The following is a 115,343-nucleotide window of genomic DNA, read 5'->3' as shown; positions in this document are numbered from 1 at the left end:
ATAAAGCAATGTCTTGCAGGCTTGTCGTAAAAGTAAAAGCTGTCAAAATTTCCGTCCTCCCGGTACACAACGGACAGGGCTGTGGTGGCCGCACAGGTGGCTGCAATCGTCGGGAAGGTGAAGACAGGAAGGCCCGCCCTCTCTGCAGCGCCCTTGGCCGTGTCCAGCGCCTTTCCTCCGCCCATGCCAAAGATCATATCAGCCCCCAGCTCCTTCGCCCGCTGTGCCCAGCGGTCAATGGTCCGGTAGGTACAGTCCGCCCCGAACTCCACAGACTCCAGAACGACAAGTCCGCTCCCCTCCAGGGCCTTGCCGAGAAGCCCTTCCGCGGCGTCCATGGCCCTCCTGCCGCCGATCAGGAAAATCCTCTTTCCAAAAGGGAGACACACCTGGGGCACCTGTCCGTAGGCATCCTCACCGATCGTATAATTTGCAAAAAATACTGAATAAGCTTTCATCATAACAACTCCTGTAATTTACTGAGACGGTTAATGGCTTCGTCTATGGTTTCTTTTTCCCTGGCAAAATGCAGCCGGATCAGATGGTTCACTTCCTCCTTGAAGAAGCTGGAGCCAGGCACAGCCGCCACACCGATATGTTTTATCATCCACTCGCAGAACTCCAGATCCGTATAGCCCGCAAATTTGGGCAGGTCCAGGAATTTCTGTATGTCGATCAGGACAAAATAGGTTCCCTGGGGGACATTGTGGGACAGGCCGATCCTGTCCAGCCCGGCCAGGAAATAATCCCTCTTCTGGGTGTAGAGCTCTTTCAGCTCCTCATAGTAGGAATCCGGGAAGTTCAGCCCCACCACAGCTGCCTCCTGGAGGGGAGCCGCCGCTCCCACGGTAAGGAAGTCGTGAACCTTCTTGGCCGCCTCCACCACCTCCGCAGGCCCGATGAGATAGCCCAGGCGCCATCCGGTGATGGAGTAGGTCTTGGACAGGGAGTTGCAGGTGATGGTGTGATCGTACATGCCCGGCAGGGAGGCCATGCAGGTGTGGCGGTATGGCTCATATACCATGTGCTCGTACACCTCGTCCGTCACCACAAAGGCGTCGTACTTTACGGCCAGCTCGCCGATGGCTGTCAGCTCTTCCCTGGAGAACACTTTCCCGCAGGGATTGGAGGGATTGCAGACAATGATGGCCTTTGCCCCCTCCTGAAAGCCCTTCTCCACAAGGGCAATGTCGAAGGTGTACTCCGGCGGCACCAGAGGGATGTAGATGGGATCTGCCCCTGATAAAATAGCGTCCGCCCCATAATTTTCATAGAAAGGCGAGAACACCATGACCTTGTCCCCCGGATTGCAGATGGTCATCATGGCGCACATCATAGCCTCCGTCCCCCCGCAGGTCACCACAATCTCCGTCTCCGGGTCAATGGTCCGGCCGATGGCCTTTCCCTGCTTTCTGGCCAGGGCCTGACGGAAATTCTCCGCCCCGAAGGTGATGGAATACTGATGGGGGCCTGCATAGGCCGCCCTGGCCAGGGCGGCCATGATCTCCTTTGGCGGATCGAAATCCGGAAATCCCTGGGATAAATTGATAGCTCCGTACTCATCGCTGATCCGGGTCATCCTGCGGATCACCGAATCGGTAAATGTGCCCACTCTCTCACTTAATTTTGGCATAATGCATCTTCTCCTCATCTATTTTAAATTGACTGACTTGTCTATCCCGCTTATAATAAAGTATAACGTTACGGTATAGTCAAGGAGAATGTGTATAATTATGCAAAAATTAGATATTCCATGCATAAAAACCGGTGAATTCGCCGCCCTGTGCGGCACCAACAAGAGGACCCTCTTCCACTACGATGAGATTGGCCTGTTCTCCCCCGCCCTGACGGACGAGAAGGGCTACCGATATTACAGCGAGAACCAGTGCGACGTCTTCTTCACCATCACCTGCCTGAAGGAGCTGGGCATGCCTCTCAAAGAGATCAAGGCCTACATCGACCACCGCTGCCCCGGCGACCTGGAAGGGCTTCTTCTCCTGCAAAGGGAAAAGGTGGAGCGGGAACTGGAGCAGCTGCGCCGCATCCGGACCGTCATCGAGACCAAGCTCTCCCTCGTCCGCCAGGCCAGGGACTTCCGGGATGTGACAGACCTGTCCCCGGTCCTTCTGGAAAGGCAGAAGGAAAGAGAGCTGCTGGTACTCAGCAGCCCTCTTTACACGGATGACCACGATAAAATTTTTTCTGTCCTCTGCAGCCACATCGGCCTTTGCAGCAGGGAGCACATCAACTCCGGCCACCCCTACGGCGCCATGCTCCCGGTGTCCTCTCTGGAAAAGGGGGATTATGAAACCTATGCATATTTTTTCACCAAGACCTCCTTCTCCGTGGACGGCCTGCCCTCCGACACTCAAATTCATGTAAAGTCCGCCGGCACATACGCCGCCGTCTATCTGCGGGGCAACTACTACCGCTCTGAGGAGGCCTGCCAGGCGCTCCTTTCCTTTGCGCGGGAAAAGGGCCTGACGCCGGGCAGCTTCGTATATAAGGAAGCGGTCCTGGATGAGCTGTCCGCTGACGAGGAGGACTATCTGACTCGGATCAGTGTATTGTGCCGGTGAGTGTGCTTCGCGGCGGATATAGCTCATCGCAGGCGCACGACAAAACCGCTGCGGGGCAGTCTGTTTTTCTGCCCCGCAGCGGTTTCACTCTTTACACATAGATCATTCTGACATCAGACTCTTCTGCTTTTCTCTTTTCCTCAGCGGTTAGCTCCCTCGTAGTGAGCACCGCCGTGTAATCCGACAGGTGATTGACCTTAGTCACAGCCTGCCTCCCAAATTTGGACTCATCCACCACAAGATATGCCTTCCGGCATCTCTGGCGAGCCTTTCTCTTCAGGAAAGCCTTATCCACTGTAGGGGTAAAGACCTCCAGCTCCTCGTTGATGGACGCGGCGCCGAAAAAGCCTATGTCAAACCGGAAATCCTCCAGCATCTGAGTCGCATAATATCCAAGCATGCTTCCGGTACTTTTCTGTACCATTCCGCCGCACAGCAGCAGCTCAGCCTGGCTGTTTTTCAGAAGCCCGGCAATCTCCAGGTCATTTGTCATGACCATGATGTCCGGCACGTTCTGGATCGCCTTGGCAATCTCGTAGGTAGTAGTCCCGGCGTCCAGATAGATGTTATCCCCCGCCGAGACAAGGGGCACGCACCTGGCTGCCAGCTTTACCTTCTCATGCTTGTGGCTGGTACTTTTGTCTGCATAGGTCACCTCCTGCTTTGCCACCGCACCTCCATGGCATCGCTCAAGTATATTGTCCTCCTGCAGTTTTTCCAGATCTCTTCTTATTGTCATAGTGCTGACCTGCAGATCATGCGCCAGATCATCCACCTGGACGCTTCCCTGCTCCCTGATCAGCTCCACGATCCTTGCCTGCCTCTCTGCTGCCAGCATACAAAATCACCTCTTACGGATTATTGTACACGATTACATGAAAATACTCAATATGAGAACTTCAACAATACCAATGGCCCACGCGATGGTGGATGTCACTGACCACACCTGCAGCTGGTCCTTTGCCTCCTTCACACCCAGCGTTCTGTTTACAACCCAGAAATAGCTGTCGTTGAAGTAGCTGAAGAACAGAGAGCCCACGCAGCATGCGATGGCGCCCAGAGTGGGGTTCACGCCTGATGCGATGATGATGGGCGCGGAGATGCTCGCAGCTGTTGTCATGGCCACTGTTCCGGAGCCCTGGATGAAACGCATCAGGGTGGCGATGATCAGAGGAAGCACGATGATCGGGATGGCTGTCTGGGCAAGTCCCTCTGCCATGTATGTGCCAAGTCCGGAGTCCTTGATGATCTGGCCGAGAGCTCCGCCTCCACCTGTTACAAGCATGATGATACCGGCCGACTCCATACCCTTTTCCATCTCTGTCAGAGCTGTATGTCTGTCAAGCCCTCTTCCAAGGGTGAAGATGGACAGGAGAAGTCCCAGGCCTACCGCGATGATGGGCTGGCCAAGGAAGATCAGCACTTCCATGATACCTGTTGTCTGTCCCACAGCTGTAGCTACTGTGTTGATGAGAATGAGGATAATGGGCAGGAACAGAGGAGCAAAGGACTCAAATGTTCCCGGCATCTTCTCGTCTCCCATGTGGAAAGCGTTCTCATAATCCGGCTCCTGGTAGGGCATTTCGACTACTTCACCGTCCTCGTTGGGGATGCGGTAGAATTTCTTTGCCAGAACCTTCTTTGCATAAACCACACAGCCGATTGCCATTGGGATGGCAAGAACCAGTGTCAGCAGAATAAATGTACCTACGTCGATCCCGAAGATACCGCACACACCCAGAGGTCCGGGTGTAGGCGGAACAAGGGAGTGGGTGATGACAAGTCCGGCGGCCAGAGCAGCTCCCAGACCGATCACAGATTTCTTTGTTGCTCTGGAAATAGCCTTGGCGATCGGTGAAAGAACCACAAATCCAGAGTCGCAGAAAATAGGGATGGATACAAGGAAACCAGTCAGGCACAGGGCCTCCTCCTCTCTCTTCTTTCCAAAGAGCTTCAAGAAGGTGTAGGCCATCCGCTTGGCCGCACCGGTCACCTCAAAGATCTGTCCCATCATAACGCCGAAACCGATGATGATACCGATACTTCCAAGAGTGCTTCCAAAGCCTCCCGTGATAGAATTGACAATCCCCAGCGTGGTCCCGTCCTCCAGTGTGATATTGGACAGGGGCATCCCCCCTACAACGCCCACGATAACGGTACATACGATCAGCGCCAGAAACGCCTGAACCTTTGTCTTCAGTACAAGAAAAATAAGAACAATAATACCTACAGCAAGACCAAGCAACATTCTGTTGCCGTCCAGTCCTCCTATCATACAAATCCCTCCTTTAGATTATACATCTTGTTATTTTGTAAAATGAGGTGCGTATTTCGCGGCCAGCCGAATGGCTTCGATCATGCTCACAGCACTCACCTTTCCGGTGCCCGCTATATCAAATGCAGTGCCGTGGTCCACAGATGTCCTGAGGATAGGCATCCCATTTGTAATCGCAATGGTTTTCTCAAAATCCAGCGTCTTTGTGGCAATATGTCCCTGGTCGTGATACAGAGAGAGGACACTGTTGTACTTTCCAATGGCCGCCTGGTGGAATACGGAGTCAGCGCCGATGGGTCCTGCCACATCGTATCCCATCTTCTTCAGCTCCTCGATGGCGGGGATAATCTCCTCCACCTCCTCCCAGCCGAAGAGACCGTGCTCCCCGCTGTGAGGATTCAGGCCCGCAATGGCCATGGTTCCCTCCTTCACCCCGAGACGTTTCAGGGCCTCCGTGCATCTGACTACATAGTCCACGATTCGATCCTTCTTGATCATGTCCAGCATCTGGCGAAGAGACACATGCCTTGTCAGGAAGAATACCCGCATGCCGTTTGTCTCGAACATAGTCAGAGGATCCTCTGTACCTGTAAGGGCTCCAAAGATCTCCGTGTGTCCGATAAAATGGATATCACCCGCCTTCAGGGCCTCCTTGTTGATAGGTGTGGTGGATACCGCGTCCACTTCCCCGGCGTTCGCCAGCTCAATGCTCTTTGCAATGTAGTCATAGGCAGCCTTCCCACACATGCCGCTGACCTTGCCGAACTCGAAGACATCCATATTCACATTGTCCAGGTCGATCAGGTTCATGATCCCCTTCTCATACTGCCCCTCCGAGGGCTTCTGAATGACGCGGATCTCCAGGTCCGCGCCCACGATGCGGATGGCGTTCTCCATGCATTTTTTGTCTCCCACGATGACGCAGTCCGCCACCTCTGTGACCGCCTCGGATGCCAGCGATTTCGCCACGATCTCCGGCCCAACACCGGCCGGATCGCCCATGGTCACTGCAATAAGTGGTTTACTCATAATCTCATCCTCCCTTTTTCTTTCTACTGTGTATCTGAATAATAGTGTGTTTTGTATTATGTATTTTAGATGTACAGCTTCTCTTTCAGGTACGTGATGCATCTGTTGATAGCATCGTTCTGTCCCTGGCTGCCGCCCTTTGTGATAATATGAACTCCCTCGAACTCGCCCTTTAAGAACTGTCCGTAGGCGGCAAGAGGAAGCACCTCGTCCATCAGGCTTAAGCCCGCCGTGTCAAACCGCGCGCACACAGCCACTGTGATGTCCCCTCCGCTTGTGTACAGTCCCCTGAACTCAGGCTCTGCCTTAAAGATCCGGTAAGTGATCTCCGCGAAGCCGGAATTGATGCGGCCGGTCACCTCGTCCATGGAGCAGTTGTACTTCTCCATGTAGGGTTTAAAATCAATGCGGTTTTCCGGATAGATGCCGTCGCCGGTCACTGTAGAAACCACATTCAGCTTACATTCCTTAAGGATTTCCTCCGTCACCCGGCTGATCTCCTTCTCCCGCCTCTCATCGTCCTCGAGAAGCTCCTTTGTGTTCACAAACACATTGTGGGTCCTCTGGGAGAGCCACAGCTCCTCCATCTGGTTTCTCGTGTTTGGATGCACGCTTCCAACCACCGCAAGGATACGGCTCTTTTCCTTCTTCTCAGAGGGGGTGATCAGCTTTCTGGCAAGAGTAGCTGTGAAGACGCCCGGGTCAACGGCCACTACCTTCATTTTGCTTGTGATCACCGCGTCCGCGATGAGATCCAGGTCTTCCTGGGTCACGCAGTCAACGGTAAGGATCCTGCATCCTTCCGCCACATGCTTTTTCATCAGGTCTGCCAGATAATGCTTACCGTGCATCAGGTCCTTCATCAGGATGGAAGCCACCTTGTACTTGCTCTGCTGTTCAAAGAGCACCGCGTCCTCCGATATAGTGACCGGCGTCTTCGGGTCGATGGCGATGTCCGTTTTATGCAGCGGCAGTCCGTTCACAAGCATATAGCCTCCGATCACAATACGCCCCGATGAGGGAAAGCAGGGAGCCACAACCGCCACGTAATCCTCACCCAGGCAGTCCAGCATGGCATCTGTCTCGCTTCCCAGATTTCCCCGCAGGGTGCTGTCAATCCTCTTGGAGTAGACCTTGACATCATCGTTTTTCAGCAGAGTGCAGACATTGTGCACACGGTTGTAGGCGATTTCCGGGTCAACCCCACGGCTGTCCGTGGGATAGAGAACACAGTCACAATCCTTCAGGGTGCTGAGCTCAATCCGCTCTGTATTCATGACCGTGTAGGCCGTGTAATTCATCTTTTTCAGAAGTACACCCGTTGCGTTCGCCCCTGTCAGGTCATCTGCGATTACTACACATTGAGGCATATCTCATTCCTCCTTCACGCTCCATTGTGTTCGTTTATGTTTGTATTGTACTTCTTATGTTTGTTTTTGTCAATTTAATCTAATTTTTATCAATCTTTTTGTATATTATGTATAAAATTCATGTTTATTTTTGTTTATTTTTACGTTTGTTTTCGTTGTATTTCTCGCGCAATGAAAAGGCCGGTCCTTTCCACTGTTTTCTGTGTTATTTATTTGTCAGATCATCTTCCCCTTATCAGGATCTCCGCCGCCTCTCTGAGGGTATCCGCCTCCCCCACATTGCCAGGAAAAATCACATAGGGAATACCGGGAAATCTGCTCTCCTCCCCTGTCTGCCACACAGGGATACCGGGACAGATCTGTCCCAGCACATTAGCCCGCTTTACCGCCAGCGCCTTTGTCCCCACATCACTGGAGGTGATGCCGCCCTTGGCAATGACAAAGGCCGGAGTCACGGACAGCCTTCCCACCAGAGACTGGACCGCATCAGAGATCCGCACAGAGAGCCGCAGCTCATCCTCCCTGTCCCCTGTGTCCGCTGTGATGAGGGCTCTTGTAGTGTAGCAGCACACGGTCCTGCCGCTTTTTATGCACACCTCTTCTTTCTCAAGGCAGCGCTGCACCTCCGCTTCAAAGGCCGCGGCATCCTTCACCAAGGTGGCGTCAAGCTCAATGAATTCAATCTCCTTCAGCTCTTTTAGCGCCTCCAGCTGACGGGTCGTCTTTTCCGTATGGGAGCCCACCACAATGATACCGCCGTTTTCCGTCTCCTTCACCACCATCTGCTTTCTCGTGAGAAGAGGCTGGCTTGTGACGCCTCCCATGACCTTGACAATGGCTGCCGCTGTGCGCAGCATGAAGACCTTCCCTTTTCTCATAGCCCGGTAGAGAGCCACGCAGAATACCTTTACATCCGCATAGTCCACCGCATTGACAACGATCTTGTTAAAATCCTTTACAGCGAGTAGCTGCCCTTCTATCTTATCTATATCCATATTATGGATATCTTCCAGAGAAATACAGGTTACATCCTCTTTCCTGTAGGCGCCCTTTGTCTTTTCCTCTACATACTCCGGCATGGCAGCCGCCGTGTACCCAAAGGTTTTATCCTTCGCAAACTCCGTCTCGTTGGCCGGCACCAGCTCATCGCCGTATTTCACATAGTGCACATTGCCAATGGTAAACCTTCCCCCCTCCTTAAAGAAAGGACAGAGCACCTCCCCGTCGATCACCTTGCCGGTATTCTTTTCATAATCCGCCTTTAAAAGCTCCGTCTCCAGAGGATAGTGTCCCCGCAGGGTGCTGTCGCTGCGGCTAATAAATATGTATTCCTTCCCCGTCTCCTTGGCCACCTCGTCTACCACTGCCGCAATCTCATGGTGAGCCTTCGTCGTCTGCTCTTCCGTAAAGCCCCGGGAGTTGGTAAGCACGTAAAAGAGATTGTTCCTCTCCTCAAATCCCGCCCGGATACTGTCTCTGTCCCATCCTGTATAGACAGAAATGTCGTGGACAGTCTGTACTCCGGTGGGATCATCGTCCAGAACCACGAGCTTTTTATTGCTGGCCGCAATCTCCTCCCCCAGAAGTCTGTCTATATACTCTTCATCTATTTTTTTGTAAGAAGTCAAAATATCAGCGCTGATGGACATACTGTTCCCCTCCTAATCTACTTTTTTCACTTCCACGTCAGCCAGCTTCTCAAAATACTGTACAATACCGCAGTGGTCGTCCTCCATGTGGCCATGAATCTTCAGGGTCTGCAGGATCTCGTAGAGCTGGGCCGTATAGGGGATGGGAACGTCGATGGCGTGGGCTGTGTTGACCACATTCTTGATGTCCTTGTGGTTGATACGAATAGGTCCTCCTGGTTTAAAATTGCGCTCCACGATCATGGGAATCTTGGCGTCAAGCACCGCACTGCCTGCCAGGCCGCCCCGGATGGCCTCGTAGACCTTCACCGGATCCGCCCCGGCCTTGACGGCCATGACAAAGGCCTCGGACACGACAGCGATAGTATTATTTACAATGATCTGATTGGCCAGCTTTGTGACGCTGCCGCTTCCCGCCTCGCCAATATGAAGAGCAGATGAGCCCATAATATCAAAATAAGGCTTCAGGGCCTCAAAGTCCTTCTCCTCACCTCCTGCCATGATAGCCAGTGTCCCGGCCACAGCCCCCGGCTCTCCTCCGGACACAGGGGCGTCTACAAAGCCTACCCCCTTGCTCTTCAGTCTCTCATAGCACTCCTTTGACTCTACAGGTGTGACAGAGCTCATGTCACACACGATGCTCCCCTCTTTGATGGTGGAGGCCACGCCGCCCTCATCGAAGAGGATAGACTTTGTGATGTCCCCATTTGGCACGATGATGAATACGGTACCGCACTCTTCTCCGATCTGGGCATAGCTGGCCGCCTTTGCCCCGGCCGCGACCACATCTGCCACAGCCTCCTGGTTGAGGTCTGTCACCAACAGCTCCACGCCCGCCTTCAGAAGATTCTTTGCCATAGGTCTTCCCATAATTCCAAGTCCGATAAATCCTGCTTTCATACTTCATTCTCTCCTTTGCGTTTGTTTTTGACTGTTTTGCACAAATAATCCTGTTTTATATGTGCTTACTTGTTGTTTTTTGTTCTTTCTAACTACACTTTACTACATACCGGTATACCGGTAAATCCCTAAAATTTCTTTCTCCGTTTATGCCAATTTTCCCCTTTCAAATTTGGGCAGAATTCCCATAAACACTGGATTTTTACGTTATTTTATTAACGCTCTGCTCCGCCCGCTTCACTCATACAAAAAGTGGATTTTTCACAGGTTTCTATTGGATTTTATACAGGAAACAGTGTACAATAGAACTAGATTTTTTTAGAATTTTTATCTATCTTTGACAAAACACAGACAAATATAAAAGGAGCCCCGCGCCATGATGACATTAAACGAACAGGCCTATGAGCATTTAAAGAAAATGATCACAGAGGATCAGCTCTCCTACCAGGAGATCTACTCCGAGACCAAGCTCTCCCGGGAGCTGGGCATCTCCCGCACCCCCTTTCGGGACGCCATCCACAGGCTGGTGCAGGAGGGCTACATTGACATCATCCCCAGCAAGGGATTCCGCCTCCACCAGCTCACAAAGAAGGACGTGGTGGAGACCTTCCAGGTGCGCTCCGCCCTGGAGACCTACTGTGCCATGGAGATCACCCGGGCCTACACATCCAGAAGGGCAAAGCGGCTCTTCCGGGAGCTTCATTTCAATATGGAGGAAATGAAAGAAATCTTGGAGACCACGCAGTCTATCCAGGATTTCTGTACCTATGATTTTCAGTTTCATGTAGAGATCGTCCGCTATCTGGAAAACAGACAGTTTTCCGACATCTTTGACACCTTCATGTACCGGATGCAGCGGCTGGCCCTGATGTCCCTCTCCCACCCGGGCCGGATGGAGGACACCTACCGGGAGCATCTCGCCATCCTTGAGACTATGGAGGCCGGGGACACGGCCCACATCTACGACATCACGCTGCGCCACATGGATGTGCCAAGAGGAATCAATCTGGAGGACCTCTAGTATGCCTCCCTCTCCATCAGAGTCTCCCTCCTGTGAGATCTTCTTTCAATTTCTCTGTCCTCATCTTCTTCACCGAGTCCTGGTTCACCCGCTCCCGCAGCGCCGCCATCCAGGGGATGTCCCTTGTCTCCTTCTCCCCGTAGGTGAGCTGCAGCTCATACTCCAGGGGCAGCCAGGTGGAGAGGTCCGCCTCGTTGTGCTGGATCAGGGCCTCCAGCTTGTCCATGGCGTTCACAAGCCGGGCCTCTGGCGTCTTCTTCTCGCGAACCTCCCGGAATATGTCCCTCATCTCCTCCTGCCGGGGCCGGGGCAGAAGGCGGGCGATCTCCTCCTGCGCCTCTTCTTCTGTCTTTTCATCCTCTCCTGTCTTTTCAAAGGCGGGAATATCTCCTGTGACCGCCTCTCCCATATCGTGGAAGAGAGCCAGCTCCATGACCCGGTTCATATCAAGCTCCGGGAACTCATCCCTCACAAGCCAGGCAAATACCAGCAGGCGGTACACATGCTCCGCCACGCTCTCATGGCGCCCGCTGCTTGTCCAGGAATGTCGGGTATTGCATTTCAGCTTCTCCGCCACCCCCAGAAAGGTAAGTAATGTATCGTGATCCATCATTTCATCCTGTCCTTTTACTCTAGCCCTCCAGTATCTTTACGTAGAAGGTCCTGTTTCTTGGTCCGTCAAAGTCGCAGAAATAGAGATCCTGCCAGATTCCCAGGATCAGCTCTCCGCCGCTTAGGATCATGGTCTGGGAAGGGCCAAAGAGGGTCGTCTTCATGTGGGCGTGGGAGTTGCCCTCCGCGTGGCGGTAGTAATCCGCCTTCGTGGGAAAGGCCTTCTCAAAGCCCTGGAGCATGTCCCGGACTACATCCGGATCCGCGTTTTCGTTGATGGTAAACCCGGCTGTCGTATGGGGCGAGAAGACCACCACAATGCCGTCCTTTGCGCCGCTCCTTTCAATGTCCTCCCTCACCATGTCCGTCACCTTGGTCATCTGCTGGGCGCCCCTTGTGGAAATGTGATGTTCAAACAAATGCATACCTTTTGTCCTCCTTCTATTTTTCCAGAAATCTCATGAGCTCGTCGTACTCTTTTCTCATCAGTCTGTAGCCGTGCTCATAGAAATGCATCAGTGTGTCATAGTCCTTCTCCAGCCTGGATACCGTTGGGATGAGCGGCCGCAGGACAAAGATCTTCCCCTCTGACTCAAGCTGTTCTATGCGCTTCATAGTCCTGTTGTACACAATGCTCCTGTTCACAATGCTGCGGATCAGGTTCGGGTACTTTTTGTAGGCTCTCCTGTAGAGCTGTACTGTAGCCCTTGAGGGCATCTTTTTGCGGTAGCCTGGATTTCTCGTCAGCACAACGATGGATTTGCCGTTTCCAATCTCCATGGCCCTCTCTATGGGAATGGAATCCGCAAGTCCGCCGTCCAGATAGGGAATCCCATCCACATTGACCATGGGACAGATCAGAGGCATGCTGCAGGACGCCCGGCAGATCTTCATGAGCCGCTGCCTGTCCGAGTCCTCAGTCATGTACTCCGCCCTGCCTGTCACACAGTTGGTCGTGACGATCTCGCACTCTATATCTGAAGAAAAATACGTGTCGTAGTCAAAGGGGAAAATTTCATTGGGATACCGGTCAAAGACCATGTCCATATCCATCAGGCTTTTCTCTTTGATAAATTTTCGGAAGCCGTAGTAATAATTATATTCCTTCTCCTTATGAATCATGCAGTCTCTCGTCCTTCCGGGCTGCTTTGACACATAATCCACCGCGTTGCAGCACCCCGCAGAGACGCCGATGACATAGGATGTATAGAAATCCTTTTCCATCAGATAGTCCAGAGCCCCCGAGGTAAACACGCCTCTGGTCGCTCCGCCTTCCAGTACCAGTGTTGCTTTAACCATATCGTCTGCCTCCTTTTCAACCTATATTATAAACGCATTTTCCACAGATGAAAACCCTCCTTTTCTCCTTGCCATTTCCTCCTTTTTTTGCTAAGATAGGCTTTGTATGCAATGAAACCTTGAAAAGAGATTGATAGGAGAAAGATTACTATGATCAGTACAAGTAATGTGACACTGCGTGTCGGCAAAAAGGCTTTGTTTGAAGATGTAAATATCAAATTCACAGAGGGGAACTGCTACGGCCTAATCGGGGCCAACGGGGCGGGAAAATCCACCTTCCTTAAGATCCTCTCCGGACAGCTTGAGCCCACCAGCGGCGAGGTCATCATCACCCCCGGGGAGCGGCTCTCCTTCCTGCAGCAGGATCATTTCAAATATGACGAGTTTCCTGTCCTTGATACCGTCATCATGGGAAACGCAAGACTCTATGAGATCATGAAGGAAAAGGAGGTTCTCTACGCAAAGGAGGATTTCACGGACGAGGATGGCATCAAGGCCAGTGAGCTGGAGGCTGAGTTCGCCACGATGAACGGCTGGGAGGCTGAGTCCGACGCCGCCTCTCTCTTAAACGGCCTCGGCATTGACACAGACATGCACTACAGGATGATGAAGGATTTAAACGGTCCCGAGAAGGTGAAGGTCCTTCTGGCTCAGGCCCTCTTCGGGAACCCGGACATCCTGCTCCTGGACGAGCCCACCAACCACCTGGATCTGGACGCCATTGCCTGGCTGGAGGAGTTCCTCATCGGCTTTGACAACACAGTCATCGTGGTGTCCCACGACCGCTACTTCCTCAACAAGGTCTGCACCCAGATTGCGGACATTGACTACGGAAAGATCAAGCTCTACGCCGGAAACTATGACTTCTGGTATGAGTCCAGCCAGCTTCTCATCCGCCAGATGAAGGAGGCCAACAAGAAGAAGGAGGAGAAGATCAAGGAGCTGCAGGAGTTCATCTCCCGCTTCAGCGCCAACGCCTCCAAGTCCAAGCAGGCCACCTCAAGAAAGAGAGCCCTGGAGAAGATCCAGCTGGACGACATCCAGCCCTCCAGCAGGAAGTATCCCTACATTGATTTCCGCCCCAACCGGGAAATCGGAAATGAGGTGCTCACTGTGGATGGCCTCTCCAAGACCATCGACGGAGAAAAAGTGCTGGACAACATCTCCTTCACACTGAACAGGGAGGACAAGGTGGCATTTGTAGGCGGCAACGAGCTGGCAAAGACCACCCTCTTCCAGATTCTCATGGGCGAGATGGAGCCGGACGAGGGCACTTACAAATGGGGAGTCACCACTACACAGGCCTATTTCCCCCTGGACTACGGCAGTGAATTTGACAATGACTACACCATCGTGGAGTGGCTCACCCAGTACTCAGAGGAGAAGGATGCCACCTACGTGCGGGGCTTCCTGGGCCGCATGCTCTTCTCCGGGGACGACGGTGTCAAGCGGGTGAAGGTGCTCTCCGGAGGTGAGAAGGTGCGCTGCCTTCTCTCCAAGATGATGATCTCCGGCGCAAACGTTCTTCTCATGAACGAGCCCACCAACCACCTGGACATGGAATCCATCACAGCCCTCAACAACGGAATGATCAAGTTCCCGGGCGTGATCCTTTTCTCATCCAGGGACCATCAGATCGTGCAGACAACGGCAAACCGCATCATGGAGATCGTTCCCGGCGGAAAGCTGATCGACAAGATCACCACCTACGACGAGTATCTGGAGAGCGACGAGATGGCCAGAAAGCGCCAGACCTACACGGTCGCGGAGGGCGAGGACAACTAGAGCATACAGACTGGATAAAGTATATACACTATACAGACCATACGTATCCGCAAAATGTACGGACGAAAAAGAGAAGGCACATCCGCCTTCTCTTTTTTTCTGTCTTTTCCTATTTACTAAAATTTCCTATTTATTAAAATCCGTGTAGGTCTCCCCGGCCTTCATGTTGATGCCTCTGGCCTGGGCCATCTCGGAGACCGTCACAAGCTGGTACCCCTCATCCACCAGTCTGGGGATCAGCTGCAGGGCCGCATCCACTGTGGTGCTGTGTATGTCGTGCATAAGCACAATGTCCCCGTCGTCCGCGTTCTGGAGCACAGAGTTGATGACGGTCTGTGTATCCCCCTTCCAGTCCAGGGTATCCACATTCCAGAGAATCATGGGCATGCCCACGTTCTTCTTCACCGAGTCGTTGACAGCTCCGTAGGGCGGCCTCACCAGGGTCGCGCCCTCTCCGCAGGCTCCCTTGATCAGATCGTTTGTATCGCCGATCTGCTTTCGGATGTCCGCTTCGCTGATCTTGGTCAGCTCCGGATGGTTGTAGGAGTGGTTGCCCAGCTCACAGTCCGCCTCCAGTATCCTCTTGACCGTGTCCTCACGTCCCGGAATATTGACTCCCTGCAGGAAAAAGGTAGCGTGGGCATCGTATTTCTCCAGAAACTCCAAAAGCTCTCCGGTCCGCTCCCCCGGCCCGTCGTCAAAGGTGAGGGCCATCATGGGCTTGTCAGGATCGATACTGCTCTTCCGGGACTTCAGCTTCCCATCATCCCCGAAAACGCAGTCCAGTGTGCCGATCCTCTTTTTCCCTGTGACCATCTCCCCCTCCTGGGTGAAATAGTAGGTGGCTCCGTCCAGGTCAAACCAGCCGGCCGCCGCCTTCCCGTCCGACTGCAGATAGGCGCGGCTCTCCCCCTTGTCCAGCCACCTGTCGGTCTGCATGACTCCATCCTTGTCAAAATGGTAGTAGGTGACACCGATCTCCTGCCATCCGGTCACCTTCACGCCGTCCTCTCCGAAATAGTAGGTCTTTCCCTTCACATTCACGAAATCATTCTGGACATAGGTGTCGTCCCACCTTTTGAATTTGTCTCCGTCCCACTGTCCCACCTGGTTGAGGACAGTAAAGCTGCCGTCCTCCGTAAGGATAGAGATCTTCTTTTTCCACTCTCCCTTATCCCCCAGCTTCTTTGCCAGCTCCTTGTCCAGCTCTATATGGACAGGGTATTTTCCCTCTGTCGCGCCGTCGCTGTCGCAGAGCAGCTGGTAATGCTGTCCCGACCTCAGCTCCTCCACCAGATTCCAGGCCGTGTAGCCGGTCTCTTTGTCCAGCACTTTTTTCTTCAGCTTTTCCTCTTTCTTATCACAGGCCACCTTCGCCTGGAGATCCGGCATCTGCTCCCCCTGCTTGATGGACGCGGATTGCACCTCTATTGTAATGTCCGTCCTCGACACCCTGGCCGCCGCCGCGGCAGTCACTGCTCCTGCGGCCAGGATAAGGAGGATAGTCAGGGCTCCGATCATTCTCCTTCTCCTGAGCCTGTGGACGAGCCATCTCTTCCTGGCGTTCATGGAACGGATATTTCTGCTTCTCTTTGACATATGTACCTCTTCTCCGGCATGTTTCTCTTTTGTTGTTATTTGCCGAAAAATATATAAAATTACTATATATTGTAGAGGATAACACCATATAGGGTACACTGCAATAAAAGTGACAAAGATGTAATATTAATTATCTTTCATGTAACAGTTTGTTAATAAAAAGGGGGTTCTGAATTAATTCAGAACCCTTACTCTTAAAACGCCCTCTATATTCCGCAGATCGTTTTCCACATTTGCGGGAATATCTGAGTCAATATCAATCATCGTATAGGCGTAGGCACCCTTGCTCTTATTGGAAAGATCGGCGATATTCATGTTGTCGGCCGCCAGAATCTTCGTAAACTGTCCCAGCATGTTGGGCTTATTGTAGTGCAGGAGCACAATGCGCCTGTTGTCCCCCGGCATGCCCATGTCGCAGTCCGGATAATTGACAGAGTTTTTGATATTCCCGTACTCCAGATAATCCATCAGCTGGCGCACAGCCATCTTCGCACAGTTGTCCTCCGACTCCTCTGTGGAAGCCCCCAGATGAGGAATCACGATGGCTCCCTTCACCCCGGCGATCACCGGTGTCGGGAAGTCAGACACATAGTGTTTCACCTGGCCGCTCTCCAGAGCGTCGATCATGTCCTCCTCGTTGACCAGCACATCCCGGGCGAAATTCAGAACAACCACGCCCTTTTTCATAAGTCCGATGGCGTTCTTGTCGATCATTCCTTTGTTGTTCGCTGTGGCGGGCACATGGACTGTAATGTAGTCGCAGTTCTTGTAGAGCTCATCCACTGTCTTGGCGTGATGGATGTTTCTGGACAGCCTCCAGGCCGCGTCCACGGAGACATAGGGATCAAAGCCAAAGACCTCCATGCCCAGATGGATGCCCGCGTTGGCCACCAGACCGCCGATGGCTCCCAGGCCGATGACGCCCAGCTTCTTGCCCTCCAGCTCACAGCCGGCGAAGGCCTTCTTTGCCTTCTCTGTGTCCTTGGCAATATTGCCGTCCTCCTCGTTTTCCTGGACCCAGTTGATGCCCCCTATGATATCTCTGGATGCCAGGAGCATGCCGGCGATGACCAGCTCCTTCACGCCGTTGGCATTGGCTCCCGGTGTGTTGAACACAACAATGCCCTCCTCCGCGCACCGCTCCAGAGGGATATTGTTGACACCCGCACCAGCCCGGGCGATAGCCTTCAGCTCCTGAGAAAACTCCATTTCGTGCATGCCGGCGCTGCGGACAAGCAGTGCGTCTGCTTTTTTAGGATCACTAACAGGTACGTATTTTTCAGTCATAGCGTCTATTCCCACCTGGGAAATAGGATTGAGGCAGTAATAATGATACATGATTATAAGTTCTCCTTTTCAAATTGTGCCATAAAGTCTACCAGTGCCTGCACGCCTTCATAGGGCATTGCGTTGTAAATGCTTGCTCTCATGCCGCCCACAGTGCGGTGTCCCTTCAGGTTCTCAAGCCCCGCCTTCTTCGCCTCAGCGACGAATTTCGCGTCAAGCTCTTCATCCCCTGTCACAAAGGGCACATTCATGAGGGAGCGGTCCTCTTTGCGGACAGTTCCCTTGAACAGACGGCTCTGATCCAGAAAATCATAGAGAAGAGCAGCCTTCTTTTCGTTCCTCTCCTTCATCGCCGCAAGGCCGCCCTGGGCCTTCAGCCACTTGAACACCTTGCCGCAAATGTAGATGCCGTAGGCGGGCGGCGTATTGTAGAGAGACCCTGCATCCGCATGGGTCTTGTACTTCAGCATGGTGGGTGTGCCGGGGAGCACATCGTCTGTGATGAGATCCTCCCGGATGATGACGATGACCACGCCGGCAGGCCCGATGTTCTTCTGCACGCCGCCGTAGATAACGCCGTACTTTGTCACATCCACAGGCTCGGAGAGGAAGCAGGAGGATACATCAGCCACCAGCGTCTTCCCCTTTGTGTTTGGGAGCGTCTTGAACTTCGTGCCGTAAATGGTGTTGTTCTCACATATGTACACATAGTCCGCATCCGGGGAGACGGGCAGATCCGAGCAGTCCGGGATATAGGAAAATGTCTTGTCTTCCGATGAGGCGATCTTGTTCACCTTCCCGTATTTCTGCGCCTCCTGGTACGCCTTTTTTGCCCACTGGCCGGTGACAATGTAGTCCGCCACCCTGTTTTTCATCAAATTCATGGGGATCATGGCAAACTGCTGGGACGCTCCCCCCTGCAGGAAGAGAACTTTGTAATTGTCCGGTATCTGCATCAGCTCCCGGATGTCGGCTTCCGCTTCCTCAATAATCCCGGCAAATGCCTTTGAGCGGTGACTCATTTCCATCACGGACATGCCCGTTCCCCTGTAATCTAACATCTCGTCTGCTGCTTCTCTGAGGACTTCTTCCGGCAGCACGGCCGGTCCTGCTGAAAAATTGTACACTCTGCTCATTGTTGATCCCTCCGATTTCTTTTTTATTTTCTAATTCCAGTTTCCTGATTCTAGTCAGCTTTTTTCATATCGGCCTCGTCAAAGGCGTCCCGGAGCGCCGCGCCGGGAGCCACCATAGGCCATACCTTCTCATCCTTGTCGATCTGGCAGTCAATGAGCACCGGTCTTCCAAGAGTCAGAGCCTTGGCAAACGCCTTCTGGAACTCTTCTCTCGTCTGCGCCCTGTAGCCCACAGCTCCCATGGCCTCCGCCAGCTTGACAAAATCCACCGCGTCGTTTAAGACAGTCTGGGAATATCTCTGCCCATAGAACAGATCCTGCCACTGGCGCACCATGCCGAGCACGTGGTTGTTGATGACCACCTCGATGACAGGCACGCTGTTTCTGGCTGCCGTGGCAATCTCATTCATATTCATACGCAGGCAGCCGTCCCCGGCAATATTGACCACCATCTTGTCCGGGCGCCCCATCTTTGCTCCGATGGACGCTCCCAGGCCGTAGCCCATAGTCCCCAGGCCTCCGGATGTCAGGAAGGTGCGGGGCTCTGTGAACTGATAGAACTGAGCTGCCCACATCTGGTGCTGTCCCACCTCTGTCACTATGATAGCGTCGCCCTTTGTCTGGCGGTAGATCTCCTCCACCACCCAGGGGCCGGACAGACCCTCCGCCGGATAGACGAGAGGATATTTCTCTTTGTAGCTCTGGATCTTCTCCTTCCACTGGCTGTGGTCCTGCTGCTCAAGCTGACTGTTGATCTTCTCAAGGATCACCTTCAGGTCGCCGATCACACCCTCTGTGATAAGCACATTTTTGTTCATCTCCGCCGCGTCAATGTCAAACTGAAGGATTTCCGCATTTTTCGCAAATTCGTTTACATTGCCGGTAACCCGGTCGCTGAAGCGGGCGCCGGCCACGATCAGCAGGTCACACTCGTCCACGCCGTAGTCTGACGCCTTTGTGCCGTGCATGCCCACCATACCCGTGTAGAGCTCATCCGTCTCCGGAAATGCGCCGTGTCCCATCAGGGTGTCCGCCACCGGGGCGTCCACCTTCCTGGCAAACTTATATAATTCCTCTGACGCGTCCGACAGGATAGCGCCGCCGCCCACACAGATAAAGGGACGTTTTGATCTGCGGATCATGGCAAGTGCCGTCTCCAGATCCTTCTCGTCTATATCCTGGGAGGGCACTACCTCTGTGGCCGGCTTGGGCGTGTACTCTGTCACTGCCCCTGTGATATCCTTGGGGATATCGATGAGCACCGGACCGGGACGGCCCTTCTTTGCGATGACAAAGGACTTGCGGATGGTGTCCGCCAGCTGGGTAATATCCTTTACAATATAGTTGTGTTTCGTGATGGGCATGGTGATGCCCGCTATATCGATCTCCTGGAAGCTGTCCTTTCCCAGGAGGGACACGCCCACATTGCAGGTGATGGCCACGATCGGGATAGAATCCATGTAGGCTGTGGCGATCCCTGTCACCAGGTTAGTTGCCCCCGGGCCGCTTGTGGCAAAGCAGACGCCCACCTTGCCTGTGGCCCTGGCATATCCGTCTGCCGCGTGAGCGGCTCCCTGCTCGTGGGAGGTAAGGATATGCCTGATTTCATTACTATGCTTATACAGCTCATCATATACGTTGAGGATGGCGCCGCCCGGGTATCCGAACACAGTGTCCACGCCCTGCTCCTTCAAACATTCCACTACAATCTCTGCACCTGTTAACTGCATAAATCTATCTTCCTCTTTCTTCTGATTTCCTCTGATTGTTCCATCCTTTTGGCTGTCCGCTTACTGCTGGCTGTTCTTCGGAACCTCCAGGACAGCTCCCCTGTTGCCGGATGTGACCATGGCAGCGTATCTCGCAAGATAGCCTGTGGTGATCCTGGGCTCTCTGGGCTGCCAGTTGGCCTTTCTCTGGGCCAGCACATCGTCCGGCACGTCCAGCTCAATGGTCAGCGCCGGGATGTTGATCTTGATGATGTCTCCCTCTTCCACGAGAGCGATGGGACCGCCCACTGCCGCCTCCGGTGACACATGACCGATGGATGCGCCCCTGGAAGCTCCGCTGAAGCGTCCGTCTGTTATGAGGGCCACGCTGGAGCCAAGTCCCATGCCCGCAATGGCGGAGGTGGGGTTAAGCATCTCCGGCATGCCGGGGCCGCCTTTTGGTCCCACGTAGCGGATGACAACAACGTCTCCCTCCTTGATGTCGCCGCCCTTGATGGCCGCGATAGCGTCCTCCTCACAGTCGAACACTCTGGCAGGTCCCTCGTGCACCAGCATCTCGTCCACTACCGCGGAGCGCTTTACTACGCTGCCGTCGGGCGCCAGGTTGCCCTTGAGCACAGCCAGGCCGCCTGTCTGGCTGTAGGGATTGTCGATGGGGCGGATAACCTCCGGATTTTTGTTCACTGCGCCTGCGATATTCTCTCCCAGCGTCTTTCCTGTGACGGTCAGACAGTCGGTGTGGAGAAGGTTCTTCTTGTTCAGCTCAGCCATGACAGCGTACACGCCGCCCGCCTCGTTGAGATCCTCTATGTAGGTGGGGCCTGCCGGCGCCAGGTGGCACAGGTTAGGAGTGCGCTCGCTGATGCCGTTGGCGAAATCAATCTCAAAGTCCATGCCGATCTCGTGGGCAATGGCCGGAAGATGCAGCATGCTGTTGGTGGAGCATCCCAGAGCCATGTCAACAGTCAGGGCATTTAAGATGGCATCCTTAGTGATGATGTCCCTCGGACAGATGTTCTTGCGCACAAGCTCCATGACCTGCATGCCGGCATGCTTTGCCAGACGGATACGCTCAGAGTACACCGCCGGAATGGTGCCGTTTCCGCGAAGTCCCATGCCAAGCACCTCGGTCAGACAGTTCATGCTGTTGGCCGTGTACATACCGGAGCAGGAACCGCAGGTGGGGCAGGTCTTGTTTTCATACTCCAGAAGGCCCTCGTCGTCCAGAAGGCCCGCCGCGTTGGCTCCAACAGCCTCAAACATGCTGGAGAGACTGGTCTTTTTGCCCTGTACCCGGCCTGCCATCATAGGGCCTCCGCTGACAAAGATGGTGGGGATGTTGATTCTTGCGGCAGCCATCAGAAGTCCCGGCACGTTCTTGTCACAGTTTGGCACCATGACCAGTCCGTCGAACTGATGGGCCATGGCCATGGCCTCGGTGGAGTCCGCGATCAGATCCCTTGTCACCAGGGAGTATTTCATGCCGATATGGCCCATGGCAATGCCGTCACAGACCGCAATGGCCGGAAATACGATGGGCGTTCCGCCTGCCATGGCAACTCCCATTTTTACAGCCTCCACAATCTTGTCCAGGTTCATATGCCCCGGCACGATTTCATTGTGGGAGCTGACGATACCGATCAGCGGACGATCCAGCTCCTCCTTTGTCAGTCCCAGCGCGTTAAATAAGGAACGGTGGGGCGCCTGCTGTGCCCCTTTCTTTACATTGTCACTTCTCATATTGTTCTACCTCCATCTGCAATTCTGTATATATTACGCGATATGCCCTGCGATCAGGTCGCCCATCTTCTCTGTGCCCACCTGATTCTTGCCCTCGGACATGATGTCAATGGTCCGCCAGCCTTCTCTCAGTACCTCGGCCACTGCCTTTTCTATGGCGTCCGCCTCCGCGTCCAGGTCAAAGCTGAACCGGAGCATCATGGCCGCCGACAGGATTGTGGCGATGGGATTGGCAATTCCCTTGCCCGCAATGTCAGGCGCGGATCCGCCGCTTGGCTCATACAGGCCGAATTTTGTCTCATTGAGACTGGCGCTGGCCAGCATACCGATGGAACCTGTCACCATGCTTGCCTCGTCAGAAAGGATATCTCCGAACATGTTCTCTGTCAGGATGACATCAAACTGCTTTGGATCCTTCACAAGCTGCATGGCACAGTTGTCAACGAGCATATGCTCCAGTGTCACCTCCGGGTAATCCCCGGCGACCTTCTCCACAACCTTTCTCCACAGTCTGGAGGAGTCCAGCACATTCGCCTTGTCCACGCTTGTCACCTTTCTGCGGCGCTTCATGGCTATGTCAAAGGCCCTCTTCGCGATCCGGCGGATCTCGTTCTCATTATACGTGAGGGAGTCGTAGGCTGTCATTACTCCATTTTCTTCCACCGTCTTCCTCTCTCCAAAATAGAGGCCGCCTGTCAGCTCACGCATGATCATCATGTCAAAGCCGCCCTCTGTGATCTCCTCCTTCAGCGGGCAGGCGCCCTTCAGCTCCTCGTAGAGAACAGCGGGTCTTAAATTTGCAAAAAGGTTTAACGCCTTCCGGATCTTCAGAAGGCCTGCCTCCGGCCTCTTGTCCGGCTCCAGCTGATACCAGGGAGAGGTCTTGGCATCCCCTCCGATGGATCCCATAAGCACTGCGTCGCAGTCCTTCGCTCTCCGGATCGTGTCGTCTGTCAGCGGTACACCGTGTACATCAATGGACGCGCCTCCCATCAGCAGCTGGTCGTAATCCATTGTATGTCCATACACTTCTCCTACTTTATCCAACACCTTCATGGCCTCTGTGACGATCTCCGGCCCAATGCCGTCCCCTTTGATAACTCCGATCTTGAGGTTCATATACTCCATCCTTTCTATGTACAACAAATTTCGCTATTTCATAATAATATCGCATTTTTATCGGTGTTTCAACCCTTTACCCTGTAAAAGCGTAAAAAAATAGAGTGTCCTCTGTTTTTTACAGGGCAATCAAAAAGGATATCACCGCCTGAGCAGGTGATATCCTGATCTTGTAAAATCTCTACTTTCTTGTCTTTTTCAAAGCCACTGCGCCGACAATAACTGCCACTGCGGCAACCGCAAGCACGATCCAGAGTATGGGAGCAGAAGTATCTCCTGTTCTCGGAGCTGCTTCTGTCTGGCTGCTGTTAGCGCCTCCCGAAGCGCTGCCACTATTCTGGCCATTCTGATCATTTATCTTCGCTGGAGCTGTATTGGTTAAAGTTGTACCGGTTGAACCTGATGTGCTTCCCGCGTCTCCTGTCGTACCGGATCCGCCAGATGTAGCTGAGGGGTCTGATGGATCCGGATCACCGGTCACCGCCGGGTCCGTCACATTCGGCTCTTCCGTAGTCCCCGGCTCATCCGTAACACCTGGTTCTTCAGAATTTTCTGGCTCGTCTGTGACTTCAGGCTCATCGCCCTCCGGTGTCTGTTCACCGGAAGCATCGTTCCCTGCGCTTTCCTCATCCAGCGCTATGACAAACGGTGAGAGGCTGTCCACCTCCACTGTCACCGTTCCGTCTTGAGCGGTCGCTACATAACGTTCAATGTATGTAACGTCATCCGCCTTAGGATAATGAAGAATCAGAATACTTTGTCCGTTATACTGCTCATCCACAGCAAAGGTAACCTGTATCTTACTTCCATCCTTTACCGCTCCGTCCAAAGAGAGCTCATATACTCCAAGGATCGTCTTTCCGGCCGCTTCCTTTACAAGGGCCTGGTATTCCTCCGAATCACTGCCAATGGGTGTGACTGTAAGACTGGTGTTCTCAGCAAACTCGCCATTTACACCGATGCCTGACGTTTCATCCTTCAGATCCGCAGATACATATTCCTCACTGCCTCCGGCTCCATCCGGCGCCGACGGCTCCTCGCTCTCTTTTGGCACAACAGTGACTGCGGCCTGGCCGATCTGAGAGCCATCCGCAGCTGACTGGGCCTTTACGGTAAGCTGCCCGGCCGTCTCGTCCTCTCCCACAGTCAGCCTGCCGTTCTCGTCGATGACCGTCTGGCTGCTGGAGGCTCCCTCTACGGACCATGTCACAGACTGGGACGGATCTCCTGTTCCCTGCACAGACACGCCAAAGGTCTTTGCGTCTCCAGGATACAGACTGATCTCAGAGGGATTGATCAGCACGCCTGTCACGGTCACTTTTGCGTTTACCTGTATGGACTGGGAAACAGTCCTGGTCACATCGCCGCTTGTGTAGGAGATCTCCACGGCTGTCACATCGGTTGTGAGGGGATCTGTCCGATAGCTGACTTCACCGGTCACATCGGTAACAGAGCCGTCACTCCAGTTTGCCTGCACTGTCATCCCTGTGGGGTCAAAGGTCTCTCCCTCCGTGTAGACTGTCTTCTGCGGTGCCGCCGCGATAGATATGGAGTCCAGCGTCGCGGGCACTGGTTCGGGTTCAGGTTCTGGCTGTGGCTCGGGTTCCGGCTCTGATACCGCCGTTCCCTGATTTACGATCTGCACATAGTCCGAGGAAATGTAGGCGTACATCGCGTCAAAGCTGTAGGCCCCGCTTCCCCTCACGACAGAGGTTCTGCCGCTGTCCAGCACCCCATCGCTCTGGATTCTGTAAAATCCGTTTTCCAGCGTACTGTCTTTGATGAGGACAGAGTAATTCGAGGCCGAGCCCGTACTGTAGAGGACTGTAGATGATGTGCTGCTTGCATTTCTCACATTCACAGTCTGGTGGCTGGAGGCCAGCGTATCCTTCACACCTATAGTGTACTGGCCGTAATCCTGACTGCCCTGGGCCGCGTCAAGGGCGTAGGCCACATTGGCCGCCTTCTCACCCCAGTAGGGATCTGAGGCGTATTTCACATTGATGCCGCTGGCCTTGTTTCCAAGGAAGCCGCCGTTATACCTGCCGTCCTTTGGATAGAGATATCCTCTGGACATCCATCCGTTCGCGAAGTCGTTGATGCATGCCTCCGCGCTCGCAAAGGTATTCGCGCTTGTCCCCGGAGAGCTGTCAATAGCATTCAGGCCAAAAAGATTGTTCTTGCTCAGGGCAATACTGCTTTTCCCCCATGCGCTCTCGTTGGCCGCAACCCCAGTCATGAGGAGGGCATTTACACCGTATGTATTCTGACTGTCAATAAAGGCGCTTCCCTTATTCGCCATCAGTGATCCTGCCCCTGCTTTGCTGTTGATCATGGCGCTCAGGGTATCCGCGCTGTAGGATGTGGCGCTCCTGAGAGGCAGATACTGATAATAGTTGTAATACGGATCACTGGGATTAACAGAATTTGCACGGGTATTATTCTGGTAATCAGTGATCATCACTGCATAGTCTGTGTAAAAATAATGTCCGTCGTAGCTGTAGTATTTGGTCCCCGCACTCAGATAGGACGGGGCAGGACCATTATCCAGCTTTGTCCTGTAGCCGGGTGTGGCCATAGTGTACACAATGCCGTGGAGAAGCCTTCCATTTTCCACCTCATAGCCGCTCACCACAGCGGCCTGGGACAAGTCAATGACCTCCACCTCCGATGCGTTGACCCAGCCGATCACGCCGGACATCATAAACTTCACTTTTCCTCCGCTGGTCCCAAGATACGCGGCGTCAGCGCCGTAGTCTCCGTTTGTGTAGCCGAGGGCTCCTGTGCCGTCCTCCGTATACTCTGTGACCGCATTGTCCTTTGTGTTAAAGTTCACCACCTTGACTGATGACACTGCCATCCGTGCTGACCTTGCATATGTAGAAATGCTGGCTGAAGATGTCTCATCTCCATCTGTCATGCTGCCGTCAGAGTCACCCACCTCAGTGATATTTCCATTTTCATCCATAGCCGTGACCGTTTCTGTACGATATGGATTTTCATCCTGCAATTCCGGATACGTTTCCCCTCCCTGTGTATCCTCTTCTGCCTTGCTCTCCATGGCTGGAAGCCCCGTGAGCACCATGCACATGAAAAGCAATAGTATCAGCAATTTGCTTTTTTTCATTAGTTTGATTTCCTCCTTCCCCTTGATTAATTATTTATATAAACTGATACAGACTAACCGTAACACAAATTTCCCTTTTCTGCAAGTTTTAACCTTTTTTTACATTTTTCCGCGAATAAAAAAGAGCCGGTCACAGAAACCAGCTCTCCTGAAATCATATGATTCTCTTACTCCGCATCCGCCTTCTCTACCTGCGCAATAGCTGCCTTCTGCATGGGAATACGGCAGTTCTTGTTGCTTCCAAACTCCACGATCACGTCATCGTCTGTGATGTCGATGATCACTCCGTAGAAACCGCTTGTCGTGAGCACTGTATCGCCCACCTCCATGTCGGCGATCATGGCTGCCACTCTCTTCTGCTCCTTCTTCTGAGGACGCATCAAAATGAACCAGAAAGCGCCGATAATCACAGCATATAAAAGGATCAGTCCGATAGGACTGTTCAAAAAGCTGCCTGCTGCCAAAGTATACATAAACATTTCCTCCTAAATTACTCACTTTTTGACACTATTGTTATCATACACAATATCCGGGGTTTCATCAAGAGTTTTTTTCCGGTATATTGCTTTTTTATCACGATTTTCCGCCCTGCAGGCCCTCTAATGTCTTCTTTTTGTACTCCTTAAAGCGGCCCTCCTCGATGGCCTGGCGGATCTCCTCCATCAGATGATTGTAAAAGTACAGGTTGTGGAGCACACAGAGCCTCATCCCGAGCATCTCCTTTGCCTTCAGGAGGTGGCGGATATAGGCCCGGGAATACCTACGGCACGCCGGACACTGGCACCCCTCCTCGATGGGGCGCTCATCCAGCTCATATTTCGCATTGAAGAGATTTCTCTTTCCCTGCTTTGTGTATACGTGTCCGTGGCGCCCGTTCCTGCTGGGGTAAACACAGTCGAAAAAGTCCACGCCCCGGTCTACCGCCTCCAGAATGTTGGCAGGCGTTCCCACACCCATAAGATAGATGGGCTTTTCCTGGGGAAGATGGGGCACAACCGCGTCCAGTATGCGGTACATCTCCTCGTGGGATTCGCCCACGGCGAGGCCGCCCACAGCGTAGCCGTCCAGATCCATGTCAGCAATCTCCTTTGCGTGGCTGATGCGGATATCCTCGTAAACGCCCCCCTGATTGATGCCAAAGAGCATTTGGTGACGGTTGATGGTGTCGGTCAGACTGTTCAGCCTGTCCATTTCCCTCTTACAGCGCTCCAGCCATCTGGTGGTACGGGCCACGGATCTCTCCATGTACTCCCTGTCCGCCACGCTGGAGGGACACTCATCAAAGGCCATGGCAATGGTGGAAGCAAGATTGGACTGGATCTGCATGCTCTCCTCAGGCCCCATGAAAATCTTTTTCCCATCTATGTGAGAGTTGAAATACACTCCCTCCTCCTTTATCCTGCGCAGGCCCGCCAGGGAAAACACCTGGAAGCCGCCCGAGTCTGTGAGAATGGGCTTCTCCCAGGACATGAATTTGTGCAGTCCGCCCAGCTTCCTGATGATCTGGTCTCCCGGTCTCACATGCAGGTGATAGGTGTTGGACAGCTCCACCTGTGTGCCAATCCGCTCCAGATCCTCTGTGGACACGGCTCCCTTGATCGCTGCCGCCGTTCCTACATTCATAAATACAGGGGTCTCTATGACCCCATGTACTGTGTGGAGCCGGCCTCTCCGGGCCGCCCCGTCTCTTTTTAAAAGCTCATACATTCCGAAAATTCCTTATCTATCCTTAATAGTGGCATACAACCGGGGTTCCGGCCTGGATGTTGTCATATACCGTTCCGGCCACTGACGGGGGAAGGTTCACACATCCGTGGGATCCACCGCCCTGGTAAATGCTCCCTCCAAAGGAGGAACGCCAGTTAGCGTCATGGAGTCCGATTCCGCCGTTAAATGGCATCCAGTATGTGACAGGTGACTCCCACTCATATGTCCCGTCCGCCTTCTTCGGCCCTCTCAGAGTTGTGTTCATCTGCTTGTAGGCGATAGAGTAGACTCCCTGGGGTGTGCCGTTGCCCTCAGCCGGGTTGCCTGTAACGCAGTCCGTCTCCACCACGCACTGTCCATTCACATAAACCCACACGTGCTGGTTGGTCAGATCGATCTCCACGTAGCTGCTTCCGTAATCATTTCCCTCGTGGGAGGCGGCCCGCCTTGCGTACTGGGGCTCTCGCGTCACAGTCTCCGCGTTCTGGATATTGGCCGTAAGGGCATTGTACTCTGCCTCCTGGTCAATCTGCCAGCCGTATGTCCCGCCGGACACCTCCACTGTATTTCCCAGACTTGTGACTATTGTCCTTGTCTTCCCGTAGGTGTCGTATTTGTTCGCCAACTCCTGGATGTAGCTGCGCACCGCGTCCTGGTTAAAGGTCACATTCATACTGTCGTCCACAGTCACCCACTGGGAGATGACGGATGAATCCACCACCTCTGTGTATGGATTGAAATCATAGGTGATATTCGCTCCCAGATAGCTGTTCATGGCGTCCCTGGCAGCCGCCACCTCCGGAGAGTCAGCGGTGAAGGCGGGCATCACATAGCAGTCCTCCGCCTCCATATCCAGAGTGGACTGAAATCCGCTTATAGCTGTATTGACCGCCTCTGTAAACTTCTCTGTGTCGATCTGTGAGCCGATCACCTCGTCCTGGATCACAAACTCTGTATCCTGGAATACAGGACGGGCCGACTGGGGAGCTGTCTGCTCCTCGGGCTGCATGCACTTCAGACCCGCGATCACTTCATTTAGCTTGTCTTTATCGTATTCCACTCCCACAGAAGCCGTAATCTCCGGATGGTTCCAGAGAGCCGTGATCCACAGAAGGGGATTTTGCTTTTTCAAAAGGGTAGTGACCTCGTCCCCCTCTACATAGGTAAGGTCTATGTCGTCCCCATCGATGCTTTCTGATCCACCGTCGATCTCCTTCAGTGTGAGCTCATAGTCCTTGACCTGCTCCTCCATATAGCTCTCCACTGCCCCGGCAGCCTGAGCGGAAAACTCTGTGCCGTTGATCCTTGTGTAGAAAAAGAAGTGCCTGGTAAAGAACAGAGCCACGCCCAGATAGGCAAGCACCAGCACACCCAGGATGACCAGAAGGACGATCAACACCTTCTTTTTTCCTCTTTTCTTTCCGTCTGTCTTTTCCTCGGGCTCCAGTTCATCCTCATCGCTCATAAACGCGTCGTCTTCGTCATCTTCTCTGTCATAAAACTCCTCATTGTCATCCAGGCGGATCACGCCGTCATCACCGTCAAAGGGATCCTCCTCCCCCTCGCTGAGCTCCTCCTCCAGCTCCTGGAGAGAGTCTGTATCCGGCTCCTCCGACTCCTCTCCCGCCTGGACGTCCTCCGCAGCGGAGTCCTGCAGGCCATCGTAGATCTCTTTCATCGTCTCTTCGAGAATTTCTTCTGAGGAGCGCTCAATATCCTCCCGGCTGTTTTCTTTCTTGCTCATAAAAATCTGCTCCCTGTCTCTATATTTATACTTATAGCTACACTTTTACACAATACGTAGTAATTATAGTGTCCCGGCTTTCTCTTGTCAACAATCCGCCTCTTGTTTATAATAAATCTTAATATATCTTAACAGGATTTAACAAACAATTTACAAAATAAAGGAGCGATGCATCATGGCAGGTTCTACACTTGGAACACTTTTCACCGTCACCACCTGGGGCGAGTCCCACGGTCCGGCCCTGGGCGCCGTCGTGGACGGATGCCCGGCAGGGCTTCCACTCTGCGAGGAGGACATACAGCGCTACCTGGACCGCAGGAAGCCGGGACAGGGAAAATTTACCACAGCAAGGAGAGAGGGGGACCGGGCACAGATCCTCTCCGGCGTATTTGATGGAAAGACCACCGGCACCCCCATTTCCATCCTGATTAAAAATGAAGATCAGAGATCCCGGGATTACAGCTCTATCAAAGATTGCTGCAGGCCCGGCCACGCAGATTACACCTTTGACCGCAAATACGGCATCCGGGACTACCGGGGAGGCGGCCGCTCCTCCGGCCGGGAGACAGCCGGGCGGGTAGCCGCTGGCGCCGTGGCGGCAAAGCTGCTGGCCGAGCTTGGCATCCATTTTACGGCCTACACAAAAGCCATCGGAGATATCAGCATCCCCGATGGCGCATATGATTTCAGTCAGATCACAGAAAATCCTCTTTATATGCCCTCCCGATCCCACGCTGAGGAGGCCGCCGCTTTTCTGGAGGACTGTATCAGAAGGCAGGACTCCGCCGGCGGCGTTGTAGAGTGCAGGATCGACGGCCTGCCCGCGGGCATCGGCGAGCCTGTCTTCCACAAGCTGGACGCCGCCCTGGCTGGAGCCGTCATGTCCATCGGCGCTGTCAAGGGCGTGGAAATAGGCGACGGCTTTGGAGCGGCCCGCTCCTTTGGGAGCAGGAACAACGATCCCTTCTACGCGGACGAAAGCGGCGTACACAAGCGTACAAACCACGCAGGGGGCACTCTGGGCGGCATCAGCGACGGCAGCGCCGTCATCCTGCGGGCCGCCGTCAAGCCCACACCCTCCATCTCCCGGGAGCAGGACACCGTGGACAGGGAAGGAAACAATCTGAAGATCTCTATCCAGGGCCGACACGACCCGGTCATCGTCCCCCGGGCTGTTGTGGTGGTGGAGGCCATGGCCGCCCTCACTGTGGCTGACCTCCTCATGATCCGCATGAGCTCCCGTCTCTCTGACATAAAAGCTTTCTACAGCGGCCGCTAGAAGCGGCCCTGACTACACCCGGAAGCATCCTCCGCCGATAAACTCCCGCAGCAGGGAGTTGGCCGGCACGAGGGTGCTTTCAATTCCCACAAAATAGTCCAGGAATTTCAGCAGTCTCTTCGCCTCCAGATATTCCCGGCAGTCCCTCTCAATTCCGAAGAGCAGGGGCTCCACATACTGCTTCAGCACAGCCAGCTCATAGATCAGAGCCGAGTTGAACATGACGTCCGCCTCCTCCTGGTAGGGGAAAATGTTCTTCTCCTCCCCTCTTCTCACAGAGGGCCACATAGCTATGGTTCTCCTGGCCGAGGAGCCTCTGGTCCTGGCATCCCTGACAAGCCGGCGGATCAGGCGGCCGTCCGTGGTGGGGATCCGGTTGTGCTCATCTATGTTGAGCTGGGTCAGAGCGCTGATGTAGATCCGGAATTTATTCTCGTCGGGCAGGGAGAGGGTCAGCTTGGGATTCAGGCAGTGAATCCCCTCGATCACAAGCACATCCTCAGCTCCCAGCTTTTTCGGCTTTCCCCCGAATTCCTTGTGCCCGGTCTTGAAATTGAAGGTGGGCAGGACAACCTCCTCCCCATCCAGGAGGCGCCTCATCTGGTCGTTGAAGAGGTCTGTGTCCACCGCCTCCAGGCACTCAAAGTCAAAATCCCCGTTTTCATCCCTTGGGTTCTCCTCCCTCTCCACAAAATAGTTGTCCACAGAGATGGGATGGGGTACCATGCCGGCGGCCCGCAGCTGAATGGACAGGCGGTGGGAAAAGGTAGTCTTCCCCGATGAGGAGGGGCCGGCGATGAGGACAAATTTGGCCTCCCTCCGGCCGGCGATCTTCTCCGCGATCTGAGCGATCTTCTTCTCCTGGAGAGCCTCCTGCACCAGCACCATATCCCGCATATCGCCGCCCTTTGTGATCCGGTCGTTGAGAGAGCCCACGGTCTCGATCCCCTGCATATCCCCCCATTTTGTGGACTCCTTCATGACCTGAAAGAGCTTGCTCTTGGGGGCAAAGGGAGCCAGGCTGCGAGGCTCCCTTCTGGAGGGCATCTGGATGACAAAGCCCTCATCGTAGAGATAGAGGGCAAAATATCGCAGATAGCCGGCCGACGGCACCATATAGCCGTAATAATAGTCCTCAAACTCATTCATGCTGTAGATGTTGACCTTGGAGACGCGGCGGTACTCAAAAAGGCGCTCCTTGTCGTGCATGCCATGTCTGCGGAACAGGGCCACAGCCTCATCCGTATGTATGGTCCTTTTGCGCACCGGCATGTCCTCCTCCACCATGGAGCGCATCCTCCCCTCTACCTGGTCCAGGAAGGACCGGGTCAGGGGGAAATCCGCATCCATGGTACAGTAATATCCATCCCCCATAGAGTAGTGGATCCTCACCTTCCGTATCCCCTCGTGGTGGGCGGCGTCGTAGATGGCCTTGACCAGCATGAGACACATGCTCCTCTTGTAGGTGCTGTGTCCGATCTCGTCCCCTGTAGTCTCAAAGACAAGACTGCAGTCCCCCTGCAGTGTCTTGTGGAGCTCCTGCAGCTTCCCGTCCACAAAGACCAGCACGATATCATTCTCATGGTTCTTCTGGAAATCCCCGGCGATCACCCTGTAGGGCGTGCCCTCCGGATACTCCCTTGTCTCTCCATCCGCCTCGATCCGATACATCTTCCGCTCCATGACAAACCTCCTGTATGCTCCGTTTTACGTCAGCGCCCTGCCGTCACACGATCTGGAAGGGATGGCGCACCGGCGCGGCCTTCACCTCCACGCCCTTCAGCCTCTCTTCCAGATACGCTTTTACATCCTCTATAAAAATGTGCTCGATCCCGTAATGCCCGGCATCAATGATGGCCAGGCCCTGGGCCACCGCGTCAATACCTGTGTGGTGGTCGATATCCCCTGTGATGAGCACATCCGCCCGCTTGTCAAGCGCCGCCTTCACCATGCTTTTCCCGGATCCCGGGGAGATAGCGATCCTGGATACCATCTGTTCCATATCCCCGAACACCTTCACAGCCCCCAGGTGGAATCGGTCCTTCACAGACCAGCACACCTCACTGAGCGGCACCGGGCTGGCCAGATCCGCCACTCTGCCGATCCCCTCCGGCTGCTCCCCCTCTCTTGTCACCTCCAGCACCTCCGGATTCTTCAGCTCCATCTTCTTTCCCGACAGCTCAGCCATCCCCAGCACATCGTAGTTGGTGTGCATGGCGTAGTAGGAAATGTCGTTCCGCACCAGCTTCAGGATGCGGGCCCCGATAAAGTCCAGATTGTTGATTCTCTTCAGGCCGGAGAAGATCATGGGGTGATGGGTCACAAGCATGTCGGCCCCCCACTGCACCGCATCCTCGATGGCCGCGTCATCCGCATCCAGAGCCACATAAATGCGCTTCACTTCCTTGTCATCTCTCCCCACAAGGAGTCCCACATTGTCCCAGTCCATGGCATAGTCGGCCGGGTAGGCCTCCTCGATCACATCCATCACATCTTTGCAAAGCATTGTCTCACTGCTCCTTTCCTTCATACACGTCCAGCGCCTCCCGGATCTCCTCCAGCTCTCTGTCTACTTCTTTTTCCCGCAGAAGGGCTCCCGGCGTCCCCGCCTTCTCCAGGCGTAGGAGGATCTCCTCCCGGATACGGCGCTCCCGCAGAAGATAATCCCGCAGTACCGGGTGCCGGCGGGCAAGGAGATCTCTGCCGTAGAGAAGCTCCACCCTGGACCAGGGCCGTGTCTCCGGCCATCCTTCCTCTGCGTGAACCGCCTTCATCATGGGATAGTACTTCCCGTCCTCCTCCACCATCTCCTCCCGGATGACTGTATAGTCATGGCTCTCCAGATAGGCCCGAACCCGCTCGATCCCGGACTGGGGCTGGAGGATAAATTCCTTCACAGAAGCGGTAACGGAAGGGCTTGCCTCCAGAATATGTATCACCAGTCCTCCGCCCATGCCCGCTGCGATGATTGTATGCACCTCTCCGGGCTTTAATGCGGAAAATCCGTCCGACAGCCGCAGCTCGATCCTGTCTGACAGCCCCTCCGCCAGGATATGCTTCCTGGCCCTCTCAAGGGGCCCCTCATTGACATCCATGGCGATCAGCCTTACAGAGGGATCTCTTTTGGCCAGCCAGATAGGAATATATCCGTGATCCGTGCCAATATCCGCGACAGAGGCGCCCTCTGTCACAAGACCTGCCACGGCAGATAGTCTCTTTGATAGTTCCATAGGCGCCTCTTTCTTAATCCAGATAATCTCTCAGTTTTCTGCTGCGGCTGGGATGCCGGAGCTTCCGGAGCGCCTTCGCCTCGATCTGGCGGATACGCTCTCTTGTTACGTCGAACTCCTTGCCCACTTCTTCCAGAGTGCGGGCACGGCCGTCGTTCATGCCAAAGCGCAGGCGGAGCACCTTCTGCTCCCTGTCTGTCAGGGTGTCCAGCACTTCGTCCAGCTGCTCCTTGAGGAGGGTAGCCGCAGCCGCCTCCGCGGGAACCGGCACATTGTCGTCCTGGATGAAGTCGCCCAGGTGGCTGTCCTCCTCCTCACCGATGGGAGTCTCCAGGGACACCGGCTCCTGGGAGATCTTCAGGATCTCACGGACTCTGTCCACAGGCATGTCCAGCTCCTCCGCAATCTCCTCCGGGGTGGGCTCACGTCCCAGCTCCTGGAGAAGCTGTCTGGAGACGCGGATCAGCTTGTTGATGGTCTCCACCATATGCACGGGGATACGGATAGTCCTGGCCTGGTCTGCGATAGCCCGGGTGATGGCCTGCCGGATCCACCATGTGGCGTAGGTACTAAACTTAAATCCCTTCTCGTAATCAAATTTCTCCACCGCCTTGATAAGGCCTAGGTTTCCCTCCTGGATCAGATCCAGGAAGAGCATGCCTCTGCCCACATAGCGCTTGGCAATGCTCACAACAAGACGCAGGTTGGCCTCTGCCAGACGTTTCTTGGCGTCCTCGTCGCCCTCCGCCATCCTCTTGGCCAGCTCCACTTCCTCCTCAGCGGACAGAAGGGGCACCTTTCCAATCTCCTTCAGGTACATGCGCACCGGATCCTCGATGCTGACGCCGTCGGGGACAGACAGGTCGATCTTCTCCATGTCCACCTCGTCCTCGTCTGTCAGCATGAGATCCGCGTCGTCCGGGCCCTCGTCGTCATCATCCATCCGGAGCACATCGATGTTGTTCGCCTCCAGATATTCAAAGACCTTGTCCATCTGGTCGGAGTTCAGCTCCATGTCAGCAAAGAAATCGTTGATCTCTGTGATCTCCAGCACATTTTTCTTCTTTCTGGCAAGGGCCTTCAGGTCATTCAGCTTCTCCGTAAATTTTACCATGTTCTCGTCCATGCAGTGTCCATCCTCTCATTGCTTGTTTATATTTTATCCCTAATTAATAGAAATATGCAGTTTGTCCGGGGCCTGCAGCGCCCGCTTTTCCTCCATCAGCCTCTGGAGTCCGGCAATGTCTGTGGGGGCCAGCCGCCGGGCCGCCTCCTCTATGCTGTTCTCCTTCACACGGAGGATCGTCTCCCGGAGCGCCTTCTCCTGCTCCTTGACAGTGGGAAGCTCGCGGATCCTCGTGTTGAAGAGCTCCGCCACCCGCCGGTGTTCCTCCTCGTCTGTAAAGAAGTTGATGATCCGGGCCGGATTGACATCCCCCACCTCATACTGTTCGTACAGCTTCTCCGCCACAGTGCGCAGCAGATCCTCTGTAAAGTCGGCAGGGGAGATATATTTTTTGATCTGGCGGAAGATGTCCTCCCCTTCCAGCATCCAGGTGAGGAGGATCTTCTGGGATTTCAGGTGTCGGTCCTCCTTCTCCTTTTCCCGGTCGCCGCTTGTCCTGGGGCGGGCGGCTGGCTTTGCCAGTCCTCCCTCCACCGCCATGCGGGTCACCAGTTTGCGCAGATCCTGGCTGCTGACCGAGTAGGCCTTCGCCACAGCGTCTATGTAGTTTCCCCTCTCGATCTCCTCGTCAAAGGTGTTCAGCCGCCGGGCCGCCTCCTTCAGGAACTCAGTCTTTCCCTCCGGGCTTGCCATGTCGTAGTCCTTCTCCAGCATTTCCAGGTCAAACATAAAGCTGTTCCTGGCGCCCCGGATCCTCTCCTCAAAGGCCTCCGCACCCAGGTTCTTGATAAATTCATCCGGGTCCTTGTAGGGATCCATCCGGATCACCCTGGCGGTGATGCCCGCGGCCCGCAGGATCGGCGCGGCCCGCAGGGCTGCCTTCGTCCCCGCCTCATCGCTGTCGTAGGTGAGGTAGACCTCCTTCACATACCGCTTGATAAGGGAGGCGTGCCCCGACGTCAGGGCCGTCCCCAGGGAGGCCACCGCGTTGGTAAATCCCGCCTGATGCAGGGAGATCACATCCATATACCCCTCGCACAGGAGAAAATAGGGCTTCCTTGAAGTCCGGGCCCTGTGCAGGCCGTACAGATTGCGGCTCTTGTCAAAGACAACTGTCTCCGGAGAATTCAGATACTTGGGCTTGGCGTCGCCCATCACCCGGCCCCCAAAGCCGATAACACGGCTGTTGGCATCCATGATGGGAAACATGACCCTGTTCCAGAATTTATCATAGGGGCCATGCTTCTCGTCGATGGAGATGAGCCCCGCCTGGGACAGGATTTCGTCACTGTATCCCTTTGTCTTCAGGTACCGGTACAGGTCATCGCTGTACTTGTTGGCATAGCCCAGGCCGAAAGCCAGGATCGTCTCATCGCTGAGCTCTCTGTTTTTCAGATAGTCGTAGGCCGTCTTTCCCTGAGGGGCCTTGAGCTGGGCGTAAAAATATTTGGCCGCCAGCTTATTGATCTCCAGGATCCTGGCCCGCAGGTCCGCCTTCTGCTTTGCCGCCTTGGAGTACTCCTCCTCCGGAAGCTGGACCCCTGCCCGCTCCGCGAGGAACTTCAGTGCCTCCACAAAAGAATAGTTCTCGTACTCCATCAGGAAGGTAAACACGTTGCCTCCCGCCCCGCAGCCGAAGCAATAGTACATCTGCTTATCGCGGCTCACTGAAAAAGAAGGAGATTTTTCGTTATGGAAAGGGCAGAGGCCAAAATAGGAGCTGCCCTTCTTCTGTAATTTTATGTAGCTTGATATCACATCCACAATGTCATTTCTCGATCTGACTTCCTCGATCACTTCGTCCGGATAATACATCAGCTGTCGTCATCCTCTTCTCTGCTTTTTTTATGGCTTTAAAATTGCCTACATTTATAATATTCGACAAAACTTCTTCATTTCCTTTAATTTTTCCATGATTCCGGGATAAAAAATTCCTGAAACTTTTTCACCGCGTAGGAGTCTGTCATGCCTGCTATGTAATCGCACACCACCCTCTCCTTCGTGTCCCTGCCCTCATCGATCATATCCAGATACTGACGGGGGATAAACTCCATATGATCCAGACACCAGCCATACAAGCTCTGGATCATGCCGATGGCCTTTGTCTCCTCCCCCTTTGCCACCGGGTTCTGGTACACATTCTCAAAGAGGAACCTGCGCAGTCCCATGGTGGCTGTCCGGATGTGTTCCGACATGATGATCTCCGGCCGGTCCATACTGTGGGTCACCACATCGTGGATCATGGTGTTCAGCCGCATCCGGGTAGTGTGCCCCAGCACGTCCGTGAATTCCGGGGGCAGATCCTCTTCCGTCAGGATACCGCCCCGGATGGCATCGTCGATATCATGGTTGATGTAGGCGATCTTGTCTGAGAGACGGACAATCTGCCCCTCCAGCGTGTGGGGCCTGCCGCTGGACTTGTGGTTCCGGATACCATCCACCACCTCCCAGGTGAGATTGAGCCCTCTGCCCTGCTTCTCCAGGATCTCCACCACCCGGACGCTCTGCTCATTGTGCCGGAACCCTTCCGGGCACACCTGGTCAAGAGCCCTCTCACCGGCGTGGCCGAAGGGGGTGTGCCCCAGGTCGTGGCCCAGGGCAATGGCCTCCACCAGATCCTCGTTGAGACGGAGGGCCTTGGCAATGGTCCTGGCGTTCTGGGACACCTCCAGGGTGTGGGTCAGCCTGGTACGGTAGTGATCACCCTTGGGCAGAAGAAACACCTGGGTCTTCTGTTTCAGTCTTCGAAAGGACTTGCAGTGGAGGATCCGATCCCTGTCTCTCTGGAATACAGGCCGGATGTCGCACTGGGGCTCCGGTCTCTTTCTCCCTCTGGATCTGCTGCTCAGGGTGGCGTAGGGACTTAAATTGGCTTCCTCCCTGGCCTCCATCTCCTCCCGGATGTTCATGCTCTCTTCCCTCCCGTCTTGATCCTCTCCTCAATGGCCTCCACCACCGTGCGCAGGACCTTCAGTCTGGCGTAGTATTTGTCGTTGCCCTCCACCACGATCCATGGTGCGTTGGCCGTGGAGGTGCGGATCAGCATCTCGTTGACAGCCACCTCATACTGATCCCACTTCTCCCGGTTCCGCCAGTCCTCCTCCGTGATCTTCCACTGCTTCTCCGGGTTTTCCTGCCTCTCCCTGAAGCGCCGTTCCTGCTCGTCCTTGTCGATCTGCATCCAGAATTTCAGCACAATCACGCCCTCCCTTGTCAGGGTCCTCTCCATGTCATTGATCTCCCGGTAGGCTCTGCGCCACTCACTCTTCGTGCAGAAGCCCTCGATCCTCTCCACCATGACGCGGCCGTACCAGGTCCTGTCAAAGATAGTGATGTGACCGGCCTTCGGCATATCCTTCCAGAACCGCCAGAGGTAGTGGTACTGCCTCTCCACCGCGTTGGGAGACGCGGTGGGGTGCACCACGTAACCCCGCGGATCCATCTTGGCTGTGAGTCGCTTGATAGCGCCTCCCTTTCCGCCCGCGTCCCAGCCCTCGAAGCCCAGGACAACCGGAATTCTCCGTCTGTACAGCTCCCCGTGGAGTTCCCGGATACGGTTCTGCAGTACCTTCAGCTCCCTCTCATACTCCTCCCGTCCGCAGGACAGACTGAGATCCACCTTGCCCAGGATCGACTCCATCAGCTCCTTCGTCTCCGCTGCGTCCGTGCCGGGCCCTTCGTCCCTGCCGGCCCTGTCGTCCGCCAGCGAGCCCTCCACCTTTTCGATCTGCCTGGCGAGCATCTCCTCCACGATGGAATAGATTTTCACAGTGGCAAATCGCCGGTCCACTGCCTCCACAATATGCCAGGGCGCCTTCTCCGTGTCCGTGCGGGCCAGCATCTCCTCGTTCATCTCCTGGTATTTGTCAAATTTCTCGTTTCTCCTCAAATCCCCTTTTGTCACCCGCCAGGCGGTGTCCCTGGAGGCAAGAAGCCTGTCAAATCTCTTCTTCTGCTCCTTTTTATCAATGGCCAGGAAAAGCTTTATGATCACCATGCCGTCCTCTGTCAGCTGATCCTCAAAGGACAGGATAGACTCATAGGCGTCCGCCAGTTCCGGCTTTTTCACCTTTTTGTCAAACCGATCCTTGAGAACCCTCGTGTACCAGCTCGTGTCATAGATGGCGATGCGTCCCTTTTCCGGCAGCTTTGTCCAGAATCGCCAGAGGAAGGGATGGAGCTTCTCCTCCTCTGTCTCACTCTTCACCGCATACACACGGAAGCCCCGCGGGTCCAGGGCCTGTATCAGCTTTCCGATCTGCAGCCCCTTACCGGCAGCTCCAAATCCCTCAAAGGCGATCATAACAGGGATATTCAGCTCCTTGCACCTGCGCTGCAGCTTGCCAAGGCTCTTCTCCAAATGCTCCATCTTCTCTTTGTACTCTTCTTTTCCCATCTTCTTCGTGAGATCCAGCTTTTCTAACATAACGCGCCTCCCTCCTATTTTTTTCAGAATATTTTCTTTTATTATACATCATTCTCCTGTATTTAACAGACAAAATGCAAAAAGATTGCAAAACAAACACAAAAAGCCCGTACAGACTCTCATCTGTATGGGCAAAATATAGCTTCAGGTGTATGTCCGGGTTTTTATTTTGATTTTGTCTCTTCCCTGTCCCCTTTCTCCGCGCTCCCCGCAAGGGCGGCATAGATCTGGTCTACGTCATAGTCCGGGGCAAACCGGCGGGCCGTCTCACAGATGAGGCTGACCCTCTCCTCCTTGTCAGTATAATACAGTTTCTTCCCTCCGTGCAACTTTTACATAAATTTTTCATCATTTCCGGGTAATCCGGCAGATATGCCCGATACGTCAGATATGAATGGGAACCGCTTTTTGAATGATGCGGTTCAAGAAATGTCCCTTCAAGCTAGAAGGTATCCTAAGTTTACATCGTATTATGGCTTTTGTCAACCTTTTCCCCTGGCTGCCTGTAAAGGCCGGAAAACCATACTATCTCACTTGAAAATGCGCCCCGCGGATATCCGCAGGGCGCATTGTTATAAATTATCTGTTGTATTTTTTCTTTCGTCCATTTTACTATAAGCGGGTTGTTTTTCAATATTTTTTCAGGCCCGCTCGTACACCTTCTCGCCGTCAATATAGGTGGCCAGTATCTTGCTCTCCCGCAGCTCCTCCGGATCCGCGAGGGAAAAGAGATCCCGGTCCGGAATGATGAAGTCCGCCAGCATCCCTTCCCGGATCCTTCCCTTGAGGTCTTCCTCTCCAGAGGCGTAAGCGCCCTCCACGGTGTAGGACCGCACCGCCTCATAGACGGACATTCGCTCCTCGGGCCGGTAGGCGGGCCGCTCCTCCCCTGTCAGACCCCGGCGGGTCACAGCCGTGTAAATGTTGGGCAGAGGCTCACAGGACTCCACCGGGCAGTCCGTGCCAAAGGATACGTGGACTCCCTTGTCCGCCAGCGTCTTCCAGGCGTAGGAGGTGTCTGCCATGTCCCCGGTCCTCTGCCTCACGATGTGCATGTCGTAATCAATGAAGATGGGCTGCACAAGAGCCATGACGTCCTGCTTCCTGAAACGATCCAGAAGCTCCCCGTCCGTGATCTGCACATGGACGACCCCATCCCGGAATGACTCTTCCGGCTTTCTGTTTTTCTTATCCCTCTCCAGAGCGTCCAGCACCATCTCGATGGTTCGATCCCCAATGGCATGAACCAGCACGGGATAGCCCAGGTCGTGGGCTGTCTTCACCAGCTCATCCAGCTGTTCCTCCGTGAAGATAGTAAGGCCGCAGGTGGAGGGATCGTCTGCGTAGGGACGGCGCAGCCCCGCTGTCCTTGCTCCCAGGGAGCCGTCGCCCAGCAGCTTGATTCCTGTCACCCGCAGATGATGGTCCCCCCCGCCGTACCGGAAGCCATCCTCGTAGTACTTTCGTATCAGCTCCGGTCTCTGGCGCAGGCTCTGCTGGCAGATGCGGATCTTCAGCTCTCCCCTCTCCAGCAGATCCCGGTAGACCGAGAAGAGCAGGTGATAATCCTCATCAGGCATAAAACCGATGTCGTCCGTGTGTATGGTGGCAAGCCCGTAGGACAGGGCCTCCTCCTGCCCCTTCAGGATAATATCCTCCAGGATCTCCCGGTTCAGGATGTGAACCTGGCTTCTGATACGGTCCAGCACCTTTTCCCGGAAGATACCCAGAGGCTCTCCCGCCTCGTCTGTGAGGGCGAATTCCCCCAGCTCCTGCACCTTCTCCTTTGTCAGCCCCAGGAGCCGCATGCCGGCAGAGCTTAAGACGCCCACATGCTCACACACCCGCAGAGCGATGACCGGCCGGTCTCCCACTGCCGCATCCAGATCCTTCGCCGTAGGGAACCGCTTCTCCCCTTTGGTGAAATAGTCCTGGTTCCAGCCTGTGGCCTCCAGCCAGGCGTTTTCATCCGTCCTGGCATCCGGTCCGCAGGATCCCCGCTGGCCGATGCTGTCGCGGAGGCACTGCTGTATCATCTCTATGCTGTCACAGCCGTTTAAGTCCACATTGATGAAATGCTTGGAAAATCCCACAAAGTGCATGTGGGAGTCCTGGAAGGCAGGGAGCACGCTCCTCCCGGAAAGATCTGTGAACGTCACACTCTCCCCCTCCGACTCCAGCCGCCGGGCGTATTCCTGCGCTTCCTCCCGGCTACCCACAAAGGTGAACACCCCGTCCCGGACAGCAAATGCCTCGGCCTTCGGCCTGTCCTCATCCATGGTTGTCACAGCCGCGTTCGTAAATATCTCTGTCATTCTTTACCGCTTCCCTTCCAAAGAGACACATTGTTCGATCAGCTTCCTAAAAATACCAAGCTGCTCCTTGTTTCCGCAGGATGCCATCATCTCCGGGTGCCACTGCACGCCCATGACAAACTGGCCCTCCTCCATGTACTCCGCAGCCTCCACGATGCCGTCAGATGCCGTGGCCGTCACTGTCAGCCTGGGGGACACATCCTTGACAGCCTGGTGGTGCCAGGAGTTGACAAACGTCCCGTCCGGAAGGAGCCCGGCAAGGACACTGTCCTCCTTGATCCGGATCCTGTGGGTACCCTGGTAGCGCTCCGTATTCTGGGTATGCTTGATGCAGTGCTCCCTCTGAGAGGGGATGTCCTGGTAAAGCGTCCCGCCAAAGCAGATATTGATGATCTGCAGGCCCTTACAGATGCCAAGTACAGGCTTTTTCTCCTCCAGAGCGGCTTTAAAGAGCTCCATATCGTAGACATCGATCTCCCGCATGGAGTATCCCTGGCCCTGGATGCCCTCCTCTCCGTAGAGAATGGGATCCACATCCGCCCCTCCTGACAGGACGATCCCGTCGCAGAGCCGGGCATGAGAACGAATCACCTCCGGATCATCGCTGACCGGCAGGAGCAGGGGGATCCCCCCTGCCCGCTCCACGCTGGAGGTGTAGTCCGTGTGTATGTACTGCCGCAGGTTCCCTGTAAAGACTCCGTCATTTTCGATGGGAGTTAAATTTCCCGATATTCCGATCACCGGCCTACGCATGTTCCTTCTCCTCCTCGCCATATTTCTTTCTAAAGTAAAGATAGAAAAAGATGCCAACTACCGGGACGATCAGTCCGGTCAGGGCAGTCACCGGATCCTCCATCAGGTTGTTCACCATCAGCCCCACAAAGAGGATGACTGTGATGACAACAGATACCGGATAGAGCCATACCTTGTAGGGCCGCTCCAGATCCGGATATTTTCTCCTGTAGACAAACACCGCTGTCACCGCCAGACAGTTGAACAGCATGCCGCAGAATACCACAAGTGAGGTGAGCTGATCCAGATTCCGCAGGCATACAAGGATGATGGAAATGATCATCTGAGAGATCAGGCTGGCTGCCGGAACGCCGTTTTTGTTCAGTGTGCCCAGCTTTTTGAAGAAGATCTTCTCAGCGGACATGGCATAGTAAATACGTGAGAAAGCCAGGACCATGCCGTTTAAGCAGTTGAACATGGCCAGCAGCATACCGATAAGAACGATGATCTTTCCGGCAACACCAAAGAGTCTCTCCGCCACTGTGGTTCCCAGATACAGGCTGCCGCTCTCGATCATGCTCTTCGCCTCGTCCAGGGGGATCACCCGCAGCAGCGAGTAGTTGAACAGGGCATAGAAAATGGCAACGCCGCCGATTCCCAGGATAATGGCAAGAGGCAGGTTTCTCTTGACGTTCTTGATCTCCTCCGCCACTGCGTTCAGGTTGGTCCAGCCCTCATAAGCCCAGAGAGAGGCCACTGTGGCAAAGGCGATCATGCCGAAGACAGAGCCCGCTGTCAGCGGTGATCCGTCCGGGGCCGAGGCCGGCACCGGATTTAAGTCCGGCGTCTGGTTGCCCAGCACAAGAGCTCCAATCATGATGATAAAAATGGGGAGCAGCTTGGCCACCATGAAAAATGTCTGCAGGTTGGACGCCCCCTTTACCCCTCTCAGGTTGAAGAGCGTCAAAAGCACGATCAACGCGATGGCGATCAGCTTAATGTGAAGCTGGGTAAGCCCGGGGATAAAGTCCACGAGAGCTGTCGGGATGGCCACCGCGATGGCTGCGATGGAGCCGGAGCTGGCCAGGATCCACTGGGTAAACCCGTACATAAATCCAAGTACCGGGTGGTAGGCCTTGCTCAGATATACAAGCTGCCCTCCCGCCTTCGGGTCAGAGGCTCCCAGCTCCGCAAAGCACAGGCCGCCCAGCAGGGACACAAGGCCGCCCAGCAGCCAGCAGATCAGGGCCAGTCCCAGACTGTAGTTAGAGCGCTGGAGCACATAGGATCCCAGGTAGAAAATACCGGAGCCGATCATAATGCCGCAGATGACGCTCATACCGCCGAACAGGCCGATCTCCTTCTTAAATTCTCCGTTTCCGGATTTTTTCTGTTTCATAATCTTTCATTCCTCCAATAACCAGAATTTGTATCGTACATGCAGACTGATCACGCAAACAGGGGGATCAGTTCCTTTTTCAGCACGTCCACCATTCCCAGATCGGACATTTTTACCTTGGGAATGACAGGAAGGGCCAGTGTTACAATTCGCAGGAGCGGATTCTCAAGCCCTGTAAGCCCCAGCTCCCTGTTAGCCTCCTTCATGGCCTGGCTGTCCTTTGCCAGCTCCGCGGCGTCTTTCAGGGAAATAAGCCCTGCCAGGGGCAGCTCAAGCACATGGAGCAGACGTCCGTCCTTGACCGCACTCATACCGCCTCCGCACTGGATCAGCGCCTTTGCCGCTGCCAATGCATTTGCCGCGCTGTCGTAGACAACGGTCAGGTTGTGGCTGTCATGGGACACTGTGGATGCCAGGGCGCCGCAGGTCGTCCCAAAGCCCTTCACAATACCTAAGCCGATGGTGTCATGGCCTTTATGCCTGTTTACCACAGCCACGAATTTGAGATCCTCTCCCTCCAGGCATACATACCCGTCCTTCACCGGCAGCTGGGCTGTGGTCAGCTCTGTGGAGGAGAGATGGATATCCGGGTACTCCATCACATTGACTGTCACCGTTCCGTTTTCCACCGGAGCCTTGATCCGGAAATCCTCCTCCGTCAGCTCTCTCACATACATGGTGTTAACCTTTTCCAGAGGATACTCTCTATCCTCGATGGGCACAGACATCTGTCCCATCTCGGCCACCAGCTTTCCGCCGAAAAATACATAGTCCGGCTTCAGCTCCCTTAAATCGCTCACAATGAGCATGTCCGCCACATATCCCGGGGCAATGGCTCCCAGGTTCTCAAGGTGGATCTCTCTTGCCGTGTTAAAGGTGGCGCTCTTGATGGCTGTCACCGGGTCCATGCCGCTTCGGATGGCCGTTCTGACCACATCGTTCATGTGGCCCACGTGCAGGATGTCATCCGCCTCCCTGTCGTCTGTACAGAGACAGAAATGGTCAAAGAACCGGACGCCTTTCACGCCCTCCCAGATCTCCTCCACATTTTTCGTGATAGAGGACTCTCTGGCGTCCACAAACATACCGCTGCGAAGCTTCTCCAGCGCCTCATAGCGCTCCCTGGACTCATGGCAGGTATTGGGGCCGCCGCAGAGGTAAGCTGACAGCATCCTTCCGGAGACAGAAGGGGCGTGTCCCTGCAGGTACAGTCCTTTTTTGTCCATCACGTCAATAATGTCCATCATCCGGTCTTCCCCGTGTATCACGGCCAGGAAATCCATCACCTCAGCCAGGCCGATAACCCGGTCCATGGAGGACAGCTCCTCGATCTGTCCGGCAAAAAATTCCGCTCCAGCATTCTCCAGTCCCGGCACCGCCGGCACGCAGCTGGGAATATCGATGAGCTGCCGCATAGGCAGGTCATCTCCCGCCTCGTGCATGTAGCGCACTCCCTCCATGCCGCACACATTAGCGATCTCGTGGGGGTCTGTGACAACTGTAGTCGTCCCGTGAGGGATCACCCCTTTGGCAAAATTCCTGGGAGTCATCATCGAGCTCTCAATGTGCTCGTGGGCGTCGATAAAGCCGGGAATCAGATACCTTCCTCCCCCGTCCACCACTTCTTTTGCCTTGTCCAGCTCCGTCCCGGGATTTTTGTATTCCACATGGGCGATCATCCCGTCATAGACAAATACATCCGCAGGATAAATTTCCCCTGTGATCACATTGACAAGCTGCACATTGGTGATGGCCAGATCGCTGTCGATCTCGCCAAGGGCTGCACGGAGCAGCTCCTTTTTATTTTTCGGTTGAATTTTCATCATATACCGCCTTTCTGCAGACTACCGGTCTGCCGCTCTTCCTTATGAGAGGAAATACAGGATCAGTGGGATGCACAGGACATAGAGAAATGGATGTACCTCCTTCCATCTGCCCGTCAGCAGCTTGATCACTCCGTGAGCGATAATGCCGGCAGAAATACCGCCTGCAATGGATCCTGTGAAGATCGTGAACATGATCATGACAAAGGGGCCAAATGCCTCTGTAAAATCAGAGAAGTCGATATTCTGGATGCCCTGGATCATGAGGAAGCCGACAAAGATGAGGGCCGGTCCTGTGGCCGCGTTGGGGATCATCAGCACAAGGGGTGACAGGAACACCATCAGAGCAAAAATGATAGCTGTGATCACACTGGCAAAGCCTGTGCGTCCGCCCGCCTCCACTCCGGCGCTGGACTCCACAAAGGTGGTCACTACCGTGTTACCTGTACATGCTCCCACGCAGGTTCCAATGGCATCCACGAGGAAGGGCTTCTGGATATTCGGCAGGTTTCCATTCTCATCCAGCATACCTGCCTTAGCTCCCACACCGAGAACCGTTCCCAGGGTGGAGAAGAAGTCTCCGCAGAAGGACACAAAGATCAGCGGGATAGCGGAGAAGGAGAGCACCTCCTTAAAGTCAAAGGCAAACATCAGATTGCCAAGCCCGTCAAAATCCGGCACCTTTGCCAGCGTCTCCGGAACCGTCGTCACTCCGAGAGGAATGCCCAGCACCGTGACCGCCACAATTCCGATGAGGATGGCCCCTGTTACCTTGCGTGCTGTCAGCACCGCGATCAGTATCAGACCGAAAATGGCCAGGTACACAGAGGGCTGTTTGAAATCACCCTGGCTGATGCCATCCACAAATGTGCCGATCCCACTGTTCTTAAATCCAAGATAGGCGATATAAAATCCAATGGCCGTGCTGATGGCAATCTTCAGGTTTTTGGGGATTGTCTTTACAATGAGATCCCGCACACCGAACACGGTGAGCAGCACAAAGATCGCTCCTGAAATCAGGATCAGTGACATGATGCCGCCGAAGGAAATAGCCCCCGCGATCAGCATAGCGCCGAACATGGCATTATTTCCCATCCCGGTGGAAAGGGCAAATGGCATATTGGCATAGAGCGCCATAAAAAGCGTGATGACAGCGCTGACAAGAGCGCAGGTGACAAGGATGGCCTCCTTGGTGATCATCACCCCGTTGGTGTCAATGACATAGTCGGCATCCCCCACCATAAGGCTCGGCTGTACGACCAGAATGTACGCCATCGTCATAAATGTAGTGATACCAGCTATTGTCTCCACTTTGAAGCTTGTTCCCCGCTCCTGAAAGCGAAAGAAGCTGCTGATTTTTTCTTTCATTAGTTACCTCCTCTTACTCTTCTTTTCTGTGATACTATATTTTATCCTCCCTGAGGGCCGCTCATACCGGCTCTGTCCGAAGGCTAAAACCATTTCTTTATCCCTTACAGGTATTCTTTACAGGCTGCTGTCTCCCTTATCATCTCCATGAGCACCTGGGCTCCTGCCCCGCAGTCCTCCGGCAGAGTGTACTCCTCCTTCCGGTGGGAGTATCCTCCCTGGGATGGCACAAAGATCATGCTGACAGGACAAAGTCCTCCAAAATTCATGCTGTCGTGGCCCGCGCCGCTCATGATCCGGCACCGGGAATAGCTGTTTCTGTCACAGATCTCCTCCATCCTCTTTTTCAGCTCTTCATCGCAGACTGTTCCGGGCAGCGACTGATCCAGCGCTCTTGTGATCCTGACATGCTCCTGTTCTTCCAGAGTCGCCTCAAAGCGCTCCATCTCTCCCATGACATCCCGTATATCCTCGTCCCGGACACTGCGGATGTCCAGGGAAAAACGAGCTTCCCCACAGATAATGTTGCAGGTCCCGGGACGCACCTCTATGCGCCCCACTGTAGCCACGCAGTCCTTCCTCGCCCTGGCCAGCTCTGTCACCCGCAGGATCCATCTGCTCATGGCCGGGACCGGATCTGACCGCCCGCTCATGGGCGTGGCTCCCGCGTGGGCGCTGCTCCCGGCAATGGTCACTGTGTACCGCTCCAGTCCCGCAATTCCCTCCACAACGCCGATCTGGCAGCCTCCCTTTTCCAGAACCTGCCCCTGCTCAATGTGAAGCTCCAGCATGGCTTTTATCCGATCCACCCTGCAGGTATCCAGTTCTTCCGGGGAAAGCCCGTAGGATCTCATAGCGTCGCGCAGGGAGACGCCGTCCCCATCTTCAGACGCCAGCCCCTCTGGCAGTACCTTCCCGCAGATAGCCTTGCTCCCGATCATGCCGTAGCCAAACCGGTTGCCCTCCTCGTCCTTAAAGCCCACCACCCACACAGGGCAGCCTGGCACATATCCGCCTTCTCTCAGCGTCTGCACTGCCTCGATAGCTCCCAGCAGTCCCAGGCACCCGTCAAATTTTCCTCCCTGCAGAACTGTATCGTAGTGAGAGCCGGTGATCACCGGCTCTCTGCTTTCAGCCGGGGCATCCGGCATCCATCTGCCGATCAGATTGCCCGCCGCGTCTGTCTCCACGGAAAGCCCCGCCTCCTCCATATAACGACGTATCAGCTCCTCCGCGGCCCGGTCCTGAGCGGTAAAGGGAAATCTGGTGACGCTCCCGTCCCCGTTTCTCCCAATCCTGCCAAGCTCCATTATGTGGTTCCACAATCTCTGTGTATTGATCTTCATAAGCCCTCTGATAGTATGATTTAATATTATTTGAATTTTACAAACTTTTTCAAAATTAGCCACATTATACCACGATTACCCTGCCTGGTAAACCTTAAAATCCTCAAATCGGTCTCTCGGATCAATCTCTCTGCTTAAAATCTTCCGCCGCATTTCGGGCAGAATGTAAAGTCTTCCTCTGTCGTATAGCCGCAGTTCGGACAGCGCTTTACCCGTCCTGACTGCCATCCTCTGGAGACCGGCTCCAGATCCTCCTGCCTGATCTCCAGCTCTTCCCCTCTTGCGATCCGCCTGCCCACCTCCGGATCCAGCCTGTACACAGTGCCGCAGCAGCTTGTCTGCACAAAGTACTGCTTGTTCCACTTAAAGCAGGGAATAAAGAACAAAGACAGGGCCGTGTATGTCATGTACACCATATATCTCCCGTATCTGCCGCACCTGCTGCAGATGACCATCTGGTTGAACTTCAGATCCTTTCGCCCACTGGTGATACCTATGATAAAAAACATGCTCTCACGTTCCTTCCTTATTATAATCAGATATAAACAAACCAGCTTTCATTATAGCGGAAAAACGCGCTTTGTACAGCTCTTTTTCCCCGTTGATGTCAAAAATGAAAAAAGGAGCTCCCGCTCTCCCCGGGAACTCCTCTCTGGAAATGAAAAAAGCCTTGAAAACTCAAGGCTTCTTACTTAATGCGGAAGATGGGACTTGAACCCACACGACACGAATGTCACAAGATCCTTAGTCTTGCTCGTCTGCCAGTTCCGACACTTCCGCATGACTGCTTTATTTCGCTGTCCGAAAAGTATAATACTACAGGCCAGCCTGAATGTCAACAGTTATTTTAAAATTTTTTCTATTTTTTATACAGTATATATATTATATACATTATATGTATTATGCGCATTTGGAAATCCTTCGAAAATTCCCGCCCCTTGTGGGCGGAAATCTCCGGATTTCACTTAAAAATCACTTCAAACACTCTGCTTTAGCGAGCGCCTTATTACGCAATGCTCTTCTTTGCAGTCTCAGCCAGGGAAGCGAAGCCTTCCTTGTCGTTTACTGCCATCTCAGCGAGCATCTTTCTGTTAATGTCAATGTTGGCAGCCTTCAGGCCGTGCATGAACTTGCTGTAGGAAAGTCCGTTCATTCTTGCAGCAGCGTTGATACGTGCGATCCAGAGCTGACGCATCTGGCGCTTGCGCTGCTTTCTTCCTGCGTATGCAGATGTGAGAGCTCTCATGACAGACTGCTTTGCAACTCTGTACTGTTTGGAGCGCGCTCCTCTGTATCCTTTCGCCAGCTTTAATGTTCTGTTATGTTTCTTCTTAGCGTTTAATCCGCCTTTAATTCTTGCCATGTCCTAATTCCTCCTTCAATCTTTTCCCAATCCTACAGATATGGTAATACTTTCTTCATATTCTTTACGTTGGTTGCGTCTGTGATTGTAGCCTGTCTGAGATTTCTTTTTCTCTTTGTAGACTTCTTGGTTAAGATATGGCTCTTATAAGCTTTGTTTCTTTTCAGCTTTCCTGTACCTGTCTTTTTGAAGCGCTTTGCAGCAGCTCTATTTGTTTTAATTTTTGGCATGATGTTTTCCTCCTTAAAGATAAATAGTATTTTTAACGTTTTTCAGTTAAAACCATGCTCATATTTCTTCCTTCGAGTTTGGCCGGCTTTTCCACAACCGCCACGTCCGCAAGCATCTGCGCCACATCGTCCAGGATGTGCTTGCTCTGCTGCACGTGAGCCATCTCTCTTCCGCGGAAACGGAGCGTAACCTTCACTTTATTTCCCTTGGTGAGGAATTTCTTTGCATTGTTCACCTTGGTGTTCAGGTCGTTGGTGTCAATATTTGGTGAAAGACGCACTTCCTTCACTTCAACCGTTTTCTGTTTTTTTCTGGCTTCCTTCTCTTTTCTTGCCAGCTCATATTTGTACTTGCCGTAGTCAATGATCTTGCATACCGGCGGCTGAGCTTTGGGAGCAATTTTGACCAGATCCAGCTGCGCCTCCTCTGCCAGCTTCATAGCTTCACGGGCAGACATAATTCCGAGCTGTTCTCCAGCCTCGCTGATCACACGTACTTCCCTGTCTCTGATCTGTTCGTTAATCATTAAATCGCTAATTGTAGTGCACCTCCATCATAAAAAAATAAGTGAATAGTCCAGACTACCCACTTAACCTATTGCACAATACACCTGACATGGTATATAATGTCTCAATATCAACCAATAGTCACCTGATCGTGCTATGGTGAGAGCGGATACTCTGCTTTGTTTTACACCTTACGCATCAATTAATTTATCACACATTCTGATCCATGTCAACACTTTTCTTTTTTCTATCCTATTTTCCTTGCTAAATATCTCTTCTTTCATTATAATAGTCCTTACATATGTCTGAGATCGTCCGGGTGCAGGTGCGCACACCGCTGTGCGCCAAAGGCAGGCGGAGATCCGGGATGCATGTGTGGACTACTGATTGAAAAATTTGAGGAGGTTTCTACAAATGAATAAGAGAAGCAGCTTTTCCGGCAAGCTGGGCTTTGTGCTGGCTGCCGCCGGATCAGCGGTGGGACTGGGAAATATCTGGCGTTTTCCCTATCTTGCCGCCCAGTACGGAGGAGGCACCTTCCTCCTGATCTACCTTGTGATCGCAGTGACCTTTGGTTTTTCCCTAATGATCGCTGAGGTGGCCATCGGAAGAAAGACAGGCCTTTCTGCCATCGGCGCGTTTAAGTCGCTGGACTCCCGTTTTGGATTCCTGGGAATCCTGGCATCCGCCGTCCCCATCATCATCCTTCCCTATTACTCTGTGATCGGGGGATGGGTCATCAAATACTTTGCGGTCTTTCTCACCGGCGGCGGCTCCGCCTCCGCGGCAGACGATTATTTTACGAATTTCGTCGGGAGTACTTTTGAACCCCTGGGCTGGTTCCTGCTCTTTCTGGGAGCAACGGCAGTCATCGTTCTTCTTGGAGTGGAGAAGGGAATTGAGAAGGTGAGCAAATTCGCCATGCCCATCCTTGTCCTCCTGGCTGTGGTCATCTCCATATACTGCCTGACCCTGGACGGCGCCATGGACGGACTTGCCTATTATGTGCAGCCCCACATGGATGACTTTTCTGTAAAGACAGTCCTCTCCGCCATGGGCCAGCTCTTCTACTCCATGTCCCTGGCCATGGGTATCATGGTGACGTACGGCTCTTACATGCGCAAGGACACCAACCTGGAGAGCTCTGTGCGCCAGATCGAGGTGTTTGACACAGTCATCGCCTTCCTGGCCGGTCTCATGATCATTCCGGCTGTGTTCGTGTTCTCCGGCGGAGACCCGAAGATCCTTCAGAGCGGACCGAGCCTTATGTTCGTGATCCTGCCTAAGGTATTTGCCAGCATGCCCATGGGCGGGGCCATCGGAGCGGCCTTTTTCCTGCTGGTGATCTTTGCGGCCCTGACATCCTCCATCTCGCTGATGGAGACTATCGTTTCCATCTTCCGGGACAAGTTCCACTGGAGCCGTAAAAATGCCTGCATCTTTGTGACTGTCCTGTCCCTGGTGATGGGAGTTCCGTCCTCCCTTGGATTTGGTCCCTTAGGCTTCATCACCTGGGCCAACATGACCATTCTGGACATCATGGACTTTGTCAGCAACAGTGTACTCATGCCCATCGTGGCCTTCTTCACCTGCATCTTCGTGGGCTTCTTTGTAGGCCCGAAGGTGATCGCTGACGAGGTAAAGATAACCAACGGAAAATTTGTGGGCGAAAAGCTGTTCACAGTCATGATCAAGTGGATCACCCCTGTTTTCCTTGTGCTGATCCTCGCCAGCTCCGTGGCCAATTCCATGGGATGGTTCAAACTTTAATATCTAATATGAGAAAGGTGATGTATAAGACATGTCGATCGATAAGGTAAGATCCTACTTCCGCCAGTGGCCTGGCATGGAGGAACGAATTCTGGAGTTTCCCGTATCCAGCGCCACTGTGGCCGAAGCCGCCAAAGCGGTTGGCACTGAGGAGAGACGGATTGCGAAAACTCTCTCCTTTATGCTGGATGAAGGCCCCATCCTTGTGGTGGCGGCCGGAGACGCCAAGATAGACAACAAAAAATTCAAGGGCACCTTTCACAAGAAGGCTTCCATGCTGAAGGTGGACGAGCTGCCAGAGCTGGTGGGACATCCTGTGGGCGGTGTGTGCCCCTTCGGGATCCGGGAGGGAGTAAAGGTCTATCTGGATCAGTCGCTTCGGCGCTTTCCCACCGTCTTTCCCGCCTGCGGCAGCGCCAACAGCGCTATTGAGCTGACCATTCCGGAGCTGGAGACGTACTCCCGCTTTGCAGAATGGGTGGATGTGTGCAGGATACCGGAATAAGAAATATCGGAATAAAAAGCGCTATGATAAAGATGCCAAAGTAAAAGGAGCAGCCCTGCCATCAATGAGTTCAGATGGCAGGGCTGTTCCTTTAGCTTCCGTTCTATTTTGCTATTCGACAATCCAGCTCTCAACGTCCGATGCGCCCGCGTATTTCTCCAGATATTCCTTCCCGTACTCCAGCGCCTTCTCCAGATCGCCGCCAGGTGAGAAGGAGTAGATCAGGGTCAGCACCTCCTGCGCCTCCTCCGTGATCATGGCCCGTTCGGAGTCGCTTGTGGAGCTTCCGATGGCTCCCGCCTCATCCGCCAGCACCGGCAGGTGTTCGATATTGACCTGATCCTTTCCGATGCCCTTGTAGGTCTCTCCCTCCCGCCCGATGCGGAAGGTGAGCTCCTCCCCGATGCGAGCCGTGTCGTAGGAGCCCACGGAAAATCCGGACTGGATGGAGATCAGGTTGTTCACATCCACCACTGTGTTGACCTGGTAGAGCCCCTTCCCCTGTCCGATCCTGCGGATCAGAGCCTCGGAGGACACCCGGTAGCGGCTGGGATCCTTTCCGAAGGCCCGGTAGGCTGCCCGGGACTCCCTGATGTTCGGGATCTCCGTCACCCCATAGTCAAAGATGTCGTCCTTTGCCTTCTTAAAAATATCTTTTTTGAGATAGGCCCACAGCTCCTCGTTTTTCGCTTCCACCTTCACCTTGTACTGCAGGCAGCCCACTCTCGTGTCCGGCCACTTGTCCTTCATCTCCCCATCGATCACCAGATGCTTTCCCATGCCCTTTCGTCTCCTTTTCCTGTCTTGTACCTAGCGCTTATTTCCCATGCAGAACACAGCCACAACACCGGGGCCGGTATGGCTTCCGATGACTGTGCCGATGTTGTTGATCAGTATATTGTCGATGCCCATCTTCTCCCGCACAAGGCTGGCCACATACTCGGCGTCCTCTATGCAGTCCCCGTGTGTGATCATGATGATGTCATTGTCCCAGCCTTTGGACTGCTCCACCGCCATGTCCACGATCTTGTTCAGGGATTTCTTCCTTCCCCGCTCTTTTCCGATGACCTGCAGCTTACCCTCGTTGTCCATGTGGATGATAGGCTTGATCTTCACCATAGTGCCCACCACGGCTGTAGCCTTGGAGATACGCCCGCCTCTGTGGAGATGGTTCAGGTCGTCCACCGTCACATCATGGCAGATATGCAGCTTGTTCTCCTCCACCCAGGCCGCCGTCTCCTCAATGGTCTTTCCCGCCGCCTTCTGCTGAAGTGCCTTGTAGAGGAGAAGTCCCTCGCCCAGGCACGCGCACAGAGTGTCAATGACAATAACTTTTGCCTCCGGGTACTCCTCCCGGAGCTCCTCACCCGCGATCTTCATGCTGTTGCAGGTGCCGGAGAGTCCGGATGAGAAGGCCAGGTGCAGCACGTCCTTTCCTTCCTTTAAAAAGGGCTCCAGAGCCGCCTTCGCCTCCTCCGGGTTAACCTGGGAGGTGACAGACATTTTCCCCTCTCTCAGCTTGGCAAAAAATTCTTTGGCGGTCAGGCCGCTCATATCCTCATAGGTCTGTCCGTCCATTGTATATCTCAGAGGAACGACCGGAACATTCCTCTCCTCCAGCCATTCCTTTGGCAGATCCACTGTACTGTTCACAGTGATCACATAATCCCTCATTCTTCCATACCTCCTATACATTGGTTCTGTTGCACTAATCATACCATTTTTTATACAGTAAGGCAAAGCCTTTTGACGGCTCATGCATATTTCACCCTGTTTTGGGCAGATTAAGCTTATCAACACAATGTATCAGTACGGATATGGAGGGATCGATTTATGCCGGATACGAGAATAGTGACTGCGTCTGCGAAAGAAAATGTGGCGTACATGAACCAGATACTGCCTGTAAAGGACAGCTTTGACCTGGTGCAAAGGGATCTGGTCATCGGGGAGCGGGAGGCCTCCTTTTTCTTCATCGACGGATTTATGAAGGACGAGGTCATGTTGAAGATCATGGACTCCTTCCTCAGCGTTGCGAAGGAGGATATGCCGGGGAGCGCCACCGGCTTTGCCAGGCAGTGCCTCCCCTACGTGGAGGTGGACACCATCAGCGACTTTGACCAGGTCCTTCGGAACCTCCTCTCCGGCACTACCTGCCTTTTCATAGACGGCTACGAGGCCTGCCTTGTCATCGACTGCAGGACCTACCCCGCCAGAAGCGTGGGGGAGCCGGAGAAGGACAAGTCACTGAGAGGCTCCAGGGACGGCTTTGTGGAGACCATTGTGTTCAACACAGCTCTCATCCGCCGCCGGATCAGGGATCCCCATCTGGTCATGCAGATGATGGAGATTGGGGACAGCTCAAGGACAGACGTGGCTCTGTGCTACATGTCGGACCGGGCCGATGAGGCTCTCCTTAAAAATGTGGAAAAAAGGCTCCAGTCCATCCACACCGGCGATCTGCGGATGAACCAGCAGAGCCTGGCGGAGGAGCTCTTCAAGAGAAAATGGTTCAACCCCTTTCCCAAATTCAAATTCACAGAGCGGCCGGACACGGCGGCGGCCTGCCTCCTGGAGGGGAAGGTGGTGATCCTGGTGGACAACTCCCCCTCCGCCATGATCCTGCCCACCTCCATCCTGGATATCATCGAGGAGGCCAACGACTATTATTTCCCCACCCTGACCCAGATTTACCTGAAATTTTCCAGAGGGCTCATCACCTTCCTGACCGTCTTCCTGACGCCGGTCTTTCTTCTCTTCATGCAGAACCTAAACTGGCTGCCGGAGGTTTTCCGCTTTGTGGCCATCCGGGACACGGTAAACATCCCTCTTGTGTTCCAGCTTCTCATGCTGGAGCTGGCCATTGACGGGCTGCGGCTGGCGGCCCTGAACACCCCCAGTATGCTGAGTACCCCCTTGAGCGTCATCGCCGGCATTGTCATGGGCGAATTCTCCGTCCAGTCCGGCTGGTTCAACTCGGAGGTCATGCTCTACATGGCCTTTGTGGCTGTGGCCAACTATACCCAGCCCAATTTTGAGCTGGGCTACGCGCTGAAGTTCATGAGGCTTTTGCTCCTCATCCTGACCGCCCTCTTCAACTGGGTGGGCTTTGCGGCGGGCTGCGTCATTGTCATCTGCAGCATCTGCTTTAACAAGACCCTCTCCGGCCGGAGCTACCTGAACATCAAACTAAACTGACCTGCAAAAACCAAACAGGCCCGGGACAGACTGAACTGCCCCGGGCCGCCGGCCTTTAATTGGTACTTCCAAAGCCTCCGTTGCGGATGCCCTCCGCCTCGTCGTCCACTGTGATACCGTACTCCACAAAGATCCCCTGCATAAAACCTGTGCCCGCAGGGATCTCCACTGTCTTCCCCTCGTTGGTGTCGTTGGTGAGCTTGGCAAAAATGTGCCCCTCATTGTCAGAGTAGTAGTAATCGCTGTCAATGATGCCCACCGTATTATTGAGCTGCAGGCGGTACTTGAAGCCAAGCCCGCTCCTGGGATAGCATTTGAGCACCCACTCCTCCTCCATCTTTGCCCGGACGCCGGTGGGGATCTTCACCGTCTCCCCCGGCCCGAGGGTAAAATCCGCGGGGGCGAAGAAATCATAACCGGCAGAGCCCTTTGTGGCCCTTCTCGGCAGACGGATACTCTCGTATATTTCCCGGAGCTTCTCCTTTGACACCTCGCCGAAGGTGTCTGTCCACCCCTCCTCAAACTGTGTAAAGCTTACCTTCTCAAATTTCGCAATCCTCTTAGCCATGTAATACAACCTCTCCTGTCTTTAATGTCTTCTGCACATCGATCACCTGCTGGTTGGCGCTTCCCTTCCAGTGCAGCGTGCTGTCCTTCTCATCCTCACGGAAGGGCCCGTCCACCAGCACGTCCACATACCGGATCACCTCCAGGTCCCGCACCTCGTCCCAAGTGCTGCCTGTGTAGAGCCAGATGGTCTTGTCCGGGAAATCACTCCTGATCCGTCGGGCCAGCTCCGTCACCCCCTGCATATTGGCAGGGTGGAGAGGATCGCCGCCGGAGAAGGTGATGCCGCTCACGTAGTCCTTCTCAAGCTCCTCATAGATCTCCTGCCGGGCCGCCTCGTCAAAGGGCAGTCCCCCTTCCGGATCCCAGGTCACCGGGTTGTGGCACCCGGGGCAGGCGTGGGCGCATCCTGCCACCCACAGGACCACCCGCAGGCCGTCTCCGTTGAGCATATCATCCTTTGTTATGTTGTGGTATCTCATGTCTTACATGCTCTTCCTTTCCGCGATCTCCGCCATCTTGGCCTCGTTGAGGCGGGTGTCCCCCTTGACCCTGGAGTAGGACAGATACCCGTTCATGCGGTCAATCTTTGTCAGATTTTTGCTGCCGCACACAGGGCACACATCCATGGACAGCTCCTCGTGTCCGCAGTCGTCACAGTAGGCCAGGGACAGGTTGACGCCCTCGTAGTAGCCCTTGGCCATGGCCCGGCGCACCAGGGAACGGATGGCTTCTTTATTATAGTTGACCGGATATTTGACATACTGGATCTTGCCGCCGTTGCTCAGATCCCAGAAGCGCCCCTCCAGATCCTGCTTCTGTATGGGGGTGATGTCCTCCGTCACATGGCAGTGGAAGCTGTTGCTGACGTACTCCCGGTCTGATACATTCTCTATGATACCATATTTTTTCCGGAACTGCTGCACCTGAACGCCGCATAAATTCTCCGCCGGCGTCCCGTAGATAGCGTAAAGCCGCCCGTCCTCCTTCTTGAACTCGTTCACTCTGTCGTTGATGTACTGTAGGGTCTCCAGGGCGAACTGACCATCCTCCACAAGAGATTTCTTGTTGTGGAGCTGCTGCAGCTCATTCAGGGCCGTGATGCCAAAGGAGGCAGTAGCGGACTTAAGAAGGGGCTTGATCTTGTCATAAAGTCCCAGATGGCCGCCGTAGAAGCCGCCCTCGCAGTAAGCCAGGGGGTTGGTGGAGGCCTTCATCTCTCCCAAGTAGTCGTAGGTGCGCAGGTGGAGCTGACGGATCAGGTTCAGGTAGTAGTCCAGCACCTCATGGAAATCTCTGCTCTCCTGCTTTGCCTTCGCGTAGATCATGGGGAGATGGAGGCTGATGGCTCCGATGTTAAATCTCCCCACAAATACCGGCTGGTCGTTTTCATCTGCCGGCTCCATGCCTCCCCGCTCATACCAGGGGGACAGGAAGGCCCGGCATCCCATGGGGCTTACGACCTTTCCATATTTTTTGTACATGCTGGCCACGTAGCCGTCCCCTGTCAGGCTGAGCCAGTCCGGGTACATGGTCCTGGAGGAGCAGTCGATGCCCGCCTCAAACACGTCCTCCATCACGCCGCCCGGTCCGTGGAGCTTCTCGTCGTAGAGGAAGACGATTTTGGGAAAGAGGACCGGCTTTTTGTGCCCTTCCTTCCCCTGTCCTTTTTTGCGCACCTCCAGCATTTTCATAGTCACAAGCTTGCCGTACCTGCTGGGGACCGTGCCGGCTGTCACCGTGATAAAGGGGTAGTCTCCCCGGCTGGAGGAGACGGAGTTGAACTTGTACTCCCAGCCCTGGAAGCCCTGCTCCATCTCCTTCTCCAGATCCGCCCAGGCCACCTTCTGAACCGTCTCCTCGTCCAGACCTAAATCCCGATACTTCTGGATCAGCCTTTTGTGGGATTTCTCCGCAAAGGGCTCCAGTATGTCGTCCACGCTGGGAACGGTGAAGCCGCCGTACTGCTGGCTGGCCGCGCTAAGGACAATGTCCCCGATGACGTCAAAGGCGGTGTCCAGCGTCTTGGGCTCATTGTACCACAGGTTTCCCATCTCAAAGCCCCCAGTGAGCACAGACTTCACGTCAAAAAGACAGCAATTCATCGTGTCCCTCCTGGCGGACATGTCGTGGATGTAGATGTAGCCGTCCCGGATGGCCTGGATCTCCTCCACAGTGAGGAAGAACTTCTTGTACAGCTCCTTGTTCAGCTCATTGAAGATGAGGCTCCTCTTGGTAGACACAAGGGCACTGTCCGTGTTGCTGTTCTCCTTGTCCCCGATGTACATGATGGACTGGCTCTTCTTGTAAACGTCGTCCAGCATCTGGACAAAATCCTGCTTGTAGTTCCGGTAATCCCGGTAGCTTTTCGCGACCACTGGGTTCACCTTCTCAAGAGCTCCCTCCACCACGTTGTGCATCTGGGCGATGGGAACCTCCGTGATGTCCAGGTCGTCCACCTTCTCCTCCACAAAGCGGCAGATGAACTTCAGCTCCTCGTCTGTAAACCTGATCAGCGCCCGGTACGCGGACTTGTTGACAGCCACAACTACCTTCTGCACATTGAATGTCTCCTTTGTGCCGTCCTTTTTCACTACCTTCACGTTGTCTCTTCTCATAATATGCCTCTCCTCGTATGTCTATATTTAGTGTTTTATTTTTATCTCACTCACTATATCCTGTGCAAAATGCATTATCTATATTACCATCCCCCCTCTGCCCGCGTCAATCAGAACCGCCCGAAAATATTTCACAAAAAAAGAGCCCCGCCGGGCTCTTATTTTTGTATACTTATATGAGACTCTTTTTCAGTTTCCACACTCAATACTGATCTCATTGAAGAGCTTCAAAATCTCATCCACGGAGACCTTCTCCTTCTCCTCCCTCTTTTTGTCCAGGACAATCCCTCCCTGGTGCATCATGAGGAGCCGGTCCCCGTACTCTATGGCGTACCGCAGATTGTGGGTGACCATGATGGTAGTCAGCTTTTTCTCCTTCACGATCCTGTCTGTCAGCTCCATGATCAGCTCCGCCGTCTTCGGGTCCAGAGCCGCCGTGTGCTCATCCAGGATCAGGAATTCAATGGGCGTCATGGTGGACATGAGAAGAGCCATGGCCTGGCGCTGCCCTCCCGAGAGGGATCCCACCATGATATCCAGCTTATCCTCAAGACCGAGGCCCAGCTGGGCGAGAAGCTCTCTGTAATAGGAAATCCGCCCCCTGTTGGTCCCCCTTCCGAAGCCGTAGACCTTGCCCTTGTTGTCCGCCAGGGACATATTTTCCAGAATGGTCATGGAGGGACAGGTACCCATGGCCGGGTTCTGGTAGACCCGCCCGATCCGGCGGTTCCGGCGGAATTCCTTCTCCTTCGTGATATCTGTTCCGTTGATGTAGATCCGCCCCGCCTCCACCGGGATGCTGCCGCAGATAATGTTCAGCATGGAGGTCTTCCCGGAGCCGTTGCTGCCCACCACAGAGACGAACTCCCCGTCCTCCACGGTCAGATCAAAATTCTGAAACAGGCACATCTCATTGACAGTGCCGGGGTTATAGTATTTATGAATTCCTTTGAGTTCCAGCATCTGTCTTCACCTTCTTTCTTCTCTCCATGCTGATGATCAAAATGACAAGGAACAGCACCGCCGTGATCAGCTTCATGGCCTGGGGCTGGAAATTGCGGATGGCCACAGCCACACAGGCCTTGTAGATCACGGAGCCGATGAGCACCGCCGTGGTGGCCTGCATGATGGTGATCCTCCTGAAAAGACTTGTGCCGATGATCACGCTGGCAAGGCCGATGACGATGGCGCCGGTTCCCATGGATATCTCAAATACTCTCTCCTCCTGGCAGAACGCGCTGCCCGCCAGGGACACAAGGCCGTTGGCGATGGCCAGGCCCACGATCTTCACATTCCCCTGGTCCTTGGCAAGGGAGGTGACCAGCACCGGATTGTCCCCCACGGCCCGCAGAAGATAGCCGGATTTTGTCTTTAAGTACAGATCCAGCAGCACCTTGGCGATGACCGTCAGGATGAAAATGATGATAAGGGTCGTGTAGCTTTTGAGAGCCTCCGGCACGATCCCGTCAAGCCACTCATTTTTAAAGATGCTCTCCTGGGAGAAGAGGGGCACGTTGGATGTGCCCGCTATATAGAGGTTGATGGTCCACAGGGCAGTCATCATGATGATACCTGACAGCAGGTCTCTCACCTTCCCCTTCACGTGGATCAAGCCCGTGCAGATCCCGGCCAGAGCCCCCGCGGCAAAGGATGCCAGCAGGCTCAGGTAGGGATTGACGCCGTTTGTGATGAGGAGGGCCGTCACCGCCCCACCCAGGGGAAAGCTGCCGTCCACCGTCAGATCCGGGAAATCCAGGATTTTGTATGTGATGTATACGCCCAGGGCCAGGATCCCGTAGATCAGCCCCTGCTCCAGTATTGTTACGATAAAGTCCATGAAAACTGCCTCACCTTCTGATTTACATTTTCTTCAGCTCAAAGCTGCCGGACGGATCACTCGGCAGATGAGTCTGAGATCTCGTCAAAGCTCTCCACCGCGCTCTGCGTCAGCTCATCCGGCACTGTGATGCCGAGATTTTCCGCCACCTTCATGTTTACATAGAAACCGGGCTCTGAGATGGTCTCATAAGGCATCTCGGGGGCCTGCGCCTCTCCCTTGAGGATCTTCGCGGCCATCTCGCCGGTCTGCTCCCCTAACGCCACATAGTCAAGTCCCTCCGCTGCCAGGCATCCGATCCGCACCTGCTCGATCTCGCTTCCGAATACCGGGATGCCCTTCTCATTTGCCTTCTCCAGGATCGTCGGAAGGGAAGCCACCACCGTATTGTCCGTCAGGTTGGTGATACAGTCCACCTTGCTGATCAGATCGTCAGCTGCCAGGGAAATGTCCGCCGTTGTGCTGATGCCGCTCTCCACGATCTCAAAACCGTAGTCGCCCGCCAGCTCTTTGTAGGTCTCAAGGGCAGAGATGGAGTTGGCCTCGCTGGTGGTGTACATGATGCCCACTTTCTCAGCGTCCGGAAGGATCTGGCGGATCATCTCCAGCTGCTCCTTGATGGGAAGCTCGTCAGAGGTCCCGGTCACATTGCCCACCGGATTGCCGTCCTCGTCCGCCAGCTCTGCCGCCACCGGATCGGTCACCGCCGTATAGACCACCGGGATGTCTGTATCCATAGCCGCGTTGTAGGCGCTCTGGGCAGTAGGTGTGGCGATGGCGCAGATCAGATCCACCTTGTCAGACACGAAGGCGTCTGAGATCTGGCTGGCCGTTCCCATGTCGGCCGCCGCGTTCTGGTACTCCACTGTCAGATTTTCTCCCTCGACAATGCCCTCGTTCTCCAATCCCTGGAGGAAGCCCTCCCTGCAGTTGTCCAGGGAGCCGTGCTCCGCGAACTGGGAAATACCGATGGTGTAGCTGTCCTCCCCTGACCCTGAGGAGTCGGAGGAGCCTGAGGAGCCTGAGCACCCTGCTGCCATCGCTGTTGTCATTGCCGCTGTCAATAATACTGCCATCACTTTTCTTTTCATCATTGTTCTGTTCTCCTTTACTCTTGTTCTTTTTTGCTGCTGTACAGGAGAGAAAATCCGTGGAGCGGGTATCCCGCTGTAAAAGTCTTTACTGCGCCGGTCTGTCCGGTGTAATAAAAAACCGTCCCAAACCCAAAGGCTTGAGACGGTAATAAAATCTACTTTATTATCGCGGTACCACTCAAATTGACAAATGTCCACTTTCTCATGTACTAACATACACTCCTGATTGATAACGGGTTCGGTTCCCGACAAGCCATACTCGCCATTTCCGGTTTTCAAGCCGCCCTCGAAAGTCCATTCAACTATCCGCTCCGTATGGCAATTCCACCGCCTGCCACTCTCTTTGACATCGCTGTGATAATCTACTCCTCTTTCTCATCGGTTTATGGATTATTTATTTCATGCTCATTACTTTACTCTGACAAAGCAGATTTGTCAAGAGATTTTTTTAATTTTATGAAAATATGCCGCTGTTCCGCATCAGTCGTCAATAACCGGCACCGGCTCGTCGGACCAGGCGTCCAGATCGTTTATGTACTTCTTCGTCTCCTTTGCGATCACATTGGACAGAAGGAGAACTGCGATCAGGTTGGGCACGGCCATCAGCGCGTTCAGGATGTCGGCAAGAGCCCACACAACGTCCAGAGCCACGATAGGCGCGATGGCTGCCACTACCACGTAGAGAATACGGTAGCCGATCAGCACCTTCCTGCCTGCGAAGTACTCAACTGCGCGCTCACCGTAGTAAGCCCAGCCAAGAACTGTGGAGTAGGCGAAGCAGATGATGCCCAGGGTCAGGATCACAGGTCCCAGGTAGGGGATCTGCTGGAAGGCCAGTGTTGTCAGAACGCCGCCGTCAGAGATCTCATCCGCATTGATGCTTGGGTTTTTCATAACAGTCGTCACGATCACGAGACCGGACATGAGACATACGACAACTGTATCCCAGAATGTACCTGTGGAGGATACAAGCGCCTGGCGCACCGGGTTTCTCGTCTGAGCCGCCGCTGCCGCGATCGGTGCGGAGCCCATACCGGACTCATTGGAGAAAAGACCTCTCGCAATACCAAATCTCATAGCTGCCATGATACCGGTTCCCACAAGTCCGCCTGCCGCCGCGCCGGGTGTGAAGGCCAGGGTGCAGATGGTCTTGATAGCCGGAATGATGAAATCATGGTTGATGCCAAGGATGATGAGACATCCAAGCACATAGAAGATGGCCATGAAGGGCACCAGCTTCTCACACACGTTGGCGATGGACTTGATGCCGCCGAAGATAACGATGGCTGTCAGCACTGCGATCACGATACCCACGATCCAGCCGGGAACTCCCACGTTCTCCTCCACAATGTTGGCAATGGCGTTCACCTGTGTGGCGCAGCCGATACCAAAGGAGGCAAAGCCTGCGAAAACGGCGAATATCATTCCCAGGATCTTGCCCAGGGGCTGCCATTTCAGTCCTCTGGAGAGGGCGTACATGGCGCCGCCCTGCATACGGCCGTCCTTTGTCTTCACGCGGTATTTCACAGCGATCAGTGACTCGGAGTACTTTGTGGCAATTCCGAACACGCCGGAGAGCCAGCACCAGAGCACGGCTCCGGGGCCTCCCAGGGCGATAGCCGTTCCCACACCTACGATATTACCGGTTCCGATAGTCGCCGCCAGGGCGGTGGTCAGAGCGCCAAAGTTGGACACCTCCCCTTCCGCGTCCGGATCCTTGGTGACTGAAAGCTTGATACCCTTGCTGATAGATTTCCACTGGATAAATCCTGTGCGGAATGTGAGGAAAATGTGTGTTCCAAAGAGCAGGATGATCAGCCACCAGCCCCAGATCACGTCGTCGATCGCATAGATTGCATTACTGATTGTTTCTAACATAAAATGCCCCCTTTTCCTTTCTTCTCTGCGATTTTCCTTTAGTAAACAGTAGCATAACAATACACAAAGAACCTTGCTCCTCTTCATGTTCGTTTATAACAGTCTATCAGAATTTTCTGATAATTGCAAGACCTGTTATAAATATAACACATAAATCAAAACACTTATAGGAGTAATATATATTCTTCTGGTCATATACATCCTGTTTAACTAAAAAAGGGCATGGGCAAAGACTTTTTTAGACATCTTTGCCCAAACCCTTTTATGCATGGGTGAATTATACGCCGGAAAGCAGAGCTCTGTCAAGAGACAAGCCCAAACAATTTTCAGACTTTGGTCACATTTCCTACACATTCTCACTCTAAAATGGGGAAGAAAATCGTAATCTAAAGGAGGTATCGCTTTGATCGAAGTCAGAAATCTGGTGAAGTACTACGGCTCGCATATGGCTGTAGACCATCTGAATTTCACCATCCAGAAAGGACAGATCTACGGATTTCTGGGGCCAAACGGCGCCGGAAAATCCACCACTATGAACATTATGACGGGCTATCTGGGGGCCACGGAGGGGCAGGTGCTCATCAACGGACATGATATCCTCACAGAGCCCTACAAGGCAAAGCGGGATATCGGCTATCTGCCGGAGCAGCCGCCTCTCTACGTGGATATGACCGTTCTGGAGTACCTGAAATTTGTAGCTACCCTGAAGCTTATCGACAAAAGCATAAAAAGCGCCCAGCTGGACCAGGTCATCAGTCTGGTCCGCCTTGGTCCTGTCAAAAACAGACTCATCAAAAACCTCTCCAAGGGCTACCGGCAGAGAGTGGGACTGGCAGGCGCTCTCATCGGCTTTCCGGAGATCATCATCCTGGATGAGCCCACCGTTGGCCTGGATCCCCAGCAGATCATCGAGATCCGCCAGCTTATCCGGAATCTGTCCAAGGAGCACACGGTCATCTTGAGCTCCCATATCCTGTCCGAGGTGCGGGAGGTCTGCGACCACATCATGATCATCTACCAGGGAAAGCTGGTGGCCAGCGACACGCCGGAAAATCTGGAGCAGAAGATGCAGGGAAACGAGACCATAGAGCTCCTCGTCAAGGGAAGTCCGGAGGAGACAGAGGCTGTCATCCGCTCTCTTCCCTCCCTCCTCTCCTCAGAGGTGGAACAGTCTGAGGAGGCGGGCTGCACAAAGGCTCTTCTCACAGTGAAGGGCCGCGCCGATATCCGGGAGGATATTTTCTGGGCGTTCAGCCGGAATAAGCTTCCCCTGCTGCGCCTGGCCAACACACGGACCACACTGGAGGACATTTTCCTGGAGCTCACCTCTGAGAGTAAAGAACATATGACAGATGAGGGAAAGGAGGCTCTGAAAGATGAGAGCAATTTATAAAAGAGAGCTGGACTCCTATTTCCACTCTATGATCGGTTACGTGTTTATCGCCTTTTTCCTGGCCTTTACGGGAGTGTATTTTATGGCCTACAACCTGAATTACGGGTATCCCATTTTTTCCTACGTGCTCAGCTCCCTGGTGTTTATCCTGCTGATCGCCATCCCGGTGCTCACCATGAAGAGCTTCTCCGAGGACAGAAAGAGCAGGACCGATCAGCTGCTTCTGACGGCTCCGGTCTCACTGGGACAGATTGTCATGGGAAAATATCTGGCCATGGTGACAGTCTACCTCATCCCGAACCTGGTATTCTGTCTCTATCCCCTTGTGATCAAGCTGCAGGGAAACGCCTATCTGCTGACAGACTACTGCGGCATACTGGTGTTCTTCCTGATGGGGTGCGTCTACATATCCATCGGCATGTTCCTCTCTTCTCTCACTGAGAGCCAGATCATCGCCGCCATCTCATCCTTCGGCGTGCTCCTGATCCTCTACCTGTGGGACGGGATTTTGGGCTTTCTGCCCTCCTCTGCCCTGCTGAACCTTGTTATCCTGCTGGTGCTCCTCACCCTTGTCAGCGTTCTTGTCTGGCATATAACGGGGAACCCTGTCATGGCCGGCATCCTGGAGGTCGTTTTCCTTGCCGCCGGCATCATCGTCTACGCGGTAAATTCCAGCGTGTACGAGAGCCTGCTGTCAGACGTGCTGGGGCGGCTGGACCTGACGGCTCCTCTGACGGACGTGGTGTCCAGCAGCCTGCTGGATACGGGCAGTATCATCTTATACCTTTCTGTCATCGGACTGTTCATCTTCCTGACTATGCAGTCTATACAGAAAAGGCGCTGGAGTTAGGAGGGACATAGGCATGACAGATAAGATCAGAAATTCATTTAAAAGCATCGCATCAAAGCAGGGAAGCTACAGCGTTGGCCTGACAGCCCTTGTCATCGCCATCGTGGTGGTCATCAACCTCATTGTGGGACAGCTTCCCAGCCAGATCCAGCAGATCGACATCAGCACAAACAACATATACGAGATTACAGACACGAGCCGGGAGCTGCTGGACGGCCTGGACAAGGACGTCACCTTTACTGTGCTGGCCGACAAGAGCAGCACAGACGAGCGCATCAGGAATTTTATCGACAGATACAGCGCCCTCTCCAGCCACATCACTGTGGAGTGGATCGATCCGGTGCTGCACCCCGCGGCCCTCTCCACCTATGAGGCGGACTCAGACACCATCGTGGTCTCCTGTGCTGACACAGGCCGCAGCACCACCGTGGCCTTCACCGACATCATCACCTACGATCAGATGTCCTACTACACCACCGGAAGCGCCACAGAGTCGGAGTTTGACGGGGAGGGACAGCTCTCCAGCGCCGTCAACTACGTGACAACAGACGTGACGAAGAAGGTGTACTACACCTCCGGCCACGGGGAGAGCTCCCTGTCCTCCTCCATCACGGACCTGATGAGCAAGTCCTCCCTCACCCTGACCGAGCTGAACCTGATGATGGCCTCCTCCATCCCGGAGGACTGCGACCTTCTCCTCATGGACGCGCCGGTCAATGACCTGTCAGAGGATGAGATCACCATGCTCAGCGACTATATGGAGGGCGGCGGCCATCTCTTTGTCATCCTGGGCAGCGATGTCAGCGAGACGCCCGCCCTGGCCTCCTTCCTGGAGACCTACGGGCTCACCTCAGCCGGCGGCTACATTGCGGACACCCAGAGGAGCTACCAGGGGAACTACTACTACATCTTCCCGGAGCTCTCCGTGTGCGGCGACATGGCAAATGAGCTCCAGTCAAAGATGGTTCTTCTCATCAACGCCAATGGGCTGGTAGAGGGGACTCCGGCGCGGGATACCATCACCCTGACCCCCTTCATGACCACCTCCTCCAGCGGCTACGCGGTGACAGAGGATGGCCAGTCCACCCAGGGAACCTACGTGCTGGGAGCCACAGCCACGGAGAACGACAGCCGGCTCACGGTCATCAGCTCAGAGTCCATGATCGACGAGACCATCACGAGCCAGTTTACGAACATCGAGAACCTGACTCTGTTCATGAACGCGGTGACTGCAAACTTTGACGACATTGAGAACCTGTCCATTGAGCCCAAGAGCCTGCAGATCGAGTACAACACCATGCAGTACACAGGGCTCATCGGCCTGGCGGCCATCATCGGCATCCCCGTCATCTTCCTGCTGTACGGCCTGCGCCAGTGGATGAAACGTCGGAAAGCGTAAGGAGGGATATTGGATATGGATATAAAAAAACACCGCACACTGTTTTTGCTTGGAGGTATTTTCATCGTGCTTGTCCTGATCTACCTGGCTCTCTCCTCCCACCAGCGGGGCGCAGACGAATCGGACGCCGGGGAGGGCTCCCAGATCCAGGTCTGCGACCTGGGGGATCTGTCCTCCTTCCAGTTCACGGACCAGTCCACCGGCACAGGCATGAGCTTTGTGAAGGAGGACGGCACCTGGTACGTGGCTGATGACCGGGATATTCCTCTGGCCCAGACCTACATCGACGCCATGGAAAACACCTACGCGTCTCTGACTGCCACCAGACAGATCGACGACCCGGACTCCCTGTCTGACTACGGCCTTGAGAGCCCGTCCTACACAGTCCAGGCCACAGATACAGAAGGGAACACCACCACCTTTTCCATCGGGGACGCGGCAAAGGAGGACTACTATCTGACTGTGGACGGCGCCCAGTCGCCTGTGTACACAGTCAGCAGCTCGGCTGTATCCGTCCTCCAGTACGACATGGACACTCTGGTGAAAAAGGACACCATGCCCTCCATCGGAAGCGGCAACCTTCTGACAGCGGAGATCACGGAGAACGGGCAGACCACCACCTACTCCTCTGACGACGAGGAGCAGAGCGACACCATCTCCACTATCGCCGGCGGATACGGGGCCATGGCCCTCACCGACCTGGCCAGCTATCACGCCACCGCGGAGGAGCTGACTTCCTTCGGTCTGGACGAGGCGTCCCGGACCACGGTGAAGCTGACCTACCAGGAGTCCTCCGGCAGCTCCGACTCTGACTCTGGCGACGACTCCGGGGACAGCGACAGCCTGACCTACACCCTCTACCTGGGCAGCGACTCGGGAGACGGCACCAGGTACGTGCAGGTACAGGACTCTGACCTGGTGTACCTGGTGAGCAGCGATGTGCTGAACAACCTGCTTGGCACAGGGAACAGCACAGAGGAGTAATTTCTCACCCGCCGCGGGCTGAAGCCACAAATTCCAACATTTTGCATTTGCAAAGAGCGGGCCGTATCCGGGAGCTTTTCCCGGGCGCGGCCCGCTCTTTTTTGCTGTCTTTTGTTCCTGCCTGTTTTCTATTTTTTCAGGATGAGGGCCACAAAGACCAGGTCCTCTGTCCCTGTGTTCTTCACCCCATGGCCGTCCCCGTCCTTGCAGAAGGTCACGTCTCCCGCCTCGATGGGAACCGCCTTGCCGTTGTCATCGTACATGCCGCTGCCGCTGATCACGTAGTAGGTCTCTGTCTCCCCGTGGTGCTCGTGGTGGCCCAGCTCACAGCCCGGCTTTATGGTCACGCGGCTGAACATCTTGCAGTGCTCTCCCAGCTCCTCCCCTGTGATGAGAGCCTCCTTCATGATAAATCCCGCGCCGCCGTTGACGTGCTCTACTTTGACAGTCTCTCTCTCTGATGCTTTTGTCATAGTGACATTCCTCCTTTGATCTGATCTGCCACTATTTTATCACACTGTCTCACTCATTGACAATCTTATAATATTCTCTGGCCGTGACGGCAAAGACAGCCACATAGAAGAGGGCGAACACCAGCACCGTGGCCGCCGTGCAGGCCAGGAACAGGGGCGTGTTGACAAGGCCCAGCATGGCCAACAGCTTGTCGATGACATTGAAGGCCACCGCAATGTGAACCACAGCCATCACAAGGGGCAGGAAGAACACCATCAGCACCTGGCTGCGTATGGAACGCCTGACCTCCCGTTTTCCCATGCCCACCTTCTGCATGATCTGGTACCGCTCCCTGTCGTCGTAGCCCTCGGAAATCTGCTTGTAGTAGATGATGAGCACTGTGGCCACCAGGAACATGATGCCCAGGTAGAGACCGATGAAGAAGAGGCTTCCGTACAGGGCAAAGAAATTTTCCCGGCTCAGCTCCCTGTTCTCGCACACCGCCCCGGGCACCTCCTGTCCGATCCGGTCCGCAATGCTCTGCACCGCCGCCAGGCAGTCATCCTGGCTTCCGCCCATGTCAAAGTAGGTGGAGTACTGGAGAGCGCCGTTCACCACGCCCATGTCCAGTATGGACTGTTCATCCGGCATGATCAGATACCAGCCGGTGACCACCCGGGCCACGCTCTTGTCCTCCAGCCGGAAATCCTTCAGCTCCTTCACCACCTTCAGCTCTTTTCCGTTGACTGTGATGGTGTCCCGGCCGTAGCTGCCCTCGTCGGTGACGAAGAGGATGACCTCGTCCGGGGCGAGCTCCGTGGGGTCTCCCTGGACCTTCTGGTAGTCCTCCAGAGGGATAAAATACATCTCCTGTATATCCTCCACCGTGTAGTCCACAGTCTGGCTGTTGGTAAAGGCTGTGTCGCTCTGCCGGAGCACGGCGGTGGCGCCGTACCTGTAGGACATGCCGTCCTCCTTCTCCACATGGCGGGCAGAGAGCTCCTCCTCCACGATCCGGTCTATGGACGAAATGGTCGCCGGATCGGAGGCGTCCGCCGTGGTGATGCAGTAATCGTAGGGGAACCGCTGGTCCAGTATGTCCTCCATCCCCGCGTAAAGGCTCACCGTGCTGGAGATGAGCACCAGCACGATGGTGCTCAGGATGCAGATATTGGCAAGCCCCGCCGCGTTCTGCTTCATCCGGTAGATCATGCCCGACACCGCTGTGAAATGATTTGCCTTGTAGTAGAAATTTTTCTTTTTCCTGAGCGCCTTCAGGACAGCGATGCTGCCCGCGATGAAGAGACAGTAGGTGCCTATGATAACAAGGACGACTGCCACGATAAAGGTGTCGATGGCGTCAATGGGCCGCTCCGTAGTGATCGCCAGATAGTATCCCACTCCCATTGCCAGCACGCCGACAAGAGCAAGGAGCCACTTGGTCCTGGGCTCCCTCTCCCCCACATTGCCGCCCCGCAGGAGTTCCACCGGATTGGCCAGCTTTACCTGAAAAAGGTTGTAGAGCCATGTCAGGAAAAAGATAAAGGTAAAGAGGACCGCCGTGTAGAGGATGGAGGGCAGGGAGATATGGAAGCGTATGCCCACATCATACTGCAGGATGCGCAGGAGGAGAAGATGCATCAGCTTCCCGAAGACCATGCCTCCCAGTATCCCCAGCACCAGGCTGACAGCCCATATGATCAGCGTCTCTACGGTAAGCATCCTGCCGATGTGTCCCTTCCCCATGCCCAGGATATTGTAGACCGCGATCTCCTTCTTCCTCCTCCTGATGAGAAAGCTGTTTGTGTAAAACAGGAAGATGAGGGAAAAAAGGGTCATCACCGGTATGGTGAGGAAGAGGACTGTGGTCACATTCCTGTTTCCGATGCTGTCATTCCTGGCCAGAGTATCCATCATGTAGTACATCATGACCGTGAGCACGGCCGTCAGCATGAAGGGAACATAGGTCTTCCCGTTGTTCTTTATATTGGTAACCGCCAGCTTTGCGTAGATCCTGCTGCTCACCTCTTCTCACCTCCCGTAGCCAGAACGGTCAGTGTGTCCGAAATCTTCTGGTAGAGCTGCTCGTTTGTCAGGCTGCCTCTGTAGAGCTGGTGGAACACTTCCCCGTCCTTGATGAACAGGACCCGCCCCGCCGTGCTGGCCGCTTTCACACTGTGGGTCACCATGAGGATAGTCTGGCCGTCTCTGTTGATCTGCATGAACATTCCCAGCAGCTCGTCTGCAGACCGGGAATCCAGGGCGCCCGTGGGCTCATCTGCCAGGATAAGCTGGGGCTTTGTGATGAGTGCTCTTGCCACCGCGGCCCTCTGCTTCTGTCCTCCCGACACCTCGTAGGGAAATTTGCCAAGGATTTCCCGGATACCCAGCTTTTGCGCTATGGGCTGGAGGCGGCGGTCCATCTCCTCATACTTCTTTCCCGACAGGACCAGGGGCAGGAAAATGTTGTCCCTCAGGGAAAAGGTATCCAGCAGATTGAAGTCCTGAAAGACAAAACCCAGGTTCTGCCTGCGGAAGGCCGCCATCTCCTTTTCCTTCACCTTTCCGATATCATTTCCCTTCAGATAGACTCTCCCGGCGGTCGGCTGGTCCAGCGCCGCCAGGATGTTGAGGAGGGTGGTCTTGCCTGAGCCGGACTCACCCATGATCGCCACATACTCGCCGGGTTCAACAGAGAAGCTCACATTTCGCAGCGCCTCCACCTGGCTGCCGCCAAACCGGGTCGTATATATTTTCTTTACATTTTTCACTTCCAGTAATGCCATGAAAATAACCTGCCTTTCTCTTCGTATGTTCTGTAGACATTATACCGAAGGAAAGGCAGGCTATCCATTTTTTCATATTACATTTCCGGGTCTGTACCTTACATTTTTGTCACACAGCGGCTGTCTCCCTAAAGCCGGCTCACTCCCTCCAGAGCCACCACTGTCTCCATGATGAGGAAGAGGAGCATCCAGAAAGTGGTGAAAGCCCACAGCCAGTACCTCCTGGGCGGGCGGTTCCGCCGCCACCAGGAGACGATCTTCTCTCTCTCCTTCACAAGGATGACGCAGGCCGCCAGGAAGAAAAATCCCGGCACGCCGTACTCCAGCACCGCCCCGGCCGTCTTCGGGAGAGCCCCCGCCAGCCGCCCCAGGAGGTCGCTGAACACCAGATTGTTGAGAACATGGATCAGGATGGACCACCCTATGGAGTACTCCACCGCCACATATCCGAAGACTAGCCCCGCTCCCACCGCGAAGGTGCCCTGCAGGAAATTCCCGTGCATGGCGCCAAAGAGGACAGCGGACAGGACGATTGCAAACCCTTTGCCCCCTCCCAGCAGCCTTCTCAATACAAATCCCCTGAATACAAGCTCCTCCGCCACAGGCCCTATCAGGGAGGCGTAGAGGAACATGGGCAGGTCGCCGCTCACTGCCGATGCACTCTCAGCCGCGTTCTTAAGAGTCAGTCCAAAGGGATTGAGGACCAGTTCTGCCAGGAGAGCTGCCACAGTAAAGATTGTCTGGCAGGCCATAAAAACGCAAAATATCCGGATAAAATTTCCGGCCTCCATCTTTCGGCTGCTCCGGAATGCCTCCCTCACAAGACCTGTCCTGCGGCTGGCTATGGCCAGGAAGAGAAGTCCTCCGCACACGCCCGCGATGCTCAGTATCCCCAGGAAAGAGCCCATGTTCTGCCCAAAGGCCCCCACCGCCCGGTCTGCCGCCTGCTCTGACCCGGCTCCGGCCATGATGGCGATGGTCCTGATAGCGACAGCTCCGAACATGACGGCTACCATGATCAGATTGTAGAAAAAAATATAGCCCGCTGTGCGGTTTGTCATTTTCCGTACCTGTTTTTTCATCTCTCTTTGTTACCTCCTTGTACCCCTACTATAGCCCCCAGACAAAAAGAGCACACATCCTCTGTTGCGAATGGTGCTCTTTTTGTTGTGAAAGGTGTAAAGGAGCTGCGGGCCCGTCAGTCCCTCTGTCAGTCCTTCTGTCCTTTTATCTTTCTCATATGCTCCTTGATCTGCCTCTCATATCCCATGTCCCCGGGCTCATAGAACCGGGTGCCCTGTATCTCGTCAGGCAGGTACTGCTGCTCCACATAATGGTCCGGGTAATCGTGGGCGTACTTGTAGCCTGTGCCGCGGCCCAGGTCCTTCGCCCCCCTGTAGTGGGCGTCCTGAAGATGCGCAGGCACGGTGGTCTTGCAGCGCCCCACATTCTCCATGGCGGCAAAAATGGCGTTCACCGCCGAGTTGCTCTTGGGGGCCGTGGCCACGTAGAGCGCTGCCTGGGACAGGATGATCTGGGCCTCCGGCATCCCCACCCGCTCCACCGCCTGGGCGGCGGAGACCGCCACGGTGAGAGCCATAGGGTCCGCGTTTCCCACATCCTCCGAAGCGCATATCATGATCCTGCGGGCGATAAACTTGATATCCTCCCCCGCGTAGAGCATTTTGGCCAGATAGTACACGGCCGCATCCGGGTCCGACCCTCTCATGCTCTTGATAAAGGCGGAGATGGTGTCGTAGTGATTGTCCCCGGTCTTGTCGTAGCGGACCACCCGCTTCTGGATGCACTCGGAGGCCACCTCCAGAGTCAGGTGGATCTTTCCGTCAGCGGACCGCTCTGTGGTCAGCACGCCCAGCTCCACCGCGTTCAGGGCGTTCCTTGCGTCCCCGCCCGCCACGTCCGCCAGGAATTCCAGAGCGTCCTCATCGATCACCGCGTCATAGCTGCCCATCCCCTTCTCTTTGTCGTAGACCGCCCGGTTGATGAGGGTCTTCACATCCTCCTTGCTCAGGGGATAGAGTTCAAAGATGCTGGACCTGGAGATGAGAGCCCCGTTTACCTCGAAATAGGGGTTCTCCGTGGTGGCCCCGATGAGGGTGATGGTTCCGTCCTCCACAAAAGGAAGGAGATAGTCCTGCTGCCCCTTGTTGAACCTGTGTATCTCATCCACAAAGAGGATGGTCCGGCGGCCGTACATTCCGCGGCGCTCCTTCGCCTGGCGGACCACCTCCTCCATGTCTTTCTTTCCCGCCACTGTGGCGTTGATCTGGGTGAACTCCGCCTTCGTGGTGTGGGCGATGACCTTGGCAAGGGTAGTCTTCCCGGTTCCCGGCGGGCCGTAGAAAATGAGGGAGCCCAGCTTGTCCGCCTTGATGGCCCGGTAGAGGAGCTTGTCCTTCCCGATGATGTGCTGCTGGCCCACCACCTCCTCCAGCGTCTCCGGCCGCAGCCTGGAGGCCAGGGGAGACTCCCTGTCCATATTCTGTTCTCTTGCGTACTCAAATAGATCCATATCTGTTCTGCCACCTTTCCAGCCTAAAGTCCTGCTATATCCCGCACCACTTCCCCCGCGATGAGAAGGCCTGCCACAGGGGGCGTAAAGGAGATGCTTCCCGGCAGGCTCCTCCTTTGTCCCTTGTCCTCCCCCGTGTCCCGTCCTGATACGTCCACAGGCTTTTCTTTGGAGTAGAGCACCTTCACATGCTCGATCCCCCGCTTTTTCAACTCTTTTCGCATCACCTTACAGAGGGGGCACACGGAGGTCCGGCTAAGATCCTCTATCTCGAAGAGCTCCGGGTGGAGCTTATTGCCTGTCCCCATGCAGCTGATGACGGGGATCCGCTCCCTGTCCGCCCTCTCGATCACCGCCAGCTTTGCCGTCACCGTGTCAATGGCGTCCACGATGTAGTCCGGCCTCTCCGCAAAAAGCGGGTCTGTATTGTCCGCCAGGACAAAGGTCTCAAAGGTCTGTACCTCCGTCTCAGGGCAGATATCCTGTATCCGCTCCCGCATCACCTCCGTCTTGTACCGGCCCACCGTGCTGTGGTAGGCGATGGACTGGCGGTTGATGTTGGTCATGGACACCCTGTCATTGTCCACCAGGATGAGGCGCCCCACCCCGGCCCTTGCCAGAGCCTCGATGCAGTGGGAGCCCACGCCTCCCACCCCCAGCACCATGACCGAGGAGCTTCGTATTTTCTGCAGCTTCTCCTCCCCTATGAGGAGCGCTGTCCTTGCAAATTCATCTGCTGTATATTCCTGTTCTCTGAATTCTGTCATCTTTTTTGCCTTTTCTTTCTACTTTTTCAGCGCCTCTTTCACTTAAGCGCCTCTTTCTATACCGCTTCCGCCCGAGACTGCGCCTTGCGGCGGCACATTCCCTCACGGCAGCATCAGCTCATCCGCCGTCACAAACGCGAAGCCTTCCGCCTGGAGGATATCCACAATGCGCAGCGCAGCCTCCACGGAGGACGCATAGCAGTCGTGCAATAAAATGATATCACCATCTTCCGCCTCCGTCACTACCTTTTCTACGATCTGATCCGCATTTTCCGTGGTCCAGTCCAGCGGGTCCACCGTCCACAGCACCGGCAGCACCTGAAGCTCCTCCTCCAGCTTCTCATCCCAGACGCCAAAAGGGGGGCGCACGTATTCTGTATGCTTTCCTGTGATAAGGTAGATGACTTTGTCTGTGTCCCCGATCTCCCGGCTCAGATGCTCCTCATCCTCCAAATCCAGCTGAACATGGTGATAGGTGTGGTTTCCGATGAGATGCCCCTCCCGGTCCATCCGCTCCACAATTTCCGGGTACTGCACCGCGTACATGCCAATGAGAAAAAAGGTGGCCTGCACATTCCGCTCCTTCAGCCCGTCCAGCAGCTCTGGCGTCCAGCTGGGGCTGGGTCCGTCGTCAAAGGTGAGGGCCACCCGCCGGGCCTTTTCTTCCTCCACAGCCTCCTGCCTCTTTGTTCCGCTGTCCGCCCCGGTCTCCGCGGTCACACCGCCTGCCCTGATCTGTCTGGCCAGCGTCTCTGCTTCCGCGGTCTCGCCGGCCGTACCGGCCCACTCCGTGAAAGAACAGGACAAAGCCGGCAGCAGCAGGGCGCAGGCATACAAGAGGAACACGGCCCTCTTTCCTGAAAGCTTCATCTTCCCTCTCCATCTGGCATTTTCTTCATATATATGAAGAAAATCTCCGGGACATTCAGCGGACGGGCCTTTTACATTCAGCTCTCTGACGGCAGGTGGAGAAGGATCGCCAGGCGGTAAATCCGTTCCCCCTGCCCGTCATCCGCCGCCGATTCCAGATCATTTGGCGCCGGCTCCAGGATATCCCGCCGAAGCGAGCCCTGGTATTTCCTGGCCGCCCACTCCATATTGAGAAGCCCGAAGCCGTGGGAGTCTCGGTCTTTCTTTTCCGTATAGCCCCTGGGCGTATCCGCCCGGGCATTACCCGCCGGATTTTCAAACACAAGGCTGAGCATCTGCCCCTGCTGCCGGATGCGCACCTGAACCCACCCGCCGCCAGGCTGGGCCTCCAGGGCGTTGTCCAGGGCATTGGCAAAGAGCGCGCAGATATCCGCGGCGTCCACAGGAAGAGGAGAAGGCAGGCGGCCGTCCAGCCGTATCTCTATGCCCCGCCTGGCCGCCAGCATATTTTTCTCGTTTAAAATAGCATCCCCAATGTCGTTTCCACAGTGAAGGGGGGTGTCCGTCAGCTCCAGGCGTCCCTCCAGCTCCCCGATATAGTCGGAGAGGCCGCTGTAATTCCCCCTGGCAGCCAGCTCCCTGATGCAGAGCAGGTGGTTGCGGATATCGTGGCGGAACATACGGAGCTTTGTGTCGCTCTCCCTGCGCGCCTCGAAATGCTCCAGCTCCGCCCGCAGATAGGACCTGTTCAGGTCTGCCATATACTGATAATAGGATCGCCTGTTTCCCTGCTGTACAAGCGCGGTCACAGACACCTCCAGGAGCACTGCCGCCACGCTGGCAAGAAGGGTGAACCCCCTGGCCGCCTCCCCTGAGACGGGCAGCTCCTCTCCCCCTGCAATCATCGCTCCTATGGCGAGGAGGAAAAGGCCTGTTCCGTGGAGGAGGTTCCTCTCCCATCTGCTCAGTCTTCTGTAAGATGTCTCAGCCCGGAAGCGGCGCCGGGCTTCCCTGCTTTCCCATAAGATTAGGGGCAGCAGCACCCAGAAGAGGAGGTCGAAAAGCAGTTCCCACTTTCCCATGTCTCTGACTCTGACCCCGGTCAGCACGTAAGGGATCCCGAAAAGAAGGGAGACCGGCGCGATGAGAAATCCCGTCACCGGGAGGAATAGAAAGAACCCCCTGGCCCTGTGCCTGTCCCTCACCGCCGATGTGTAGCCCCCGAAGACAGCGAGGGGCCAGAAGACCGCCAGGTCCCCGTCTGTCCCCACTGTCAGGAAGAGCGCTGTCTGGCCGAAAAGGAAAATGCCCCAGAAGAGAGCCCATTTTCTCCTGGTGTCAAAGACCGGCTCCAGATAAATATAGCGGGAAATCAGGATGAGAACTATGAGGATCTCCGCCGCTCCCGCCAGGCTGTATAAGATTTTTCCTGTTTCTGCCGCCATCTTCCTACTCCTTTTCAGATATATACCGGGAGAGAGCCTGGACAAAAGCAGCCCGCTTCCCCCGGCTCACCGGCAGCCGGGTCCCATCTGACAGGGTCACCTCCCGCCCGTCAAAGGCGGACACATGCCGTAGTCCCACCAGGTAGCTCCTGTGGATCTGGAAAAAATCCAGGGGCGGCAGTCCTTCCGCCTGCTCCTTAAGCTTCTTCCGGAGCAGGCAGTGTCTCCCGCCTGTCATGTACAGGGTGAGATACACGTTCTCACTTCGGAAATACAGGATTTCTCCAAGAGGGATAAAAAGCTCTCTCCCGTCCGCCTTCACCTGTATCCTCCTGTTCCGCCTTTCCCTCTCCTCCACAGCCCGCAGCGCCCCAAAGAGGGACGATTCCTCCACTGGCTTGGCAAGAAAACGGAAGGCCTCCACCTCGTACCCTTTCATGGCGTACTCTGTGTGGCTGGTGAGGAGGATGACAGGGATGGCGTCATTTACGTCTCTCACCGCCCGGGCCGCCTCCAGCCCGCCCATCCCCGGCATCTCGATATCCAGGAAGACCAGGGACCAGCAGAAGGGCTCTCTCTCCACAGCCCGCACAAGGGCCTCCCCGGAGGAAAAGGCGTCGATCCGCAGGTCCAGGCTGCGGTAGTATCTCTCCAGCTTCTCCCGGAGCATCTCCAGGAAAAGAGGCTCGTCGTCACATACTGCTATCCGCATCTTTTTCCTCCCTCATATCCTGAAGCAATTCTCCGGTATCCGGAAGCGCTTTCCCCTTATCCAGGACCACTTCCCCGCTGTGGATGGCCCGCAGCTGGTCCCCCATGATATCCTTCATCACGTCAAAGGCCCTCTGTCCTGTGCAGTGGCCTGTGAAGCAGAGAATACCCGTCTTCTTCAGGAGCCGGGCCGTCTCCCTTATATGTTCCAGGTCCGCCTCCTCATACCTGTCCTTCTTCATGTGGAAACCGCTGACCAGCACATCCGGCCAGTCTCCAAAAATCTCCCGGTATCTGTCCAGTATGTTCAGCACCCCGTTGTGGGCGCAGCCCGAGAGCAGCACGTGAAAATCTCCCTCACTTACCACAAGACACTGTTCATGGCAAAAATCGTCCTGGACATACTCCGCCCCGGCCTTCCGCTTCAGCGCCCGGTTGCCCTCCGGCCACATCCTGTGTCCCTCTATGCCGGAAAAGAGGAACAGCTCCCGGTCAATCCGGTGGTCTCCCTGGAGGAGCACGCACTGGGGCAGCCCCAGGATGCAGGGCTCCAGCCCGATGTACTTTTCACCCTCCGGCTTCAGGTGGTAAAAGCTCCCTCCCGCGCTTTGCTGCATATAAATCCTTGTCCCCGGATATTTCTTTGCGAAAGCGGGGATCCCGCCGCCGTGGTCATAGTGGCCGTGACTTAAGATCACCGCGTCCACCCCTCCCAGGTCAATTCCCAGAAGGTCGGCATTTGCAAGAAATCCATCACTTGCCCCTGTGTCCATGAGCACCTTATGTCTCTCCGTCTCTATGTAAAAGCTCAGTCCGTGCTCACAGCGGCAGCCGGGCTGGCCTTCTGTGTTCTCTATCAGGTTTACGATCCTCATCTGTCCTCTTCCTTTTATATATCTGTTTTCCTGCCCTTGTCCGGGCTTGACTCAGCGGGGAAGACACAGCCGTATCCCCTTCGCCGCTCCGCCGCGTCTGTTGGATGGAAGGATGATATCCGCCTTCTCCCTCAGCTCCGGCACGGCGTTCCCCATGGCCATCTTAAGGCCTGCCGCCCGGAACATGGGCAGGTCGTTCTCCCCGTCGCCTATGCAGGCCGTCTCTTCTTTCTTTATCCCCAGCCTTTCCGCCAGGGCGGCCAAAGCCATCCCCTTGGACGTCTTCTCGGAGAACACCTCCACGTATATGGACGTGCTGGCCCAGGTCAGGCCCCGGGTCCTCTTAAGCAGCTTTTCAAGCCGTTCCCGCACGCCGGGACGCAGAAAATAAAACTGGATCTCCTCCACCCCGTACCTGGATCTTGCAAGGGTCCTCTCCATGCTCTTTACACGGTACACGCCCCTGGCGTCCTTCCCGTATATCAGCCTGCCCAGAAGGACAAGAAGCCGCCCCTGTATCAGGTATTCATGGTGGAGGTGGGCCGTGATGCCGGCTCCTGTCCTCCGGCAGTCCCGGAGAAGTCCCAGGGCCATCTCCTTTGGGATCATAGACCGGAACAGGTCCTTTCCGGTCCGGCAGTCTGTCACTACGGCCCCGTTGGAGCTGATGACATACCGGTAAATGTCTCTCTCCCCCGCCAGCCGGTGAGGGAGGCAGTGAAGGTTCCTGCCTGTCGTGGGCACCACAGTGATACCCGCCCGGGCCGCTTCCCGCAAGGCTTCCACTGTCTCCCGGGACATGCGGCTCCTTCCATCCAGGCAGGTGCCGTCCATGTCCACAGCCAGGAGTTTGATCCTGTGTCTTTTCTCTTGTGTCTTATCCATCTTATCACTCTCCTTGCCGTATGGATGAAAAAGGCTTTACCTCAGGCTGCTCTTCCCGATGCTCTCCTATATTTTTTGCCATCCACACTATGTGGTACCACCTGTGGAATTTGTAACCGCAGCTCGGGAATCGCCCCACAGTCCGAAATCCCATGCGCTGATGGAACAGGATACTGTCCCCGTTCAGGTACGGGTCTTCCCCCTCCGGGCAGGCGATGCAGGCGTAGAGATCCGTAATGCCCTGCATCCGCAGGATTTCCTCCAGGGCCTCGTACAGCTTCCTCCCAAGCCCCTGTCTCCTTCTGTCCCTCCGCAGATAAATGGACGTCTCCGCCGCCCAGTCGTAGGCCCGCCTCTCGTGAAAGGGAGAGGCGTAGGCATAGCCCAGGATTTCTCCTTCTGACTCTGCAAGCAGGTACGGATACCGCTCCCTTATGCGGCGGATGCGCTCTCTGAACTCTTCCACAGAGGGCACCTCATACTCAAAACTGACAGCTGTGTGCTCCACATAGGGCGCGTAGATATCCAGCAGCGCCTCCGCGTCCTCCTCACAGGCAGTGCGAAGGCGGATAGGTTCCGTGTGTTCTATTGACATGCTCTATTTCCTCCATCTGTAAATAAGCAGGGAAGCAAGGATCAGCACAGCCCCCGCCGCCGAGACAGCAACCGGCAGCATTGGCTCCACCCTCCAGGCCACAAAGACTGCCGAGGGCCCGTCCGCCCCTGCAATGATCTTCAGGGCGCTCTGCTGGGAAGTCCACCAGAGGATACCCCAAATGAGCATGGCAGCGCCGATCAGCATCACGATGGCCAGCAGGATAACGCGCCGGACTGCCTGGCGTCTCTGCACGGCCGCCAGCCTGACTGTCTCCGCCACTGTCTGTTCTGTCTCCTCTCCCGTCATTTTGTCCGGGAAGGTCTTCTCTCCTCTCAGAATGTCCAGGACTGTGACCCCAAGCTGCCCGGCCAGCGGCTCAAGAAGCGTGATGTCCGGGTAGCCCACGCCCCGCTCCCAGCGGCTGACAGCCTTGTCCGTCACCTGGAGCTTTGCTGCCAGCTCCGCCTGGGTCATATTTTTCCCCTTCCGCATTTCCGCGATAAAGCTTCCTGTCCTTTTTACGTCCATTTCATCCCCTCCTTCTAAAGAGAGTATATTCTAAGAGAATGGCTTTGTCAGCCTGTGTATGATCTATTTTCCGGATACACAGCCCGACGGTTCGTTTACCTGCTTTTCCCCGGTCCCTCTCCTCCCTCTCTCTGCGAGGGCAGCATAGATTTCGTCCACATCATAGTCCGGGGCAAACCGGCGGGCTGTCTCGCAGATGAGGCTTACCTTCTCCTCCGGCTCTCCCAGTTCCCCGAAATCTTCTATGATAGCAGAAATGGGCTTATCCTTTTTTAGTTTCGCACAGATCCAGGAGATAAGCTTTGTCTCCTCTCCCTGCTCCTTCGACTCCTGCAGCTCGTCTGCAAACAGCTCTCTCAATGCCTCGCACATTTCCTTCTCCTCCTTCATCCTGTCCCAGTTGGCTCGCACGATCAGATCCATGGCCGCCTGGTACCACTTTGAATGTCTGTGCCGCTCATATCTCTCCATCAGGTCCTGCAGCTCGCGGCCCTCCTTCAGGTTCCCCCTCAGGTGCTGCAGCCAGTAATTGTCTCTCTCCGACAGCTCCCTTGTCACCAGGAGCTGCATCGCAAGGGCGTCTCCCTCAAGATAGTAAATCCCGTCACCCTGCCTGCTGACCTTCATCCCTCTTGCCTTCTTCAGATGCCCCAGCAGCTTCCTGGGGTAGCGCATGCACACGAATGTCAGGGTGATCTCCTCCGGGTCCACCTCCATCACCCGGTCCGTGTCCGACTGATACAGGCAGGCGTAGGCGTACACCTTGTAGAAATCATTGATGCTCAGATAGTCCTCCGGGGATTTGTACTCAATGATATTGTAGCTCTTGAATATCCTTCCGATATTCTTCTCCAGCCGGACGCCTTTCTCCTTTTTCACGACCAGCACGTCCATCTGCAGGGGCTCCTTTGTGAGCTGGCACTCATCCACGATCTCCAGCAGGTCAAGCTCCTTTTCCAGTTCGATCCGCAGCACCGCGCCAAATGCCGGATGCCAGGACAGTCTTCTCTTCTCCTGCTCCATCCCTCTCCTCCTTGTCAGTATAATACAGTTTCTTCCCCACGCGCAACTTTTACATAAATTTTTCATCATTTCCGGGTGATCCGGCAGATATGCCCGATACGTCAGATATGAATGGGAACCGCTTTTTGAATGATGCGGTTCAAGAAATGTCTTCTCAAAAAAGAAGGTACTCCAAGTTTACATCAGCTTATATCTTCTGTCAACCAGGAGTACCCTTTGATCTATTATTTATTTCCTACACGATAATTCCCACCATGAGGCAGGCGAGCAGCATGTCATCCACAGAGCTCATGTACCTGATCATCCTCCCCATTTCGAGGCTTTGAGGGTCCTTCTTCTGCTCCTTTAATCTGGCTTTCAGGTCCTTTCTCTCGAATTTGGAGAAATACTGGTCCAGGTTCTTCGAGCTCTTCAAGATCCACAGGAGGGCTCCGTCCTCAGGGGACATATCACCGCCGTCCCTGGCCGCCTCCCGCAGCCTCTCTGCCAGCGCGGTCCTGGCGCTCTTCTGCGGGATGTACACCGTCCTATTGCCCAGCACGCCGCCCTTTTCTTCCCTTACGGACTGATCCCCCAAAAGGGACGCCCCTGTGTCTGCTATGAACTGCCCCATCCTGCTGATATCATAGGTAAGAAAATCGCTTATCATTTTCAGAGCAGTGCGGGGCTTCTTCTTCAGATACTCGTACAGGACTGTCAGATGCTCAAGGCTGTCCGGCAGCTCCCGCTCCACCTTGATGGTCTTCCCGTCCATGCTCACCACCTCATTCATGAGGAGGTCCATAAATCCTGCAGCCACAAGAGCGGCGTTGCCCTCCTCCCTGTGCATGGCCGGCATGCAGCCAATGTCTGTCACCGCCAGAATGTAGTACTCCTGTGCAATTCCTCTTCTTTCCATCTCATTTTCCTCCGAAATATTTCTTGCTGACCAATCAATCAAATATATCTTCGGAGTCATACACCCAGGAGCCATATGAAAAACAGGCTGACAGCCAGGGCAAGGACACCTGTCCCAACCGCCAGAAGGATCTTCTGGTAGATACGCTTCCCCTCTTCCTTCGCCTTCTCGATCTCGTCCAGGGTGGTCCCCTCCACAAAAGCTACGATTTCCTTGTAGCTCTGGATATCGTACCGGGCCTTTCTCTTTTCCACCTGGGCCGCCGCATAGATGCCCGCCAGCAGGATGACGATCCATATTCCCATTCCCACATAGGACAGAAAGTGGACAAGAGGAATAGGGGTGACGCCGATGAGAAGGAGGAGGAAACCAAAAATGTTTCCAAGGCGATTAAATTCTTTCCTCTCATCGTCGCTCATGTTCATCCTCTGCTTCATCGTCTCCACGTCTCCTTTGACTAATTGATCCAGAGAGATTTCAAATGTGTCGCAGAGGAGCATCAGACTGTTTATATCCGGATAGCTCTTGTCATTCTCCCAGTTTGAGATGGTCTGCCTCGAGACATAGACCTTCTCCGCCAGGGCATCCTGTGACAGGGACCGTTCCTTCCGGTATTTTTTAATCTGATTTCCAAGCTCCATTTTTTCTCCCTGCGCTTTCACTATAGTCAAAAAGAGAGGATCTGTCTGTCAAAAGTCTTTGACATGCCCTGTTTTACGGGGATTTCCCGCTGTCAAAGCCCTTTTGCGGCCGACAGTTCCTTCATTTGCTCTCCCATTATAGCAAACCTGGTATCCTGTGAAAAGCGATATCTTATCTTTTCTCCCTGACAGCAAAGAACGCGATCAGCAGAAGCACTGCCGCTCCCACTGCCATCCAGAAAAAGGACATGTTCATGCCGTGCATCATGGCGTTGTCCCCGTAGCTTTCCGCTGAGGACGCCGCCACCATGGTCATGATCCCCACAAAGACCGCCGAGCCGATAGAGCCCGCGATGGTCCGAAGGGAGGTGAGAAGGGAGGAGGCGTCCGCCATCTTTGTGGGGTGCACGTTGCTGGTCCCCCAGGTGAGGAGGGGCATCATCAGGCTTCCGATGGAAATGTTGCGGATCACATTCAGCGCTGCAGCGATCCACAGAGGCGTTTCCATAGAAAGGAAAAACATGCCCATGTTGCTGATGACAAGAGCGGCGGCCCCTGCCACAAAAATCTTCTTTATCCCAATCTCATCGTACAGCTTCCCGGCAAAGGGGCTGACAAGGGCCGTGGCCAGGGAGCCGGGAAGGGTCACAAGACCGGACACCACCGCCGAGTAGCCCATGACGCTCTGGACATAGAGGGGCATCATAACGGAGGAGCCCATCATCACAAGGTAGAGGACCATGCTGGAGATGACGCTTACTGCGTAATTCCGGTTGACCAGTATCTTCACATCCAGGAAAGGCTTCTCCAGCCTGCACTGGCGGGTCACAAAGAAGACGCAGACCACGGCTCCGAGAAGAAGCGGAACCCCTACCTCTATGCTGAGAATGCCAAAGGTGCTCAGGTTCCCGATACCCAGGGTCACGCCGCCAAAGGCCACGATGCTCTCCACAAAGGAGACCACGTCAAATTTCTTGTCCTGCAGCTCCAGGACATCCTCAAACACGATACAGGATATGATAAAGGACAGTATCATGATGACCAGCGACACGTAGAAGATGGACTTCCACCCAAAGGCATCGATCATAAGCCCCGCGATGGTGGGCGCCACGACAGGAGCGGCCGTGGTGGCCAGCCCGTATGTCCCCATCATGGTCCCCCGCTTCTTTATGGGATAAATGGTCATGATGACCACCTGGGCGGCTGTCATCAGCACGCCGTTGCCGCAGGCCTGCAGGACACGCCCCACCATCATCAGGGCAAAATCCCCCGCAAATATGCTGACCAGAAGTCCTGCGATAAATGCGCCTATTCCCGTCAGATACAGCCTTTTTGTCGGGAAACGGGTGATGAGGAAGGCAGTCAGGGGCATGATCATACCCATGACCAGGGAGTAGCCGCTGGTGATCCACTGGCCCACCGATGTGCTGATCCCGAAATACTCCACCACGCCCGGCAGAGCGGTTGTCATTGCCGTGGAGAGGACAGAGGAGGAAATGCCTGATACCACCAGGCACAGAAAGATCATTGCCCTCTGTCCATCCTTTATTTCTCGTTTTTTATGTTCATTTTCCATGATGTACCTCCATTCTATGCCATACCTTCTGATTGATGTTGTCGGACATGTGCCGCAGCGCCTGCTCTACAGCCTCCAGCTCCTCCGGGGCCATCCCCTGGCTGACAGTCTCGTAGAAATCCTGATGGATCTGACGGATCCTTCTGGCCGCCGGGACCGCCTTGTCGGTGAGATACAGATGCTTCACCCGGCGGTCCTGCTCATCGCCGCTGACTCTTATATATCCAACCTCCGTCAGCTTCTTGATGATCTTGGTCAGGGTCGCCTTGTCCACCCGGAACCGCTCTGCCATCTCCTGGGACGTGGCCCCGGGATGCTCCCGGAGATATTCCACATAGAACTGCTGGCCCCAGCCTATCTCATACCCGGACAGCCCCCGGTCATAGTACATCTTCATCAGCCTGTCGAAGATGGACACCCAGCGGCCTATTTCCGGGAAATCTCTCTCTTTCATAGGAAAGCCTCCTTGTCTTGCTTGTTCTGCTCCGATGAAGGACTATATCACATTTTAGTAGCGTACGCAACTATTTTTTTTCTGTTTTTCACATCCTGACTATGTTCCTTCTCTCTGCCAGAATTAAAAAAACGGGCAAAGAAGAGGCGTTCGCAAGTTACCCCTGTAGTACAGCGCAAAGGCTGTACGGCAGCTTACAAACGCCTCTTTTTACAAAATCCCATCCCCGCACTTTTTTTCTAAAGAGCGCTGATGGTGTCCACCACGGACATGTTCCTGATCCGCCTTGCAGGGCCCCACACTGCCAGCACTGCGGAGAGGGCCATCACCGCCAGTATCACGGCAAGGGCTGTTCCCGGTATCTGCCACTCATCTCCCCAGCGGGAGGTGATCATGGACTGGTAGAGCAGCCTGTGGAGGGGCAGACCCACAGCACAGCCAAGGAGCATGCCCGAGAGCACATAGGTGACCGCCTCCGCCGCCACCATCTTAATGAGCTGTCCGCTGCTCATGCCGATGGCCCGCATGGCCCCGTACTGCTTCATCCTGGCCTCCACGCTCATGCCAATGCTGTTGATGATGTTGAACATGGAGATGAGGGCAATGACAGCCAGAAACCCGTACACAAAGATGACCATGGAGTACCAGACTCCTCTCACCTCGCCGTTGTCCATGCGCCGGTCCGAGAAGGTCGTCCCCTCTCCGCCCAGGCTGCGGATTTCCTCCACGTCCCCCTCCGTTGCATTTCCCGCAAGCTGCACGTCGATGATGGTGTAGCCGTCCTGACCTGTGAGCTGGCTAAAAAGAGCCTCGCTGCAGTAGACATTCTCCACCCCCTGCTGGGTTCCCACGATGGAGAAGGAGGTGAGGGCTGTGACAGGCAGCTTCTGCACGCCGCAGGAGGTCTCCAGAGTGATCACATCCCCCAGCTTGAGGCCCTCGTCCTCGCTGACGTAGACGCCCATCACGCCGTCCCCCTTTTCCACACTCTCTATATCTCCCTTTATAATGCCCTCCCCGGCCCAGCCAAGCTGGTTCTCCTCCAGGGAGATGAGGTTGATGCTGCCCGCCCTCTCGCCGGTCTGCGCCGGCAGCTCATAGGCAAAGCTCCTGCCGTAGACCCGCTTTACATAGTCCTTCCCCTCAAGCTCCCGGGCCAGATCTTTCGGGATGGAGCAGGTCTCATCTGCGCTCACCACGGACACGTCCGGTGTGTAGGGCCGCAGGGGCACCAGGGCGTGGTGCATGAAATCCACCGCCGTGCTGAAGGACAAAAAGAGCAGGATGCTGAAGGCAAAGGAGGCGGACAGCAGGATAAAGTTCCGCTTCTTTCCCTTTGCGTGGTGGATGCCAAGCACCGTGTCCACGTGGAAAAACCTCGTCCTGGCCGCGCGCCTGACCCTGGTGATCTCCCCGGTGTTCCCCGATACTGCCGCAAGGGGAGATGCCTTGGAGGCCTTTCTCGCCGGCGCCCTGGCGGCCAGCAGGACCGTGATAAGGCCAATGACAGCGCCCGCCGCTATCCCCGGCAGGCTGACGCCAAAGACCGGCATATCGCCGAAAAATCTGTCGCTCACAAGCCGCAGCAGAGCACACAGAGCCCAGGTGACAAGAACCCCTGCCAGCACCCCCAGGGGGATGGCAGTCATGCACCAGCCAAGGGCCTCCCGGCGCACAAAGCGGACAACCTGCCTCTTCTGGGCGCCCAGGCACCGGAGCATGCCGAAAAATCCGGTCCTCCTGGCAATGTTGCTGCTGAGGCTCCCCGATATCATCAGCACGCCTGCCAGGACAACGAGGAGCGCCAGCACTGCCGCTGTCCCGTAGAGCTGGAAGATGTAGGGGTCGCTGCTCTGCAGCATGAGGGCAAGGAGCTTCGCGTTCTGCCCCACCTGCTCGTCACTTAAGGAGTAGGCGTCCCTGATCTCCCTGATCTTCTCCTGGATATCGCACCAGGGCGTGAAGGACACGTAGAACTCCCCGTCCAGCTCCTGGGTGTCCTTCATAAAATACTCCTGGTAAATCTCCCGGTCCGTGAACATGCCGTAGACGCCCTGCTGCAGGATGGAGGAGGTGTCCCCCATAATGCCCGACACGGTAAAGCCAAGCTGCTCTCCCTCCGGCGTATCCAGAGTGACCTTGTCCCCGACGCCGATGCCCAGCCTGTCAGCGGCAGTCTCCGTCAGCACGACACCGTCCTTCGTCCCCTCAGGGAAGCTCCCCTCTTTTATCTCTACGGAGGGGTAAAGGTCCAGGAACTCCCTGTCAAATCCGCAGATGACGGTCTCTGTCCCCTGTATCTGATAGCCCATGTCCACCCGGTAGTTGGTAGCCCCATACCAGGAGCTCTCCTCCACCTCGGGCCTTGCGGCGATCAGCTCCTGCTGCTCCCGGGTCAGTCCCCTGAAGACCGCATGCCAGGCCCCGTCGCTCTTCACTGTGGAAATCCGCTGCGCCCGGATTTCCATATCCGCCATGCTGAAAATGGCGGCCACGAGAAACACGGCCAGGAAAATGCAGATCCTTGTCATGAGGCTCTGCTTCCTGTGTACCTTCCCGGAAATTTTCACCAGGTCCAGATAGCTCTTCATCGCCTCACACCTCCCATCTCTGTGAGGACTCCGTCCGACACCTTCATGACCCGGTCCACAGAGGCGGTCAGGTTCATATTGTGGGTGATCATGAGGACGGTCTGCTGGTAGTGCCGGGACGCCTTGCAGAGAAGGTCCATCACGTCCCGGCTGCTCCTGGAGTCCAGATTGCCTGTGGGCTCATCCGCCAGCACGAGCATGGGGCGCATGACCAGGGCCCGGCCGATGGCCACCCTCTGCTGCTGCCCGCCGGAGAGCTGCCCCGGCAGATGGTGGCGTCTCTCTGTGAGCCCCAGCAGCTCCAAAAGCTCCTCCACCTGCCCCTTCTTTGGCTTCCGATAGTCCAAAAGCAGGGGGAAAATAATGTTCTGCTCCACGTCCAGCTCCTCGATGAGGTGGAAGGACTGGAAGATAAAACCGATGTTCTGCCTGCGGAAGATGGTCCGTTTGTTTTCTGTCATAGAGAAAAGGTCCTCTCCGTCCAGGTACGCCTTTCCCCCTGTGGGAGCGTCCAGCCCGCCGATGCAGTTCAGAAGGGTGCTCTTGCCGGAGCCGGACTCTCCCACCACGGCGGCAAACTCCCCTCGTTCCATGGAAAAGGAGACGTCCCGCAGGGCCCGGACCGCCGCTTCCCCCTTCCCGTATGTCTTGCTGAGATTTTCTACACGTAAAAGTTCCATTGTCTTTGTCCTCCTTATCCGGCGCCGGCCAGGCCGGCTCCTTCCTTTTACAGTAGATATCCTACTCCCTTAGCCTTACAGCCAGATGAATGTGAGCTTACAGTTTCGTCACCTGCCCGCCGGATGCGGCCTCTGTCCCAAAGCCCGGAAAGGAGATGATAAACCGGCTCTCCACCTGTATCACGCCTCCCTGCCCCTCTATGACAGACTTTGCCAGGGGAAGCCCAAGCCCGCACCCCTCCCTGTCAGAGGAGCGGCTGCTCCTGTAGAAGCGCCGGAAGATAAAATGGATGTCCTCCGGCGGTATGCCGTGGCCGTTGTCCTCCACGAAGATCCGCAGCATGGCCGGGGACTCCTCCCACCGCACCCGGATGACGCCGCCCGGGTCCGTATGGTCCAGGGCATTTTTTATGAGGTTGGAGAGGGCCTCCCGCATCCAGGACCTGTCGCAGACCAGATGAGAGCGCTCCTCTCCCTGAAGGAGGAGCTGCTTTTCTTCCTTGCGGGCCCTGTCAAGGAGCTGCTCCGCCGCCTCCCCGGCAAGCCGGCCCACAGGCCAGTCCTCCTTCTCAAAGGCCACCGCCCCTGCGTCCAGCCGGGCCACCTTTAAGAGCGTCTGGATGAGCTCCTGTATCCGCTCCAGGGCCTTCAGGGCCTTCCCGGAAAACTCCCGCACCACGGAGGGCTCCTCCGGCTCTCCCTCCATGATCTCCATGTACATGAAAAGAGCGGACAGCGGGGTTTTCAGCTGGTGGGAGATGTCAGAGAGAGTCTCCTTCATCATCTCCTTTTCCGCCTGCCTGGCCTGGCTCCTGGCCTGCAGCGCCGTGGCAAGCTGCTCTGCGGAGGCGAACATCTGAAAAAGGGTCCCCCGCTCATTTCTCGGCAGATGACGGGAGAAATTTCCCCCTGCGTACTCTCCCATCACCTCCGCCGCCCTCTCATAGAGCCGCTGTCTCCGTCCCAGGAAGAGAAGGGTCCCCATAAGCAGCAGAAGGGACAGCCCGCCAAAGACAGCGGCCTGTCCTCCCACCTGCCTCATCCCCGCCTCATAGAGGTCCGGCAAAAGCCAGAGGGGCGTGGTCTCCTCCGTGTAGCCCGCCTGCAAAAGGAACCTCTCTCCTTCCGCTGTCACCTCTGTCCCGGCAAAGGCTCTGGCAATGACCGCAGGCTCCACCCCCTCCCCGAGGAGGCCGGAGCTGACCCTGCCCTCCCACTGGAAATAAAGGGTCCTCATCCGGTCTGTCTGCCCCCATCCAAGGAGACAGGCTGCCGCCACCATGGCCGCCGCCAGAAGGAGGATAAATGCCAGGTAGCTCCTCGTCTGTCTTTCCTCCAAAATCCCTCTCATCTTTTATCCCCTCCTCTGTCCCTTCCATTCATAGCCTCGGCCCCGCACTGTCAGAAGGTGGGCCGGAGCCGACGGGTCCTCCTCCAACTTTTCCCGCAGACGGCGCACATAGACGGACAGGGTGTTGTCGTCCACAAAGCTCCCGTTTCCATCCCACAGGGCATCCAAAATCTGAGTCCTTGTCAGCACCCGGCCCTCATTTTCCACGAGAAGGCAGAGGAGGCGGTACTCTGCCGCTGTCAGCTCCAGCATCCTGTCCTCCATGTAGGCCCGGCCTGCCAGAAGGTCTATGAAAAGGCCGCCGGAGCGCAGCTCCTTTCTCTCCCTTTCCTGGGGCCGGCCGCTGCGCCGAAGCTGTGCCCGGATGCGGGAGCACAGCTCCCCTAAGCGGAAGGGCTTTGTGATGTAGTCGTCCCCGCCCCCGTCCAGCCCCCGGATCACGTTGGTCTCCTCGTCAGCCGCCGTGAGGAAGATAATGGGGATGCCTGCGTCTTGCGCCCTCACCTGCCGGCACACGTCAAACCCGGTCCCGTCGGGAAGGGATACGTCCAGGAGCAGAAGGTCATAGTCCTCCGTCCGCTCCAGCCTTTCCATGGCCTCCCCCACCGTGCGGGCCACGGTGAGACGAAATCCGTTTTTCTCCAGGGAATACCTAAGTCCGTCTATCAGGCTTCTGTCGTCCTCCAGAAGAAATAGTCTGTCCATGCTCTGCTCCGCCTCCTGTTTTGCTGTAGTCAGTGGTTATATTATACCATGGCCGCGCAGCGCCCGCCTCCTCCTTACAAAAATGTAAGGATCTTCCTCCCAGGGGATAAAGCGAAAAGAAATCGCCCGCCGCTTACAGGTAAGCGAGCGGACGGTATCCAACCATCTGCAGCATATATTTGAGAAGCTCTCTGTCTCCTCCTCCGTGGAGGCGGTCACAAAGGCCATCCGCCTGGGGTATCTGCCGCCCCTTTAGAAGTGCCTCCTTCACATGTAGATCTCCATCCTGGAGATGAGATTGGTCACGTTCATCTTGCTGGCAAAGAGCTGCCGGTAGGTGGCGCTCTTCGTCCGCCCGGCCTGGGAGAGGCGCTCCATATCCGCAGTGATCCTGTCCTGCTCCGCATAGAGGGCCTCATAGAGGTCTTCCAGGCGCCCCAGCCGGTCTATGGCCTCCTGGATGTCCGGAGCCGAATAGCCCTTTTCCCTCTTTGTCGTCAGTCTCTGTATCTTCATTGGTGTTCTCCTCTCTCTTCTTTTATTCTGCCTCCACAGGCTTTCTCCCCAGGTCCAGAAAGACCTTCGTCCCCTCTCCCGGCGCAGACTGGATCCGCATCCCGTGTCCCAGCCGGTCCATCACTCTCCTGCAAAGATAGAGGCCAATGCCCGTGGACTTCTTGTACTCCCTCCCGTTGTATCCGGTAAATCCCCGCTCAAAGACCCGGGGCAGGTCCTCCTGGGCAATGCCGATGCCTGTGTCCGCTATGACAAGGGCGATCTGGCTGGGGCCGTCTTTTTGTGCATAGATGGAGACAGCGCCCTCCTTTGTGTATTTCAGCGCGTTGGACAAAATCTGTTCTATGACAAACACAAGCCACTTCTCATCCGTCAGCACCAGGCTGTCCGTCTCCTTAAAGTCCAGCTTCAGCTTCTGAATGATAAAGAGCCTGGAATATTTTCTCACCGCCTGGCGGATCATGTCGTCCAGGGGATACCAGGAGAGCACCATATCCCGGGAAATGTCCCCAATCCGCAGATAGGTCATGACCATCTCCACATACTGCTCTGTCCGGAACAGCTCCTTGTCCATCTCCCTTAAAAAGCTGTCCTTTCCCTGCCGCTCCCTCTCCTCCTCCTGGAGAAGGAGGCGCATGGCCGCTATGGGCGTCTTGATCTGGTGCCCCCACAGACTGTAATAATCCATGCTCTCCTGCCGCCTCTCCGCAGCGTCGTTTCTCTCCTCGCTTCTCCGCCTTAAAAGCTCTGTCAGCATTTCCTGGTACTCCCGCTCCGCCAGAGTGTCCGCCCCCGGCAGCATGGGATCCGCATAGGGTAGATTTCTCCGTATCTCCTCTATCTGCCTTTCTCTCTTCAGATAGCGGACAAAATCCACGGCCGTGCACACCAGAAGGATGACCGCCGACAGGAGCAGGGCATAGCCCACGGCGTCCCGCGTCACCTCATAGAGGTAGCCTACGAGGGCAAAAATGAGCACAGTCCCGGCATAGACAGCCAGGGGCTTTCTTATTTCCTTCAAATAGTATCCAAATGTCTTCATGCCTCCACCATGTACCCGATGCCTTTCTTTGTCACGACAGCCTCCTCCAGGCCGATCTGGGCCAGCTTCTTCCTGAGCCTTGCCACGTTGACTGTCAGCGTGTTCTCATCGATAAACGCGTCGCTCTCCCACAGCCTTGCGATGATCTCGTCTCTCGTCACGATCTTTCCCGCATTTTCCAGAAGGCACTGGAAAATCTTAAACTCATTTTTCGTCAGGTCTGTCTTCCTGTCCTGGTAGGTGACTGTGGCGTCCGCCAGATTGAGGATACAGCCTTTGTACTCCATGAGGCTTGCGCTGCCCCGGTAGGAGTAGGTCCGCCGAAGAAGCGCCTGCACCTTGGCAGTGACCACATGCAGGTCAAAGGGCTTCTCGATAAACTCATCCCCTCCCATGTTCATGGCCATGACAATATTCATATTGTCGCTGGCAGAGGAGATAAAAATGATCGGCACATCCGACACCTGCCGGATCTGGGTGCACCAGTAAAACCCGTTGTAAAAGGGAAGGCCGATGTCCAGGAGCACAAGATCCGGCTCCACTCTGGTAAATTCTGCCATGATATTCTTAAAGTCCTCCGCGATCACTGTCTCATAATCCCAGCCCTCCAGATGTCTCTTCAGCGCCTCCGCGATGGTGCTGTCGTCCTCCACGATCATAATACGGTACATGCTGTCATCCTCCTTTTCGCTTTTCCATTGTACCACAAAAAAACAGACAGGAAAGGGCTTCCTGTCCGTTTTTATTTCTTCCTTTCTTATCTCTTTCGCCTTAGATCTTTGCGATGTCGATAAGGGTCAGCTTCTTGATATCTGTATTCTCCAGACTGGTGATGAGAGCCTCTGCCGTGTCGATGGCTGTCAGCACGTTGACGCCGGTCTCGATGGCGTTCCTGCGGATCACAAAGCCATCCCTGGCCCTGTCCGCTCCCTGGGGCGGTGTGTCGATGATCAGGTCGATCTTGTGTCCCAGGATCAGGTCCATAAGGTTGGGTGACTCCTGCTCGATCTTGTTCACAGGAACCGCCTTCACGCCGCCGGCCTGCAGGGCCTCGGCTGTGCTCCTTGTGGCGAAAATCTTGTAGCCGATCTTCTCAAAGCGGCGGCCGATCTCCACAGCCTCCGGCTTGTCCTCATCCCGGACGGTGATGATCATGTTCTTGTGCTTCGGCAGCTTGATGCCAGCTCCCAGGAAGGCCTTGTAGAGGGCCTCGTCAAAGGTCTTGGCAATGCCAAGGCACTCGCCTGTGGACTTCATCTCAGGTCCAAGACTGATGTCCGCGCCCCGGATCTTCTCAAAGGAGAACACCGGCATCTTGATGGCAAAGTAGTCCGCCTCTTTTTGCAGTCCCGGCGTGTAGCCCAGATCCTTCAGCTTGTGTCCGATGATCACCTTTGTGGCCAGCGGCACGATGGGGATGCCTGTCACCTTGCTGATGTAGGGAACGGTACGGCTGGATCTGGGGTTGACCTCGATAACGTACACGTCCTCTCCGCACACGATGAACTGGATGTTGATCAGTCCGATCACGTGGAGAGACTGAGCCAGCTTCTTTGTATACTCCTCAATGGTCTTCTTTGTCTTCTCGGAAATGCTCTGGGCCGGGTAGACGGAGATACTGTCTCCGGAGTGGATACCCGCTCTCTCAATGTGCTCCATGATACCCGGGATCAGGATGTCCTCGCCGTCGCAGACAGCATCCACCTCGATCTCCTTGCCCTGCAGGTACTTATCTACCAGGATGGGGTGATCCTGGGCGATCCGGTTGATAATACCGATAAATTCATCTATATCATGGTCGTTAATGGCAATCTGCATGCCCTGTCCGCCCAGCACGTAGGAGGGGCGCACAAGCACAGGATAGCCCAGACGGTTCGCCACCTCTTTTGCCTCCTCGGCTGTAAAGACCGTTCCTCCTGTGGGACGGGGAATACCGCATTTCTCCAGGATCTCGTCAAAGAGCTCCCTGTCCTCTGCCGCGTCCACGTCCTCCGCGGATGTTCCCAGGATGGGCACGCCCATCTTCATGAGAGACTCGGTCAGCTTGATAGCTGTCTGGCCTCCGAACTGCACGACAGCGCCGTCCGGCTTCTCCAAATCCACGATGCTCTCCACATCCTCCGGTGTAAGGGGCTCAAAATACAGCTTGTCCGCAATGTCAAAATCTGTACTTACCGTCTCCGGGTTGTTGTTCACGATGATGGTCTCATATCCCTCCTTGGAGAAGGCCCATGTACAGTGCACAGAGCAGAAGTCAAACTCAATACCCTGTCCGATGCGGATGGGGCCGGAGCCAAGGACAAGAACCTTCTTGCGGCCGCTTGTCTCCTCCACCTCATTTTCACTTCCGTATACAGAGTAATAGTAAGGTGTGGCTGCCGCAAACTCAGCCGCGCAGGTATCAACCATCTTGTAGGAGGCAGTGATGCCGTACTCGTGGCGCATGTCATGGATCTGCCTCTCCGTGTTGCCGGTCAGATCCGCGATCACGTTGTCCGGGAACTCCATCCTCTTTGCCTCTTTTAAGATCTCGGCGGACAGGGGCTTTGTCTTCAGCGTCTGCTCCATCTCCACCAGACGGGCGATCTTGTCGATGAACCATTTATCGATCTTTGTGATGCTGTAGATCTCGTCGTAGGAGATGCCCTTTCTCAGTGCCTCCGCGATCATCCAGATGCGGCGGTCATCCACGATCTCCAGCTTCTCCAGGATCTCCTCTCTTGTGAGGGCTGTGAAGTCGTAGGACATAAGGCTGTCCACATGCTGCTCCAGAGAGCGGATGGCCTTCATGAGGGCTCCCTCAAAGTTGTCACAGATGCTCATGACCTCTCCTGTGGCCTTCATCTGTGTAGTCAGCGTTCTCTTGGCGCTGATAAATTTGTCAAATGGCAATCTGGGCATCTTTACAACGCAGTAGTCAAGCATTGGCTCGAAGCTTGCATATGTCTTCTGTGTGACCGCGTTCTTGATCTCGTCCAGTGTGTAGCCAAGAGCAATCTTGGCCGCCACCTTGGCGATGGGGTAGCCTGTGGCCTTGGAGGCCAGGGCGGAAGAACGGCTCACACGGGGATTTACCTCGATAACGCAGTACTCAAAGCTGTCCGGTTTCAGGGCGTACTGCACGTTGCAGCCTCCGGTAATGTTCAGCTCGCTGATGATGTTCAGGGCGGAGGTACGGAGCATCTGGTACTCCTTGTCCCCCAGCGTCTGGGAGGGCGCCACGACGATACTGTCTCCTGTGTGCACGCCTACCGGGTCGATATTTTCCATATTACATACAGTAATGCAGTTGCCGTTGCTATCCCGCATTACCTCGTACTCGATCTCTTTCCATCCCGCGATGCAGCGCTCTACAAGCACCTGCCCCACGCGGGAGAGACGCAGGCCGTTCTCCAGGATCTCCACAAGCTGCTCCCTGTCGTGGGCGATACCGCCGCCGCTGCCGCCCAGCGTGTAGGCAGGGCGCAAGACAACCGGGTAGCCAATCTTCTCCGCGAACTTGATACCGTCCTCCACATTTTCCACCACGAGAGAGGCAGCCACTGGCTCGCCGATCTTCTCCATGGTAGTCTTGAACTCCAGACGGTCCTCCGCCTTCTTAATGGTCTCGGAGGTGGTTCCGATGAGGCGCACGTTGTTCCTCTTCAGGAAGCCGTTCTCCTCCAGCTCCATGGCCAGGTTCAGGGCCGCCTGTCCGCCCAGGGTGGGAAGGACGCTGTCCGGCTTCTCCTTCAGGATGAGCTGCTCTACCACTTCCACTGTCAGAGGCTCAATGTAGACGCGGTCCGCGATATCCTTGTCCGTCATGATGGTGGCAGGGTTGGAATTGAGAAGGACAACCTCCAGTCCCTCCTCCTTCAGGGAACGGCATGCCTGTGTTCCCGCATAGTCAAATTCTGCCGCCTGACCGATGACGATCGGACCGGAACCGATAACCAGTACTTTTTTAATATCTTTATTTCTAGGCATTAGTTTGCTCCTTTCATCATATCCATAAACCTGTCAAACAGATACCCTGAGTCCTGTGGTCCCGGGCATGCCTCCGGATGGAACTGCACGGTAAAAATGTTCTTTCCGATATAGGAAAGTCCCTCGTTCGTGCCGTCATTGACATTGACAAAGGCCTCCTTCGCGATGGCCGGGTCAATAGTGGAGGCGTCCACTGCGTATCCGTGGTTCTGGGAAGAGATGTATACCCGGTTGTTGGTCAGATCCTTCACCGGATGGTTGCCTCCCCTGTGTCCGTATTTCAGCTTGTATGTCTTTGCTCCGTTTGCCAGGGCCATGAGCTGATGTCCCAGGCAGATGGCAAAGATGGGAATGTCTGTCTCGTAGAGCTTTTTGATCTGAGCGATGATCTCCGTACAGGTCTCCGGGTCTCCCGGGCCGTTGGAGAGCATGATGCCGTCCGGCCTGGAGGCGATGATCTCCTCAGCAGTCGTGTCCGCCGGGTAGATGGTCACCTGGCAGCCTCTCTTATTCAGAGATTTTGCGATGTTGTTCTTCGCGCCGAAATCCATCAGGGCCACCTTCGGTCCATTTCCCTCCAGAACGTAGGGCTCCTGGCATGTGACCTTGGAGACTACGTCGCCCACTGTGTACGCGTGGAGCTTCGGAAGGATTTCGTCCAGGTCATAATTCTCGTTGGTGGTGATCATTCCGTTCATGGTTCCCTTTTCCCTCAGGATCTTGGTGAGGGCGCGGGTGTCGATCCCTGCAATTCCCGGGATATCCTGCTCCTTTAAGAAGTCCTGGATGGTTCCCTCACAGCGGAAGTTGCTGGGCATCCTCGATAATTCTCTTACGATGTAACCGTCCGGCCATGCTTTCTTTGACTCCATGTCCGGTGTAATTCCGTAATTTCCAATCAATGGATAGGTCATAACTACGGCCTGTCCTGCGTAAGAAGGGTCAGTCAGCACCTCCAGGTAGCCTGTCATGGAGGTATTAAATACAATTTCACTTATCATGTCTTTCGTGGATCCGATGCTGGTTCCCGTAAAGACGGTTCCGTCTTCCAAAATAAGAAACGCTTTCATTTATTCACCTTTTCCCTTCAAAATGTTTTCATGTAAAATGCGAAGATTGTTCTGCCTGCCAGAGCGCGCTCCATATTTCCGGGCGAAATAAAAGGCAGTATGTGCAAGCACAACTGCCTTTTAACATTTCTCCCCCAGCGACAAATCATGTCTCCACAAATTGTATAGATTATACTACAAATTAGGACAATTTTCAACCGATAAAATAGATTTTATTCGTACTCCCAGTACATCGTGATCTTGTCAAGGCTTTCATCGTCCCGGTAGGAGTACCGCACCGTGCCGATACCGTACAGGTGCGCCAGGTTTCTGGCCGCCCGGTCAGCCAGGTCTGTCAGCACCTCCTCCCGGGCCTGCCGGTAGACCTCAGGCCCGGAAAATTTCAGCACGGTTCGTTCCTCCCCCGCCGCGATGGACCGGTTCATTGCCTGCAGGATGGTCTCCGGATCATAGTTTTCATAGTACATGCCGTTCACCACATAGTAATTGTAAGCCATAGTATTGCAGGCCGGGAGCTCCTGGTCGCTGTCCGGCGTGTGGGTCTGAAAAAGCTGTGTGTCGTCGCAGCACATGTAGTCGTAGGCAATCTCCGGGTTCTCCTCCTGCCGGTAGACCGGGTCGCCCCAGGTGGCGTCCACATAGCAGTACTGATCCTGGCACCTAACCAGGTTCCAGGCATGGCCGCCTTCCCCTGACTGGGAGACGGCTGTACCGCTGACATAGGTGCAGAACACGCCCAGACGCTCCAGCAGGTACTGCACAGCCTTGGCGTAGCCGGCGCACACAGACCGCTTTCCAACAAACACGCTGTAAATATTCTGATTGTCCTCCGCCGTCAGGTCGTACTCCACGCCGCGGATCACATACTCGTACACGTACAGGATTTTCTCATAATCTCCTGCCTGGCTGTCTATCCCTGCCAGGCATCTAGCCGCCTCCTCCTCGATCTGTCTCCGGCGCTCCTCCTTTTCCTCCTCCGTGCAGTTGTACTCCGGCCGCAGAGAGGCGCTGCTGCCGGAAAGGCCAAAGGAGGCGCTGCTTGTCACCACGCTGCCGGCCCCGTCGCACCAGAATAGTTCCGGATAGTCCTTCATGACCAGGCCGTACAGACGGTCGATCTCCTCTGTGGATGCGTCATCCAGCTCTATCTCCTCCTGAAAGTCCAGAAGTCCGTCCCGTATCTTCCCGTAGACCTCCTTCTCCTTCTCATTCAGCTGCTGAAAATAGTATTTTTCTGTCCCGGCAGTTTCCCCGGACGCCTCACCGCCTTCTCCCTCTCCAGTTTCTCCCTCTTCGGCCTGCGCCTGCCCGCCGTCCTCCGGGGCCGGCTCCTCCAGGGCCGCCGTCTCCATGACTTTGCCCTGCCGCGCCCTTAAAAGGGCGGCAATGCTGTCCCCGCAGCCAAAAAGAACCGCCCCGGCCACAGCCGCCAGGAGCAGGCAGAGCAGCCCCCATCCTCTTTTCTTTTTTCTTCTATTCATATGGCAGAACTCCCGCTGTATTTTTCATAAGCCGGTCAGGCCGGCATTTTTTGCGTATCCAAATATAGTATATGAAAATTTTCGTTTTTTCACAATCTGAATTTTCCCTCATATACTGACAGTGACAAAACATTGCGCCCGGGAGGTTAACTATGCCTTCTTCCATAGGAAAACTGAAAATCAACGTCACCTCAGAAATAAACGGGTATCCGGTCTCCGGAGCCGACATCCGCATCTCCTACACCGGCATCCCTGACAACATACTGGAGGAGACTTCCACCGACAGCTCCGGCCAGACCGAGACACTGGAGCTGGACGCGCCGCCCGTGGAGTACAGCCTGGATGTAGATTCCGATGAGCAGCCCTACTCCGAGTACACCATCCTTGCCAGCGCCCCGGGATTTGAGACGATCAGCATAGCAGGGGCCGAGATCCTGGGAGATGTGACTGCCATCCAGAACATAAGGATGCGCCCCTCCGACTCCACAGACAGCCGGGAGGAGCGCTTTGTGATCCCCGCCCACACTCTCTACGGGAACTATCCTCCCAAAATACCGGAGGATGAAATCAAGCCGGTAAATGAGACCGGAGAGATCGTTCTGAGCCGGGTGGTGGTGCCGGAGTACATCGTGGTCCACGACGGCAGCCCCAGGGACAGCACAGCCCGGAATTACTATGTAAAATACAAGGATTACATCAAGAACGTGGCCTCCAGCGAAATCTACGCCACCTGGCCCGCCAACACCATCCGGGCCAACGTGCTGGCCATTATGTCCTTCACCCTGAACCGGGTGTACACGGAATGGTACAGGAACCAGGGCTATGATTTCACCATCACCTCCTCCACGGCCTTTGACCACAAATGGATCCCCGAGAGAAATGTGTACGACACCATCTCCGTCATCGTGGATGAGCTATTCGCAGATTATCTCTCACGCCCCAATGTGCGCCAGCCCATCCTGACCCAGTACTGCGACGGCCGTCAGGTCCAGTGCCCGAACTGGATGACGCAGTGGGGATCCAAGTCCCTGGGGGACCAGGGCTATACGCCCATCGAGATCCTCCGCTACTACTACGGGGACGACATGTACATCAACACAGCCGAGGCCATCTCCGGCATCCCCTCCTCCTGGCCGGGCTACAATCTGGAGGAGGGCTCCTCGGGAGCCAAGGTGCGCCAGCTGCAGGAGCAGCTGAACGTCATCGCCGGGGCCTATCCGGCCCTCCCGAAGCTGGGTGCAGACGGCATCTACGGCCCTGCCACGGCAGAGGCGGTGAGGAAATTCCAGAGCGTCTTCGGCCTTCCACAGACCGGGATCACAGACTATCCCACCTGGTACAAGATTTCCGAAATCTATGTGGGCGTCTCCCGGATCGCGGAGCTGACGTGAAGAGAGACCGTTTATGGCATATAACATCGCTTATCCGGGAGGAAAAGAAACAGACCGCGGAAGTTCCGCGGTCTGTCTTATCTCTTTTATACTGTTTTACACCGGATAGCTTCCGCTCTCTGTGTCTGCCACAGTGGGGTCGATCTTTGTCTGCTGTGCCTCCCGGTACTTGAAGAAGTCCACGGCAACCTGCGGGAAGAGTGCGTATGTCAGCACGTCCTCATCCTGCTGGATCCACTGCTCACACTCTTTTCTGAGAGTGTCCAGCTCATCCGGGATCAGGTCCGCCGGACGGCATGTGATGATCTCGGGATTATCGCCCAGCACCTTCTTAACCACATCCGGATTGAAGGGCTTTACGGTAGCTCCGTACTTTCCGCTTAAGACATCCTTTGTCTCCTTTGTGGCCATCTTGTAGCGCTCGCCCATCAGCACGTTGAACACGGCCTGTGTTCCCACGATCTGAGAGGACGGTGTAACGAGGGGCGGCTCACCCAGATCCTTGCGGACTCTCGGCACTTCCTCCAGAACCTCGTAGTATTTGTCCTCAGCTCCCTGCTCTTTCAGCTGGGATGTCAGGTTGGAGAGCATGCCTCCGGGTACCTGGTAGAGGAGTGTCTTGATGTTAACGCCAAGGTTCTTCGGATTGAGAAGACCGCTGTCCAGAGCCTCGTCCCTGATCGGGCGGAAGTAATCCGCGATCTCTGCCAGAAGCTTCTGATCCAGTCCTGTGTCGTAGGGTGTGCCCTTGAAGGTCTCCACCATAACCTCTGTGGCCGGCTGGGAGGTTCCCAGCGCGAACGGGGAGATGGCTGTGTCAATGACATCCACGCCCGCCTCAACAGCCTTCAGATATGTCATGGAAGCCACACCGGATGTATAGTGGGTGTGGAGCTGGATCGGGAGGTCAACTGCCTCCTTCATAGCGGAGATCAGCTCTGTAGCCTTGTAGGGCAGAAGAAGTCCTGCCATGTCCTTGATACAGATGGAGTTTGCGCCCATATCCTCGATCCTCTTCGCAATGTCGATCCAGTAGTCCAGGGTGTAAGCGTCGCCGATGGTGTAGGAAAGAGCCACCTGGGCGTCCGCTTTTTCCTTGTTGGCAGCCTTGACTGCGGTCTGGAGATTGCGGAGGTCATTCATACAGTCAAAGATACGGATGATGTCAATTCCGTTTGCGACTGATTTCTGAACAAAATACTCAACAACGTCGTCTGCGTAGGGACGGTAGCCAAGGATATTCTGTCCTCTGAAGAGCATCTGCAGCTTTGTATTCTTAAAGCCGTCCCGGAATTTTCTGAGGCGGTCCCACGGATCTTCCTTCAGGAAACGAAGGGACGCGTCAAAGGTAGCTCCGCCCCAGCACTCTACGGAGTGGTAGCCCACCTGGTCCATCTTGTCGATGATAGGCAGCATCTGCTCTGTCGTCATACGGGTGGCGATCAGAGACTGATGTGCGTCACGCAGAATGGTTTCTGTTATTTTCACTGGTTTTTTCTGAATTTCTGCCATTATTTCTTCCTCCATTATAATCTATTCAAATGACCGGCTCCGGCCGTCTTCCCAGGCCGGAGAAGCCGGCTTTTACATCACTCCGAAGATAGCCATAAAGGTTCCGGCCACGACCGCCGTACCGATAACTCCGGCCACGTTCGGTCCCATGGCATGCATCAGAAGGAAGTTCGTGGGATCATATTCCGCGCCCACCTTCTGGGATACCCTGGCCGCCATAGGCACGGCAGACACGCCGGCTGATCCGATCAGCGGGTTGATCTTTCCTCCGGACACCACGCACATGATCTTTCCGAGCACCACGCCTCCGGCCGTACCGAATATGAAGGCCACAAGTCCGAGGGCTACGATCTTCAGCGTATCCAGGTTGAGGAACGCCTCCGCGCTTGTGGTGGCGCCGACGGATGTGCCCAGCAGGATAACTACGATGTACATCAGAGCGTTGGATGCCGTCTCTGTCAGCTGCCTTACCACGCCGCACTCACGGAACAGGTTGCCCAGCATAAGCATACCTACAAGAGGTGCTGTGGTGGGAAGGATCATACATACCACGATGGTAACGATAATGGGGAAGAGGATCCTCTCCAGCTTGGATACGGGCCGGAGCTGCTCCATCTTGATCTTCCTCTCCTTATCCGTGGTCAAAAGCTTCATAACCGGCGGCTGGATAATGGGAACCAGCGCCATGTAGGAGTAAGCCGCCACGGCGATAGGCCCCAGGATCGCTGTCTGCTGCAGCTTTCCGGCAAGGAAGATGGATGTGGGGCCATCCGCTCCGCCGATGATGGCGATAGCCGCAGCCGCCTTGTCCGAAAATCCCATGGCCATAGCGCCAAGGTAAGCGGTGAAAATACCGAACTGCGCTGCCGCGCCCATCAGGAAGCTGGTGGGGTTGGCGATCAGCGGTCCGAAGTCCGTCATGGCTCCTACACCGAGGAAGATCAGTGACGGAAGGATGGACCACTCGTCCAGTACATAGAAATAATAGAGAAGACCTCCTGTGCCGTTGGCCGCGTCCTCCGCATGCAGCATGATATCCGGATAGATATTGACAAGCAGCATACCGAAGGCGATGGGTACAAGCAGCAGAGGTTCAAATCCATGTTTTATTGCAAGATACAGGAAAAAGCATGCAACAGCGATCATGACCAGGTTTCCCCATGTAAGGTTGAGGAAGGCCGTCTGCTGCACGAGGTTTCCCAATGTCGTTAATATATAATCCATTTTTTAACCTCCAGTCGTGTTTCAAAAGTTTCCCAGCAGATGCAGCGGGGCCGCTGCCCTGTTTAGTTCAGTGTAGCCAGTACCGCGCCTGCCTCTACGGCATCGCCCACAGCCACATCAATGCTGGCAACTGTTCCGTCCTCCGGTGCCACGATGGGGATTTCCATTTTCATAGCCTCAATGATGACAACCGCATCGCCGCGCTTTACGGCCTGGCCTACATTCGCCTCGATCTTAAATACCTTTCCGGCTGCTCCTGCCTTCACCTGGATGGAGCCTGCTCCTGCTGCCGGGGCCGGTGCGGGCGCTGCCGCGGGTGCCTTCGGTGCGGGCGCTGCCGGTGCCTTCGGTGCCGGTGCCGCTGCGGGCGCTGCTCCTGCCGCCTTCTCCTCAACCGTTACATCATATACATTTCCATTTACTGTGATTGTGTAATTTTTCATTTTTATATCCTCCTGATCCGGTTATGCTTAAATCCATTTATTTGATTTCCGACGTCTGATGCTTCTCACGATAAAGCCGTCTGCCGGTACTTCCTCTGATGCCGCGATAGCTGCCGCGATAACTGCCGCCAGCTCGCTGTCGTCTGTCACGTCCTCAGCCTCCGCCTGGGTCTCCGGGGCCGGCTGATCCGGTGCGCTCTGGGCCGGAGCCTCAGATGCCTGTGCTGTGGAGATCTCCGGGGCCGGAGCTGCTGTGTTCTTCCTGGAAAATGCCTCCTGCAGCTTCGGTATATATTTCAGCAGGGAGATGATCACGCAGATAATAATCAGTACACAGAACACGGTTCCCATGCCGAGCAGCGTGTTCAATCCCGCCTTGCTCAGGACCTCGCCCATGGAATAGATCCCGCTGACTGTAAGGCTGTCCAGATGCAGGTTGCCCCGCACATCCGCCTTATAGATGACCTCAAGGTTGGCCTCCCTGTCCGCGAACTGGGCTGTGGTTGTCACAGAGAGCTGTGTCTGGGAGGCGTCGTATGTGAAATCGCCGTGTCCCTCATAGGCTCCGCACTCATCCACACCTGCCTGCCAGGCGTCCATAGAGCTAAGGAAGCTGTCCCCTGTGAAGGGATAGCCTGACTGCGCCATCTGGATATCCAGCTGCTCGTCAGAGAGGCTGTTCCACTGCTCGATCGTCGTGTCGTCCGCGGTGGAGCAGTAGCTGATGAGGAACTCGGTGGCCTCCTCGATGGTGGCCTGGTCATACTCCACTCCAGAGTCTTTGCCGCTGCACCCGGCCAGGGCAAACACAACTGTAAGTGTGCATAATAATAAGCTAATTTTCTTCTTCAATTCGTCTCACCTCACTAAACTGTTCCATGTTTCTTTGCAGGACGATCCTCTCTCTTTGTAAAGAGCATCTCAAATGCTCCGATAATATATTTGCGCGTCTCTGCCGGGCTGATGACAGCGTCCACATACCCGCGTCCTGCCGCGGAAGCCGGGCTGGACTGGAGTGTGCGGTAGTCAGCCGCCTTCTCCGTCTGCGCTGCCCTGTCTGCATCCGGGTACATGATCTTTGCCGCCAGATTTGCGTCCATCATACCGATCTCGGCGTTCGGCCATGCGTAGACTATATCCGCGCCGATGGATTTGCTGTTCATGGCCACATAGGCGCTTCCGTAGGCTTTTCCAATGATCACGTTCACCTTCGGGACAGTAGCGTCGGCAAAGGCGTAGATCAGCTTGGCTGTCTCACGGGCCAGGTTTCTCTCTGCGCACTTGGAGGCGTCAAAGCCTGTCACATTGGTCAGCGTCAGGACCGGAATGTTGAAGGCGTCACAGAACTTCACGAACTGAGATGCCTTGCGGGCTCCCGCTGTGGACAGGGATCCGTCAAATTCCGCCACTACCTCTGCGTCCTCGTTGTAGACCTTGGAGCGGTTTGCCACAGCTCCCACTGTCATGCCATTGAGACGGATAAAGGCTGTAACCATATCCTTCGCGTAATCCTTCTTCACCTCGAAGACTACGCCGTTGTCTGAGATCTGGGCCAGGGCAATGGCTGTATCCTCCGCCGCGTTCTCAATATCCGCGCACAGACGGTTCAGGTCATCTGTACACTCGTCGTAGGATGCATCCTCCTCGTTATTGCAGGGCAGCATGCAGACCAGTGAGCGGATATCGGAGAGGATCTCCTCCTCTGTCCCCACTTTGTCTACAAGTCCCGCAGACTCACTCTGGAATTTCGGGGAGGCTGTGTCGCACTTCTGGGCTGTGTTGCCCGGGATTGCGTTGGGAGAATTCACGAACAGCTTCGCATTTTTCTCCTCCATAAATGTAAAGTCTGTCAGTGCGGCAAGAGCGGCCAGTCCGCCGCCACAGCTTCCGAAGACTGCCGTGATCTGGGGAACAACGCCAGAAGCCATCGTCTGCTTCAGATAAAGCTGTCCAAACGCGTCCAGCGCGTCTGTGGCCTCCTGCAGACGGATTCCCGCGCAGTCCACAAGCCCGATCACGGGCGCTCCCATCTTCATCGCCATGTCGTAGACAGACACGATCTTCTTCGCGTGCATCTCACCCATGGATCCACCCAGTACGGATGCATCCTGGCTGTAGACGTAGACAAGATTGCCGTCGATCAGCCCGTATCCGGTAATGACGCCGTCTCCCGGAGTTTTTGTTTCCTGCATGTTAAAATCAGTTGCTCTGGCAGTCACGCCGCCGCCGATTTCAACAAAGCTGCCTGCATCAAGAAGAGAAGTAATTCTCCGGCTTGCTGCATTTTCTGTTGCCATGTTGCTCATAACCTAGCCCTCCATTTTCATTATTATTTAAATCAGGTTTTCTCATGCAGATTATTGATAATTGCAAAAAGTCAACCAAATTTTCTGCCTATTATATTATATATTTTTTCTCATCTTAATTCAACTGTTTTTCGTATTTCTGTTAAAAATTTGGCAATGGCAGTCTTTGTCGGAAAAAGCAAAAAAAACAGCCCTCTGCTTTTCAAAGCAAAGAGCTGCTCTCCGTTTTTGGAAGCATATTCTAAAAGAACACCCTCTGTATGTCGTTAAACATGACTACCACCATCAACGCCATCAGAAGCACGATCCCGGCAAAATGGACATACCCTTCCTTCTCCGGCGGGATCCGCTTGCGCCGTACCGCCTCAATAATGAGAAAGACCAGCCGGCCTCCGTCCAGGGCGGGCAGGGGCAGAAGGTTCATAACCCCCAGGTTGGCGGAGATCAGGATCGCAATATTCAGCATATTGACAGCCACCGTGGCCGCTCCGTAGCTCTTGGCCTCCTGGTAGGTGTCATCCACCACGTCCACGATGCCCACCGGCCCGGAGAGCTGGTCAATACCGATCTGCCCTGTCACAAGCATCTTCAGGCTCAGGAGAGTAGTGTCAATCCAGTATTTCACCTCGTAGGCCCCGTACTGGACAGCCGTCAGGGGCCCTGCCGCCGTGTAGCCGCTGCTGCTGATGCCCAGCCTGTAGTACTTAAGTTCCTCGTCAAGCTTCGGGGTGATGGTGACAGTGTGCTCCTTCCCGTCCCTCTCATAGGTAAGCTCCACGTCCTCCCCCTGGTGAAACTGGTTGTACACCTGAATCTCCTTGAAGAGATGGATATGTTTCCCGTTCATCTCCACGATCCGGTCGCCGGCCTCAAGCCCTGCCTGGGCAGCCGGATAGTCTGCCTCCACCTCTCCCGCCACCGGCTCGTCGTAGCCCGACGCTCCCACAAGGACGGCGGCGCAGATGAGAGCCAGGATGAAATTGAACACAGGCCCTGCCGCTATGACGGAGATCCTGGCCCACACGGACTTGTTGTTGAAATTGGCGGGGGAGTCCGTCGCCTCCTCGTCCTCGCCCATGGCGCAGTACCCGCCGATGGGCAGGATGCGCACCGCGTACAGGGTGCCGTGGTACTCCTTCGTAAAGATAGCCGGCCCCATTCCGACGGAGAACTCCTGCACGTCGATATGGTTCAGCTTCGCCAGGGTAAAATGCCCCAGCTCGTGGAAAAAGATGATAAAGCTGAAGATTAAGATTGCAATGATGATACCCAAATGTTACCTCCTGCCAAGTCTGCTGTTTATATACTCATAGACGCCCGCCTCTGTGTCCAGTATCTCGTCCAGGGAGGGGGAGGGAATGTTCACATGCCTCTCCATGCACTCCCCGATCAGATCCGTGATCTCCAGGTAGCCGATCTGCCGGTCCAGGAATTTCGCCACAGCCATCTCGTTGGCCGCGTTAAACACAGTGGGGAGGCTGCCGCCGGTCCGGCCCGCCTGGTAGGCCAGGGCCAGGGCCCGGAAGGTCTCTGTGTCCGGCCTCTCAAAGTCCAGCTTTCCGATCCTCCAGAAATCCAGCCTCTCCCCCGGCAGATACCTCCTCTGCGGGTAGTAGAGGGCGTACTGGATGGGCAGCTTCATATCCGGCGTCCCCAGCTGGGCGATGACGGCTCCGTCGTCGTACTCCACCATGGAGTGGACCACGCTCTGGGGCTGTACCACAACCTGGATCTGGTCCACGTCCACGCCAAAGAGCCACTTTGCCTCGATCACCTCCAGCCCCTTGTTCACCATAGTGGAGGAGTCGATCGTGATCTTTCTCCCCATCTCCCAGTTGGGGTGCTTCAGGGCATCCTCCACCTGTACATTTTTAAGCTCCTCCCGTTTTTTCCCCCGGAAGGGCCCGCCGGAGGCGGTCAGAAGGATCTTCTTCAGAGCTCCTGCCTGCCCTCCCTGGAGGGACTGGAAGATCGCGCTGTGCTCGCTGTCCACCGGCAGGATGGACACGCCTCTCTCCTTTGCCAGAGGCATGATGAGATGCCCCGCTGTCACCAGAGTTTCTTTATTGGCCAGGGCGATATCCTTCCCCGCCCGGATGGCCTCCATAGTGGGCCGGATGCCGATCATGCCCACAATGGCTGTTACAAGTATATCCGTCTTCTCCTCCGTTGATACCTGGATCAGGCCGTCCATGCCGGATACAACCTGTGTGTCCAGGTCCCGGATACGGTCCTTCAGCTCCGCCGCCAGCTTCTCGTCCCAGACAGCCGCCAGCCGCGGAGAGAACTCCCGGATCTGCCGCTCCAGGAGATCAATATTTCTTCCTGCCGCCAGGGCAGTCACTTCTATATCTTTGTTTTCTCTCACAACCTCCAGTGTCTGTGTCCCGATGGAGCCTGTGGAGCCCAGTATAGCTATTTTTTTCATTTCTCTCCTCCTTCCCGCAGAGGTGCTCTGCTCTCTTATCCGATCAGCCAAGCCAGATAATAGATGACAGGAGCTGTAAAGATCACGCTGTCAAACCGGTCCAGTATGCCGCCGTGGCCCGGGATCAGCTTCCCGTAGTCCTTCACATTGTGGTTCCTCTTGATGGCTGAGGCCGCCAGGTCGCCGATCTGGGAGATAACGCCTCCCACGCCGCAGATCACCGCGTAGAACAGAGGATCCACGTCCGCTCCGCCCCACTGGTTCATGGCCAGGGAGAAGAGGGCGCCCAAAAGCGCCGCGCCCAGGACGCCTCCCACGCCGCCCTCCACGGATTTCTTCGGGCTTAAGCGGGGCGCCATCTTGTGCTTTCCGATGAGCATGCCCACGCAGTAGGCACAGGTATCACACCCCCAGGAGCTCAGGAAAATGAGCCAGACAGCCACTCCGCCGTCGGGCAGCATCCTCGTCTGATACACGTAGGACAGCATGACGGCCACATAGAAGAGGCCGAAAAAGGTCACCATCACCTGCTCTGTCCGGAAAGCCGGAAAGGTGAACACGTACACCGCCATGACCACCACAAGGAACAGGATGGTGAACGCGGTCATCCACTCCATCCGGTCTGTGTACAGGAGCGCGTAGTAGACCAGGGCCCCCAGATAGCCAGTGACACCGAGGGCCTTCCTCTGCACATCCACCACCTTGTAGAGCTCGCCCATACCGATAAGGCTGATCACCGCCAGCACGCCGAAGAGAAGATTGCCGCCGTATCCCACCGTGGCGATGAGGATGATCACCAGCACGATACCGCTCAAAAGCCTTGTCTTAAACATGTTCTCCGTCCTCCTTCTTCTCCACTCCGCCGTACCGCCGGTCCCGGCTGTTGTACTGCTCGATGGCCTTCATGAGCTCTTCCTTTGTAAAATCAGGCCAGAGCACATCTGTGAAATAGAACTCTGAATAGGCGAGCTGCCACAGAAGGAAGTTGGACAGCCTCTCCTCCCCGCTTGTGCGGATGAGAAGATCCGGATCCGGAATGTCATGGGTGTCCAGATAGGAGGAGATGACCTCCGAAGTGATACTCTCCGGCTCCAGCTTCCCATCCTTCGCGTCCCGCGCTATCTTTCGCACCGCCCGGACGATCTCGTCCCGGCTGCCGTAATTGAGGGCGATCTGGAAATTCAGGCCGCCATTGTTCTTCGTGGCCTCCTCAAGCTCGGCGATCCGGCTGCGGATGTCCGCATCCAGCCGGGTCTTGTCGCCGATGACCCGGACCTTCATATCATTTTTCGCCGCCGTCTTCAGACAGGTCTTCATGTAGTTGCGAAGAAGCTTCATGAGGGCGTCCACTTCATCCTTGGGGCGGCTCCAGTTCTCTGTGGAGAAGGCGTACACAGTCAGATACTTGATGCCCATTCTCCAGGCCTCCTCACAGATCCTCTCCACATTTTTGCTTCCCTGGGCATGGCCGTAATTGCGGGGCATGCCCTTGGACCTGGCCCAACGTCCGTTTCCGTCCAGGATGATCGCCACATGCCTTGGTACATTCATCGCATTGTCTCCCTTCACAAGAGGGACGGGCACATGATGTCCCGTCCCCCGTCTTTTCTCTCAGTTTTTTCTGACTAAACCGTCATAACCTCTTTTGACTTGCTCTCCACCGCTTTATCCACTTCTTTGATATATTTGTCTGTCAGCTTCTGCAGATCGTCTTCCAGATCCTTGATCTCATCCTCTGACACGTCGCTTCCCTTTAGCTTCTTGAAAGCGTCATTTCCATCCCGGCGGATGTTGCGGACAGCCACCTTGGCCTGCTCGCCTTTTTTCTTCACGTCCTTCACCAGCTCTTTTCTGCGCTCCTCCGTCAGCTCCGGAAATATAAGGCGCACGCATGAGCCGTCGTTTGTGGGGTTGATGCCCAGGTCGGACATGTTGATGGCCTTCTCGATGACCTTCAGCATGCTCTTCTCCCAGGGCTGGATCTGGATCATCCGTGCCTCCGGCACAGACACATTGGCCACCTGCTGGATCGGTGTGGGAGTTCCGTAGTAGTCCACGGTGATCTTGTTGAGCACGTTGGGGTTCGCCCGTCCTGCCCTTATCGTCACCAGCTCTCCCTCCAGGTTCGCCAGCGTCTTCTTCATCTTGTCCTCGTATGGTTTCAGTCTTTCATTCATGATGGTTTCCTCCCTTATGACTTTATACTACACGGTCACCTTTGTGCCGGTAAATGTTCCAGATAATGTCTCCACAATGCTGTTCTCTTCGTTCAGCCCGAACACCAGCATAGGCATCCTGTTCTCCAGACACATGATGGACGCGGTCAGATCCACTGCCATCAGCTTCTTGTCAATGATCTCCTGGATGGAGATCTCGTCGTATTTCACAGCCTCCGGATTCACCTTCGGGTCGCTGTCATAGATGCCGTCAATGGCCTTTGCCAGCAGCATGGCGTCAGCCTCGATCTCGATAGCCCGAAGCACTGCCCCTGTGTCTGTGGAGAAATAGGGGTGTCCTGTTCCTCCCGCGAAGAATACGACCTTGCCCTGCTCCAGCGCTTCCACAGCCTTGTCCTTGGAGAAGAGGGTGGTGAAGGCGCCGCACACAAAGGGTGTGAACACCTCTGTCTTCATGCCCACATGCCGGAAGATATCAGACACATAGATACAGTTCATGACAGTGGCCAGCATGCCGATCTGATCCGCCTTTGTCCGGTCGATGGTCTCGCTGGTCCTTCCCCGCCAGAAGTTTCCGCCTCCGGTCACGATTGCCACCTGGTATCCCTCGTCCACGATCTGCTTTACCTGCTTGGCGACGCCGATGCAGGTGTCCTCGTCAAATCCGGTCTTCTTCTCGCCTGCCAGCGCCTCTCCGCTCAGCTTTAACAACACTCTTTTCATAAAGTTTTGCTCCTTGTCTTACTGTTGTACTCCTGCTGCACAGCTGGTATTTCTCCTTCTGTGCATACCTAAATTAAAGTATAGCATAGGTTGCCCAAAAAGGGAACTTACTTTTTTCCGGGCGCTGCGCCCTCTCCCGGGGCCCGGGTTCCCATAATGCCAAAGTACATTGCCAGCAGGAGAGCCCCCGCCAGGATCCAGGCCGCGGGGCTTGCCATGCAGGTGCCAAGGTAGCTTCCCTGGCGGGATGATATAAGCGCCACAGCGCCTCTGCCGATGAGCTCCGCCACGCCCGCCATCATGGGAAGGAGGGCATAGCCCATCCCCTGGATACCGTTCCGGTAGATGTTTACCACTGCCAGGGGGATGAACATGGCTCCGGCGCATTTCAGATAGATGTCCGCCAGCCCCATGATCTGCCCCACCTGCTCAGACACGAAGAGGACCACCAGATATTTCCCTCCCAGGAAAATGGCGCCTCCCGCCAGGACAGCGTAGATGCTTCCGATCACCGTGGCGGAGGAAAAGCCCTTCTTCAGCCGGTCCCATCTGCCTGCCCCCATATTCTGGGCACAGTAGGTGGCCATGGTGGTGCCAAGGGCCACGTAAGCCTGGCTCACCACCTGCTCGATCTTGCTGGCCGCCGCAAAGCTGGCCACGGACAGGGCTCCCAGCGTGTTGAGAGCCGCCTGCACCATGATGGTGCCGATGGCTGTGATAGAGTACTGGAGAGCCATGGGAAGACCGATCTTGATCTGCCACAGGGACAGGTCCCGGTGCAGCCGCCAGTCCTCCTTTTTCAGGTGCAGATCCGGCACCTTTTTGAAAATGTATATGAGACAGGCAGCCCCCGACACGCCCTGGGAGATGACGGTGGCGTAGGCGGCTCCCGCGGCTCCCATGTGGAACACGATGATGAACACCAGATCCAGCACTACATTTAGGAAGGCCGCCAGGATCAGGAAGTAGAGGGGCACCTTGCTGTTCCCCAGGGCCCGCAGGATGCTGGCCAGAAGATTGTAGAGCACCTGAGCCACGATCCCCGCGCAGATGACCATGATGTAGCCGTAGGCCTCGCTGTAGATCTCCGGCGGCGTGTTCATCCACCCCAGGATCTGCTTCATCATGGACATGCTCAGCACCGTCATGATGACAGAGACAACAGCCGACAAAATATAGGCTGACGCCACGGACTGGCGCATGGCCTTCATGTTCCCGGCCCCGAAGTGCTGGGCTGTGATCACCGTAAAGCCCGCCGTCAGGCCCTGAAGAAAGCCGATGATCAGGAACATCAGCGTGCCGCAGGAGCCCACCGCCGCCAGGGCGTTAGGTCCCACGAATTTGCCCACGATCACCGCGTCGGCCATATTGTAGAGCTGCTGAAATATATTTCCTATGAAAATAGGAAGTGTAAAGTTCAGGATCACCCGGGCCGGGCTTCCCACTGTCATATCTGTTTCCATCCAGTCTTCCTCCTTCGTCCTCTTTTATGCGCAAACGAGCTCCATTATATAGAAGGCGCAGGGAAAACGCAAGACTCTTCCGGAAAAAATAACAAGAATTTTCCTTTCTCTTTACGGCCGCGGTGGCCATTGCAAAAAAAAGCGGCAGATCCGTTTGTCCGCCGCTCTTTTCCGTGCTTTTCTCAGTTGTGCTTTAGATGTATTCTTTTCTCTCAAAATACTTCATCAGGATGTCCGCGCAGTTCTCTACGCCCAGGTCCGATGTGTTGAGGATCATGTGGTAGTTGTTCACATCCCCCCACGTCTTCCCGGTGTGCTCGTAATAGTACTCCGCCCTCTCCTTGTCCGTCTTCTCGATCTTCTTCTCCGCCTCCTCGCGGCTTAAGCCTTCCTTTCCCATGATCCTCTTGATCCGGTCTTCCTTGTCCGCGCACACGTAGATATTGAAGACATTGCGTCTGTCCTTGAGGATCTCGGAGGCGCACCTTCCCAGGATGATGCAGGGCTTTTCCGCCAGCTTTTTGATGACCTCTACTTCGGAGTCATAGGTATGGCTGCTCATCTCCTCCTCCACATTCACCTTGTCATACACTGGAATGTCAAGTCTCTCGGAGAGTTCCTGGGCGATCCTGCTGGCTCCTGTGCCGTAACGCCTGCTCATGGTTATCACTAATTTCATACCAATTCCTCCTTTGTAGTCCGGTTTTTGTGCCGCGCAATTATTATACCACATCTTCACCCGGATGTACAATCCGAAGGACCCACTCTTCGCGGATTTCCCATATATTTCCGCACACATTGAAGATGGTCCACCTGTCTATGTCAAAGATCCTCTCCCAGCTCTCCCTGATGCGCCGCTCCTCCTCAGGGTACATCCCCTTGTACCGCCCCTGGAAGAACTCAAATCCGTTGGCCACCCCCAGCTCCCGAAGGTGCCGCCTGTACTGCTCCCGGTCCTCCCTGTCCTTCGGGAGATAGATCCTGTTCAGAACATAGTCCCACTTCTCATCGTCAAAGTAGATGACCTGATCCTTCGGCACCTCCAGCACGTACACGACGGTCCCCGGTACCGGCCGCAGACAGTTCTCCCTGCTGATAGAGCACCAGATAGGTGCCTGCACGTCCGCAGGCTTTTTTACTCTGGCGGAAGCCTTTCTCGTAAACCAGTCGTAGCTTTCCAGAAAAAGGGGTGCTATATCCCCGAAATGGAGCTCCACGTAGGCCCTCTGGTTGATGATCCTGCCGTCCCTCTCAAGCTGGTACAGCGTCTTGTCGTTCTGCCTCGTATAGAGGCGCACTGTCTCTCTCCTGTCTTGTTCCATGTCTGTCTCCTCCTACTTTCCCGCATACCAGAGCGCCAGCGCCTCTCCCCCGAAGAAAGCCGCTGCCATACCAAGGCAGAGAAACGGGCCAAAGGGGACCGCGTCCCTCCTGGACGCCCTCCCGGCCAGAAGCAGAGCCGCCGTCACTGCCCCGGCTGCCAGAAAGGCCAAAGCTCCCGCGGCCAGCATGGCCCTCCACCCAAGGACAAAACCTCCTGCCCCGGCAAGCTTGATATCGCCGCCCCCGAATGCCCCGGGGGCAAGGCAGCAGACTACCGTCAGCGGGAGGCTGACACAGAGAAATCCACCCAGCCTGTCCGCCAGATCCAGTCCCTCCGTCCCATTCATCCCCCTCAGCTCCCATCCCCAGGGGGCCACGCCCAGGATCCAGCACAAAAGGCCGAGCCCCAGGATGCAGACCACCGCCCCGTCAGGTATCCTGCGGCGCCTTAAGTCCTCCCCGGCCGCCCAGGCCAAAAGAAGGAGGAACGCGCAGAGGCACGCACCTCTAAGGGCAGGGCACGCACCTGCATCCACAAGTCTCGTCACATGAAAAAAGCGCATATGTTTACACGGTATGATACTCCCTGAACAGCTCCTCCACCGCCGCCTCGTAGGCCGCCGGCTTCTCCGCCTTGCGGATTTTTTTCAGAGGCTTTCCGGCGTCCTGGAAAAGCTGTCCCATATAGGTCCACAGCTCCTTCATCTTAAAGAGCACAGGCCTTATCCCCGGCATCTCCTCCCGGTACCACTGGTAGATCCGGTCATGAAATGTACGGAGGGCCTCCTTGTCCGGCATCTTCCCTCCCTGCAGCAGCAGATGGAGGGCCGGATTGACAAGAAGTCCTCTGCCGATCATCACCCGGTCCAGCTTTGGGAAGCGCTCTGTCAGAGCTCTCATATCCTCCTCTGACCGGATATCCCCGTTGTAGCAGACCGGATTCAGGCTGTGCTCTGCCCCGTA

The 115,343-nt window shown here is 55.2% G+C and carries 105 protein-coding genes, 1 tRNA gene and 1 other annotated feature (2 of these 107 cut by a window edge); of the genes, 13 read left to right on the top strand and 93 right to left on the bottom strand.

All coding sequences use genetic code 11. The features are described 5' to 3' along the window. Together H7U36_RS06040 and H7U36_RS06035 are read right to left on the bottom strand one after the other, a co-directional pair. On the bottom strand, window positions 1-458 hold the start of the coding sequence (locus H7U36_RS06040) for an iron-containing alcohol dehydrogenase family protein (protein ID WP_205155794.1). The gene continues 622 nt to the left of window position 1, outside the view; 458 of the gene's 1,080 nt are visible here — the first part of the coding sequence; its start codon is at window positions 456-458; the stop codon falls past the left edge of the window. Further along, a complete protein-coding gene (locus H7U36_RS06035; protein ID WP_191493248.1) occupies window positions 458-1,633 on the bottom strand; it encodes a pyridoxal phosphate-dependent aminotransferase in 1,176 nt (391 codons plus the stop codon). Before H7U36_RS06035 ends, H7U36_RS06040 begins: the two co-directional genes overlap by 1 nt. 100 nt (window positions 1,634-1,733) lie before the next feature. Here H7U36_RS06035 and H7U36_RS06030 point away from each other — a divergent pair, with 100 nt between their 5' ends. After that, window positions 1,734-2,579 (top strand): MerR family transcriptional regulator, encoded by an 846-nt coding sequence (locus H7U36_RS06030; RefSeq protein ID WP_171031522.1) that lies wholly within the window; start codon window positions 1,734-1,736, stop codon window positions 2,577-2,579. Between the two features lie 91 nt (window positions 2,580-2,670). Here H7U36_RS06030 and H7U36_RS06025 read toward each other — a convergent pair whose 3' ends face one another. The 6 genes from H7U36_RS06025 to garR all read right to left on the bottom strand — a co-directional run bounded on the left by H7U36_RS06025 (window position 2,671) and on the right by garR (window position 9,802). Next, the gene (locus H7U36_RS06025; protein WP_205147480.1) at window positions 2,671-3,417 is read right to left on the bottom strand and encodes a DeoR/GlpR family DNA-binding transcription regulator; all 747 of its coding nucleotides are present in this window, start codon (window positions 3,415-3,417) and stop codon (window positions 2,671-2,673) included. A gap of 33 nt (window positions 3,418-3,450) precedes the next feature. After that, complete coding sequence (locus tag H7U36_RS06020) at window positions 3,451-4,854, bottom strand: GntP family permease (protein ID WP_033125408.1); 1,404 nt, start codon at window positions 4,852-4,854, stop codon at window positions 3,451-3,453. 30 nt (window positions 4,855-4,884) lie between these two features. Then, a complete protein-coding gene (gene pdxA / locus H7U36_RS06015; RefSeq protein ID WP_033125407.1) occupies window positions 4,885-5,883 on the bottom strand; it encodes a 4-hydroxythreonine-4-phosphate dehydrogenase PdxA in 999 nt (332 codons plus the stop codon). A gap of 65 nt (window positions 5,884-5,948) precedes the next feature. Further along, a complete protein-coding gene (locus H7U36_RS06010; RefSeq protein WP_191493251.1) occupies window positions 5,949-7,253 on the bottom strand; it encodes a four-carbon acid sugar kinase family protein in 1,305 nt (434 codons plus the stop codon). Between the two features lie 221 nt (window positions 7,254-7,474). Further along, the gene (locus H7U36_RS06005; RefSeq protein WP_191493252.1) at window positions 7,475-8,902 is read right to left on the bottom strand and encodes a four-carbon acid sugar kinase family protein; all 1,428 of its coding nucleotides are present in this window, start codon (window positions 8,900-8,902) and stop codon (window positions 7,475-7,477) included. Between the two features lie 12 nt (window positions 8,903-8,914). Further along, entirely contained in the window at window positions 8,915-9,802 is an 888-nt protein-coding gene (gene garR, locus H7U36_RS06000) for a 2-hydroxy-3-oxopropionate reductase (RefSeq protein ID WP_033125404.1), read from the bottom strand. Window positions 9,803-10,178: 376 nt separating this feature from the next. Between garR and H7U36_RS05995 the strand changes: the two genes are divergently transcribed. Next, a complete protein-coding gene (locus H7U36_RS05995; RefSeq protein ID WP_033125403.1) occupies window positions 10,179-10,823 on the top strand; it encodes a GntR family transcriptional regulator in 645 nt (214 codons plus the stop codon). Window positions 10,824-10,839: 16 nt separating this feature from the next. Here the strand turns inward: H7U36_RS05995 and H7U36_RS05990 are convergent, their stop codons facing one another. Genes H7U36_RS05990 through H7U36_RS05980 form a run of 3 tightly spaced genes read right to left on the bottom strand, consistent with a single transcriptional unit; the run spans window position 10,840 to window position 12,734 of the window. After that, a complete protein-coding gene (locus tag H7U36_RS05990) occupies window positions 10,840-11,436 on the bottom strand; it encodes an HD domain-containing protein (RefSeq protein ID WP_330637040.1) in 597 nt (198 codons plus the stop codon). Between the two features lie 19 nt (window positions 11,437-11,455). Continuing rightward, a complete protein-coding gene (locus H7U36_RS05985) occupies window positions 11,456-11,860 on the bottom strand; it encodes a secondary thiamine-phosphate synthase enzyme YjbQ (RefSeq protein ID WP_033125402.1) in 405 nt (134 codons plus the stop codon). 16 nt (window positions 11,861-11,876) lie between these two features. Continuing rightward, on the bottom strand, window positions 11,877-12,734 hold the full coding sequence (locus tag H7U36_RS05980; protein ID WP_033125401.1) for a patatin-like phospholipase family protein: 858 nt from the start codon (window positions 12,732-12,734) through the stop codon (window positions 11,877-11,879). 150 nt (window positions 12,735-12,884) lie between these two features. On the opposite strand from H7U36_RS05980, the gene H7U36_RS05975 reads away from it, so the two are divergent. Continuing rightward, window positions 12,885-14,519 (top strand): ABC-F family ATP-binding cassette domain-containing protein, encoded by a 1,635-nt coding sequence (locus H7U36_RS05975; RefSeq protein WP_033125400.1) that lies wholly within the window; start codon window positions 12,885-12,887, stop codon window positions 14,517-14,519. A gap of 126 nt (window positions 14,520-14,645) precedes the next feature. Here H7U36_RS05975 and H7U36_RS05970 read toward each other — a convergent pair whose 3' ends face one another. The 10 genes from H7U36_RS05970 to H7U36_RS05925 form a co-directional block, all read right to left on the bottom strand. Beyond that, complete coding sequence (locus H7U36_RS05970) at window positions 14,646-16,118, bottom strand: polysaccharide deacetylase family protein (RefSeq protein ID WP_033125399.1); 1,473 nt, start codon at window positions 16,116-16,118, stop codon at window positions 14,646-14,648. A 174-nt stretch (window positions 16,119-16,292) separates the two neighbouring features. Further along, window positions 16,293-17,456, bottom strand: coding sequence for a phosphoglycerate dehydrogenase (locus H7U36_RS05965; RefSeq protein ID WP_033125398.1), 1,164 nt, complete (start codon window positions 17,454-17,456; stop codon window positions 16,293-16,295). Between the two features lie 2 nt (window positions 17,457-17,458). Continuing rightward, entirely contained in the window at window positions 17,459-18,541 is a 1,083-nt protein-coding gene (gene serC, locus H7U36_RS05960; protein WP_033125397.1) for a 3-phosphoserine/phosphohydroxythreonine transaminase, read from the bottom strand. A gap of 50 nt (window positions 18,542-18,591) precedes the next feature. After that, entirely contained in the window at window positions 18,592-20,271 is a 1,680-nt protein-coding gene (gene ilvB, locus H7U36_RS05955) for a biosynthetic-type acetolactate synthase large subunit (protein WP_138303273.1), read from the bottom strand. 60 nt (window positions 20,272-20,331) lie between these two features. Beyond that, window positions 20,332-22,011 (bottom strand): dihydroxy-acid dehydratase, encoded by a 1,680-nt coding sequence (gene ilvD / locus H7U36_RS05950; protein WP_033125395.1) that lies wholly within the window; start codon window positions 22,009-22,011, stop codon window positions 20,332-20,334. Between the two features lie 33 nt (window positions 22,012-22,044). Continuing rightward, window positions 22,045-23,130 carry a 3-isopropylmalate dehydrogenase gene (gene leuB / locus H7U36_RS05945; protein WP_033125394.1) on the bottom strand — a complete coding sequence of 362 codons (1,086 nt, stop codon included), beginning with the start codon at window positions 23,128-23,130 and terminating at the stop codon, window positions 22,045-22,047. Window positions 23,131-23,311: 181 nt separating this feature from the next. Beyond that, complete coding sequence (locus tag H7U36_RS05940; protein ID WP_205155793.1) at window positions 23,312-26,257, bottom strand: glucosaminidase domain-containing protein; 2,946 nt, start codon at window positions 26,255-26,257, stop codon at window positions 23,312-23,314. 167 nt (window positions 26,258-26,424) lie between these two features. After that, window positions 26,425-26,730: a preprotein translocase subunit YajC gene (gene yajC / locus H7U36_RS05935; protein ID WP_033125393.1), complete on the bottom strand. Its 306-nt coding sequence runs from the start codon at window positions 26,728-26,730 to the stop codon at window positions 26,425-26,427. Window positions 26,731-26,830: 100 nt separating this feature from the next. After that, on the bottom strand, window positions 26,831-27,964 hold the full coding sequence (gene tgt, locus H7U36_RS05930; protein ID WP_033125392.1) for a tRNA guanosine(34) transglycosylase Tgt: 1,134 nt from the start codon (window positions 27,962-27,964) through the stop codon (window positions 26,831-26,833). 22 nt (window positions 27,965-27,986) lie between these two features. Further along, window positions 27,987-29,708 carry a L,D-transpeptidase family protein gene (locus H7U36_RS05925; protein ID WP_205155792.1) on the bottom strand — a complete coding sequence of 574 codons (1,722 nt, stop codon included), beginning with the start codon at window positions 29,706-29,708 and terminating at the stop codon, window positions 27,987-27,989. A 175-nt stretch (window positions 29,709-29,883) separates the two neighbouring features. Between H7U36_RS05925 and aroC the strand changes: the two genes are divergently transcribed. Further along, window positions 29,884-30,987, top strand: a complete 1,104-nt coding sequence (gene aroC, locus H7U36_RS05920) for a chorismate synthase (protein ID WP_033125391.1) — start codon at window positions 29,884-29,886, stop codon at window positions 30,985-30,987. Between the two features lie 12 nt (window positions 30,988-30,999). On the opposite strand, the gene H7U36_RS05915 is transcribed toward aroC, so the two are convergent. The 19 genes from H7U36_RS05915 to infC form a co-directional block, all read right to left on the bottom strand. Continuing rightward, a complete protein-coding gene (locus H7U36_RS05915; RefSeq protein ID WP_033125390.1) occupies window positions 31,000-32,670 on the bottom strand; it encodes a nucleoside kinase in 1,671 nt (556 codons plus the stop codon). Between the two features lie 43 nt (window positions 32,671-32,713). Then, window positions 32,714-33,493, bottom strand: coding sequence for a Nif3-like dinuclear metal center hexameric protein (locus tag H7U36_RS05910; RefSeq protein WP_033125576.1), 780 nt, complete (start codon window positions 33,491-33,493; stop codon window positions 32,714-32,716). A gap of 4 nt (window positions 33,494-33,497) precedes the next feature. After that, window positions 33,498-34,217, bottom strand: a complete 720-nt coding sequence (locus tag H7U36_RS05905; RefSeq protein WP_205155791.1) for a tRNA (adenine(22)-N(1))-methyltransferase — start codon at window positions 34,215-34,217, stop codon at window positions 33,498-33,500. Window positions 34,218-34,230: 13 nt separating this feature from the next. Next, window positions 34,231-35,343, bottom strand: a complete 1,113-nt coding sequence (rpoD, locus tag H7U36_RS05900; protein ID WP_033125388.1) for an RNA polymerase sigma factor RpoD — start codon at window positions 35,341-35,343, stop codon at window positions 34,231-34,233. A 39-nt stretch (window positions 35,344-35,382) separates the two neighbouring features. Next, window positions 35,383-37,158, bottom strand: a complete 1,776-nt coding sequence (gene dnaG / locus H7U36_RS05895) for a DNA primase (RefSeq protein ID WP_138303270.1) — start codon at window positions 37,156-37,158, stop codon at window positions 35,383-35,385. A gap of 86 nt (window positions 37,159-37,244) precedes the next feature. Beyond that, window positions 37,245-38,252, bottom strand: a complete 1,008-nt coding sequence (locus H7U36_RS05890) for a deoxyguanosinetriphosphate triphosphohydrolase (protein WP_205155790.1) — start codon at window positions 38,250-38,252, stop codon at window positions 37,245-37,247. Then, entirely contained in the window at window positions 38,249-39,769 is a 1,521-nt protein-coding gene (locus H7U36_RS05885) for a phosphate--AMP phosphotransferase (protein ID WP_138303269.1), read from the bottom strand. Before H7U36_RS05885 ends, H7U36_RS05890 begins: the two co-directional genes overlap by 4 nt. 164 nt (window positions 39,770-39,933) lie before the next feature. Beyond that, on the bottom strand, window positions 39,934-40,098 hold the full coding sequence (locus H7U36_RS05880) for a hypothetical protein (protein ID WP_191493784.1): 165 nt from the start codon (window positions 40,096-40,098) through the stop codon (window positions 39,934-39,936). Window positions 40,099-40,410: 312 nt separating this feature from the next. Further along, entirely contained in the window at window positions 40,411-42,084 is a 1,674-nt protein-coding gene (locus tag H7U36_RS05875; protein ID WP_033125384.1) for an amidohydrolase, read from the bottom strand. 3 nt (window positions 42,085-42,087) lie between these two features. Beyond that, window positions 42,088-42,837 carry a gamma-glutamyl-gamma-aminobutyrate hydrolase family protein gene (locus tag H7U36_RS05870; protein WP_033125383.1) on the bottom strand — a complete coding sequence of 250 codons (750 nt, stop codon included), beginning with the start codon at window positions 42,835-42,837 and terminating at the stop codon, window positions 42,088-42,090. Continuing rightward, on the bottom strand, window positions 42,830-44,215 hold the full coding sequence (locus H7U36_RS05865) for an APC family permease (protein WP_033125382.1): 1,386 nt from the start codon (window positions 44,213-44,215) through the stop codon (window positions 42,830-42,832). The genes H7U36_RS05870 and H7U36_RS05865 overlap by 8 nt, the downstream gene beginning before the upstream one ends. A gap of 50 nt (window positions 44,216-44,265) precedes the next feature. Further along, the gene (gene ade / locus H7U36_RS05860; protein ID WP_033125381.1) at window positions 44,266-46,041 is read right to left on the bottom strand and encodes an adenine deaminase; all 1,776 of its coding nucleotides are present in this window, start codon (window positions 46,039-46,041) and stop codon (window positions 44,266-44,268) included. Between the two features lie 39 nt (window positions 46,042-46,080). After that, window positions 46,081-47,406, bottom strand: a complete 1,326-nt coding sequence (locus tag H7U36_RS05855; RefSeq protein WP_033125380.1) for an NCS2 family permease — start codon at window positions 47,404-47,406, stop codon at window positions 46,081-46,083. 104 nt (window positions 47,407-47,510) lie between these two features. Then, window positions 47,511-48,752, bottom strand: a complete 1,242-nt coding sequence (locus tag H7U36_RS05850; protein ID WP_205147469.1) for a Zn-dependent hydrolase — start codon at window positions 48,750-48,752, stop codon at window positions 47,511-47,513. 134 nt (window positions 48,753-48,886) lie between these two features. Further along, window positions 48,887-49,261, bottom strand: coding sequence for a zinc ribbon domain-containing protein (locus H7U36_RS05845; RefSeq protein ID WP_138303395.1), 375 nt, complete (start codon window positions 49,259-49,261; stop codon window positions 48,887-48,889). A gap of 187 nt (window positions 49,262-49,448) precedes the next feature. Continuing rightward, window positions 49,449-49,532: transfer RNA gene (locus tag H7U36_RS05840), tRNA-Leu, on the bottom strand. Between the two features lie 226 nt (window positions 49,533-49,758). Further along, on the bottom strand, window positions 49,759-50,115 hold the full coding sequence (gene rplT / locus H7U36_RS05835; protein WP_033125377.1) for a 50S ribosomal protein L20: 357 nt from the start codon (window positions 50,113-50,115) through the stop codon (window positions 49,759-49,761). A gap of 32 nt (window positions 50,116-50,147) precedes the next feature. Further along, a complete protein-coding gene (gene rpmI / locus H7U36_RS05830) occupies window positions 50,148-50,345 on the bottom strand; it encodes a 50S ribosomal protein L35 (protein ID WP_004840820.1) in 198 nt (65 codons plus the stop codon). Window positions 50,346-50,377: 32 nt separating this feature from the next. Beyond that, on the bottom strand, window positions 50,378-50,872 hold the full coding sequence (gene infC / locus H7U36_RS05825) for a translation initiation factor IF-3 (RefSeq protein WP_033125376.1): 495 nt from the start codon (window positions 50,870-50,872) through the stop codon (window positions 50,378-50,380). A 394-nt stretch (window positions 50,873-51,266) separates the two neighbouring features. On the opposite strand from infC, the gene H7U36_RS05820 reads away from it, so the two are divergent. Both H7U36_RS05820 and H7U36_RS05815 read left to right on the top strand, forming a co-directional pair. Then, window positions 51,267-52,622: a sodium-dependent transporter gene (locus H7U36_RS05820; RefSeq protein ID WP_033125375.1), complete on the top strand. Its 1,356-nt coding sequence runs from the start codon at window positions 51,267-51,269 to the stop codon at window positions 52,620-52,622. A gap of 31 nt (window positions 52,623-52,653) precedes the next feature. After that, the gene (locus H7U36_RS05815; protein WP_205155789.1) at window positions 52,654-53,127 is read left to right on the top strand and encodes a YbaK/EbsC family protein; all 474 of its coding nucleotides are present in this window, start codon (window positions 52,654-52,656) and stop codon (window positions 53,125-53,127) included. A gap of 111 nt (window positions 53,128-53,238) precedes the next feature. Here H7U36_RS05815 and H7U36_RS05810 read toward each other — a convergent pair whose 3' ends face one another. Continuing rightward, the gene (locus tag H7U36_RS05810; RefSeq protein WP_138303396.1) at window positions 53,239-53,907 is read right to left on the bottom strand and encodes a B3/B4 domain-containing protein; all 669 of its coding nucleotides are present in this window, start codon (window positions 53,905-53,907) and stop codon (window positions 53,239-53,241) included. Window positions 53,908-53,937: 30 nt separating this feature from the next. Beyond that, window positions 53,938-54,801 carry a DegV family protein gene (locus H7U36_RS05805; protein ID WP_033125372.1) on the bottom strand — a complete coding sequence of 288 codons (864 nt, stop codon included), beginning with the start codon at window positions 54,799-54,801 and terminating at the stop codon, window positions 53,938-53,940. A gap of 159 nt (window positions 54,802-54,960) precedes the next feature. Between H7U36_RS05805 and H7U36_RS05800 the strand changes: the two genes are divergently transcribed. After that, window positions 54,961-56,322 (top strand): spore germination protein, encoded by a 1,362-nt coding sequence (locus tag H7U36_RS05800; protein ID WP_138303397.1) that lies wholly within the window; start codon window positions 54,961-54,963, stop codon window positions 56,320-56,322. Between the two features lie 55 nt (window positions 56,323-56,377). On the opposite strand, the gene H7U36_RS05795 is transcribed toward H7U36_RS05800, so the two are convergent. From H7U36_RS05795 to H7U36_RS05765, 7 genes are all read right to left on the bottom strand, one after another. Beyond that, window positions 56,378-56,890: a dCTP deaminase/dUTPase family protein gene (locus tag H7U36_RS05795; protein ID WP_138303398.1), complete on the bottom strand. Its 513-nt coding sequence runs from the start codon at window positions 56,888-56,890 to the stop codon at window positions 56,378-56,380. After that, window positions 56,883-57,371: an anaerobic ribonucleoside-triphosphate reductase activating protein gene (gene nrdG / locus H7U36_RS05790; protein WP_138303399.1), complete on the bottom strand. Its 489-nt coding sequence runs from the start codon at window positions 57,369-57,371 to the stop codon at window positions 56,883-56,885. Before nrdG ends, H7U36_RS05795 begins: the two co-directional genes overlap by 8 nt. Before the next feature lie 3 nt (window positions 57,372-57,374). Further along, the gene (gene nrdD, locus H7U36_RS05785) at window positions 57,375-59,507 is read right to left on the bottom strand and encodes an anaerobic ribonucleoside-triphosphate reductase (RefSeq protein WP_033125368.1); all 2,133 of its coding nucleotides are present in this window, start codon (window positions 59,505-59,507) and stop codon (window positions 57,375-57,377) included. A gap of 189 nt (window positions 59,508-59,696) precedes the next feature. Then, window positions 59,697-60,470 (bottom strand): ABC transporter ATP-binding protein, encoded by a 774-nt coding sequence (locus tag H7U36_RS05780; protein WP_138303400.1) that lies wholly within the window; start codon window positions 60,468-60,470, stop codon window positions 59,697-59,699. Next, window positions 60,445-61,344 carry an ABC transporter permease gene (locus H7U36_RS05775; protein WP_138303401.1) on the bottom strand — a complete coding sequence of 300 codons (900 nt, stop codon included), beginning with the start codon at window positions 61,342-61,344 and terminating at the stop codon, window positions 60,445-60,447. The genes H7U36_RS05780 and H7U36_RS05775 overlap by 26 nt, the downstream gene beginning before the upstream one ends. Window positions 61,345-61,400: 56 nt before the next feature. Beyond that, complete coding sequence (locus H7U36_RS05770; protein WP_033125575.1) at window positions 61,401-62,435, bottom strand: ABC transporter substrate-binding protein; 1,035 nt, start codon at window positions 62,433-62,435, stop codon at window positions 61,401-61,403. Window positions 62,436-62,573: 138 nt separating this feature from the next. Continuing rightward, window positions 62,574-62,826, bottom strand: a binding site (T-box leader). 92 nt (window positions 62,827-62,918) lie between these two features. Then, complete coding sequence (locus H7U36_RS05765) at window positions 62,919-64,316, bottom strand: alanine/glycine:cation symporter family protein (protein WP_138303402.1); 1,398 nt, start codon at window positions 64,314-64,316, stop codon at window positions 62,919-62,921. Window positions 64,317-64,719: 403 nt separating this feature from the next. Between H7U36_RS05765 and H7U36_RS05760 the strand changes: the two genes are divergently transcribed. The 4 genes from H7U36_RS05760 to H7U36_RS05745 are packed head-to-tail and all read left to right on the top strand — an operon-like array spanning window position 64,720 to window position 68,942. Next, complete coding sequence (locus tag H7U36_RS05760; RefSeq protein WP_033125364.1) at window positions 64,720-65,709, top strand: ABC transporter ATP-binding protein; 990 nt, start codon at window positions 64,720-64,722, stop codon at window positions 65,707-65,709. Further along, entirely contained in the window at window positions 65,693-66,559 is an 867-nt protein-coding gene (locus H7U36_RS05755; protein WP_033125363.1) for an ABC transporter permease, read from the top strand. Before H7U36_RS05760 ends, H7U36_RS05755 begins: the two co-directional genes overlap by 17 nt. Window positions 66,560-66,572: 13 nt before the next feature. Continuing rightward, on the top strand, window positions 66,573-67,958 hold the full coding sequence (locus H7U36_RS05750; protein WP_033125362.1) for a GldG family protein: 1,386 nt from the start codon (window positions 66,573-66,575) through the stop codon (window positions 67,956-67,958). A 15-nt stretch (window positions 67,959-67,973) separates the two neighbouring features. Beyond that, a complete protein-coding gene (locus tag H7U36_RS05745; protein WP_033125361.1) occupies window positions 67,974-68,942 on the top strand; it encodes a DUF4340 domain-containing protein in 969 nt (322 codons plus the stop codon). A 128-nt stretch (window positions 68,943-69,070) separates the two neighbouring features. Here the strand turns inward: H7U36_RS05745 and H7U36_RS05740 are convergent, their stop codons facing one another. The 22 genes from H7U36_RS05740 to H7U36_RS05635 form a co-directional block, all read right to left on the bottom strand. After that, complete coding sequence (locus tag H7U36_RS05740; protein ID WP_033125360.1) at window positions 69,071-69,415, bottom strand: cupin domain-containing protein; 345 nt, start codon at window positions 69,413-69,415, stop codon at window positions 69,071-69,073. A 49-nt stretch (window positions 69,416-69,464) separates the two neighbouring features. Beyond that, complete coding sequence (locus H7U36_RS05735) at window positions 69,465-71,420, bottom strand: ABC transporter permease (protein ID WP_138303404.1); 1,956 nt, start codon at window positions 71,418-71,420, stop codon at window positions 69,465-69,467. Next, window positions 71,417-72,181: an ABC transporter ATP-binding protein gene (locus H7U36_RS05730; RefSeq protein ID WP_033125358.1), complete on the bottom strand. Its 765-nt coding sequence runs from the start codon at window positions 72,179-72,181 to the stop codon at window positions 71,417-71,419. The genes H7U36_RS05735 and H7U36_RS05730 overlap by 4 nt, the downstream gene beginning before the upstream one ends. A 128-nt stretch (window positions 72,182-72,309) precedes the next feature. After that, entirely contained in the window at window positions 72,310-73,263 is a 954-nt protein-coding gene (locus H7U36_RS05725) for a CPBP family intramembrane glutamic endopeptidase (RefSeq protein ID WP_052083983.1), read from the bottom strand. A gap of 128 nt (window positions 73,264-73,391) precedes the next feature. After that, on the bottom strand, window positions 73,392-74,714 hold the full coding sequence (locus tag H7U36_RS05720) for a replication-associated recombination protein A (RefSeq protein WP_033125357.1): 1,323 nt from the start codon (window positions 74,712-74,714) through the stop codon (window positions 73,392-73,394). Between the two features lie 23 nt (window positions 74,715-74,737). Then, a complete protein-coding gene (locus H7U36_RS05715; protein WP_205155788.1) occupies window positions 74,738-75,481 on the bottom strand; it encodes a tRNA threonylcarbamoyladenosine dehydratase in 744 nt (247 codons plus the stop codon). Between the two features lie 102 nt (window positions 75,482-75,583). Then, the gene (locus tag H7U36_RS05710; RefSeq protein ID WP_138303408.1) at window positions 75,584-76,351 is read right to left on the bottom strand and encodes a polysaccharide deacetylase family protein; all 768 of its coding nucleotides are present in this window, start codon (window positions 76,349-76,351) and stop codon (window positions 75,584-75,586) included. A 77-nt stretch (window positions 76,352-76,428) separates the two neighbouring features. Continuing rightward, window positions 76,429-77,796, bottom strand: coding sequence for a sensor histidine kinase (locus tag H7U36_RS05705; RefSeq protein ID WP_205147467.1), 1,368 nt, complete (start codon window positions 77,794-77,796; stop codon window positions 76,429-76,431). Window positions 77,797-77,800: 4 nt separating this feature from the next. Continuing rightward, on the bottom strand, window positions 77,801-78,508 hold the full coding sequence (locus H7U36_RS05700) for a LytR/AlgR family response regulator transcription factor (RefSeq protein WP_138303411.1): 708 nt from the start codon (window positions 78,506-78,508) through the stop codon (window positions 77,801-77,803). After that, a complete protein-coding gene (locus H7U36_RS05695) occupies window positions 78,489-79,382 on the bottom strand; it encodes an MBL fold metallo-hydrolase (RefSeq protein WP_138303413.1) in 894 nt (297 codons plus the stop codon). The genes H7U36_RS05700 and H7U36_RS05695 overlap by 20 nt, the downstream gene beginning before the upstream one ends. Before the next feature lie 51 nt (window positions 79,383-79,433). Beyond that, window positions 79,434-80,267, bottom strand: a complete 834-nt coding sequence (locus H7U36_RS05690; protein ID WP_138303415.1) for an HAD family hydrolase — start codon at window positions 80,265-80,267, stop codon at window positions 79,434-79,436. Window positions 80,268-80,271: 4 nt separating this feature from the next. Continuing rightward, window positions 80,272-80,862: a GNAT family N-acetyltransferase gene (locus H7U36_RS05685; RefSeq protein WP_138303417.1), complete on the bottom strand. Its 591-nt coding sequence runs from the start codon at window positions 80,860-80,862 to the stop codon at window positions 80,272-80,274. 3 nt (window positions 80,863-80,865) lie between these two features. Further along, the gene (locus H7U36_RS05680) at window positions 80,866-81,393 is read right to left on the bottom strand and encodes a type II toxin-antitoxin system RelB family anti-toxin (RefSeq protein WP_076777938.1); all 528 of its coding nucleotides are present in this window, start codon (window positions 81,391-81,393) and stop codon (window positions 80,866-80,868) included. Window positions 81,394-81,456: 63 nt separating this feature from the next. Continuing rightward, on the bottom strand, window positions 81,457-82,416 hold the full coding sequence (locus tag H7U36_RS05675; protein WP_138303419.1) for a 3-isopropylmalate dehydrogenase: 960 nt from the start codon (window positions 82,414-82,416) through the stop codon (window positions 81,457-81,459). A gap of 235 nt (window positions 82,417-82,651) precedes the next feature. Then, complete coding sequence (locus H7U36_RS05670) at window positions 82,652-83,314, bottom strand: GOLPH3/VPS74 family protein (RefSeq protein ID WP_171031529.1); 663 nt, start codon at window positions 83,312-83,314, stop codon at window positions 82,652-82,654. Window positions 83,315-83,370: 56 nt separating this feature from the next. After that, complete coding sequence (locus H7U36_RS05665) at window positions 83,371-83,955, bottom strand: helix-turn-helix transcriptional regulator (protein ID WP_033125351.1); 585 nt, start codon at window positions 83,953-83,955, stop codon at window positions 83,371-83,373. Window positions 83,956-84,127: 172 nt separating this feature from the next. Beyond that, window positions 84,128-85,531 carry an MDR family MFS transporter gene (locus H7U36_RS05660; protein WP_138303423.1) on the bottom strand — a complete coding sequence of 468 codons (1,404 nt, stop codon included), beginning with the start codon at window positions 85,529-85,531 and terminating at the stop codon, window positions 84,128-84,130. After that, window positions 85,521-85,985, bottom strand: coding sequence for a MarR family winged helix-turn-helix transcriptional regulator (locus H7U36_RS05655; protein WP_052083980.1), 465 nt, complete (start codon window positions 85,983-85,985; stop codon window positions 85,521-85,523). The genes H7U36_RS05660 and H7U36_RS05655 overlap by 11 nt, the downstream gene beginning before the upstream one ends. 239 nt (window positions 85,986-86,224) lie before the next feature. Next, window positions 86,225-88,576 (bottom strand): ABC transporter permease, encoded by a 2,352-nt coding sequence (locus H7U36_RS05650; RefSeq protein WP_138303425.1) that lies wholly within the window; start codon window positions 88,574-88,576, stop codon window positions 86,225-86,227. Further along, window positions 88,573-89,256: an ABC transporter ATP-binding protein gene (locus H7U36_RS05645; protein WP_138303427.1), complete on the bottom strand. Its 684-nt coding sequence runs from the start codon at window positions 89,254-89,256 to the stop codon at window positions 88,573-88,575. The genes H7U36_RS05650 and H7U36_RS05645 overlap by 4 nt, the downstream gene beginning before the upstream one ends. A gap of 97 nt (window positions 89,257-89,353) precedes the next feature. After that, the gene (locus tag H7U36_RS05640) at window positions 89,354-90,607 is read right to left on the bottom strand and encodes a sensor histidine kinase (RefSeq protein WP_205155787.1); all 1,254 of its coding nucleotides are present in this window, start codon (window positions 90,605-90,607) and stop codon (window positions 89,354-89,356) included. 3 nt (window positions 90,608-90,610) lie between these two features. Beyond that, window positions 90,611-91,312 (bottom strand): response regulator transcription factor, encoded by a 702-nt coding sequence (locus H7U36_RS05635; RefSeq protein WP_076777945.1) that lies wholly within the window; start codon window positions 91,310-91,312, stop codon window positions 90,611-90,613. Window positions 91,313-91,418: 106 nt separating this feature from the next. Between H7U36_RS05635 and H7U36_RS15490 the strand changes: the two genes are divergently transcribed. Then, entirely contained in the window at window positions 91,419-91,568 is a 150-nt protein-coding gene (locus H7U36_RS15490) for a response regulator transcription factor (RefSeq protein ID WP_083582686.1), read from the top strand. An 11-nt stretch (window positions 91,569-91,579) separates the two neighbouring features. Here the strand turns inward: H7U36_RS15490 and H7U36_RS05625 are convergent, their stop codons facing one another. From H7U36_RS05625 to H7U36_RS05600, 6 genes are all read right to left on the bottom strand, one after another. After that, on the bottom strand, window positions 91,580-91,828 hold the full coding sequence (locus H7U36_RS05625) for a hypothetical protein (RefSeq protein ID WP_076777946.1): 249 nt from the start codon (window positions 91,826-91,828) through the stop codon (window positions 91,580-91,582). 22 nt (window positions 91,829-91,850) lie between these two features. Beyond that, entirely contained in the window at window positions 91,851-92,870 is a 1,020-nt protein-coding gene (locus H7U36_RS05620) for a sensor histidine kinase (RefSeq protein ID WP_205155786.1), read from the bottom strand. Beyond that, complete coding sequence (locus tag H7U36_RS05615; RefSeq protein WP_033124411.1) at window positions 92,867-93,541, bottom strand: response regulator transcription factor; 675 nt, start codon at window positions 93,539-93,541, stop codon at window positions 92,867-92,869. The genes H7U36_RS05620 and H7U36_RS05615 overlap by 4 nt, the downstream gene beginning before the upstream one ends. A 100-nt stretch (window positions 93,542-93,641) precedes the next feature. Continuing rightward, the gene (gene carB, locus H7U36_RS05610) at window positions 93,642-96,839 is read right to left on the bottom strand and encodes a carbamoyl-phosphate synthase large subunit (RefSeq protein WP_033124412.1); all 3,198 of its coding nucleotides are present in this window, start codon (window positions 96,837-96,839) and stop codon (window positions 93,642-93,644) included. Beyond that, entirely contained in the window at window positions 96,839-97,909 is a 1,071-nt protein-coding gene (locus H7U36_RS05605) for a carbamoyl phosphate synthase small subunit (RefSeq protein WP_033124413.1), read from the bottom strand. Before H7U36_RS05605 ends, carB begins: the two co-directional genes overlap by 1 nt. Window positions 97,910-98,121: 212 nt before the next feature. Beyond that, a complete protein-coding gene (locus H7U36_RS05600; protein ID WP_033124414.1) occupies window positions 98,122-99,390 on the bottom strand; it encodes a transglutaminase domain-containing protein in 1,269 nt (422 codons plus the stop codon). A gap of 152 nt (window positions 99,391-99,542) precedes the next feature. On the opposite strand from H7U36_RS05600, the gene H7U36_RS05595 reads away from it, so the two are divergent. Beyond that, on the top strand, window positions 99,543-100,781 hold the full coding sequence (locus H7U36_RS05595) for a peptidoglycan-binding protein (RefSeq protein ID WP_033124415.1): 1,239 nt from the start codon (window positions 99,543-99,545) through the stop codon (window positions 100,779-100,781). A 96-nt stretch (window positions 100,782-100,877) separates the two neighbouring features. On the opposite strand, the gene H7U36_RS05590 is transcribed toward H7U36_RS05595, so the two are convergent. From H7U36_RS05590 to H7U36_RS05515, 16 genes are all read right to left on the bottom strand, one after another. Next, on the bottom strand, window positions 100,878-102,293 hold the full coding sequence (locus H7U36_RS05590; RefSeq protein ID WP_033124416.1) for an oxaloacetate decarboxylase subunit alpha: 1,416 nt from the start codon (window positions 102,291-102,293) through the stop codon (window positions 100,878-100,880). Between the two features lie 72 nt (window positions 102,294-102,365). Further along, a complete protein-coding gene (locus tag H7U36_RS05585) occupies window positions 102,366-103,517 on the bottom strand; it encodes a sodium ion-translocating decarboxylase subunit beta (RefSeq protein ID WP_033124417.1) in 1,152 nt (383 codons plus the stop codon). Between the two features lie 62 nt (window positions 103,518-103,579). Continuing rightward, window positions 103,580-103,960, bottom strand: a complete 381-nt coding sequence (locus H7U36_RS05580) for a biotin/lipoyl-containing protein (RefSeq protein WP_138303430.1) — start codon at window positions 103,958-103,960, stop codon at window positions 103,580-103,582. A gap of 27 nt (window positions 103,961-103,987) precedes the next feature. Then, on the bottom strand, window positions 103,988-104,812 hold the full coding sequence (locus tag H7U36_RS05575) for an OadG family transporter subunit (RefSeq protein ID WP_138303432.1): 825 nt from the start codon (window positions 104,810-104,812) through the stop codon (window positions 103,988-103,990). 14 nt (window positions 104,813-104,826) lie between these two features. Beyond that, window positions 104,827-106,266: an acyl-CoA carboxylase subunit beta gene (locus H7U36_RS05570; protein WP_138303433.1), complete on the bottom strand. Its 1,440-nt coding sequence runs from the start codon at window positions 106,264-106,266 to the stop codon at window positions 104,827-104,829. 241 nt (window positions 106,267-106,507) lie between these two features. Next, window positions 106,508-107,539 (bottom strand): RIP metalloprotease RseP, encoded by a 1,032-nt coding sequence (gene rseP / locus H7U36_RS05565; RefSeq protein ID WP_205155785.1) that lies wholly within the window; start codon window positions 107,537-107,539, stop codon window positions 106,508-106,510. A gap of 3 nt (window positions 107,540-107,542) precedes the next feature. Next, window positions 107,543-108,694: a 1-deoxy-D-xylulose-5-phosphate reductoisomerase gene (locus H7U36_RS05560; protein WP_205155784.1), complete on the bottom strand. Its 1,152-nt coding sequence runs from the start codon at window positions 108,692-108,694 to the stop codon at window positions 107,543-107,545. Window positions 108,695-108,729: 35 nt separating this feature from the next. Next, a complete protein-coding gene (locus tag H7U36_RS05555; RefSeq protein WP_033124423.1) occupies window positions 108,730-109,527 on the bottom strand; it encodes a phosphatidate cytidylyltransferase in 798 nt (265 codons plus the stop codon). Beyond that, the gene (locus H7U36_RS05550; protein ID WP_033124424.1) at window positions 109,520-110,245 is read right to left on the bottom strand and encodes an undecaprenyl pyrophosphate synthase; all 726 of its coding nucleotides are present in this window, start codon (window positions 110,243-110,245) and stop codon (window positions 109,520-109,522) included. The genes H7U36_RS05555 and H7U36_RS05550 overlap by 8 nt, the downstream gene beginning before the upstream one ends. A 74-nt stretch (window positions 110,246-110,319) precedes the next feature. Then, window positions 110,320-110,871 (bottom strand): ribosome recycling factor, encoded by a 552-nt coding sequence (gene frr, locus H7U36_RS05545; protein WP_033124425.1) that lies wholly within the window; start codon window positions 110,869-110,871, stop codon window positions 110,320-110,322. Window positions 110,872-110,898: 27 nt separating this feature from the next. Beyond that, window positions 110,899-111,594: a UMP kinase gene (gene pyrH, locus H7U36_RS05540; protein WP_033124426.1), complete on the bottom strand. Its 696-nt coding sequence runs from the start codon at window positions 111,592-111,594 to the stop codon at window positions 110,899-110,901. Window positions 111,595-111,701: 107 nt separating this feature from the next. Continuing rightward, a complete protein-coding gene (locus tag H7U36_RS05535; protein ID WP_138303442.1) occupies window positions 111,702-113,057 on the bottom strand; it encodes an MATE family efflux transporter in 1,356 nt (451 codons plus the stop codon). 193 nt (window positions 113,058-113,250) lie between these two features. After that, window positions 113,251-113,736 carry a cytidylate kinase-like family protein gene (locus H7U36_RS05530; RefSeq protein ID WP_191428811.1) on the bottom strand — a complete coding sequence of 162 codons (486 nt, stop codon included), beginning with the start codon at window positions 113,734-113,736 and terminating at the stop codon, window positions 113,251-113,253. Between the two features lie 43 nt (window positions 113,737-113,779). Continuing rightward, complete coding sequence (locus tag H7U36_RS05525; RefSeq protein ID WP_205147456.1) at window positions 113,780-114,379, bottom strand: DUF3841 domain-containing protein; 600 nt, start codon at window positions 114,377-114,379, stop codon at window positions 113,780-113,782. Window positions 114,380-114,391: 12 nt separating this feature from the next. Beyond that, window positions 114,392-114,943: a prepilin peptidase gene (locus H7U36_RS05520; protein WP_205147455.1), complete on the bottom strand. Its 552-nt coding sequence runs from the start codon at window positions 114,941-114,943 to the stop codon at window positions 114,392-114,394. Window positions 114,944-114,947: 4 nt separating this feature from the next. Then, window positions 114,948-115,343: the end of a tRNA dihydrouridine synthase gene (locus H7U36_RS05515; RefSeq protein ID WP_205147454.1), read on the bottom strand. The gene runs 567 nt beyond the window's last position; the window shows 396 of its 963 coding nt (coding positions 568-963); its start codon lies off the right edge, out of view; the stop codon is at window positions 114,948-114,950.

This window comes from Faecalicatena fissicatena, from assembly GCF_016900595.1.
Lineage (GTDB): Bacteria > Bacillota > Clostridia > Lachnospirales > Lachnospiraceae > Claveliimonas > Claveliimonas intestinigallinarum.
Note: the sequence above shows the minus strand (reverse complement) of the source record. Positions and strands in the feature narration are given on the sequence as shown.

Coding starts and splice junctions, on each gene's coding strand:
- H7U36_RS05570 (WP_138303433.1), bottom strand. CDS start 106,266: ATGAGCAACATGGCAACAGAAAATGCAGCAAGCCGGAGAATTACTTCT.
- H7U36_RS05580 (WP_138303430.1), bottom strand. CDS start 103,960: ATGAAAAATTACACAATCACAGTAAATGGAAATGTATATGATGTAACG.
- H7U36_RS05780 (WP_138303400.1), bottom strand. CDS start 60,470: ATGCTGGAACTCAAAGGAATTCATAAATACTATAACCCCGGCACTGTC.
- leuB (WP_033125394.1), bottom strand. CDS start 23,130: ATGAACCTCAAGATCGGAGTTATCAAAGGGGACGGCATTGGGCCGGAG.
- H7U36_RS05850 (WP_205147469.1), bottom strand. CDS start 48,752: ATGAAGATCAATACACAGAGATTGTGGAACCACATAATGGAGCTTGGC.
- H7U36_RS05645 (WP_138303427.1), bottom strand. CDS start 89,256: ATGGAACTTTTACGTGTAGAAAATCTCAGCAAGACATACGGGAAGGGG.
- carB (WP_033124412.1), bottom strand. CDS start 96,839: ATGCCTAGAAATAAAGATATTAAAAAAGTACTGGTTATCGGTTCCGGT.
- H7U36_RS06020 (WP_033125408.1), bottom strand. CDS start 4,854: ATGATAGGAGGACTGGACGGCAACAGAATGTTGCTTGGTCTTGCTGTA.
- H7U36_RS05605 (WP_033124413.1), bottom strand. CDS start 97,909: ATGAAAGCGTTTCTTATTTTGGAAGACGGAACCGTCTTTACGGGAACC.
- rpoD (WP_033125388.1), bottom strand. CDS start 35,343: ATGGACGAGAACATGGTAAAATTTACGGAGAAGCTGAATGACCTGAAG.
- H7U36_RS05535 (WP_138303442.1), bottom strand. CDS start 113,057: ATGGAAACAGATATGACAGTGGGAAGCCCGGCCCGGGTGATCCTGAAC.
- infC (WP_033125376.1), bottom strand. CDS start 50,872: ATGATTAACGAACAGATCAGAGACAGGGAAGTACGTGTGATCAGCGAG.
- H7U36_RS05775 (WP_138303401.1), bottom strand. CDS start 61,344: ATGGACTTTATCGTAACAATACTGGAGCAGGGGCTGATCTACGGGATC.
- H7U36_RS05625 (WP_076777946.1), bottom strand. CDS start 91,828: ATGAAGATACAGAGACTGACGACAAAGAGGGAAAAGGGCTATTCGGCT.
- H7U36_RS05865 (WP_033125382.1), bottom strand. CDS start 44,215: ATGAAACAGAAAAAATCCGGAAACGGAGAATTTAAGAAGGAGATCGGC.
- H7U36_RS05690 (WP_138303415.1), bottom strand. CDS start 80,267: ATGGATAAGACACAAGAGAAAAGACACAGGATCAAACTCCTGGCTGTG.
- H7U36_RS05845 (WP_138303395.1), bottom strand. CDS start 49,261: ATGTTTTTTATCATAGGTATCACCAGTGGGCGAAAGGATCTGAAGTTC.
- frr (WP_033124425.1), bottom strand. CDS start 110,871: ATGAATGAAAGACTGAAACCATACGAGGACAAGATGAAGAAGACGCTG.
- H7U36_RS05585 (WP_033124417.1), bottom strand. CDS start 103,517: ATGGATTATATATTAACGACATTGGGAAACCTCGTGCAGCAGACGGCC.
- H7U36_RS05700 (WP_138303411.1), bottom strand. CDS start 78,508: ATGCGGATAGCAGTATGTGACGACGAGCCTCTTTTCCTGGAGATGCTC.
- H7U36_RS05600 (WP_033124414.1), bottom strand. CDS start 99,390: ATGAATAGAAGAAAAAAGAAAAGAGGATGGGGGCTGCTCTGCCTGCTC.
- H7U36_RS05675 (WP_138303419.1), bottom strand. CDS start 82,416: ATGGAGCAGGAGAAGAGAAGACTGTCCTGGCATCCGGCATTTGGCGCG.
- H7U36_RS05635 (WP_076777945.1), bottom strand. CDS start 91,312: ATGGACAGACTATTTCTTCTGGAGGACGACAGAAGCCTGATAGACGGA.
- H7U36_RS05755 (WP_033125363.1), top strand. CDS start 65,693: ATGAGAGCAATTTATAAAAGAGAGCTGGACTCCTATTTCCACTCTATG.
- ade (WP_033125381.1), bottom strand. CDS start 46,041: ATGATGAAAATTCAACCGAAAAATAAAAAGGAGCTGCTCCGTGCAGCC.
- H7U36_RS05705 (WP_205147467.1), bottom strand. CDS start 77,796: ATGGCGGCAGAAACAGGAAAAATCTTATACAGCCTGGCGGGAGCGGCG.
- H7U36_RS05750 (WP_033125362.1), top strand. CDS start 66,573: ATGACAGATAAGATCAGAAATTCATTTAAAAGCATCGCATCAAAGCAG.
- H7U36_RS05905 (WP_205155791.1), bottom strand. CDS start 34,217: ATGGAACTATCAAAGAGACTATCTGCCGTGGCAGGTCTTGTGACAGAG.
- aroC (WP_033125391.1), top strand. CDS start 29,884: ATGGCAGGTTCTACACTTGGAACACTTTTCACCGTCACCACCTGGGGC.
- H7U36_RS05980 (WP_033125401.1), bottom strand. CDS start 12,734: ATGGTTAAAGCAACACTGGTACTGGAAGGCGGAGCGACCAGAGGCGTG.
- H7U36_RS05810 (WP_138303396.1), bottom strand. CDS start 53,907: ATGGGAAAGCATCTGGTGATCGATGGGGAGATGAAGGACAAGTGGCCG.
- H7U36_RS06025 (WP_205147480.1), bottom strand. CDS start 3,417: ATGCTGGCAGCAGAGAGGCAGGCAAGGATCGTGGAGCTGATCAGGGAG.
- serC (WP_033125397.1), bottom strand. CDS start 18,541: ATGAGCAGAGTGTACAATTTTTCAGCAGGACCGGCCGTGCTGCCGGAA.
- H7U36_RS05910 (WP_033125576.1), bottom strand. CDS start 33,493: ATGCTTTGCAAAGATGTGATGGATGTGATCGAGGAGGCCTACCCGGCC.
- H7U36_RS05550 (WP_033124424.1), bottom strand. CDS start 110,245: ATGAATGTACCAAGGCATGTGGCGATCATCCTGGACGGAAACGGACGT.
- H7U36_RS05560 (WP_205155784.1), bottom strand. CDS start 108,694: ATGAAAAAAATAGCTATACTGGGCTCCACAGGCTCCATCGGGACACAG.
- H7U36_RS05685 (WP_138303417.1), bottom strand. CDS start 80,862: ATGTCAATAGAACACACGGAACCTATCCGCCTTCGCACTGCCTGTGAG.
- H7U36_RS05695 (WP_138303413.1), bottom strand. CDS start 79,382: ATGAGGATCGTAAACCTGATAGAGAACACAGAAGGCCAGCCCGGCTGC.
- H7U36_RS05715 (WP_205155788.1), bottom strand. CDS start 75,481: ATGACAGAATTCAGAGAACAGGAATATACAGCAGATGAATTTGCAAGG.
- H7U36_RS06010 (WP_191493251.1), bottom strand. CDS start 7,253: ATGCCTCAATGTGTAGTAATCGCAGATGACCTGACAGGGGCGAACGCA.
- H7U36_RS05925 (WP_205155792.1), bottom strand. CDS start 29,708: ATGAGCAAGAAAGAAAACAGCCGGGAGGATATTGAGCGCTCCTCAGAA.
- H7U36_RS05650 (WP_138303425.1), bottom strand. CDS start 88,576: ATGAAGAGCTATCTGGACCTGGTGAAAATTTCCGGGAAGGTACACAGG.
- H7U36_RS05855 (WP_033125380.1), bottom strand. CDS start 47,406: ATGAAAGAAAAAATCAGCAGCTTCTTTCGCTTTCAGGAGCGGGGAACA.
- H7U36_RS05965 (WP_033125398.1), bottom strand. CDS start 17,456: ATGTATCATTATTACTGCCTCAATCCTATTTCCCAGGTGGGAATAGAC.
- pyrH (WP_033124426.1), bottom strand. CDS start 111,594: ATGAAAAGAGTGTTGTTAAAGCTGAGCGGAGAGGCGCTGGCAGGCGAG.
- H7U36_RS05590 (WP_033124416.1), bottom strand. CDS start 102,293: ATGGCAGAAATTCAGAAAAAACCAGTGAAAATAACAGAAACCATTCTG.
- H7U36_RS05595 (WP_033124415.1), top strand. CDS start 99,543: ATGCCTTCTTCCATAGGAAAACTGAAAATCAACGTCACCTCAGAAATA.
- H7U36_RS05640 (WP_205155787.1), bottom strand. CDS start 90,607: ATGAGAGGGATTTTGGAGGAAAGACAGACGAGGAGCTACCTGGCATTT.
- H7U36_RS05875 (WP_033125384.1), bottom strand. CDS start 42,084: ATGACAGAGATATTTACGAACGCGGCTGTGACAACCATGGATGAGGAC.
- H7U36_RS05815 (WP_205155789.1), top strand. CDS start 52,654: ATGTCGATCGATAAGGTAAGATCCTACTTCCGCCAGTGGCCTGGCATG.
- H7U36_RS05795 (WP_138303398.1), bottom strand. CDS start 56,890: ATGGCTAAGAGGATTGCGAAATTTGAGAAGGTAAGCTTTACACAGTTT.
- pdxA (WP_033125407.1), bottom strand. CDS start 5,883: ATGAGTAAACCACTTATTGCAGTGACCATGGGCGATCCGGCCGGTGTT.
- H7U36_RS06005 (WP_191493252.1), bottom strand. CDS start 8,902: ATGTCCATCAGCGCTGATATTTTGACTTCTTACAAAAAAATAGATGAA.
- H7U36_RS05885 (WP_138303269.1), bottom strand. CDS start 39,769: ATGTTAGAAAAGCTGGATCTCACGAAGAAGATGGGAAAAGAAGAGTAC.
- H7U36_RS05660 (WP_138303423.1), bottom strand. CDS start 85,531: ATGGAAAATGAACATAAAAAACGAGAAATAAAGGATGGACAGAGGGCA.
- H7U36_RS05720 (WP_033125357.1), bottom strand. CDS start 74,714: ATGGATCTATTTGAGTACGCAAGAGAACAGAATATGGACAGGGAGTCT.
- yajC (WP_033125393.1), bottom strand. CDS start 26,730: ATGTATACTTTGGCAGCAGGCAGCTTTTTGAACAGTCCTATCGGACTG.
- H7U36_RS05530 (WP_191428811.1), bottom strand. CDS start 113,736: ATGAAATTAGTGATAACCATGAGCAGGCGTTACGGCACAGGAGCCAGC.
- H7U36_RS05765 (WP_138303402.1), bottom strand. CDS start 64,316: ATGTTAGAAACAATCAGTAATGCAATCTATGCGATCGACGACGTGATC.
- H7U36_RS05970 (WP_033125399.1), bottom strand. CDS start 16,118: ATGTCAAAGAGAAGCAGAAATATCCGTTCCATGAACGCCAGGAAGAGA.
- ilvB (WP_138303273.1), bottom strand. CDS start 20,271: ATGCAGTTAACAGGTGCAGAGATTGTAGTGGAATGTTTGAAGGAGCAG.
- H7U36_RS05680 (WP_076777938.1), bottom strand. CDS start 81,393: ATGGACGTAAAAAGGACAGGAAGCTTTATCGCGGAAATGCGGAAGGGG.
- rpmI (WP_004840820.1), bottom strand. CDS start 50,345: ATGCCAAAAATTAAAACAAATAGAGCTGCTGCAAAGCGCTTCAAAAAG.
- H7U36_RS06035 (WP_191493248.1), bottom strand. CDS start 1,633: ATGCCAAAATTAAGTGAGAGAGTGGGCACATTTACCGATTCGGTGATC.
- H7U36_RS06030 (WP_171031522.1), top strand. CDS start 1,734: ATGCAAAAATTAGATATTCCATGCATAAAAACCGGTGAATTCGCCGCC.
- H7U36_RS05800 (WP_138303397.1), top strand. CDS start 54,961: ATGCCGGATACGAGAATAGTGACTGCGTCTGCGAAAGAAAATGTGGCG.
- H7U36_RS05725 (WP_052083983.1), bottom strand. CDS start 73,263: ATGAAAAAACAGGTACGGAAAATGACAAACCGCACAGCGGGCTATATT.
- H7U36_RS05820 (WP_033125375.1), top strand. CDS start 51,267: ATGAATAAGAGAAGCAGCTTTTCCGGCAAGCTGGGCTTTGTGCTGGCT.
- nrdD (WP_033125368.1), bottom strand. CDS start 59,507: ATGAGAAGAGACAACGTGAAGGTAGTGAAAAAGGACGGCACAAAGGAG.
- H7U36_RS05745 (WP_033125361.1), top strand. CDS start 67,974: ATGGATATAAAAAAACACCGCACACTGTTTTTGCTTGGAGGTATTTTC.
- H7U36_RS05985 (WP_033125402.1), bottom strand. CDS start 11,860: ATGCATTTGTTTGAACATCACATTTCCACAAGGGGCGCCCAGCAGATG.
- ilvD (WP_033125395.1), bottom strand. CDS start 22,011: ATGAGAAGTGACAATGTAAAGAAAGGGGCACAGCAGGCGCCCCACCGT.
- H7U36_RS05730 (WP_033125358.1), bottom strand. CDS start 72,181: ATGGCATTACTGGAAGTGAAAAATGTAAAGAAAATATATACGACCCGG.
- H7U36_RS05995 (WP_033125403.1), top strand. CDS start 10,179: ATGATGACATTAAACGAACAGGCCTATGAGCATTTAAAGAAAATGATC.
- H7U36_RS05710 (WP_138303408.1), bottom strand. CDS start 76,351: ATGAAGCTTTCAGGAAAGAGGGCCGTGTTCCTCTTGTATGCCTGCGCC.
- H7U36_RS05990 (WP_330637040.1), bottom strand. CDS start 11,436: ATGATGGATCACGATACATTACTTACCTTTCTGGGGGTGGCGGAGAAG.
- nrdG (WP_138303399.1), bottom strand. CDS start 57,371: ATGAGATACCACAACATAACAAAGGATGATATGCTCAACGGAGACGGC.
- H7U36_RS05665 (WP_033125351.1), bottom strand. CDS start 83,955: ATGGAGCTTGGAAATCAGATTAAAAAATACCGGAAGGAACGGTCCCTG.
- rplT (WP_033125377.1), bottom strand. CDS start 50,115: ATGGCAAGAATTAAAGGCGGATTAAACGCTAAGAAGAAACATAACAGA.
- garR (WP_033125404.1), bottom strand. CDS start 9,802: ATGAAAGCAGGATTTATCGGACTTGGAATTATGGGAAGACCTATGGCA.
- H7U36_RS05975 (WP_033125400.1), top strand. CDS start 12,885: ATGATCAGTACAAGTAATGTGACACTGCGTGTCGGCAAAAAGGCTTTG.
- H7U36_RS05620 (WP_205155786.1), bottom strand. CDS start 92,870: ATGAAGACATTTGGATACTATTTGAAGGAAATAAGAAAGCCCCTGGCT.
- dnaG (WP_138303270.1), bottom strand. CDS start 37,158: ATGTATTATCCGGACGAAGTGATCGAGGAAGTCAGATCGAGAAATGAC.
- H7U36_RS05520 (WP_205147455.1), bottom strand. CDS start 114,943: ATGCGCTTTTTTCATGTGACGAGACTTGTGGATGCAGGTGCGTGCCCT.
- H7U36_RS05940 (WP_205155793.1), bottom strand. CDS start 26,257: ATGAAAAAAAGCAAATTGCTGATACTATTGCTTTTCATGTGCATGGTG.
- H7U36_RS05870 (WP_033125383.1), bottom strand. CDS start 42,837: ATGCGTAGGCCGGTGATCGGAATATCGGGAAATTTAACTCCCATCGAA.
- H7U36_RS05805 (WP_033125372.1), bottom strand. CDS start 54,801: ATGAGGGATTATGTGATCACTGTGAACAGTACAGTGGATCTGCCAAAG.
- H7U36_RS05770 (WP_033125575.1), bottom strand. CDS start 62,435: ATGAAAAGAAAAGTGATGGCAGTATTATTGACAGCGGCAATGACAACA.
- H7U36_RS05655 (WP_052083980.1), bottom strand. CDS start 85,985: ATGAAAGAGAGAGATTTCCCGGAAATAGGCCGCTGGGTGTCCATCTTC.
- tgt (WP_033125392.1), bottom strand. CDS start 27,964: ATGTATGAGCTTTTAAAAAGAGACGGGGCGGCCCGGAGAGGCCGGCTC.
- H7U36_RS05555 (WP_033124423.1), bottom strand. CDS start 109,527: ATGTTTAAGACAAGGCTTTTGAGCGGTATCGTGCTGGTGATCATCCTC.
- H7U36_RS05615 (WP_033124411.1), bottom strand. CDS start 93,541: ATGTACCGTATTATGATCGTGGAGGACGACAGCACCATCGCGGAGGCG.
- H7U36_RS05740 (WP_033125360.1), bottom strand. CDS start 69,415: ATGACAAAAGCATCAGAGAGAGAGACTGTCAAAGTAGAGCACGTCAAC.
- H7U36_RS05670 (WP_171031529.1), bottom strand. CDS start 83,314: ATGGAAAGAAGAGGAATTGCACAGGAGTACTACATTCTGGCGGTGACA.
- H7U36_RS05915 (WP_033125390.1), bottom strand. CDS start 32,670: ATGGAGCGGAAGATGTATCGGATCGAGGCGGATGGAGAGACAAGGGAG.
- H7U36_RS05890 (WP_205155790.1), bottom strand. CDS start 38,252: ATGAACATCCGGGAGGAGATGGAGGCCAGGGAGGAAGCCAATTTAAGT.
- H7U36_RS05525 (WP_205147456.1), bottom strand. CDS start 114,379: ATGGAACAAGACAGGAGAGAGACAGTGCGCCTCTATACGAGGCAGAAC.